The 88,658-nt window shown below is 63.2% G+C and carries 88 protein-coding genes, 1 tRNA gene, 2 pseudogenes and 1 riboswitch; of the genes and pseudogenes, 70 read left to right on the top strand and 21 right to left on the bottom strand.

Features of this window, described 5'->3' with window-relative positions:
• From IYW40_RS02525 to IYW40_RS02495, 7 genes are all read left to right on the top strand, one after another.
• A partial coding sequence (locus IYW40_RS02525; protein WP_196399259.1) for a GDP-mannose 4,6-dehydratase occupies positions 1–708 on the top strand: 708 nt, incomplete at its 5' end.
• 19 nt (positions 709–727) lie between these two features.
• Positions 728–1,717 carry an NAD-dependent epimerase/dehydratase family protein gene (locus IYW40_RS02520; protein ID WP_196399258.1) on the top strand — a complete coding sequence of 330 codons (990 nt, stop codon included), beginning with the start codon at positions 728–730 and terminating at the stop codon, positions 1,715–1,717.
• On the top strand, positions 1,714–3,135 hold the full coding sequence (locus tag IYW40_RS02515; RefSeq protein ID WP_196399257.1) for a glycosyltransferase family 1 protein: 1,422 nt from the start codon (positions 1,714–1,716) through the stop codon (positions 3,133–3,135). Before IYW40_RS02520 ends, IYW40_RS02515 begins: the two co-directional genes overlap by 4 nt.
• Positions 3,136–3,322: 187 nt before the next feature.
• Positions 3,323–3,853: a hypothetical protein gene (locus IYW40_RS02510; RefSeq protein ID WP_196399256.1), complete on the top strand. Its 531-nt coding sequence runs from the start codon at positions 3,323–3,325 to the stop codon at positions 3,851–3,853.
• A 160-nt stretch (positions 3,854–4,013) separates the two neighbouring features.
• The gene (locus IYW40_RS02505; RefSeq protein ID WP_196399255.1) at positions 4,014–5,015 is read left to right on the top strand and encodes an adenosine kinase; all 1,002 of its coding nucleotides are present in this window, start codon (positions 4,014–4,016) and stop codon (positions 5,013–5,015) included.
• 62 nt (positions 5,016–5,077) lie between these two features.
• Positions 5,078–5,515 (top strand): FKBP-type peptidyl-prolyl cis-trans isomerase, encoded by a 438-nt coding sequence (locus IYW40_RS02500; protein ID WP_196399254.1) that lies wholly within the window; start codon positions 5,078–5,080, stop codon positions 5,513–5,515.
• 84 nt (positions 5,516–5,599) lie between these two features.
• Positions 5,600–7,402: a patatin-like phospholipase family protein gene (locus IYW40_RS02495; protein WP_196399253.1), complete on the top strand. Its 1,803-nt coding sequence runs from the start codon at positions 5,600–5,602 to the stop codon at positions 7,400–7,402.
• Positions 7,403–7,409: 7 nt separating this feature from the next.
• On the opposite strand, the gene ubiB is transcribed toward IYW40_RS02495, so the two are convergent.
• Positions 7,410–8,972, bottom strand: coding sequence for a 2-polyprenylphenol 6-hydroxylase (gene ubiB, locus IYW40_RS02490; RefSeq protein ID WP_196399252.1), 1,563 nt, complete (start codon positions 8,970–8,972; stop codon positions 7,410–7,412).
• Between the two features lie 125 nt (positions 8,973–9,097).
• The gene (gene ubiE, locus IYW40_RS02485) at positions 9,098–9,868 is read right to left on the bottom strand and encodes a bifunctional demethylmenaquinone methyltransferase/2-methoxy-6-polyprenyl-1,4-benzoquinol methylase UbiE (protein WP_196399265.1); all 771 of its coding nucleotides are present in this window, start codon (positions 9,866–9,868) and stop codon (positions 9,098–9,100) included.
• Between the two features lie 108 nt (positions 9,869–9,976).
• On the opposite strand from ubiE, the gene mutM reads away from it, so the two are divergent.
• The 8 genes from mutM (at position 9,977) to IYW40_RS02445 (ending at position 16,639) form a co-directional block, all read left to right on the top strand.
• Complete coding sequence (gene mutM / locus IYW40_RS02480) at positions 9,977–10,846, top strand: bifunctional DNA-formamidopyrimidine glycosylase/DNA-(apurinic or apyrimidinic site) lyase (protein ID WP_196399251.1); 870 nt, start codon at positions 9,977–9,979, stop codon at positions 10,844–10,846.
• A gap of 46 nt (positions 10,847–10,892) precedes the next feature.
• Positions 10,893–11,261: a hypothetical protein gene (locus IYW40_RS02475; protein WP_196399250.1), complete on the top strand. Its 369-nt coding sequence runs from the start codon at positions 10,893–10,895 to the stop codon at positions 11,259–11,261.
• A gap of 54 nt (positions 11,262–11,315) precedes the next feature.
• Positions 11,316–12,074, top strand: a complete 759-nt coding sequence (locus tag IYW40_RS02470) for an ABC transporter ATP-binding protein (protein ID WP_196399249.1) — start codon at positions 11,316–11,318, stop codon at positions 12,072–12,074.
• Positions 12,071–12,883 carry an ABC transporter permease gene (locus IYW40_RS02465; RefSeq protein ID WP_196399248.1) on the top strand — a complete coding sequence of 271 codons (813 nt, stop codon included), beginning with the start codon at positions 12,071–12,073 and terminating at the stop codon, positions 12,881–12,883. Before IYW40_RS02470 ends, IYW40_RS02465 begins: the two co-directional genes overlap by 4 nt.
• Positions 12,884–12,885: 2 nt before the next feature.
• The gene (locus IYW40_RS02460) at positions 12,886–13,614 is read left to right on the top strand and encodes a TlyA family RNA methyltransferase (RefSeq protein ID WP_196399247.1); all 729 of its coding nucleotides are present in this window, start codon (positions 12,886–12,888) and stop codon (positions 13,612–13,614) included.
• Positions 13,611–14,879, top strand: a complete 1,269-nt coding sequence (locus IYW40_RS02455) for a methyltransferase (RefSeq protein WP_196399246.1) — start codon at positions 13,611–13,613, stop codon at positions 14,877–14,879. Before IYW40_RS02460 ends, IYW40_RS02455 begins: the two co-directional genes overlap by 4 nt.
• A 153-nt stretch (positions 14,880–15,032) precedes the next feature.
• Entirely contained in the window at positions 15,033–15,179 is a 147-nt protein-coding gene (locus tag IYW40_RS02450; RefSeq protein ID WP_196399245.1) for a hypothetical protein, read from the top strand.
• 35 nt (positions 15,180–15,214) lie between these two features.
• The gene (locus tag IYW40_RS02445; RefSeq protein WP_196399244.1) at positions 15,215–16,639 is read left to right on the top strand and encodes an FAD-binding oxidoreductase; all 1,425 of its coding nucleotides are present in this window, start codon (positions 15,215–15,217) and stop codon (positions 16,637–16,639) included.
• On the opposite strand, the gene IYW40_RS02440 is transcribed toward IYW40_RS02445, so the two are convergent.
• Together IYW40_RS02440 and IYW40_RS02435 are read right to left on the bottom strand one after the other, a co-directional pair.
• Positions 16,636–16,920: a hypothetical protein gene (locus IYW40_RS02440; RefSeq protein ID WP_196399243.1), complete on the bottom strand. Its 285-nt coding sequence runs from the start codon at positions 16,918–16,920 to the stop codon at positions 16,636–16,638. The two genes, IYW40_RS02445 and IYW40_RS02440, sit on opposite strands and share 4 nt — an antisense overlap.
• A 1-nt stretch (position 16,921) precedes the next feature.
• A complete protein-coding gene (locus tag IYW40_RS02435; protein WP_196399242.1) occupies positions 16,922–17,371 on the bottom strand; it encodes an RT0821/Lpp0805 family surface protein in 450 nt (149 codons plus the stop codon).
• A 101-nt stretch (positions 17,372–17,472) separates the two neighbouring features.
• Between IYW40_RS02435 and pdxH the strand changes: the two genes are divergently transcribed.
• The 4 genes from pdxH (at position 17,473) to IYW40_RS02415 (ending at position 20,354) form a co-directional block, all read left to right on the top strand.
• On the top strand, positions 17,473–18,087 hold the full coding sequence (gene pdxH, locus IYW40_RS02430) for a pyridoxamine 5'-phosphate oxidase (RefSeq protein WP_196399241.1): 615 nt from the start codon (positions 17,473–17,475) through the stop codon (positions 18,085–18,087).
• Positions 18,084–18,689 carry a TIGR02301 family protein gene (locus tag IYW40_RS02425; protein WP_196399240.1) on the top strand — a complete coding sequence of 202 codons (606 nt, stop codon included), beginning with the start codon at positions 18,084–18,086 and terminating at the stop codon, positions 18,687–18,689. The genes pdxH and IYW40_RS02425 overlap by 4 nt, the downstream gene beginning before the upstream one ends.
• A gap of 72 nt (positions 18,690–18,761) precedes the next feature.
• Complete coding sequence (locus IYW40_RS02420) at positions 18,762–19,016, top strand: hypothetical protein (protein WP_196399239.1); 255 nt, start codon at positions 18,762–18,764, stop codon at positions 19,014–19,016.
• Positions 19,017–19,259: 243 nt separating this feature from the next.
• On the top strand, positions 19,260–20,354 hold the full coding sequence (locus IYW40_RS02415; RefSeq protein ID WP_196399238.1) for a histidine phosphatase family protein: 1,095 nt from the start codon (positions 19,260–19,262) through the stop codon (positions 20,352–20,354).
• A gap of 114 nt (positions 20,355–20,468) precedes the next feature.
• Here the strand turns inward: IYW40_RS02415 and IYW40_RS02410 are convergent, their stop codons facing one another.
• The gene (locus tag IYW40_RS02410) at positions 20,469–21,575 is read right to left on the bottom strand and encodes a cupin domain-containing protein (protein WP_196399237.1); all 1,107 of its coding nucleotides are present in this window, start codon (positions 21,573–21,575) and stop codon (positions 20,469–20,471) included.
• Positions 21,576–21,858: 283 nt separating this feature from the next.
• On the opposite strand from IYW40_RS02410, the gene IYW40_RS02405 reads away from it, so the two are divergent.
• The 7 genes from IYW40_RS02405 (at position 21,859) to gcvPB (ending at position 29,659) form a co-directional block, all read left to right on the top strand.
• Complete coding sequence (locus IYW40_RS02405) at positions 21,859–23,190, top strand: Nramp family divalent metal transporter (RefSeq protein WP_196399236.1); 1,332 nt, start codon at positions 21,859–21,861, stop codon at positions 23,188–23,190.
• Between the two features lie 85 nt (positions 23,191–23,275).
• Positions 23,276–24,319 carry a CoA ester lyase gene (locus IYW40_RS02400; protein WP_196399235.1) on the top strand — a complete coding sequence of 348 codons (1,044 nt, stop codon included), beginning with the start codon at positions 23,276–23,278 and terminating at the stop codon, positions 24,317–24,319.
• Positions 24,320–24,429: 110 nt separating this feature from the next.
• The gene (gene hspQ / locus IYW40_RS02395; RefSeq protein WP_196399234.1) at positions 24,430–24,762 is read left to right on the top strand and encodes a heat shock protein HspQ; all 333 of its coding nucleotides are present in this window, start codon (positions 24,430–24,432) and stop codon (positions 24,760–24,762) included.
• 108 nt (positions 24,763–24,870) lie between these two features.
• Positions 24,871–24,961, top strand: a riboswitch (glycine riboswitch).
• A gap of 154 nt (positions 24,962–25,115) precedes the next feature.
• Complete coding sequence (gcvT, locus tag IYW40_RS02390) at positions 25,116–26,273, top strand: glycine cleavage system aminomethyltransferase GcvT (protein WP_196399233.1); 1,158 nt, start codon at positions 25,116–25,118, stop codon at positions 26,271–26,273.
• Entirely contained in the window at positions 26,270–26,644 is a 375-nt protein-coding gene (gene gcvH, locus IYW40_RS02385; RefSeq protein WP_196399232.1) for a glycine cleavage system protein GcvH, read from the top strand. The genes gcvT and gcvH overlap by 4 nt, the downstream gene beginning before the upstream one ends.
• A gap of 130 nt (positions 26,645–26,774) precedes the next feature.
• A complete protein-coding gene (gene gcvPA / locus IYW40_RS02380; protein WP_196399231.1) occupies positions 26,775–28,115 on the top strand; it encodes an aminomethyl-transferring glycine dehydrogenase subunit GcvPA in 1,341 nt (446 codons plus the stop codon).
• The gene (gcvPB, locus tag IYW40_RS02375; protein ID WP_196399230.1) at positions 28,115–29,659 is read left to right on the top strand and encodes an aminomethyl-transferring glycine dehydrogenase subunit GcvPB; all 1,545 of its coding nucleotides are present in this window, start codon (positions 28,115–28,117) and stop codon (positions 29,657–29,659) included. Before gcvPA ends, gcvPB begins: the two co-directional genes overlap by 1 nt.
• A gap of 3 nt (positions 29,660–29,662) precedes the next feature.
• On the opposite strand, the gene IYW40_RS02370 is transcribed toward gcvPB, so the two are convergent.
• Both IYW40_RS02370 and IYW40_RS02365 read right to left on the bottom strand, forming a co-directional pair.
• Entirely contained in the window at positions 29,663–30,745 is a 1,083-nt protein-coding gene (locus IYW40_RS02370) for a cytochrome c peroxidase (protein ID WP_196399229.1), read from the bottom strand.
• 103 nt (positions 30,746–30,848) lie between these two features.
• On the bottom strand, positions 30,849–31,493 hold the full coding sequence (locus IYW40_RS02365; RefSeq protein ID WP_123174374.1) for a helix-turn-helix transcriptional regulator: 645 nt from the start codon (positions 31,491–31,493) through the stop codon (positions 30,849–30,851).
• A 166-nt stretch (positions 31,494–31,659) separates the two neighbouring features.
• Here IYW40_RS02365 and IYW40_RS02360 point away from each other — a divergent pair, with 166 nt between their 5' ends.
• Entirely contained in the window at positions 31,660–33,042 is a 1,383-nt protein-coding gene (locus IYW40_RS02360) for an anion transporter (protein ID WP_196399228.1), read from the top strand.
• Positions 33,043–33,047: 5 nt separating this feature from the next.
• Here the strand turns inward: IYW40_RS02360 and IYW40_RS02355 are convergent, their stop codons facing one another.
• A complete protein-coding gene (locus IYW40_RS02355; protein WP_196399227.1) occupies positions 33,048–34,904 on the bottom strand; it encodes a cation:proton antiporter in 1,857 nt (618 codons plus the stop codon).
• A 259-nt stretch (positions 34,905–35,163) separates the two neighbouring features.
• Between IYW40_RS02355 and IYW40_RS02350 the strand changes: the two genes are divergently transcribed.
• A complete protein-coding gene (locus tag IYW40_RS02350) occupies positions 35,164–35,427 on the top strand; it encodes a type II toxin-antitoxin system ParD family antitoxin (RefSeq protein WP_123174377.1) in 264 nt (87 codons plus the stop codon).
• Positions 35,424–35,723 carry a type II toxin-antitoxin system RelE/ParE family toxin gene (locus tag IYW40_RS02345; protein WP_196399226.1) on the top strand — a complete coding sequence of 100 codons (300 nt, stop codon included), beginning with the start codon at positions 35,424–35,426 and terminating at the stop codon, positions 35,721–35,723. The genes IYW40_RS02350 and IYW40_RS02345 overlap by 4 nt, the downstream gene beginning before the upstream one ends.
• 170 nt (positions 35,724–35,893) lie before the next feature.
• Here IYW40_RS02345 and IYW40_RS02340 read toward each other — a convergent pair whose 3' ends face one another.
• Positions 35,894–37,096, bottom strand: a complete 1,203-nt coding sequence (locus tag IYW40_RS02340; RefSeq protein WP_196399225.1) for a glycosyltransferase family 4 protein — start codon at positions 37,094–37,096, stop codon at positions 35,894–35,896.
• A gap of 137 nt (positions 37,097–37,233) precedes the next feature.
• Between IYW40_RS02340 and IYW40_RS02335 the strand changes: the two genes are divergently transcribed.
• From IYW40_RS02335 to IYW40_RS02300, 8 genes are all read left to right on the top strand, one after another.
• Entirely contained in the window at positions 37,234–38,052 is an 819-nt protein-coding gene (locus IYW40_RS02335; RefSeq protein ID WP_196399224.1) for an alpha/beta fold hydrolase, read from the top strand.
• Between the two features lie 431 nt (positions 38,053–38,483).
• Entirely contained in the window at positions 38,484–39,656 is a 1,173-nt protein-coding gene (locus IYW40_RS02330) for a homoserine O-acetyltransferase (protein ID WP_196399264.1), read from the top strand.
• Positions 39,653–40,321, top strand: a complete 669-nt coding sequence (metW, locus tag IYW40_RS02325; protein ID WP_196399223.1) for a methionine biosynthesis protein MetW — start codon at positions 39,653–39,655, stop codon at positions 40,319–40,321. The genes IYW40_RS02330 and metW overlap by 4 nt, the downstream gene beginning before the upstream one ends.
• Positions 40,322–40,503: 182 nt before the next feature.
• The gene (locus IYW40_RS02320; RefSeq protein WP_246720588.1) at positions 40,504–41,316 is read left to right on the top strand and encodes a Crp/Fnr family transcriptional regulator; all 813 of its coding nucleotides are present in this window, start codon (positions 40,504–40,506) and stop codon (positions 41,314–41,316) included.
• Positions 41,301–42,086, top strand: a complete 786-nt coding sequence (locus tag IYW40_RS02315; RefSeq protein ID WP_348644217.1) for a M15 family metallopeptidase — start codon at positions 41,301–41,303, stop codon at positions 42,084–42,086. The genes IYW40_RS02320 and IYW40_RS02315 overlap by 16 nt, the downstream gene beginning before the upstream one ends.
• A gap of 50 nt (positions 42,087–42,136) precedes the next feature.
• Entirely contained in the window at positions 42,137–42,430 is a 294-nt protein-coding gene (locus tag IYW40_RS02310; RefSeq protein WP_196399222.1) for a YARHG domain-containing protein, read from the top strand.
• A 197-nt stretch (positions 42,431–42,627) separates the two neighbouring features.
• Positions 42,628–43,107: a hypothetical protein gene (locus IYW40_RS02305; protein WP_196399221.1), complete on the top strand. Its 480-nt coding sequence runs from the start codon at positions 42,628–42,630 to the stop codon at positions 43,105–43,107.
• A 182-nt stretch (positions 43,108–43,289) separates the two neighbouring features.
• Entirely contained in the window at positions 43,290–43,649 is a 360-nt protein-coding gene (locus IYW40_RS02300) for a DUF1636 domain-containing protein (RefSeq protein WP_196399220.1), read from the top strand.
• A gap of 115 nt (positions 43,650–43,764) precedes the next feature.
• Here the strand turns inward: IYW40_RS02300 and ppa are convergent, their stop codons facing one another.
• Entirely contained in the window at positions 43,765–44,298 is a 534-nt protein-coding gene (ppa, locus tag IYW40_RS02295) for an inorganic diphosphatase (protein ID WP_196399219.1), read from the bottom strand.
• A gap of 154 nt (positions 44,299–44,452) precedes the next feature.
• Complete coding sequence (locus IYW40_RS02290; RefSeq protein ID WP_014891541.1) at positions 44,453–44,974, bottom strand: GNAT family N-acetyltransferase; 522 nt, start codon at positions 44,972–44,974, stop codon at positions 44,453–44,455.
• A 446-nt stretch (positions 44,975–45,420) separates the two neighbouring features.
• Here IYW40_RS02290 and IYW40_RS02285 point away from each other — a divergent pair, with 446 nt between their 5' ends.
• From IYW40_RS02285 to IYW40_RS02270, 4 genes are all read left to right on the top strand, one after another.
• Positions 45,421–46,998, top strand: a complete 1,578-nt coding sequence (locus IYW40_RS02285) for a 2-isopropylmalate synthase (RefSeq protein ID WP_196399218.1) — start codon at positions 45,421–45,423, stop codon at positions 46,996–46,998.
• A gap of 439 nt (positions 46,999–47,437) precedes the next feature.
• The gene (locus tag IYW40_RS02280) at positions 47,438–49,270 is read left to right on the top strand and encodes a trypsin-like peptidase domain-containing protein (RefSeq protein WP_196399217.1); all 1,833 of its coding nucleotides are present in this window, start codon (positions 47,438–47,440) and stop codon (positions 49,268–49,270) included.
• Positions 49,271–49,288: 18 nt separating this feature from the next.
• The gene (locus IYW40_RS02275) at positions 49,289–50,167 is read left to right on the top strand and encodes a PP2C family serine/threonine-protein phosphatase (RefSeq protein WP_196399216.1); all 879 of its coding nucleotides are present in this window, start codon (positions 49,289–49,291) and stop codon (positions 50,165–50,167) included.
• A gap of 2 nt (positions 50,168–50,169) precedes the next feature.
• On the top strand, positions 50,170–51,879 hold the full coding sequence (locus IYW40_RS02270; RefSeq protein ID WP_196399215.1) for a serine/threonine-protein kinase: 1,710 nt from the start codon (positions 50,170–50,172) through the stop codon (positions 51,877–51,879).
• Here IYW40_RS02270 and IYW40_RS02265 read toward each other — a convergent pair.
• Complete coding sequence (locus IYW40_RS02265) at positions 51,854–52,198, bottom strand: hypothetical protein (RefSeq protein ID WP_196399214.1); 345 nt, start codon at positions 52,196–52,198, stop codon at positions 51,854–51,856. The genes IYW40_RS02270 and IYW40_RS02265 overlap by 26 nt on opposite strands.
• Before the next feature lie 210 nt (positions 52,199–52,408).
• Here IYW40_RS02265 and IYW40_RS02260 point away from each other — a divergent pair, with 210 nt between their 5' ends.
• From IYW40_RS02260 to IYW40_RS02250, 3 genes are all read left to right on the top strand, one after another.
• Positions 52,409–53,449, top strand: a complete 1,041-nt coding sequence (locus IYW40_RS02260) for an alpha/beta hydrolase (RefSeq protein ID WP_196399213.1) — start codon at positions 52,409–52,411, stop codon at positions 53,447–53,449.
• A gap of 156 nt (positions 53,450–53,605) precedes the next feature.
• Positions 53,606–55,657 carry a L,D-transpeptidase family protein gene (locus IYW40_RS02255; RefSeq protein WP_196399212.1) on the top strand — a complete coding sequence of 684 codons (2,052 nt, stop codon included), beginning with the start codon at positions 53,606–53,608 and terminating at the stop codon, positions 55,655–55,657.
• Positions 55,658–55,826: 169 nt separating this feature from the next.
• Positions 55,827–56,873: a class I SAM-dependent methyltransferase gene (locus tag IYW40_RS02250; protein WP_196399211.1), complete on the top strand. Its 1,047-nt coding sequence runs from the start codon at positions 55,827–55,829 to the stop codon at positions 56,871–56,873.
• Positions 56,874–56,934: 61 nt separating this feature from the next.
• On the opposite strand, the gene IYW40_RS02245 is transcribed toward IYW40_RS02250, so the two are convergent.
• The 3 genes from IYW40_RS02245 to IYW40_RS02235 form a co-directional block, all read right to left on the bottom strand.
• Positions 56,935–57,369 carry a cupin domain-containing protein gene (locus tag IYW40_RS02245; protein WP_246720587.1) on the bottom strand — a complete coding sequence of 145 codons (435 nt, stop codon included), beginning with the start codon at positions 57,367–57,369 and terminating at the stop codon, positions 56,935–56,937.
• A gap of 69 nt (positions 57,370–57,438) precedes the next feature.
• Positions 57,439–58,140, bottom strand: coding sequence for a VIT family protein (locus tag IYW40_RS02240; protein WP_196399209.1), 702 nt, complete (start codon positions 58,138–58,140; stop codon positions 57,439–57,441).
• Between the two features lie 37 nt (positions 58,141–58,177).
• Positions 58,178–59,266, bottom strand: a complete 1,089-nt coding sequence (locus IYW40_RS02235) for an SbmA/BacA-like family transporter (protein WP_281432855.1) — start codon at positions 59,264–59,266, stop codon at positions 58,178–58,180.
• A gap of 60 nt (positions 59,267–59,326) precedes the next feature.
• On the opposite strand from IYW40_RS02235, the pseudogene IYW40_RS02230 reads away from it, so the two are divergent.
• A pseudogene (locus tag IYW40_RS02230) lies at positions 59,327–59,468 on the top strand (IS5/IS1182 family transposase); the annotation flags it as partial.
• 99 nt (positions 59,469–59,567) lie between these two features.
• Here IYW40_RS02230 and IYW40_RS02225 read toward each other — a convergent pair.
• Positions 59,568–60,692 carry an NAD(P)/FAD-dependent oxidoreductase gene (locus IYW40_RS02225; RefSeq protein WP_196399207.1) on the bottom strand — a complete coding sequence of 375 codons (1,125 nt, stop codon included), beginning with the start codon at positions 60,690–60,692 and terminating at the stop codon, positions 59,568–59,570.
• 370 nt (positions 60,693–61,062) lie between these two features.
• On the opposite strand from IYW40_RS02225, the gene IYW40_RS02220 reads away from it, so the two are divergent.
• From IYW40_RS02220 to IYW40_RS02125, 20 genes and pseudogenes are all read left to right on the top strand, one after another.
• The gene (locus IYW40_RS02220) at positions 61,063–61,626 is read left to right on the top strand and encodes an SIS domain-containing protein (RefSeq protein WP_196399206.1); all 564 of its coding nucleotides are present in this window, start codon (positions 61,063–61,065) and stop codon (positions 61,624–61,626) included.
• 36 nt (positions 61,627–61,662) lie between these two features.
• Positions 61,663–62,181, top strand: a complete 519-nt coding sequence (locus IYW40_RS02215; RefSeq protein ID WP_246720585.1) for an HAD-IIIA family hydrolase — start codon at positions 61,663–61,665, stop codon at positions 62,179–62,181.
• Positions 62,182–62,190: 9 nt separating this feature from the next.
• A complete protein-coding gene (locus IYW40_RS02210) occupies positions 62,191–62,964 on the top strand; it encodes a transaldolase (RefSeq protein WP_196399204.1) in 774 nt (257 codons plus the stop codon).
• Positions 62,961–63,974, top strand: a complete 1,014-nt coding sequence (locus IYW40_RS02205) for an SDR family oxidoreductase (RefSeq protein WP_196399203.1) — start codon at positions 62,961–62,963, stop codon at positions 63,972–63,974. The genes IYW40_RS02210 and IYW40_RS02205 overlap by 4 nt, the downstream gene beginning before the upstream one ends.
• Positions 63,971–64,981 (top strand): NAD-dependent epimerase/dehydratase family protein, encoded by a 1,011-nt coding sequence (locus tag IYW40_RS02200; protein WP_175093870.1) that lies wholly within the window; start codon positions 63,971–63,973, stop codon positions 64,979–64,981. The genes IYW40_RS02205 and IYW40_RS02200 overlap by 4 nt, the downstream gene beginning before the upstream one ends.
• A 97-nt stretch (positions 64,982–65,078) precedes the next feature.
• Positions 65,079–66,632, top strand: a complete 1,554-nt coding sequence (locus tag IYW40_RS02195; RefSeq protein ID WP_196399202.1) for a PfkB family carbohydrate kinase — start codon at positions 65,079–65,081, stop codon at positions 66,630–66,632.
• Between the two features lie 4 nt (positions 66,633–66,636).
• Complete coding sequence (locus IYW40_RS02190) at positions 66,637–67,587, top strand: Gfo/Idh/MocA family oxidoreductase (RefSeq protein WP_196399201.1); 951 nt, start codon at positions 66,637–66,639, stop codon at positions 67,585–67,587.
• Positions 67,584–68,900, top strand: coding sequence for a nucleotide sugar dehydrogenase (locus tag IYW40_RS02185; protein ID WP_196399200.1), 1,317 nt, complete (start codon positions 67,584–67,586; stop codon positions 68,898–68,900). The genes IYW40_RS02190 and IYW40_RS02185 overlap by 4 nt, the downstream gene beginning before the upstream one ends.
• A complete protein-coding gene (locus IYW40_RS02180) occupies positions 68,900–69,781 on the top strand; it encodes an NAD(P)-dependent oxidoreductase (RefSeq protein WP_196399199.1) in 882 nt (293 codons plus the stop codon). The genes IYW40_RS02185 and IYW40_RS02180 overlap by 1 nt, the downstream gene beginning before the upstream one ends.
• 3 nt (positions 69,782–69,784) lie before the next feature.
• Positions 69,785–70,441 (top strand): class I SAM-dependent methyltransferase, encoded by a 657-nt coding sequence (locus IYW40_RS02175; RefSeq protein ID WP_196399198.1) that lies wholly within the window; start codon positions 69,785–69,787, stop codon positions 70,439–70,441.
• A 33-nt stretch (positions 70,442–70,474) separates the two neighbouring features.
• Positions 70,475–71,470 (top strand): GDP-mannose 4,6-dehydratase, encoded by a 996-nt coding sequence (locus tag IYW40_RS02170; RefSeq protein WP_196399197.1) that lies wholly within the window; start codon positions 70,475–70,477, stop codon positions 71,468–71,470.
• A 30-nt stretch (positions 71,471–71,500) separates the two neighbouring features.
• Positions 71,501–72,367, top strand: coding sequence for a transketolase (locus tag IYW40_RS02165; RefSeq protein WP_196399196.1), 867 nt, complete (start codon positions 71,501–71,503; stop codon positions 72,365–72,367).
• Complete coding sequence (locus IYW40_RS02160) at positions 72,364–73,284, top strand: transketolase C-terminal domain-containing protein (protein WP_196399195.1); 921 nt, start codon at positions 72,364–72,366, stop codon at positions 73,282–73,284. Before IYW40_RS02165 ends, IYW40_RS02160 begins: the two co-directional genes overlap by 4 nt.
• On the top strand, positions 73,277–73,807 hold the full coding sequence (locus IYW40_RS02155) for an NUDIX domain-containing protein (RefSeq protein ID WP_348644216.1): 531 nt from the start codon (positions 73,277–73,279) through the stop codon (positions 73,805–73,807). Before IYW40_RS02160 ends, IYW40_RS02155 begins: the two co-directional genes overlap by 8 nt.
• A 164-nt stretch (positions 73,808–73,971) precedes the next feature.
• The gene (locus IYW40_RS02150) at positions 73,972–74,967 is read left to right on the top strand and encodes a class I SAM-dependent methyltransferase (RefSeq protein ID WP_196399194.1); all 996 of its coding nucleotides are present in this window, start codon (positions 73,972–73,974) and stop codon (positions 74,965–74,967) included.
• Complete coding sequence (locus tag IYW40_RS02145) at positions 74,964–75,896, top strand: sugar nucleotide-binding protein (protein WP_196399193.1); 933 nt, start codon at positions 74,964–74,966, stop codon at positions 75,894–75,896. Before IYW40_RS02150 ends, IYW40_RS02145 begins: the two co-directional genes overlap by 4 nt.
• A gap of 4 nt (positions 75,897–75,900) precedes the next feature.
• On the top strand, positions 75,901–76,596 hold the full coding sequence (locus tag IYW40_RS02140; protein WP_196399192.1) for a class I SAM-dependent methyltransferase: 696 nt from the start codon (positions 75,901–75,903) through the stop codon (positions 76,594–76,596).
• Positions 76,597–76,705: 109 nt separating this feature from the next.
• Positions 76,706–77,935, top strand: a complete 1,230-nt coding sequence (locus tag IYW40_RS02135; protein ID WP_196399191.1) for a TIGR04372 family glycosyltransferase — start codon at positions 76,706–76,708, stop codon at positions 77,933–77,935.
• An 11-nt stretch (positions 77,936–77,946) separates the two neighbouring features.
• Positions 77,947–78,063 (top strand): annotated as a pseudogene (locus IYW40_RS02130) (IS110 family transposase); the annotation flags it as partial.
• A gap of 513 nt (positions 78,064–78,576) precedes the next feature.
• Entirely contained in the window at positions 78,577–78,756 is a 180-nt protein-coding gene (locus tag IYW40_RS02125; protein ID WP_175093858.1) for a hypothetical protein, read from the top strand.
• Between the two features lie 1,146 nt (positions 78,757–79,902).
• Here the strand turns inward: IYW40_RS02125 and IYW40_RS02120 are convergent.
• Positions 79,903–79,992: transfer RNA gene (locus IYW40_RS02120), tRNA-Ser, on the bottom strand.
• 125 nt (positions 79,993–80,117) lie between these two features.
• Between IYW40_RS02120 and IYW40_RS02115 the strand changes: the two genes are divergently transcribed.
• Together IYW40_RS02115 and msrA are read left to right on the top strand one after the other, a co-directional pair.
• On the top strand, positions 80,118–80,435 hold the full coding sequence (locus IYW40_RS02115; RefSeq protein ID WP_196399190.1) for a hypothetical protein: 318 nt from the start codon (positions 80,118–80,120) through the stop codon (positions 80,433–80,435).
• 32 nt (positions 80,436–80,467) lie between these two features.
• Complete coding sequence (msrA, locus tag IYW40_RS02110) at positions 80,468–81,118, top strand: peptide-methionine (S)-S-oxide reductase MsrA (protein WP_196399189.1); 651 nt, start codon at positions 80,468–80,470, stop codon at positions 81,116–81,118.
• A 4-nt stretch (positions 81,119–81,122) separates the two neighbouring features.
• Here the strand turns inward: msrA and mepA are convergent, their stop codons facing one another.
• Entirely contained in the window at positions 81,123–82,055 is a 933-nt protein-coding gene (mepA, locus tag IYW40_RS02105; RefSeq protein WP_196399188.1) for a penicillin-insensitive murein endopeptidase, read from the bottom strand.
• 154 nt (positions 82,056–82,209) lie between these two features.
• On the opposite strand from mepA, the gene IYW40_RS02100 reads away from it, so the two are divergent.
• The 3 genes from IYW40_RS02100 (at position 82,210) to IYW40_RS02090 (ending at position 84,943) form a co-directional block, all read left to right on the top strand.
• On the top strand, positions 82,210–82,761 hold the full coding sequence (locus IYW40_RS02100) for a L,D-transpeptidase (RefSeq protein WP_196399187.1): 552 nt from the start codon (positions 82,210–82,212) through the stop codon (positions 82,759–82,761).
• A 245-nt stretch (positions 82,762–83,006) separates the two neighbouring features.
• A complete protein-coding gene (locus IYW40_RS02095; RefSeq protein ID WP_196399186.1) occupies positions 83,007–84,002 on the top strand; it encodes a hypothetical protein in 996 nt (331 codons plus the stop codon).
• Positions 83,999–84,943, top strand: coding sequence for a heparan-alpha-glucosaminide N-acetyltransferase (locus tag IYW40_RS02090; RefSeq protein ID WP_196399185.1), 945 nt, complete (start codon positions 83,999–84,001; stop codon positions 84,941–84,943). The genes IYW40_RS02095 and IYW40_RS02090 overlap by 4 nt, the downstream gene beginning before the upstream one ends.
• A gap of 123 nt (positions 84,944–85,066) precedes the next feature.
• Here IYW40_RS02090 and trpB read toward each other — a convergent pair whose 3' ends face one another.
• The 3 genes from trpB to IYW40_RS02075 form a co-directional block, all read right to left on the bottom strand.
• Entirely contained in the window at positions 85,067–86,305 is a 1,239-nt protein-coding gene (gene trpB / locus IYW40_RS02085; protein WP_196399184.1) for a tryptophan synthase subunit beta, read from the bottom strand.
• Between the two features lie 189 nt (positions 86,306–86,494).
• Entirely contained in the window at positions 86,495–87,136 is a 642-nt protein-coding gene (locus IYW40_RS02080) for a phosphoribosylanthranilate isomerase (protein ID WP_196399183.1), read from the bottom strand.
• A gap of 127 nt (positions 87,137–87,263) precedes the next feature.
• The coding region (locus IYW40_RS02075) for a mannose-1-phosphate guanylyltransferase/mannose-6-phosphate isomerase (RefSeq protein WP_246720583.1) at positions 87,264–88,658 on the bottom strand (1,395 nt) is incomplete at its 5' end.

Genomic DNA, 88,658 nt, shown 5'->3' with positions numbered 1-88,658 from the left:
TGGCGCCAGCCCCTCCTCACCGCGAACGTCACCGGCGTCGGCGTGACCAACGTGCTTGAGGCGATGCGGCTCGGCGCGCCCAAAGCGCGCTTCTACCAGGCGTCGTCCTCGGAAATGTACGGGCTCATCCAGGAGCCGATGCAGAGCGAGAAGACGCCCTTCTATCCGCGCAGCCCCTATGCCGTGGCGAAGCTCTACGGCCATTGGATCACGGTGAACTATCGCGAGAGCTTCGGCCTTCACGCCTCCTCGGGCATTCTCTTCAATCATGAAAGCCCGCTGCGCGGCGTCGAATTCGTCACCCGCAAGGTCACGACCGGCGTCGCCGCGATCAAACTCGGCCGCGCCACGGAGTTGCGGCTCGGCAATATCGACGCCAAGCGCGACTGGGGGCACGCCAAGGATTACGTGCGCGCCATGTGGTTGATGCTGCAGCAGGAGAAGCCGGACGATTACGTCGTCGCGACCGGCGTCACCACCACGGTGCGCGATATGTGCCACATCGCTTTCGAGCACGCCGGCCTCGACATGGAAAAATTCGTCATCATCGACCCGGCGTTCTACCGTCCGGCCGAGGTGGACGTTTTGCTTGGCGATTCCAGCAAGGCGCGGCAGGTTCTCGGCTGGACGCCTGAGATCGATCTTCGCGAAATGATTTGCGAGATGGTGGACGCCGATCTCGCGCGGCTGCGGCGCGAGTCGGCCTAACCTGAAAAGGGCGCCCGCGATGGCCGCCTTCGAGCGCATCTTGGTGACGGGCGGCGCCGGATTTGTCGGCGGCCACCTCTGCGCCGCCCTGGCCGAGGCCTATCCGCAGGCGACGCGGTCGCTGCTGCTGCGTCCCGGCGAACGCGGCGGCCATGAGGCTTTCGCCGCGGCCGTCGCGGATCTTGTCGACGAAGCGGCGATCGACGCGCTGATTGCGCGGGTGCGTCCCGATCTCGTCGTGCATCTCGCGGGTCAGTCGTCGATCGGACAGGCGCCGCACGCCGCCGAAATGACTTGGCGGGCGAATTTTCACGGCTCCTTCGCGCTCGGGGCGGCGGTCGCCCGGCACTGCCCAACGGCGGCGTTTCTCTTCGCCTCGACGGCGGCTGCGTATGGCGCAAGCTTTCGCGACGGGGTTTTGAACGAGGACGCCCCGTTGCAGCCGATGGACGTCTACAGCCGCTCCAAGGTCGCCGCCGAGAGCGCGCTTTCCGATCTGCTGGCTCCCAAAGGGCGGCTCATTGTGGCGCGGCCGGTCAATCATTCAGGACCCGGTCAGCGCAATCGCAATTTCGCTCTCGCCTCCTTCGCCGCGCAGATCGCGGCGATCGAGGCCGGCCGCGCCGAGCCGCGACTCATGGTCGGCGATCTCTCCAAGGCCCGCGATTTCCTCGACGTGCGCGACGTCGTTGACGCCTATATGCGGCTGATCGAAAAGGCGCGGGATCTGCCCGCCTCCGTCTCGATCTTCAACATCGCCTCCGGAACGGCGCATCGCCTGGAAGCGCTGCTCGAGCGGCTGCGCGGACGGGCCAAGGCGCAATTTGCGATCGAGGTCGATTCGGCGCTGCTGCGCCCTGCAAGCGACATCGCCAGCGTCGCCTGCGACGCGACGCGACTGACCAAAGCGACCGGCTGGCGTCCCCACCACGACATTGACGACATGCTGCAGGCGCTTCTCGACGACGCCCGCGCGGCGGAAACGCAGGCCGCACCGGCGACGTCATGAGCGAGCGGCAAAACCGAGAGCAGGACCGGGAACGCATCCGCCTGCTCGAATTTCAGCTCGATCATTTGCGCGCCGAACTCCTGCATCTGACTCATGAGCGCTATCGGCTGATCTACTCGGTCTCCGGCCATATCTATCGCTTTCTCCGGCCGATCGAAGCGTTCTTCGCCGACGCCGCGAACGCGCTCGGAGGGCGTTTTCGCCCGGCGCCGCCCGACGCGACGACGCCAGTGGCCTCCGACCAGGGCGCTCCGCCCGCTCGAGGCGCGCCGCTGCCGGCGCGACGGCTGCTGGTCGATGTGACCGGAACGATCAAGCGCGACGCCGGCACCGGCATTCAGCGCGTCGTCAAGGAAGTGACGCGCGGCCTCTCTAGCGGCGAAAGCTTCGACCTGCCCGCGGTGGCGGTTCGCTGCGAGGGCGGCCGGCTGCTGACCGCCAACGGCTTCGTCGCGGAGCTTGTCGGCGGCGACATTGCGCCCGACTCTGAGATCGCGATCGCCGGAGGCGACCGCTTTCTGATGCTTTCCGACAGCTGGAACGCCTTCGACGAACTCGCGCCGATTTTCGCGAAGATTCGGGACGAGGGCGGCGAGGTCGTCACCTGCATCTTCGATCTCATTCCAGAGCTTTATCCGCACGCCTGCCACGAAGTGACGGTGCCGCGCTATCGCGCCTGGCTGCGCAAGGCGCTCCTCGAGAGCGATAGTTTCCTGGCGATTTCGCAAACGGTCGCCGACGAACTCGCCGACTATGTCGCCGCGCAAGAGCTGCCGCATCGTCCCGGCCTCAAGATCGGCTGGTTTCACTGCGGCTCCGATCTTGCGCTGCGCCCAGACGCTGCGCCGCGCGACAAGGTCAAAGCGGCGGTCGCCGGCGATGCGCCGGTCTTTCTCGCCGTGGGCACGATCGAACCGCGCAAGGGTCAGCGCGTCGCCCTTCGCGCCTTTGAAGAACTCTGGGCGAGGGGGCGCGATGTCCGCATCGCCTTCGTCGGCCGGCGCGGCTGGTTTGAAGAAGCGGTGGTGCGCGAAATTCTCGGACACAAAGAATTCGGTCGTCGGCTGTTCTGGTTCGACGATTCGGACGATGACGAGCTTTCGTTCCTCTACGATCACGCGGCGGCGCTGATCTTCCCGTCCTATGCGGAAGGTTTCGGCCTGCCGATCGTCGAGGCGGCGCGGCGCGGCCGCCCGGTGATCTGCAGCGATATCCCGGTCTTTCGCGAGGTCGGAGGGGCCGGCGCGCTCTATTTTCGCGTCAATGACGCCAGGGCGCTGGCCGAGACGATCGCGGACTTTCTCGACGGCCGCCGCGCCGCCGACCCGGACCAGATCTTGCGCGTCGCCTGGCGCGACGCCGCGCGGCGCATCGTCGAGGTGGTCGCGCGCGAGGATTGGAGCCGGCGCCTGCATTAGCCTGCCGGTTTGCGCTGCAGCATGGGAATCGCCGTATTTCCGCGCTCCGTGAAAGCATGGTAGATAGGCGCCAATTGGTCGTGCGGCCCGGCCAGCGCCCTTGCGGCGCGCTGGGCCGCACGACTTTTCGCTTCCAATGCGGGTAGGGCTTTCGCCTTCTCCCGCGCCAAAAACGGAAACGCTCTCCATGCAGATCAATATTCCGCTTCTCAATCAGCAGACGCCGCAGACCGTGCTCAAGATGATCAATCTCGAAGCGTCGCAGCTCTCGCTGCCGGATTCGCGCGAGTTGATGTGGGGCGCTTTCGGCGCCTATGGCGTGCTTCAGGCGATCGCGCAGTCGTTCAACCACTCGCTGCTCGGGAGCCTGATCTACGGCGTGATGAGCGTGGTCCTTCTCTACGGCGGCACATACGGCCTGCTGCGCGTTCTGAAAGAGGACGCAAAGTTTCAGCGCACCGCCACGGCGCTCGCCATCATGAGCGGGCTTGCGGCGCTCATCTATACGATCCTGCACCTCCTCTTCGGCATCGCCCTGCCGCCGCCCTTGCCGACCGAAAAGCTGCTGCGCTTTCTGCTCTTTCCGATTCTGATTTGGATGGTGTTCATGTACGCCTTCGTGTTCCGGCACGTGTCGCTGCGCCCGGCGCCGGCCTTCTTCGCGGCGGCGCTGTTCGTCATCGTCATCGAAGTGATCCTGTCGCCGATTAGCCGATAGCCGCAAATCCATATTCGGACGGCGCGGCGCTCGGCCGCCGCGTTTCGCGGATTTCGCGACTGCCTCGCATGTGATCGACGGGACCGCGGCGCAATGCTAAACAACGCGCCAGCGGCGCGCAGACGCCCGATTGCCTACGCTAAACGGATTAACGACGCTCATGACCTTATCATTTGACGTTCTGGGCATTGGCAACGCCATCGTCGACACAATCGCGCGCGCCGAGGACGACGATTTGCTGCAGGCCGGACTGCGCAAAGGCTCGATGACGCTTGTCGACGAAGCGCGGGCCGCTGAACTTTATACAGCGATGGGCCCGACGACGGTTATTTCCGGCGGCTCGGCCGCCAACACCATGGCGGGCCTTGCGAGCCTGGGGCGCGCCGCGGGATTCGTCGGCAAGGTCAAGGAAGACGACGCGGGCCGCGAATTCGCGCATGACATCCGCAAGGCCGGAGTCGCCTTCGACACGCCGGCGGCCGCTGACGGCGCCGCGACCGCGCGCTGCTTGATTTTCGTGACGCCGGACGGCCAGCGCACGATGAACACCTTTCTCGGCGCCTGTCAGGCGCTCGCCCCGACGGACATCGACGAGGGGGCGGTCGCGCGCGCGAAGGTCCTCTACATGGAGGGCTACCTCTGGGACCCGCCCGGCGCCAAGGAGGCTTTCCTGAAGGCGGCGAAGATCTCGCGCGCCAACGGACGCAAGGTGGCGATCACCCTTTCCGACAGTTTCTGCGTCGATCGCTATCGCGGCGAATTTCTCTCTCTCATCCGCGATCGGGTGGTCGACATCGTTTTCGCCAATGAAAGCGAATTGCACGCGCTCTATCAAACCGGCGATTTCGAGACGGCCCTCGCGGCGCTGCGCGCCGAAGACGGGCTTCTTGGCGTCGTCACGCGATCGGAAAAGGGCTGCGTCGTGGCGAATGGCGCGAGCGCCCTCGCCGCGCCGGCCTGTTCTGTCGATGCGGTCGTCGACACGACCGGCGCTGGCGACCTCTTCGCCGCCGGTTTTCTCGCCGGCTACACGCAGGACTTGCCGCATGAACGCAGCGCGATGCTCGGCGCGCTCGCTGCGGCGGAGATCATCTCTCACGTCGGCGCGCGGCCGCAGAAGGATTTGCTGCAGCTCGCCCGCGATGCTGGCGTGCTGGAATAAGTTCGGGTTTCCTCGACCTGAGGCGCTCGATCGGCGATTCAAACAAGCTGGAGGAACGAAAGATGCGCCTTGTCTCCAAAACAGTGCTGGCCGCATTTGCCGCAGTCGCGAGCCTCGCGATCACCGTTGAAGCGCGCGCTGAGGAGCAGATGACGAAAAGCCTCACCGGCCTTCAGTACAAGGACACGAAGGTCGGGACCGGCGCGACCCCCAAGATCGGCCAGACCGCGGTCGTGCATTACACCGGCTGGCTCTACAACAATGGCGAGAAGGGCAAGAAATTCGACTCTTCCCGTGATCGCGGCCAGCCCTTCGAATTTCCGCTCGGCCAGGGCCAGGTGATCAAGGGCTGGGACGAGGGCGTCGAAACCATGAAGGTCGGCGGCAAGCGCACGCTGGTCATTCCGCCAGAACTCGGCTACGGCGCGCGCGGCGCCGGCGGCGTCATTCCGCCGAACGCCTGGCTGATCTTCGACGTGGAGCTGGTCGGGGTGAAATAAGCGCCGCGTCTGTTGTTGACCGACCAAAGCGCCGCCCGCCATATTTGATGCGGGCGGCGTTTTTTATTTTTTGAGGCGACCATTATGAGCAGCGATCAATCGCAAGCGGCGTTCGCCGCGCCGCAGGAATATTGCGACATCGTCATGAAGGGCGGCATCACGTCCGGCGTCGTTTATCCGCTCGCGCTGACATCTCTCGCCAAGAAGTATCGTTTCTCGAACATCGGCGGCACGTCCGCAGGCGCCATCGCCGCTGCAGCAGCGGCCGCCGCGGAATATGGGCGCTTGTCCGACAAAGGCGGCTTCCTAAGGCTCGCGACAGTGCCCGACGAAGTGGGGCCACATCTTACGAGCCTGTTTCAACCGACGCCGGCGCTAAAACCGCTGTTCGATATTTTCATCGCGCTGCTCGAATCGAGATCGGCGTTCGGGAAGATTGCCGGCGCGCTGCGCGCAGCCTTCTTTGGCTACCGAAAGGAGGCGATCATCGGCGGAAGCCTTGGGTTCTTCCTGGCGTTGCCGCTCATCGCTCAGGGCGTCGCCTTCTGGCCGAGCCTTGTCCTTTTTCTTCTGCTTGTAGCGCTTGGGGTCGCCGCCGCGCTCGTCTGGCGCCTGATCGAGGCGTTCAAGCGCGACCTGCCCGACAACGACTACGGCCTCTGCCCCGGCCTCCGACAGGAGGGAGGCGAAGACGAAGGTTTTACGGACTGGCTCGCTCGGCTGATCGACGAAGCGGCAGACCGCGCGCCCGACTCGGCGCCGCTGACATTCGGCGAGCTCAAGAAGCCGCCGGAAGACGGGCGTCCGATCACGCTGATGATGATGACGACGAGTCTGATGGAGAAGCGTCCCTATACGCTGCCGCTCGACAGCGGACGCGAGGGCGACGCCACCTATGGTTTCGTCTTTGAGATTGGAGAGTGGAAAAGGCTCTTTCCCCAACGGGTCATCGACTACCTCCTCAAGGTCTGCGAACGAGATTTTCAGTCGCAGGGGGAGCCCGGCGAATTTTATACGTTTCCCCACCGGGACGATTTGCCGATCGTCGTCGCCGCGCGCATGAGCCTCAGCTTCCCAGGGCTAATTTCCGCTGTTCCGCTCTGGCGACGCGACTACAAATATGCCTCGAAGCCCGATCAGCAGACATTGCGACGCTGCCTTTTTAGCGACGGAGGGCTCTCGAGCAACTTCCCAATCCATTTTTTCGATAAGCTGCTGCCGAATTCGCCGACCTTCGCCATCTCGCTCGATCGCTTTGATCCGAAGCGGCATGATCCAGAGGAGGGTGACGGGCGCATCTGGATGTTCCGCAAGCCGCGCGAAGGGGCAAGCTTGCCCATTCTGCCTTTCTCGGGCTTCGGCGACTTCCTGTTCCGGCTCGTCGACGCAGCGAAGGACTGGCAGGATAATCTGCAGAGCGTTTTGCCGGGCTACCGTGAGCGTATCGTCCATGTCGGACTTTCGGACGACGAGGGCGGCCTCAATATCGCAATGACGGAGGAAACTGTCCGAAAGCTGGTTGCGCTCGGCGAAAGAGCGGGCGAACGGCTGGCGGATTTTGACAGCGACGACATGGACGCGCATCGTTGGCGCCGCTTCCTCGTCGCCATGGCCCGCATGGAGCAGACGCTCGACGATCTCACCCGTTCGTGTGAAGGGGTCGCGCAGACGAGTAGCGGACCGACTGTCGAGTCCTTCGGTCGCTTTCTGGAGCGCTACCCCGCGCTTGCGCGGGAATACGAGCAAACGCCCGAAGTTCTCAACGCTATGCTGACGCGCGCCGCGGAAATCGCGGAAATAGGCGCACAGTGGCGGGATTCGCCGACCATCCGATCAGGTAGGATTCCTCAACCAGACACCAATCTGCGCATCACGGCGAAGCCCTGAGCTCAGGTCAATGCAAAATCCACATGGCGGCAAGGAGCACTAAGGCGAGACCGATCAGCATCGTCCTGTCCGAGCGCCGGCGCGTCTCGCCCAGCGCCTCGATCGAGCGCGGCGAAAGATCGACGCCGCGCTCGGACATTTCGCTCACCCGCTGGATCGCCGTTTCGGCTTCCTGCAGCGTCTGCGGCAGGCGCGTCGCCAGCTTCGCCAGCTCCGTGAGACTTCTGCTCGCGTCCTCGATCTTCGCCTTGACGCCAAGATTCTCCTCGATCCAGGAGCGCACCACCGGATCGCAGGTCTTCCAGATGTCGAGCTTGGGATCGAAGGCGCGGGCGACGCCCTCGGCGACGACCATGGTCTTTTGCAGCAGCACCAGCTCGGTGCGTGTGCGCATGTCGAACAGCGCCGTCACTTCGAAGAGCAGGGTCAAGAGACGCGCCATCGAAATATCGGCGGCGTTGATCATGTGCATCGGTTCGCCGATGGCGCGCAGCGCCTGCGCAAACTCTTGAATGGAATGGGCGGCAGGGACATAGCCCGCCTCGAAATGAACCTCGGCGACGCGCTTGTAGTCGCGAATGATGAAGCCGTAGAGAATCTCGGCGAGGAACCGGCGCTCCTTCAATCCCAGCCGGCCCATGATGCCGAAGTCGATGGCGACGAGACGGCCCTTCTTGTCGACGAAGAGATTGCCCTGGTGCATGTCGGCGTGAAAGAAGCCGTCGCGCATGGCGTGGCGCAGGAATGACTGCAGCACATTGCGGCCGATCGCCTTGAGGTCATAGCCCTCGGCCGCAACGCGCTCGATATCCGAGAGAGGAACGCCGTCGACCCATTCGAGCGTCAGCACTTCGCGATCCGTGCGGCTCCAGTCGACGCTGGGCACGTGAATCTCCGGATCGCCGGCGACATTTTCGGCGAATTCGGACGCGGCCGCCGCCTCGAGACGAAAGTCGGTTTCAAGCCTTACGGTGCGCGCGAGCGTATCGACGACCTCGATCATACGCAGCCGGCGCGCTTCGGAGGAATAGCGCTCAGCGAATCGCGCCACGCGATACATGTCGCGCAGATCGAGTGCGAATCGGCCTTCGATGCCCGGCCGCAGCACTTTCACCGCAACCTTGCGCACGCCCTCCTTGTATTGCGCCTGGGCGACATGCACCTGCGCGACGGACGCGGCGGCGACAGGCTCGCCAAAAGACACAAACAGCTCGTCGATCCTGCGGCCCAGCGCCTTTTCGACGATGGCGACGGCCTTGTCGCGGCCGAAGGGCTCCATCCGGTCCTGCAGCGCGGTCAGCGCATCGGCGATCTCGCCCCCGACGATGTCGGGGCGCGTCGCCAGAAATTGCCCGAGCTTCACATAGGAGGGGCCGATCTGCGCCAGCGCGCGCACCAGCGCCCGCCCGGCGCCATCGCGCTTGCCGCCCGCGAAGAGATTGGCGAAGCGCACGAGCGGCGCCGCCGCCGGCGGCAGAAGCGCCGGATCGAGAAGCGCAAAGACGCCTTCGCGCGCCAATATGTAGCCGGCGCGCGCCAGACGATAGAAATGACCGACGCCAAGGATCACGAACGCCGCCGCTCTTTAGACCACGCTGCATTTGGACGGTATCGCCCAAAATAGCGTGATCGAATCCAAAAGATTAGAGCGCGGCGTCACCGGGTCCCGATTTTTCGCAGCGCGCTGTTGAGAGATCAGCTCTTCCAGCCCGAATGGATCGCCACCACGCCGCCCGTCAACCGCTCAAAGCCCGTGCGCCGAAAGCCCGCCTTGCGGATCATCCGTTCGAATTCTTCCGCGCTGGGGAATTTGCGGATCGATTCGACGAGATAGCGGTACGGCTCCGAATCTCCCGCGACAAGCTTGCCGATCGCCGGAATGACGTTGAACGAATAGGCCTCATAGAGCTTGTCGAGGCCCGGAACGGCGACCTGCGAAAACTCAAGGCACAGGAAGCGGCCGCCGGGTTTCAGCACGCGATGGGCTTCGGCAAGGGCGACGTCGATGCGCGGCACGTTGCGAATGCCGAAAGCGACCGTGTAGCTGTCGAAATGCGCGTCGGGAAAAGGCAGCGATTCGGCATTGGCCTGCACGAACTCGACGCCGGAAACGCCGCGCTCGCGGGCGCGATCGCGGCCGACTTCGAGCATGTCGCCATTGATGTCGAGCACGACGATTTCCGCGTCATGCGCCGCGCCGGCGGCGATGCGGAAGGCGACATCGCCCGTGCCGCCGGCGACGTCGAGATGGCGAAAGCCCTTGCGCCCGCGCGCATTGACCTTGGCGGCGAGCGTGTCCTTCCACAGCCGGTGCATACCGCCCGACATGAGGTCGTTCATGATATCGTAGCGCCGCGCAACCTTGTGGAAGACGTCGTCGACGAGGCCCTGTTTCTCGTTCAAGGGAACCTCGGAATAGCCGAAATGGGTCGAGCCCTCTCGCTCGGAAGTTCGATCAATCATCAGGCGCTCGGGTGACGAGGAAGGAAGGGGACGGTATAGCCTGTCGCCGAGCCGGTGGCTACGCCCGCGCCGTCCCGGCCCGCCGGCTCTTTGACGGGGTCAACCCAGTTTATGCCAGAGCTGCCCGAAGTCGAAACCGTGCGACGGGGATTGGCGCCCGCGCTCGTCGGCGCGACGATCGAGCGCGTCGAGCTGAAGCGCCACAATCTGCGCTTTCCTTTCCCCGAACGCTTTGCCGCGCGTCTTCAAGACCGGCGCGTCCTCGACCTTCGCCGCCGCGCGAAATATCTCCTCGCCGATCTCGACGACGGCCATTCGCTGATCATGCATCTTGGCATGAGCGGCTCGTTTCGCATCGACGAAGAAACGCCAGGCGCGTTTCACCACAAGCGCGACAAAAACGCCGCGCATGACCATGTCGTCTTGCATCTCGATCATGGGCGGCGCGTCGTCTACAACGACCCGCGCCGTTTCGGCTACATGCTGCTCATCGCCACGCATGCGATCGATGAAGACAAGCTCTTTCGCGGCCTCGGCGTCGAACCTTTGAGCGGCGCGCTCGACGCCGCGTTCCTCGCCCGCGCCTTTCGCGGACGCGCGGCGCCGGCGAAAGCGCTGCTGCTCGACCAGCGCCTGATCGCCGGCCTCGGCAATATCTATGTCTGCGAAGCGCTGCATCGCGCGCATATATCGCCGCTGCGCGCGGCGGGCTCGCTCGTCACCGCCAGCGGCCGGCCGACGGCGGCGCTGGCGCGGCTGCCGGAGGCGATCAAGGATGTCTTGACGGATGCGCTGAAGGCCGGCGGCTCGTCTTTGCGCGATCATCGACAGATCGACGGCTCGCTTGGCTATTTCCAGCATAGTTTCCGGGTCTACGACCGCGAAGGCGCGGCCTGCCCGACGCCGGGCTGCAAGGGTACGATCACGCGCGTCGTTCAATCCGGCCGCTCGACGTTCTATTGTCCCGCATGTCAGAAATAGAAAAATTTCATTGAAGAGTGCTTCATCACAAAAATGGAGAAGGAAAATGCGGCTTTTGCCCTTAACCATCGCTATCGTTGCGCTGCTTGTCGGCTTAAATCCCGCCCATGCAAAAAGCCGCGCCTACAGCGCGCCGCCCTGCTGGGCGGGAACAAGCGATATTCCGGCCTGCGCCGCCTATATGGCCTACGTCCACCAAACATTTCTTGAACAGACGCCGCCCGCCACCAGACTTGGTTATGGCGACGCTGGCGTTGACTTCAAGGTTTCGCCCTCCGGCCGCGTCACTGTAATTAGATATTACGGCTCGACCTTCGCGCACATTCAAATGGCGCTTTGGATTCTCAAGTCGATCCGCTTGCGGCCTCCGCCGGGTCCTTATGCGCTCGCGAGACAGCAGTTCGCCTTTCATTGAGCAGCGCCGCGCTAATGGACTTGCGTCGCCGGAGAGCGACGATAAGGTGCGCGCATGTCCGCCACTCCCGCCGCGCCGACGCTCGCCGTCGCCGGCCTTTCCAAGAATTACGACAAGCGCAGAGTCGTCGGCCCGCTCGATTTCTCGCTTGAGGCCGGCTCCGTCACCGGGCTGCTCGGCGGCAACGGCGCCGGCAAGACCACGACGATCGGCATGGTGATGGGGCTGATCGAACCGACGCAAGGTTCGGTCCACGCCTTCGGCTGCGACATGTCGCGCGAGCGCTACGGCGCGCTCGGCCGGATGAACTTCGAAAGTCCCTATGTCGACATGCCGCATCGCCTCACCGTGCGGCAAAATTTGCGCGTCTTCGGCATGCTCTACGACGTCGCGGATCTTGACGCGAAGATCGAGCAGCTCGCGAAGGATCTCGCGCTTGGGGATTTTCTCGACCGCCAGACCGGACGCCTGTCCGCAGGCCAGAAAACGCGCGTCGCCATCGCCAAGTCGCTGATCAACGACCCGCAGCTCTTGCTGCTGGACGAGCCGACGGCGTCGCTCGACCCCGACACGGCGGACTGGGTGCGCGCGCGGTTAGAGGCGCATCGGCGCACGCATAATTGCGCCATCCTGCTCGCGTCCCACAATATGAGCGAGGTCGAGCGTCTCTGCGACCGCGTGCTGATGTTGAAGGACGGGACGCTCGTCGACGATGATTCTCCCGCAAGCCTCCTGGCGCGCTACGGCCGCGACACGCTCGAAGAAGTGTTTCTCGACGTCGCCCGCGGCCGCGCGACCGGAGACGCGGCATGAGCTTCTCCTTCAAGCGCATCGGCGCGATGGTGCTGCGCTACGCCTATCTCTTACGCGCGTCCTACACGCGCGTGCTCGACATCATCTATTGGCCGACCGTCCAGCTCCTTACCTGGGGATTTCTGCAGACCTATCTCGTGCGCGCCGGCGCGCTTGCAGCCCCTGGCGGCGCGGCGCAGGCCGCCGGCACGCTGATCGGCGCCATTCTTCTGTGGGACATTCTGCTGCGCGGACAACAGGGCTTCTGCTTCTCCTTCATCGAGGAGTTGTGGTCGCGCAATCTCCCCAACATTCTGATGAGCCCGCTGCGGCCGGCGGAGTTCGTCGGCGCGCTTGTGGCCTTGAGCCTCATTCGGCTCGCTGTAGGCGTGCTCCCCGTCACGATTTTTGCGATCCTGTTCTTCGGCTTCAATCTCTGGGCGCTCGGGATCGCTTTCGCCGCCTTCTTCGTCGTACTGATGTTGTTCGCCTGGAGCATCGGCCTCTTCGTCTCCGGCATTCTGCTGCGCTTTGGACTTGGCGCGGAAAACCTCGTTTGGTCGCTGATGTTCTTCGTGCAGCCGCTTGGCGCCGTCTATTATCCGGTGACCACGCTGCCCAGCTGGCTGCAGCCGATCTCGTGGATGCTGCCGCCGACCTATGTCTTCGAAGGACTGCGCGGTGTGTTGATCGATCACGTTATCCGCTGGGATCTGCTGGCGCAGGGCTTCGCGATCGACGTTTTTCTGTTCGCGGCCGCATCGGCGGCGTTCGGCCTGCTGCTGAAAAGCGCGCGGCGCGCCGGCTCGCTGCTGCAGACGGGAGAGTGACGTTGGCAGGGACCCGGGCCGACTCGGCGCTCCATGCGCGAGGGCTGTTCGAGAGTCGCGCCAAGGCGCGCGAGGCGATCGAAGCCGGGCTTGTCACCGTCGACGGCCGCATCGTCAAAAAGCCCTCCGAGCCAATCGCCGCCGACGCACATATTGTCGCGCGCGCGGCTTACCCCTGGGTGTCGCGCGGCGGCGTGAAGCTTGCGCATGCGCTCGACCAGTTTGGCGTTGACCCTCACGGGCGCTTCTGTCTCGACGTCGGCGCCTCGACGGGAGGCTTCACCGACGTTCTGCTGACGCGCGGCGCGCGCCAAGTCGTCGCGGTCGACGTCGGTCACGGGCAATTACATGCGCGGCTACTCGGAGATCCGCGCGTGACATCGCTTGAAGGGCAGGACGCGCGCACGCTGTCCCCGGCGCATTTGACCGAGGCGCCGAGCCTGATCGTGATCGACGCGAGTTTCATTTCGCTTAGCGTCCTGCTGCCGCACGTTCTTTCGCTCGTCGCGCCGCGCGCCGACCTTGTCGCGCTGATCAAGCCGCAATTCGAAGCGGGGCGCGCAGCCGTGAAGAAAGGCGTGGTGCGCGATGAAAAAATTCACGCGCAAGTTTGCGCGCGCATCGAAGGCGAAATCGAAGCTTTGGGCTGGCGCGTAAGCGGCGTCGTTTCGTCCCCGATAGAGGGCGGCGACGGCAATCGCGAATTCCTGCTTCACGCGGCGCGATCATGAGCGTTGAGCGTCTCGTCATCGAGCGGCTCGGCAATCGCGGCGAGGGCGTTGCGCAGCTTGGCGGGCGGCGCGTTTTCGTGCCCTATGCTCTCGCAGGCGAGACCGTGACGGCGGAGCTCGACGGCGAGCACGCGCGTCTCGTCGACATCGTCGAAGCGTCGCCGCAGCGCATCGCGCCGATCTGTCCGCACTTTGAGGATTGTGGCGGCTGCGCCGTTCAAACGCTGCGCGCCGACGCTTATTCGGCGTGGAAGCGCAGCCTCGTCGAAACGGCGCTCGCAAATGCGGGGCTGACGCTCGACGTCGCGCCGACCGTCGACGCGCATGGCGTCGGCCGGCGGCGCGTGACGTTCCACGCGCGATTTGACGCCGGCAAGGCGCGCGTCGGCTATATGGCGGCGCGCTCGCATCGAATCGTCGAAATCGAGACCTGTCCAGTGCTCGCGCCCGAACTTGCCGGCGCGCTGCCCGTCGCCCGCGCGATCGCGGCGATTCTCGCGCCTCGCGGCAAGCCGCTCGACATCGCCGTCACGGCGACCCTCGGCGGTTTGGACGTCGAGTTGCGCGGCGCCGGGCCGCTCGACGAGGCGGAAACCCGCGCGCTGCTCGCCGCGGCTGACGCGCATGATCTCGCGCGGCTAACGAATCACGGCAAACTAATCGCGCTACGCCGGGCGCCGCAGATCGAAATCGGCGAAGCGACGCTGACGCTTCCGCCTGGCGTATTCCTGCAGGCGACGCAGGCCGGCGAAGAAACGCTCGCGGCGCGCGTTTTAAGCGCGACGGCGAAAGCGCAAAACGTCGCCGATCTGTTTTGCGGCGTCGGCGCCTTCGCGCTTCGGCTGGCGCGGCGCGCGCAGGTGAAAGCCTATGATATGGACGCCGGCGCACTCGCGGCGATGCGCGCCGCGGCGCATGCGACGCCAGGCCTGCGCGCGCTCGAAGGCATCGCCCGCGATCTCTTTACGCGTCCGCTCAGCGCCCATGAACTCAATGGGTTCGACGCCGTCGTGTTCGATCCGCCGCGCGCCGGCGCCGCCGCTCAGGCGGCTGAAATCGCGCAATCGGAAGTTCCGATCGTCGTCGCCGTCTCCTGCCATGCACAAAGTTTCGCCCGTGACGCCGCAATTTTGCTCAAAGGCGGGTACGTCATCCGGGAGATCACGCCGCTCGACCAGTTCCGCTATGCGGCGCATGTCGAGATCGTGGCCATTTTCGAGAAGACGAGCCGACGCAAATCCGCAAAACGGCGTCTGCTTGGGTGAAATTGTCGGCGCCTGCGTCGCTCTTGCGTGCCAAGAATGTCACAGGACGGTCAAGAAACGCCGAGGCGCGGCCGGGTTCTCGCAAAGCGGAGTTGCCGGGCGCCCAAATCAGGCATAGGATTTGCGAGTGGTCCAGCGTAGGCGGAAATTCAAATGATTTCCGTGGTCTGGAAGGAGAACGTCATGATGAATGCGCTTATCGCCGCGACATTGTGCAGTATCGTCCTCGCAAGCGCGCCGGTCGCCATGCGCGCTTATGTCTACGCCCGCCGCAAAGATGATCGCCGTAACTATCGCTAAGGACAGCGCGACAAAAAGGGCGCATCTTACTGACTGTGACAGCCATTCGGTCTGACGCGCCTCTTTTGCTTTCTCGTCTCGCGGCTATTGTCGGCGAGGCGGCCGTCGTAACGGATGCGACGGCGATGTCGCCTTACCTGGCTGAGCCTCGCGACCTCTATCATGGCCGCGCGCTCTGCGTTCTCAAGCCAAGCGCCCCGCAAGAAGTCGCTCGAATCCTGGCGCTGTGCAATGAAACCGGCGCATCCGTAACGCCCCAAGGCGGCAACACCGGACTCGTCGGCGGACAAACCCCCGATCGAAGCGGCGCCTCCGTCGTGCTTTCGCTGGAAAAGCTCAATCGGATTCGCGCCGTCGACGCGACGGCCGACGCGATGACGGTCGAGGCCGGCGTAACGCTGTCGCAGGCGCAAGACGCCGCGCAGGCCGCCGACCGCTATTTCCCGCTTTCGCTGGCCTCCGAAGGCAGCTGCACGATTGGCGGCAATCTCGCGACCAACGCCGGCGGCGTGCATGTCCTCGCCTATGGCTCGATGCGCGATTTGGTGTTGGGCGTTGAGGTCGCGCTTGCCGACGGACGGCTGCTCTCGACCCTCGGCGCCCTGCGCAAGGACAACACCGGCTACGATTTGACGCGCCTTTTTGTCGGTTCGGAAGGCACGCTCGGCGTCATCACCGCCGCGACGCTGAAGCTTTTCCCCTCCCCGCGCTCCCACGCCGTCGCCTTTCTCGGGCTTCGTGATCCCGCTCAGGCGCTTTTGCTCCTGAACTTCGTCAAAGGCCGTGCGGGTCCGATGCTCCACGCCTTCGAACTCGTGTCGCGGCAGGGCCTCGAACTCGTTCTGCGTCACATTCCCGGGACGCGCGATCCTCTGGCGCAGCCGCACGACTGGTATGCGCTGATCGAGCTTGCCGCCTTCGCCGATGGCGAAGCCGAGCGCGCCGCCGCCGAGATTCTCGCCGCCGCCATCGACGCCGATCTGGCGCAGGACGCGACCCTCGCGCAATCGCTGGATCAGGCGCGCGCGCTGTGGAAGCTGCGCGAAAGCATGTCGGAAGCCCAGAAGCGTGAAGGCGGCTCGATCAAGCACGACATCGCCGTTCCGGTGAACGCGATTCCGCGCTTCATCGAGGAGGCTGGGCAAAGGCTGCGCGCCGCTTTCCCGCTGGCGCGGCCGGTTCCCTTCGGCCACATGGGCGACGGCAACATCCACTATAACGTCTCGCAGCCTATCGGCGCCGATAAGGCGGAATTCATCGCGCGCTGGGCCGAGGTCAACGCCATCGTCCACGGCGTCGTGCACGAGTTCGGCGGCTCGATTTCCGCCGAACATGGGATCGGACGGCTGAAGCGGGATCTCCTGCGAGAAACGAAAGACCCCGTCGCGCTCGACGCCATGCGCGCCATCAAGGCGGCGCTTGACCCCAACGGCATCCTCAATCCGGGCGTGTTGCTTTAGCTTCGGCGTTGCGGACAGACGATCTTCACCGTGATCCCGTCCCTATAGATGAAATATTCGACGCAAGATTGACCATTGACGTCGACCGGCCGCTTTCCCACGTCAGCGGCGCGCAGGAAATCCGCGATCGACGTATGGCCCTTGTCATCCCAATCCATCTCCGCCCAGTCGTAGCCTTGCCGCCAGGCCGTGGTGGCGCGCGCGACGAAAAAGAACGCCGGGATCGCCAGGATCGCGGCGATTGTCGCCACAATGAGCCATTTGCCGAAGGGCGCCGACATGTCATCCTTTCCTGGAGCGCTTCACCTCGGTGAGCGCCCATTCTGCGGTTTTTTCCCGACAGGCCGCGCCCTGAAGGCTTTCCTGAGACTCGTTCACGACGATGTCGCCATGGAAGGCGCGGCAGATCCTGCCTTCCAGCGGATAGGGCTGACCCACCGGCGTGAAGGAGCCCTTGGCGCCGCTCTGCGGATTGTCCCAATTGACGCTCGTCCCGCTTCCTTGCGGATCGAGCGCGGTGCTCAGCGCCGCGATGGCCCGGCGCTGATCTTCCGAATCGAGCGCGCCGGACAGTTTGGGAGGAGATTTTGGAATCGCGCTTGTGACGTCCGACGTGACGCGCTCCGAATTCCACATGACGGAAGGGTCCGAGGCCATGGGCACGGCGATCGAGCAGCCGGCGAGGCCGCCGGCCGTCGCCGTCAGGACGATGAGCGTTGCGCCGCGCGACATTTGAGCAATGACGCAAGCGGCGGTATGTCTGACGCACTGGAAGTGCAAAGCGCCACCTTTGAAGCGCCGATCTTTGAATCGGCTTGAGAAAGGATTTTCGCTTGAACGCGTTAACGCCGGGTGACTTTGTCGAGGCCGCCGAACCTTTCGCATTGTTTGGCCAATGGTTCCAGGAGGCCACACTCAAAGAGCCGAACGATCCCGAGGCGATGGTCTTGGCGACGGCCGACGCGCACGGCCTGCCCGACGCGCGCATGGTGCTCCTGAAGGAATGGACGCCAGAGGGCTTCGTCTTCTACACCAACGCCGAGAGCGCCAAAGGGCGCCAACTCGAGGCCAATATGCAGGCGGCGGGGCTCTTTCACTGGAAGTCGCTTCGCCGGCAGGTGCGGCTGCGCGGACCCGTCAGCCGCGTCAGCGACGCCGAGGCGGACGAATATTTCGCCAGCCGGCCGCGCGATTCCCGCATTGGCGCCTGGGCGAGCCAACAATCGCGCCCGCTGGAAAGCCGGTTCGCGCTCGAAAAGTCCGTCGCCGTCTTCGCCGCAAAATATGCGTTGGGCGGCATTCCTCGCCCGCCTTATTGGCGCGGCTTTCGAATCGCGCCGGTCGCGATGGAATTCTGGTCCGATCGGCCGTTCCGGCTCCACGACCGCGTCCGCTTTTTCCGGGCCGAGCCGGGCCAAGATTGGCAAAAGGAGCGGCTCTACCCATGACGGCACTTAAGACGGCGCCCAAGACGGCGCGTGCAAAGCGCGCGACGGCGGCGCTCGCGGCGGCGGCGGCCGCGGCGCTTTTTTCGGCCGAGGCCGCCGCGCAGGACCCCTTCGATTTCCTCTTCGGCGGCTTCGACGGCCCTCGCCGTTACCGGCGAGCGCCCGAACCGAGGCGATCCGAGCGTCCGCCGCCACGCAAGCGCGACGGCGCCGCGCAGACCCAGACGAAGGGTCAAAATCAGCAGGCTCCGGGCGCGCCAGGGGCGACCGGAGCGCCGAGCGGGCCGGAGGGGCCGCCGCCACCCTATGATCCCCAGATCACGCGGCTCTCGGAGGTCCTCGGCGCGCTGGCCTTCCTGCGCGACCTCTGCGGGTCGGGCGACGGCGAGGAATGGCGGGGGAAGATGTCGGCGCTGCTCGACGCCGACGCCCCCAGCGGCGCGCGCCGCCAGAGGCTCATGGCGTCCTTCAACCACGGGTTTCGCGGCTATGAGCTGACCTATCGCGCCTGCACGCCCAACGCCAAGACGGTGATCTCCCGCTATCTTGCGGAGGCCTCCCGTCTGACCCGCGACATCACCTATCGCTACGGAAACCCTTAGACGGACTCGCGAAATTAACCTTGCGGCGAGCGTCGCCTCGCGCGGCGCGGGCGGCTTCTCTAGAGTGGCGTCATGAACGAATTGAACGTCGCCTCGCTCTACGACTTGGGCGGGGACCAGCACCGAGCGGCCCTTGCCTATGTCACCGAGGCTTTCGCCGAGGCGATTCTCGCGGGGATCGAAAGCGATTCCTTCGCGCATGCCGCCCTCTGCGCGGCGTTGCGCGAACTGGTGGCGACCTATGGCGAGGAATCGGTGGCGGTCTTCGCCGAAACGCTGCCCGAGAGGCTGCGGGCCGGGGAATTCACCACCGGCTTGAGACATTAGATCACGCCGCATCTGGGCAAATCGCCACAATGCGTGATGAATATCAAAAGCTTATGACAGGCCTGCGCGATAACGCGAGGGCCACTTTTGCGTTACGCGCGCCCACGCGCTTGCGGTTATTCGCCGCGACCCGGCGAATGCGGACTGACTTTTGCACTGCAAGGCCCTAGAACGCCGGACGCCGCAGGCGTAGACGCCCGGCGGCGTTGCACAGCGACCCCTGCGCCTTAAATCCGAAACGACATGCCCCGCACGCTTCTGTGTCTCGCGCGCCACGGCGAGACCAATTGGAATATCGAAAGGCGCTTTCAGGGCCAGTTCGACATTGCGCTGAACGCGCGCGGACGCGCGCAGGCGGCCGCCCTGGCGAAGGAACTCGCCGGCGCGCATTTCGACAGAGTCTATTCGAGCGACCTGCGCCGCGCGCTCGCGACAGCGACGCCGATCGCCGGCGCGCGCGGCCTCGACGTCGCCAAGACCCCGGCCCTGCGCGAGAAGGACGACGGCATTTGGCAGGGCCACACGCATGCGGAAGTGCAGGCGACGCACGCCGACATCTATCCGAACTATCTGACGCGCCGGCCGGATTTCGCCGCGCCGCAAGGCGAAAGCCTGGAACATTTCGCCGCGCGGGTGCGCAAGGCCTTGACCCAGATCGCCAAGGAGAGCGCCGGCGAGACCGTGCTGGTCGTCGCCCATGCCGGCGTGCTCGACATCGCCTGGCGGCTCGCCGCGGGCAAGAGGCTCGACGAAAAGCGCGAGCATCCGGTGCTCAACGCCACGCCGAATTGGATCGCTTATGAGGATGGGAAATGGTCGCTCGTCGACTGGGCGACGCCGGAGGGGCGGGCGGAAATCGCCGCGCCATGGGACGGCCGCGCGCTGCCGCGCCGCGAAGCCGCACGCGCGCTGATCGTCGATCAGGACAACGACGTCCTGCTGATGCGCTACGCCGGCGGGCTCACGCCGCATTTTCTCGCGCTCGGACATCATCACTTCTGGGCGACGCCGGGCGGCGCGGTGATGGAAGGCGAGAGCTTCGAGTCGGCGCTGCGTCGGGAGGTCTATGAAGAGACGGGCCTCACCGTTCTCGATCCCGGTCCGGTCGTCGCGACGCGCGAATTTCCGATGGAGATCGGCGACGACTGGCATCAGGCGGTGGAGCGCTACTATCTCATCCGCACCGAACGCTTCGCGGTCGAGCCGCGCGACCTGACCGAGGAGGAAAAAATCCATGTGCTCGGCTGGCGCTGGTGGAGCGCGGACGAGATCGCGGTCTCGCACGATCTGATTTTCCCCGAAGGGCTCGAGGCGCTGCTGCGAAAGATCAGCAAGTGACGGGCGCGGTCGAGGCGCGCTCACACGCGCCTCTTATACGCTCTGGATTCCCGATCGCGCGCGTTGCGCGCGTCGGGAATGACATCCGCGCCGTTCAAACGGATTTCGTATTACTCACTTCGTCATGAAGACGTCCCTGCGCGGGAATTTCTCGAAGACCGACGCATCCTGCCCGAAATTCGTCGCGAGAATGTCGGTCGGATTGCCGGCGATCCATTGTGACAGATCGATCGTCTGATAATGCGCGTTGTTGAAGACGATCAGCACGCGCACCGTATCGGTCCCGACGTTTTCGAGCGAATGACCCATGCCCTGGGGAATATAGCCGACGTCGCCCTTCGAGAACGTCTCCTGGCGCCAGCGTCCCTTTGACCCAAACAGCGTGACGCAAAGCTGTCCGCTCAGCACATATTGCCATTCGGAAGCATTGGGGTGCCAATGCAATTCGCGAAGCGCGCCGGGCTCCATTTCCAAAACGACGCCGGTCATTGTCGTCGAAATCGGGAATTGCGATCCGTCGACGCGCCACTCGATGCCACCCGGAAACGTCTCATAGGGCTTTTGCGACAGAAGGCTGTATTTGTGGGTCAGCGGCGGCGGCTTCCATCCCTGCAGCGGTCGCGCGGGGGTCTCCGGCGGAATATTGCCCCTGGCGAAATAGACCTCCTGCTTGGGGAAACTGTCGAAGGTCGACGCCGGGACGCCGAAATTCTTGGCGAGCAGCTCCTTGGGCGCGTGGCCGATCCAGTCGCTGATGCTGAAGGTGCCGAATTCGGAGAAATAGCCATTGTCGAAGACGAGGATGAAATGACACAGGTCTTTTCCCAGCGTCTCGATGACATGGCCATGGCCGCGGGGAAAATACCAAAGATCGCCCGCCTCGAAGTCGTTGGTCTCCGAGCAGCCCGCCGGATCGATGACGGTGGTGCGCACCCGTCCCTCGGTGACGAAGCCCCATTCGGCCGCGGTCGCGTGCCAATGAAGCTCGCGCATCACGCCCTGCTCCATGCGCATTGAAACGCCGGCGATATCCTTGGAGATCGGCAGCTGAGCGACGGTCGCTTCCTTGCCATAGCTGGCGCCGTCGACCCGTCCTTGAGATTTTTCAAGCTCGAATTTGAACGTCGGCAGCTCGGCGCCCGAGGTCACGGGATCGGGCACATTATTATGGAAGCTCGTGTGTCCGCCTTCCGAGCTGATCGGGATCGTCAATGAGAACATTACCAGCCCCCGCTGTTCTGACTGTGTGTCGCAATCGAGACGACGATAAGCACATCGGCTGATTCTGAATCGCGACGGCTCAGCTTGCGAGCATGCCTGCTCGGACGGCGCGCGACAAGGCGCGGCTGCCGCGGCCCCGGTTCGCCCGCAGATGACATTCCCCTGTCGCGATTTACATTGGTGACAAAGGGAAGCCTTAAGGCGAAACTTCTCGCCGAGAAGAAGCGGCCCTTTGCGCGGCCCTTGCCGATAAAATCCTGCGTCCGGCCGCCGCCGGCGCCTCGTGGAGACAAATGTGACGCCAGCGACGACCGCCAACGCGCCCGCTCCGCAACGCGGCGATATGCGCCGCTCCGTGCATGTGCCAGAAGGCGGCAGATTTCTTCGGCGGCTCTTCGTATTTCTGGGTCCCGGCTATCTCGTCGCCACCGGCTATATGGACCCCGGCAATTGGGCGACGGCGCTCGCCGGCGGCTCGAAATTCGGCACGGCGCTGCTTTTCGTCGCCGTGCTGTCGAGCTTGATGGCGATCGTCCTGCAATCCCTTGCGGCGCGGCTCGGCGTCGGCGCGGAGCTGGATCTGGCGCAGGCCTGCCGGCGGCATTATCCCTTCCCGGCCGCGGTCGGGCTCTGGCTGCTGGCGGAAGTGGGCATTTTCGCCACGGATCTCGCGGAAGTGATCGGCACCGCCATCGGCCTGCAATTGCTGTTCGGCCTGCCGCTCGCGGTCGGCATCTTCATCACGGTGCTCGACACGTTTCTCGTCCTTGCTTTGGAGCGCGCCGGCTTTCGCAAGATCGAGCTTTTCGTCGTCGCGATGCTTGCGCTCATCGCCTTTTCGTTCTTGGCGCAACTCATCATGGCGCGCCCCGATCTGGCGCAGATCGCGCAAGGACTCGTTCCGACGCGGCGCTTTTTCACCGATCCCGAGATGCTCTACATCGGCCTGGGCATTCTCGGCGCGACGGTGATGCCGCATAATCTCTTTCTGCACTCTTTCGTCGTGCAAACGCGCGCCGTCGCCGAGCCGCTCGAAAAGAAGCGCGAGGCGATTCGATTCGCGGTGATCGACAGCACGCTGGCGCTGTTTCTCGCCCTGTTCGTCAATGGCGCCATCCTCGTTCTCGCCGCCGCGGTCTTCCATACGACCGGCCATACCGAAGTCGCGGAGCTTGGCGAGGCCTATAGGCTGATCGCGCCATTGCTCGGGCAGCCGGTCGCGGCGACGCTCTTCGCCGTCGCGCTGATCGCCTGCGGGCTCAATTCGACCGTGACCGCCACCCTCACCGGCCAGATCGTCATGGAAGGCTTCGTGCGGCTGCGGATGAAGCCGGCGACGCGTCGGCTCATCACCCGCTGCATCGCGATCGCTCCGGCGATCGGCGTGACGCTTTACGCCGGCGAGTCGGCGACGGCGCAGCTGCTCGTCCTGAGCCAGGTGGCGCTGAGCGTGACGCTGCCCTTCGCCGTCGTGCCGCTCGTGGCCTTCACGGCGCAGCGCAGCGTCATGGGAGAACTCGTCGCGCCCAGACGCACCACCGCGCTTGCGGCGCTCATCGCCGCCGTCATCATCGCGCTGAATGCGAAGCTTCTCTGGGACGCCGTCGCCGGCTGAGCGCCTTGCGGACGTGACAGACCGCGCCATTGCCAAGCCGACGCATCTGGCTTAACTCGACGCAGTTTTTTGGAGCTGCGTCGAGATGAAACTTCCCAATCAATTCTACCGTCCGCTCGCCATCGGCGCCCCGGCGCCGCTGCGCGAACCGCCCGTCAAGGTCGAGCGGATGATCCATTTCGTGCCGCCGCATCTTGAAAAATTTCGCGCCAAAGTTCCCGAGCTCGTCAAACAGGTCGACGTCGTGCTCGGCAATCTCGAAGACGCGATTCCGGCCGACGCCAAGGAAGCCGCCCGCGCCGGCTTTATCGAAATGGCCAAGGCGACCGACTTCGGCTCGACCGGCCTGTGGACGCGCATGAATGCGCTCAATAGCCCCTGGGCGCTCGACGACATGATCGAGATCGTCGGCGCGGTCGGGAGCAAGCTCGACGTCGTCATGCTGCCCAAGGTCGAGGGACCCTGGGACATCGCCTATCTCGACCAACTCCTGGCGCAGCTCGAAGCGCGGCATAGCGTGAAGAAGCCGATCCTTATTCACGCCATTCTGGAGACGGCGGAAGGCGTCAAGAATGTCGACGCCATCGCTTCGGCTTCGCCGCGCATGCATGGCATTTCGCTCGGTCCGGCCGATCTCGCCGCCTCTCGCGCCATGAAGACCACCCGCGTCGGCGGGGGCCATCCGGATTATAAGGTGATCGCCGACGCCGAGCCCGGCCAGGGCCTTCGCGCCTCGTTCCAGCAGGACCTTTGGCATTACACCATCGCCAAGATGGTCGACGCCTGCGCTTCCGCCGGCATCAAGGCCTTCTACGGACCCTTCGGCGATTTCTCCGACGCCCCGGCCTGCGAAGCGCAGTTCCGCAACGCCTTTTTGCTCGGCTGCGCCGGCGCCTGGTCGCTGCATCCGTCGCAAATCGCCATCGCCACGAAGGTCTTTTCGCCCGATCCGCAGGAAGTCGCCTTCGCCAAGCGGGTGCTTGACGCGATGCCGGACGGGACCGGCGCGGTGATGATCGACGGCCGAATGCAGGACGACGCAACCTGGAAGCAGTGCAAGGTCGTCGTCGATCTCGCCAAGCAGGTCGCCGCCAAAGACGCCGACCTCGCCAGGATTTACGGATTCTGAGAGAATGTGGCTGTGGCGCGACGTCCGATTGACGTCTGCGCCCCGGCTGCGTTACTAAAAGGCAAGTAAACAGCGTGTTAAAGTAAACAGCGTGTTAAAGGCGCTTTCGAATGCCGCGAGAGAACATCGCTAAATTCGCTATCGGCCAAGTGGTCAAGCATCGCCGCTATCCCTTCCGCGGCGTGATCTATGACGTTGATCCGGTGTTCGCCAACACCGAAGAGTGGTGGCTTTCGATTCCCGAAGAGCTGCGTCCGAACAAGGATCAGCCTTTCTACCACCTCTTCGCCGAGAACGCCGAAACCGAATATGTCGCCTATGTGTCGGAGCAAAATCTGCTGCCCGACAACACCAACAAGCCGGTGCGCCATCCACAGGTCGACGAGACCTTCGAGCGCGATGACGACGGCGTTTACCGCATGCGGGCGCCTAAGCGCCACTGAGGAGCAGCAGCGCTTCCGATCGGACCGAACGCTGCCGCACTGCGAAAAAAACGCGCAGTCGCTGGGATTGACGATCGCGCGAATCGACCACATTTTGGTGGCAGGTCGAACTTCATCGCGGGAGAGACCGGCGCTCGCGCCGGCGCCGAAGGCGAAACCGCCCCGGAAACGCTCAGGCCCAAAGGACCGCGACGAAGTAGAAACTCTGGAAAGCGGCGAAGCGCGCGAGCGTTTCGCCCACCGAAGGGCGTAACCTGTCGCTTTTAGCGCAGGGAAATCTCTCAGGTCACCGGACAGAGGGGGCGCGTAGCGAAGTTTAAGCTTTGCTGCGCCAACCATGTCTGGCGGAGTTGATGGTGACCGAACTCGACGTCGCGACCGCTGCGCCTCCCGCGCTGTCTAAACTTCCGCTCGATGCGGTGCATCGACGGCTTGGGGCGCGCATGGCGCCCTTCGCCGGCTACGATATGCCGCTGCAATATGAGCAGGGCATCGTCGCGGAAACGCTACATACGCGACGTCGCGCGAGTCTGTTCGACGTTTCGCATATGGGTCAGGCGATCCTCGCCGGAGCGCGCGCCGCCCGGGCGCTTGAAAGCCTGACGCCGGCGGATCTGGCGTCGCTTTCGCCGGAACGCACACGTTACACGCAGCTGCTCAACGAGAGCGGCGGCATTCTCGACGATCTTCTCGTCACCCGTCTGCCAGGCGTCGAAGAGCGGCTGCTGCTTGTCGTCAACGCCTCGCGTAAGCAAGCCGATTTCGCGCTTATCACGTCCGCGTTGCCCCAGTTCGACTTCAATCCTTTGGACCGCGCGTTGCTCGCCCTTCAGGGCCCGCGCGCGTCCGCGGTCCTCGGCGCACTCCTCCCCGGCGCCGAGGACCTTCCTTTCATGGGCTGGCGCGCCTTCGACTTCGGCGGCGCGCCGCTCTTCGTGTCGCGCAGCGGCTATACGGGCGAAGACGGATTTGAACTGTCGCTGCGCGCCGAGCATGCCGAAGACCTTGCGCGCCTGTTGCTGTCGTATGAGGACGTTGCGCCGGCGGGCCTCGGCGCGCGCGACGCCTTGCGGCTGGAGGCCGGCCTGCCGCTCTATGGCCACGACCTCGATGAAACCACCGATCCGGTTGAAGCGGGTCTCGGCTGGTCGATCGGCAAACGCCGGCGCGTCGAAGGCGGATTCCCCGGCTTCGAGCGCATTCGGAGAGCACTTGAGCAGGGTCCCGCCCGCAGGCGCGTCGGGCTCGAGCCGCAATCAAAGGCGCCGCTGCGCGAAGGCGCGGAGCTATCAGCGCGCGACGGCGAAGCTGTTGGCCATGTGACGTCGGGCGGCTTTTCGCCGACGCTGCAACGCCCGATCGCGATGGGCTATGTCGCCAGCAATCACGCAAACCTCGGCGCGACGCTTTCGGCGCAGCTGCGCGACAAACGCGTCGACGTCACAGTGGCGGCTTTGCCCTTCGTCCCGCATCGCTATTTCAAAACGCCGGCCGGAAAGGATGCGAGATGACCGATCTCCGCTACTCCAAGGATCATGAATATGTCGCGCTCGATGGCGATCTCGCGACGCTGGGCATATCGGACTATGCGCAGTCGCAGCTCGGCGACATCGTCTTCATCGAACTGCCCGAAGTCGGCAAGAAGGTCGCAAAGGGCAAAGAGATCGCCGTCATCGAGAGCGTAAAAGCCGCGAGCGAAGTCTATTCGCCTGTCAGCGGCGAAGTCGTCGAAGTCAATCCGGAGCTTGGCGAAGCGCCGGCGCTCGTCAACGACGATCCGCTTGGACGCGGGTGGCTCATCAAGGTGAGAGTCAGCGACCCGGGCGAATGCGCATCGCTGATGGACGACGCCGCCTATTCGAGCTTTCTCAAGACGCTCTAGAGCAGGTTTCTGAAAAAGTTGACGGACTTTTCGATGAGAACCTGCTCCAGCATTTTGATTTTGAGCGATTCCTATCGATCACATGATTCCATGTGATCGGGAAGCGCTCTAAGCGCGAAGGAAAAGAACGATGCGCTACCATCCGCTGTCGGAGGCCGACAGAAACGCGATGCTCGCGACGATCGGCGTCCCCTCGATCGAAGCGCTCTACGCCGATGCGCCGCCCGCGACGCTGCTAAAAACGCCGCTCGACCTGCCGTCCGGCAAGACGGAGCTCGACGTCGAGCGTTTCTTCGCAAGGCTTGCCGCCCGCAATATGCCTGCGTCGCGCGCGCCATTCTTCGTCGGCGCCGGCGCCTATAAGCATCACATCCCCGCGAGCGTCGATCATCTCATTCAACGTTCGGAATTCTTGACGAGCTACACGCCCTATCAGCCGGAGATCTCCCAAGGCACGCTGCAATATCTCTTCGAGTTCCAGACCCAGGTCGCTCTGCTCACAGGCATGGAGGTCGCGAACGCCTCGATGTACGACGGCTCGACGGCGACCGCCGAAGCCGTGCTCATGGCGCATCGGGTGACGAAGCGACGCAAGGCGCTGCTCTCCGGCGGGCTGCATCCGCATTACGCCGAAGTCGTCCGCACCATCTCGCGGCTCGCCGAAGACGAGGTCGAGACCATGGCGCCCGACATTCGCGCCGCCGAAGATCTCGTCGCGCGCATCGACGACACGTTCTCTTGCGTCGTCGTGCAGACGCCCGATTTCTTCGGCAATCTGCGCGATCTGACGAAGATCGCCGAAGCCTGCCACAAGAACGGCGCGCTTCTCATCGCCGTCTTCACCGAAGCCGTATCGCTTGGTCTGCTTAAATCTCCTGGCGCGATGGGCGCCGACATCGTCGTCGGCGAGGGCCAGTCAATCGGCAATTCGCTCAATTTCGGCGGGCCTTATGTCGGGCTCTTCGCCACGCGGCATGAATTCCTGCGGCAGATGCCCGGCCGCCTCGCCGGCGAAAGCGTCGACGCCGACGGCAGGCGTTCCTATGTGCTGACACTTTCGACGCGCGAGCAGCATATCCGCCGCGACAAGGCGACCTCCAACATCTGCACCAACTCCGGCCTCTGCGCGCTCGCCTTCACCATCCATCTGACCTTGCTTGGCGAAGCCGGGCTGACGCGGCTCGCGCGCGTCAATCACGCCAACGCGGTTTTGCTGGCGCAGATGCTCGCCGACGTTCAAAACGTCGAGGTTCTCAACGAGACTTTCTTCAACGAGTTTACGCTTCGCACCCAAGGCGACGCCGCCGCGCTTGTTGAGAGAATGGCGGCGCGCGGCGTCCTCGCCGGCGTTCCCGTCTCGCGTCTCCTGCCGCGCGCCGGGCTCGACGATCTCCTCCTCGTCGCCACCACCGAAGTGAACACGCAAGAAGATCGCGACGCATTCGTCGCGGCGCTCAAGGAGTCGCTCTGATGCTCGACAGACCCGCAGTCGTCGAACCGCTCGATGACGACAAAACGCCTGCGACCTTCACCGGCAATCGCGGGCTCGATCAGGAAGAGCCGCTGATCTTCGAGATCGGCCGGGTTGATGCGACCGGCGTCGATATCGACGATCCTGCGCCCGTCGCGACACGGCTTGGCGCGCTGGAGCGCAATGCGCCCATCGGGCTTCCGGGCCTCACCGAACCGGAGACGATGCGCCATTACGTGCGTCTGTCGCGCAAGAATTATTCAATCGACGCCGGACTTTATCCGCTCGGCTCCTGCACGATGAAGCATAATCCGCGCAGCAACGAGAAGATCGCGCGCTATGAAGGTTTCGCGGATCTCCATCCGCTGCAGCCGCAGTCGACCGCACAAGGCGCGCTGGAGGTGATGCAGATTCTCGCCGACTGGCTGATGGCGCTCACCAATATGCCGGCGGTGACGATGTCGCCGAAGGCCGGCGCGCATGGCGAGCTCTGCGGCATGATGGCGATCAAATCTGCGATCGCCGCCAGAGGCGAAAGCACGACGCGCAATGTCGTCCTCATTCCGCAGTCGGCGCACGGCACCAATCCGGCGACGGCGGCGCTGCTCGGCTTTTCGGTTCGCGTCGTTCCGGCGGCGGCGGACGGAACCGTACGGGCGCAAGCCGTTAAAGACGCGCTCGCTCCGGACGTCGCGGCGATCATGCTGACCAACCCCAACACTTGCGGGCTGTTCGAGCGCGAGATCGTCGACATTGCCGACGCGATGCACGAGGCCGGCGGCTATTTCTATTGCGACGGCGCGAATTTCAACGCCATCGCCGGCGTCGCGCGGCCGGGCGACTTCGGCATCGACGCCATGCACATCAATCTGCACAAGACCTTCTCGACGCCGCATGGCGGCGGCGGCCCTGGCGCAGGCCCGGTCGTTCTCTCAGAACGTCTCGCGCCTTTCGCGCCGGTCCCGTTCATCCGCCGCAACGGCGACTCGTTGCAGCTCGTCGAAGACGCCGAGGGCACGCAAAGCTTCGGCCGGCTCACCGCCTTCCATGGGCAGATGGGGATGTTCGTTCGGGCGCTCGCCTATATGCTCGCGCATGGCGCCGACGGGCTTGCGCAGGCGTCAAAAGACGCCGTGCTGTCGGCGAACTATGTCCGCGCGTCGCTACGTGACGTGATGACTCAGCCGTTCGGCGATCGCATCTGCATGCATGAAGTTCTGTTCGACGACGCCTGGCTGCGCGGAACCGGCGTGACGACGCTCGACTTCGCCAAGGCGATGATCGACGAAGGCTACCATCCGATGACGATCTATTTCCCGCTGGTCGTCCATGGCGCGATGCTCATCGAGCCGACGGAATCGGAATCGAAAGCCTCGCTCGATCTCTTCATCGCAACGCTGCGCGATCTTGCGCGCAGCGCCAAAGCCGGCGAAGTCGCGCGCTTCGGCCCCGCGCCGCGATTGGCGCCGCGTAGGCGCGTCGATGAAGCGCTCGCGGCGAGAAAGCCGGTGCTGCGCTGGACTCCGCCCAGCGCAGTGGCCTGATCGTCACTGCGCCTGGCTGAACGGCGGCGCGGTGCGCGGCGGTAGAATCGGCAGAACCACCTCAGGCTGGCGCCCGGTTAGCGAATCGAGGAAGGCGACGATCTTGTCGGTCTCGTCGGCGCTGAACTCGACGCCGAGCTGGCTTTCGCCCATCACCGCCACGGCCTTCTTCAGATCGAAGGTCGCGCCGGTGTGGAAATAGGGCGCCGTCATTTCGACGTTGCGCAGCGAGGGAACCTTGAAAGCGTATTTGTCGGCGATGGCCTTGGTGACCGCGAAGCGGCCCAAATCATCCGGCGGCAGAAATTCCGCGGTCGGCTGTTTGACGACGCCGAAACGCGCATACATGCCGCCGCCGACGTTGACGCCGTTATGGCAACTCGCGCAGCCCTTCTCGATGAAGAGCTTCAACCCGTCCTTCTGTGCGTCGGACAGCGCCTGATCGTCCCCTTTCAGCCAGCGGTCGAAGGGCGCGTCGGGCGTGATCAGCGTCGCCTCGAACAATGCGATGGCGCGGCCGATGTTGGCATAAGCGACGGGATCGCTCTGCTCGGGAAAGGCCAATTTGAAGGCCGCCACATAGCCCGGGATTTTTTTGAATTGCTCGACGGCGCGCTGCTTTGCGGCCGCATGTTCCGTCGGATTGATCGGCATCGGGCCGCCGCGGGTTTTCAGCATCGCCTTGGGATTGGCCATCACCGAATTGACCACCTGGTCGGAAAGATCGGCGGCTCGGCCGTCCCAATATTGCGCCGTGTTGAAAATGGCGTTCATCACCGTGAGCACTTCGCGGCCCGCGAGCTGCGCATTGTGGCCTCCCGAGAGCGCGCCGCCGTCGACGCCGCCCATGCTCAGATTGTGACAATCGGCGCAGCTGATGTCGTGGGTCTCGGAAAGTCGCGGCTCGAAATACAGCATCTTGCCGAGCGCGAGTTTTTCCGGCGTCGCCGTCTCTCCAGGAATCGCCGGCGGCGCTGATGGAATCGGCTGGAAAAGCTCCTTTGCCCGGTCCCTCAGGCCTGCGTCGGCAAAAGCCGGGCCGCCGACAAGAAGCGCGACAAGAGAGACGATCGAAGAAAGACGCATGGCGGATTTCACCCGGATGGAAGCGGCGCAAGAGGTTGAAGCTTATACCACAGCTGCATCGGCGCGAGGCGAGATGCGTCGGTCGGCGGCTAAGCGTCACACGTCATTGGCTCGCCCAGAGAATGCGCGCCATCCAGCTGACCTCGTCGCGCGGAATCGTGCGGTCCGGATAGGCCGGATTGACCGAACGCAGTTCGATCGTTCGCGCCGTCTCGCGCTTCAGCTCCTTGGCCATGATCTCGCCCGAGGTGGTCTTCACCACCACCCGGTCGCCGCGCCGCACCGGCGCCGCCGGCGAGACGATCACCACATCGCCGTCGCGATACAGCGGCGCCATGGAGTCGCCCGAAATCTCGAGCGCGTAGGAATGTTCGTCGGCCTCGGCCAAGACGTCGATCTCGTCCCAGCCGGCGCCGGTGGCGAAGCCCGCATCGTCGAAAAAGCCGCCGACCCCCGCCTGCGCCAGGCCGATCAGCGGCCGTGTATGGCGCAGCCGGCCGGCGGCGCTGTTGGCCATCACCAGGGACATGAATTCGTCGAGCCCGGCGCCGGTCGCGGCCAGCACCTTGGCGATCGATTCTGTCGACGGCCAGCGCTGGCGGCCGCTCGCCGTTTCGCGCTTGGAGCGATTGAAGGTCGTGGGATCGAGGCCGGCTTTGCGCGCCAGGCCGGACGGCGTCATGCCATACCGCTCTCCGAGAGCGTCGATCGCCGCCCAGATCTGAGCATGGGTGAGAATGTCGGACATGGCTGGCCGCGCTCGGAAGAATTTCCTAATGGATAGGAATATATCTATTAACCATGCCGCACAATAGGAAATGTGCGCTACCGGCTTGGCCCGAACGAGGCCAGGCGCCATAACCTCCTCTCCCAGCGTAATCTTCCACGCCGCGCGCTCTAACTTGCCGGGTTGCATGCCCTCCTCGCCCGAGCCCGCACCAAATCGCCTGCGCTACCCTTTCCTCACATTCTGGCTTGGGATTCTCGTGACCATCATTGTCGCGGGGAGCGCGGCCTTGGCCGCTGTCGCGATCCTGGGGCTCGGCGAATTTCTGTCCCTTGTCAGCCGCCTGCCGACGCCGACGCCGCAGACGACGGCGGTCGCAGCGATCTTCGCGGCGACCTATCTCGTGCTGGCGATCGGCAAGCTGCCCTACTATCGGCTCGACCGCGCCGGCGGCGCGCTGCTCGGCGCGAGCCTGATGATCGGCGTCGGTGCCTTGAGCCTCGACGAGGCCTATCGCGCCGTCGACTTCGACGCCATCACCCTGCTGCTCGGCATGATGATCGTCGTCGCCAATCTGCGCCTTTCCGGCTTCTTCCGCCGCGCCGCCGATTGGCTGGCGGACGTCGCCCGGCGTCCGATCTTTCTGCTCGCGGCGGTCGCGGCGGCGACGGGAATCTTCTCCGCCTTTCTGGTCAATGACGCGATCTGTCTCGTCATGCCGCCGCTGGTCGTGGATTTGGCGCAGCGGCTGAAGCGCGATCCGACGCCCTATGTGCTGGCGATCCCGCTCGCCTCCAATGTCGGCAGCGTCGCGACGATCACCGGCAATCCGCAAAATATGATTATCGCGACCGCCTCGGGCATTTCCTACGGCGACTTCGCTCAAGCGCTCTGGCCCATCGCCCTCGCCGGGGTCGCGCTCACGATCCTTTTTGTGGCGCTCGCCTTTCCGCGCGAATTCTTTTCGCGCGAGAGACTGACGCCGACCGTCGCGGCGCCGCGCGCTTTTCATCGCGCGCTCGCCTCAAAAGCGCTGCTGATCACCGCGGCGATGATCGGGTTCTTTTTCGCCGGCGTTCCGCCCGCCAAAGCGGCGATCGTCGCCGGTGGGCTGCTGCTGCTCACGCGACGCATCGGCTCGAAGAAAATCTACAGCGAAATCGACTGGCCGCTGCTCCTGATGTTCGCCGGACTCTTCATCGTCGTCGGCGCTTTCGACAAGGTGGTGCTGACGCCAGGAGAAATCGCGGACGTCGGGCGGCTCCATCTCGATGACGCTTCGACGCTCGCGCTCGTCTCCGCCGTGCTGTCCAATATCGTCAGCAATGTGCCGGCGGTCCTCGCGCTAAAGCCGTTCATCATCGGGCTGAGCGATCCGAGGCGCGCCTGGCTGATTGTGGCGATGGCCTCGACGCTCGCCGGCAATTTCACGCTTGTCGGCTCGATCGCCAATCTCATTGTCGTCGAGCGTGCGCGATCGCTGGGCGTGACGATCGGCTTCTGGACCTATTTCAAGGTCGGCGCGCCGCTGACCCTCGCGACGATCGCGCTCGGCCTGTGGAGGTTGTAGGCGCCCTACGCCTCCTCCCCGCTTTCTTCCGCGGCGCGTCCCGATATGCGCCGGCGCGTATGCTCGCGCCGGATCTTTCGATTGCGCTCCGCGTGCCGCGCGCGCGTCTTGTCGTCGGACGGCTGCAGCAGCTTGCGAAACTCGTCACGCTTCTCATGGATCGAGGCGATGACGAAGCCCATCGGGACGCCGATATCGACGAGCACGGTTTCGGCGAGTTGCAGGCTGGCTTCGACCGTTTCGGGAATCGCGTCGGTTGCGCCAAGCTTATAGAGTTCGGTGGCGTGGTCGGCGTCGCGCGCCCGCGCGACGATGGTGAGGTCGCCGCGGATGTCATGCGCCAGACGGACGATCTCTCCGGCGGCGTGAACATTTTCGATCGTCACGACGAGCGCGCGGGCCTGCGCCACGCCGCAACGCATCAGGAACTCGCGCCGCGTCGCATTGCCCCAGTAGATTTCGACGCCGTCCTCGCGCCCCGCGGTCACCAGCGACACGACGTTTTCGATGGCGACGAACGGGATGTCGTGGCGCTTCAGCATTTCGCCGACAAGGCTGCCGATTCTGCCATACCCGACGATCACGACGCGGTCCTCGGCGACTTCAGCCGCCGGCGCGAGGTCCGCATAAAGCAGTTCGTCCTCCGCTTCCGTCGCCGGCGGGACAAGAGCGGCGCCGATCCGACCCAGAAGGGGAATGGCGAAAATGCTGATCGTGACGACGATCATCGCGTCGGCGCCATAGTGACCCGGCAGCACGCCGACGGCCATCGCCGAGGTCAGCAGTGCGAAGGCGAATTCGCCGCCCGGCGCCAGCAGCAGCGACGCCTCGGCTGAGGGGCGCCATTCGACGCCAAAGAGCCGCGCGAGAACGAAGATGATCGCGCCCTTAACCGCCATCAGCCCGGCGGCGTATATGAAGATCTGAAAGGGATCCGCGGCGACGGCGCCCATGTCGAGACCGGCGCCGACCGAAACGAAGAAGAGCCCGAGCAACAGGCCCTTGAACGGTTCGATCGTCACCTCGACCTCCCGCCGGAACTCCGTCTCCGCCAGCAGCAGCCCGGCGATGAAGGCGCCAAGGCCCATGGAGAATCCGGCGGCCGCCGAAAGCGCCGCCTCGCCGATGACCACGAGAAGGCAGGCCGCCATGAATAGTTCGGTCAGCTGCACGGCGGCGACCATGCGAAACAGCGGACGCAGCAGCAGCCGTCCGATGAAGATCAGCGCGCCCATGGCGAGGAAGGCGCGCCCAAACGCCCACGCCGCCTGTTCGCCCGTGAAGCCGCCGTTCTTGGTTTCGGCGAGCGCGGAAACGAGAAAAAGCGCCGGCGCAACGGCAAGGTCCTGAAACAGCAACACCGAGAACGCCACGCGCCCCGAGGTCTTGTTCAGTCGCCGCGCCTCGGCCAGCACCGGCAGGACGACGGCGGTCGACGACATGGCGAGGGCGATGCCCATCAACATCGAGGGGCCGAATTCGACGTTAAAATGATAGTAACCGACAGCCGCGAGCACGCTTGCGCACACCACGACCTGCGCGAGCCCCAGTCCGAAGACAAGCCGCCGCAGGCGGGCAAGACGCTCCCAGGACAGCTCCAGGCCGATCATGAACAGCAGGAAGACCAGCCCGAATTCGGCGAGATTGGAGACGCCCTCGACATTGGTGATGGTGAAATTGCGCGCCCATTCATAATCGCCCGCCAAGCGGCCGAGCCCGAACGGCCCGAGCGCAGCGCCGGCGAAGAGAAAGCCCAGCACCGGCGAAACCTTGATGCGATGAAACAGCGGGACGACGACCCCCGCCGTGGCGAGAAAGACCAGCGCCTCGCGATAGGATTCAAGATGGATAGAGCTCGTCATGCCGCCTCGTTGCTCGCGCGCTGGTCCTTCGCGAAGGATAAATGGGTCACGCGGCGATTGGCGATGAAAACAGCAAGAGTCGCGCCGCCGGGCGAGCTTAGGGGAAGCCCGACCGGCGCGACCATGGCGCTGCTCGCAAGATCAGTCCGATTGACGGCCGAACTCTATCCGATTCGGCGGCTGTCTCGCGCCCGCAGCGTCGGAACGCTTGATAATAGTTATTGGTCCGTGACATGTTAACCACAAGGAGGATCGTGTCATGGCCATCAGCGCAGACTTGGGAAGCCAGCTCGAGGCCTTCGTCGCCAAGCTGGTGGCGTCGGGCCGCTACAACTCAAAGAGCGAGGTCTTGCGCGAGGGGGTTCGCCTCATTCAGGAGCGCGAAGCCCGTCTTGCCGCCCTGGACGCCTCGATTGCGAGGGGCATCGCCGACGCTGACGCCGGACGCGCCAAGCCCGCGAAGGCGGTGTTCGATCGCTTGGAGGCTAAATTCAAGGCCAAGGCGCAAGCCAGGCGCCGATGATCGTTGTCGTCACCCAGGAGGCCGAAGCCGATCTTGAATCGATCGGCGATCATATTGCGCAAGAAAGCCCCGAGAGGGCCGTCAGTTTCGTGCGGGAGCTCCGGGAGGCGTGCGAGGGACTGGGCGACACGTCGAAACGATTTCCGCTCGTGGCGCGCTATGAACACGCCGGGATCCGCCGTCGCGTCCACGGCAATTATCTCATTTTCTATCGGGTCGGGATTGAAACGGTTGATGTGATCCATGTGCTGCATGGAGCCATGAACTATGAACCGTTGCTGTTCCCCGAAGGATGATTGGCGGTCGCAACTCAGGCACCGCGATCGAACATAGGCGGCTCCGCATGACCACCCCTAAGCCGGTGAAACTCGTTCTGCGGATTTGAGGGTGACGAAGCCGTCATAGGCGTCGCCGTCTTTGGCGTTGTAGAGTTTCCCGTCAGCATGAACGGAGCTGATGACTTCGGCTAAAGCCCGAGCAGGCGCTCATAGACCTGCAGCGTGGCGCGCTGCATCTCCTCCACCGAGAAGCGCTCCTGCGCGTTTCGGCGCGCCCGCAGCGCCAGGTCGTCATGCGCCGAGGCCTGCAGGCTCAGCGCCTCGGCGATCGCGTCGGCCAAGGCGACCGGATCGCCGGGCGGCGTCCGCCAGCCTGTCGCAAGATGGCGTGGGGTCTGCGGCGGCGCCAGGACGATCTCCGGCGCGGCGCCGATATCGGAGATGATCACCGGCGCCCCCATCGCCTGCGCTTCAACGGCGATCCGCCCGAACGCCTCCGGCTCCGTCGCCGGCGCGACAATGACGGCGGCGGCCATATAGGCGGCGGGCATGTCTTCGCAGTAGCCGGCGTTGCGGATCACGTCACGCAGGCCGGCGTGCTCGATCTGCGTATCGAGGGCGCGGCGCGTGGAATCGCTGTGCGGGTCGCCGACGAAAATGACGCGCAGGTCGCAGACGCCTTGCTTGATCAGCCGCTTGGTCGCCTCGACCAGAACCGAATGGCCTTTGCGCGCCGAAAGCCGCGACGGCAGCAGCACGACGCGATCATGCGCCGCGACGCCCCACGCCGCCCGCAGCCGCTCGACGCGGCGCCGGTCGACGGCCGCGGGCGAGAAGGCGCGCAGATCCGCGCCGCGTGGGATGACGACGATGCGATCCGCGCTTTCCGGATGCAATTCCCGGATGCGCTGGGCGGCGAATTCCGAAATGGCGATCACCGCGTCGCCCGCCGACATGATGGCGTTGTAGCGCTGCTTGATCGGCGACGCGCCGCTATAGGCGCTGTGATAGGTGGTGACCAGCTTTGCGCCGGTCTGACGCGCCGCGTAATAGGCGACCCAGGCAGGCGCGCGCGAGCGCGCATGCACGATGTCGACGCCTTCGTCGCGGATGATTCGCGCAAGCCGCACCGAATTCAGCGCCATCGCGAAGGGATTTTTCGTCGCCGCCGGAAACGGCGCCCAGACGCCGCCTTTCGACTGCAGCTCGCTGACCATCCGGCCGCCGCGCGACGCCACGAGACAGCGGGCGCCGACCCGGCTTAACGCCTCAGCCACGTCCACCGTCGCGCGCTCCGCCCCGCCCGACTGGAGATCGGGCACGATCTGCAGGATCGTTCGTCCGGCGAGTCGCTGGCCGGGGGCGGCGATCGTGGCGGTTTGTTGCGACATCGCTGGGCTAACGCAAGCCCCGGACAGAATTGTCCGGCTGCAGCATTCTGTTGCGAGATCCTTTACCAACTATGAGCAAACCGCCTATTTTCAATCGCGTCGCCTCTTCGATCCCCAGTGAACCTGAGTGAACCTGCTTGTCGGACACGCTCGACTTCCTCGACATTCCCAATCCGGCGGGGGGCGTCTGGCGTATCGCGCGACGATGGCGCGCCGCGACGGCCGAGGCCGGAAACGCGCCGGGCCTCGTCTGGCTTGGAGGCTTCGCCTCCGATATGGACGGAACCAAGGCGGGCACCCTCGACGCATGGGCGCAGGCGAGGGGGCGCGCCTTTCTGCGCTTCGACTATTCGGGCCACGGCCGCTCGTCCGGCACATTCGAGGAAGGCGCCATCGGCGACTGGCTGGAGCAGAGTCTCGCCGTTTTCGAACGCTCGACGCAAGGGCCGCAGATCGTCATCGGCAGCTCGATGGGGGGCTGGATCGCGCTGCTGCTGGCGCGCAGGCTGGCCGCGAAAGGCGAGAGCGCCCGGCTCGCCGGACTGATCCTGCTCGCGCCGGCGGTGGACTTCACCGAGGCGCTGATGTGGGAAGGCTTCGACGAAGCGACGCGCCGCGAACTCATGGAAAAGGGCGTCCTGCCCGCCAAGGAGCCGGATCACGGGCCGGTCACGCGAAGGCTGATCGAAGAGGGGCGCAATCATCTGCTGCTCGGCGGTCTCATGCGCGCCTATGCGCGCGTGCATATTCTGCAGGGCATGCGCGATGACGCCGTGCCCTGGCGCCATGCGCTGACGATCGTCGAGCATCTGAACGCCGATCCCGTCACGCTGACCTTTATCGCCGACGGCGATCATCGGCTGTCCCGCCCCGAAGATCTCGCGCAGCTCGCCGCCGCCGTCGAGACAATGAGCGCCCCGCCGCCGGGCGAGCCGCCGCCCACGCTCTTTGATTGAGGGGCGCGGCTACCGCGCACGGGCGCTCGCTGCTAACCTTCTGGGGCGGCGTCGCCGATGCGCGACCTCATGCGCGCCCGCACCGGCGAGGCCGCGCGCCGTCTGGCGCGGCCGCAGGGCTTCGAACTGGGGTTAATTTCAGCCTAGCTTTCGGCCGTCATGCCCGGCCTTGCGCCGGGCGTCCACGCCGGGACATTGCGGAAATGCATCGCGCGGAGAAGGCATGTTCGGCTCATGTTGTCACATTTGGATCGGTCATCGCGTGGATGGCCGCGACAAGCGCGGCCATGACGCGGCGAGATGACGTCTCGTTAATCTGGATTCGAAGCCTTGTGCGCCGCCGCGCGGCGCTTGACACCTCCGCCGGCCCCATCGATGTTGCCGAACGAATTGTTCGGCATATCGAACGCTAGGAAGATCGCTTGTCCGTATTGTCAGAAGCGCGGCCGGCCTGCAGCGAGGGCTTCGCGCCGAAAACCGTCGTCTTTCAGCCCGACCGACCGCTTCTGACAGACGGCGGCGGCCGCATCGCGCCTCTCGCGATCGCTTACGAGACTTACGGGCAGCTCAACGCCGCGCGCAGCAACGCCATTTTGCTGTGCCATGCGCTCACCGGCGACCAATATGCCGCGGGCGTAAATCCCGTCACCGGCAAGTCCGGCTGGTGGGAAGCCATGGTGGGACCCGGCAAGCCTTTCGACACCGACCGCTATTTCCTGATCTGCTCGAATGTCGTCGGCGGCTGCATGGGCACGACCGGCCCCGCTTCGCTCAATCCGACGACCGGCAAGCCCTATGGCGTCGACTTCCCGGTCGTCACCATCCGCGACATGGTGCGTGCGCAGGCGATGCTCATCGATCACCTTGGCATTGAGACGCTGTTTTGCGTCGCCGGCGGCTCGATGGGCGGCATGCAGGTGCTGCAATGGGCGGCGAGCTATCCGGAGCGGGTCTTTTCGGCCATGCCGATCGCCACCGCCGCCAAGCATTCGGCGCAGAATATCGCCTTTCACGAAGTCGGCCGACAGGCGGTGATGGCCGATCCGGACTGGCGCTCCGGGCGCTATCAGGAGCAGGGCGTGCGGCCCGAGAAGGGACTCGCGGTGGCGCGCATGTCGGCGCATATCACCTATCTCTCGGAGGCGGCGCTGCAGCGTAAGTTCGGCCGCAAGCTGCAGGACCGCAGCGCGCCGACCTTCTCCTTCGACGCGGATTTTCAGGTCGAGAACTATCTGCGCTACCAGGGCCTCGCCTTCGTCGAGCGGTTCGACGCCAATTCCTATCTCTTTGTCACCCGCGCCTGCGACTACTTTGATCTTGCCGCCGACTATGGCGGCTCGCTGGCCATGGCCTTCAAGGACACCAAGACGCGCTTTTGCGTCGTCTCCTTCACGTCGGACTGGCTCTATCCCACCTCGGACTCGCGCGCCATCGTTCACGCGCTCAACGCCGGCGGCGCGTCGGTGTCCTTCGTCGAAATCGAATCCGACAAGGGGCACGACGCTTTCCTGCTTCACGAGCCGATGTTCATCGCGACGACGCGCGGCTTTCTCGATTCAGCCGCAGACGCGCGCGGCCTCGCGCCTGACGGAACCTCGAAATGAACGTCACGCCTGCGGCGAACGCGCCTGAGCGGCCCGCGCAGCCGCTCGAGCAACCGCGTCTCGATCTCGCGGTCATCGCCGAGATGGTCGCGCCCGGCGCGCGCGTTCTCGACGTCGGCTGCGGCGACGGCGCCTTGCTGAAGCTCCTGGCGCAGAAGAAGGGCGTCGACGGCCGCGGCGTCGAACTCTCGCAGCGCGGCGTCAACGAATGCGTGGCGAAAGGACTTTCGGTCATTCAAGGCGACGCCGATACGGACCTCTCCGATTATCCGGACGACGGATTCGACTATGTCATTCTTTCCCAGACGCTGCAGGCGACAAGGCGCCCGCGCGCGGCGCTCGCCAATATGCTGCGCATCGGTCGGCGCGCCATCATCTCATTTCCCAATTTCGGTTATTGGGGCGTACGCGCGCAGCTCGCCTTTAGCGGCCGCATGCCGGTCACCGGGCGCCTTGACTATCACTGGCATGACACGCCGAACATTCATCTTTGCACCATCCGTGACTTCGTCGAGATCGTCGACGAACTCGGCGCGCACATCGAGCGCGGAGTCGCTTTTGATCGCGCCGGCGCGCCGATCCGCTTCAGCGCGCCTTGGTGGGTTTGGAATCTCTTCGGCGAACAGGCTGTGTTTCTGCTGGAGCGTGGCGGCCAACGACGCTGACCCGTGCGACGGTTTGTCCCGCGTGTGTCGCCTTTCGCGGGTTGACGGTTCGCGTTAGCCTTCCCGTTGGCGACATTAAGAGAAACATGCGCGGGAGGGAGCGGCGGCGCCTCCGCTTCATGCGTCGTGTCATCCCCTGGATGACGCGCGTGATTCCGCGCGCTTCGGGAGGAGGCGCGAGCTTGACAGTCGACACCGGCCCCGCCGTGCGAAGCTATGGCAGCGCCTCGCAAAAGAGACGCGCCGGTCCGTGCGCGCCGCAGCCGGCAGGCCCGGGGGAGCTGCGCAGAGCGCCGCTCTTCGCCGGGGTCGACGAAGCGACATTGTCGCGTCTGTCGGCGGACGCCAGGATCGAGTCCCTCCAGGACGGCGATTCGCTTTTCCATCAAGGCGCTGTGGTCACAGACCTCGCATTCGTTTTGAGCGGCTATGTGAAGCTGCTGCGCCGTTCGTCTTCGGGACGCCAAACGCTCATCGGCATTCGCTCGGACGGCGAAATGATCGGCGACGCGCCGACCGACGCCGATGAGATTCACACGCTCTCCGCCGAGGCGGTGGGCGCGACGCGCGCGCTCAAGCTGCCGGCGGCGCGCTTCGCTCGGCTTCTCCAGGAGTCGCCGTCGCTCTGCGCCGCGGTGATGCAGCACTCCAAGGAGAGCATCGCGCGTCTCATTGGCGAGATCGAGTCGCTCAAGAGCCAGAACGCCGATCAGCGCCTCGCCCATTTCCTACTTGCACTTTGTCCGCCGGGCGAAGACCGGTGCCGCTTCCGCTTGCCCTATGACAAGCGCCTGATCGCCGCGCGGCTCGGCGTAAAGCAGGAGACGCTGTCGCGCGCTTTCGCCAAACTCCGCGCCCATGGCGTCCGCACGGAGACGCGCAACGTGCATGTCGAAAGCGTTTTGCATCTCGCGGACCAGTGCGACCGGCTCGGTCGGCCGCCGCGCCTGTCTTTGGGACGACGCAAGATCGAGACGCAGTGCGACGCCGCTTAGAGATCGGCGCGCTCCTCGCGGGCCTCGCGATGCTTTTCTTTTCCGTCGCCGCGCGTGGGCAGACGATTTCGCCCGACGCGTTGACGCACGCCTATCCTGACCAAATAAGCGGTCGCGATGACGCCGGGATCATATTCCGCGACGGAACAAGACAAAATCTCTCTGACGGCAGGACCGACAAGAGCTTCGACGAGAAACTGAAAAACGCCTCGCTCCTAGATCAGTTGAGCCTTCCCTATCCCAAGGGCGCGCTGACGAAGCCTCCCGGACCGCAGGACGATCCGGGGCGATTCCGCAACGCCGCCTTCTTCGACAAAATGTATGGGGATTGCGACAGGGGCGAAACGCAGAAGCATTTGACCGATATTCCCTGGTTCACCGGCAAGGTGCGAGTCACCACGATCAATGGCGTCGCCGAAAAGTTGCGCGCGGTCGCCACGGAAATCGATCGTCTGCCGCAGGACATTAAGCGTCATGCTTATCCGAGCGCCGGCGCCTTCAATTGCCGCGTTGTGAAGGACACTGGCAAACGCAGCATGCACGCTTATGGCGCGGCGATTGATCTCAACACCGCCTTCTCTGATTATTGGCTCTGGCGCAAAGGCGGTTACCGCAATCGGATTCCTTACGAGATCGTGGAGATTTTCGAACGCCACGGGTTCATCTGGGGCGGCAAATGGGGGCATTTTGACACGATGCATTTCGAATACCGGCCCGAATTTTTTGACACGCGGCCAGGCAGCGAAGAGAAAAAACAACACGGTGATTGAAAAGAACTGCGCGGATCGTAAGTAACCCCAATTACAGGAGGGGATTTCCGATGAGAACACAGAAGATTTTCACGGCGCTTAGTCTTATCGGCGCGATAGGCGCGGGATCGATCGGGGTCGCCGCGCCGACCCCGGCGGCGGCGCAGGATGCGGCTTACATGTCTTGCGGGGAACTCTGGCACGCACGCAACCGGATATACGCGCGTAACGGCTATTGCTTCAATACCGACCGGGCGCGGGCCGTGTTCGGAGCTGGCTGTTTTCCACCTTACGGGCGGCTGAGCGGTTGGGAGAAAAGCCGCGTCAATCAGCTTCAAATGTGGGAGCGCCGCAAGGGGTGCTGAGCCGCCGTGCGGTCGTTCAATCCCAGTTGCCTCGAATGGCCTCGACGGTCCGCCCTCGTCTCTATTTTTTAATGAGCGCGCATTCACGCTCGCGCAAAATGGCGGAGAGACTTGCCGCCGTCGACTGAACGCCTGCGCCGCACTTTCGTCGGGAGCTCGTCGTCAATTGCGCAGTTCGATTTATCGGAGGATTCGCCATGATCGCATATAAGACGGTTGGATTGGTCTTCTTATCCGCCCTCGCGCCGGCGGCGGCAGCTCAAGCGGGCGCGAGCAGCGGCTCAAGCGCGCTGGCGCTTTCGGCGATCGTCGGCGAATTGTCGCCTCAAACGAGCGCCGCCGACAAGAAGCTTCTCGCGGCCTATTTCGCCGGACACGCCGAAGCGCCGCATGCCAAGGGCCAACGCGTCGCGGTGAAGGCCGACGCCATCGACTGCCGCGCAGGCAATGTCGACATCACGTCGCGCGCCTGCGAACTGACCTTCGGCGCGAAGAAGATCGAATTGAGCGGACGCAAGGCGAATGAACTCTATGCGACCTTGATCGAGAATGGCGTCGTGGCGGAAGGCGCGGCAGGCTCTTCGCATACGTCGATCACGGCGCTCGACTGCATCGTCGACGCCGATGAAGTCGCGGAGAAGGCCGGCGGCGGCGCGCGCTGCGCCTTTACGCCTTAGAGCGCGCTGCGAAAAAGTGGGAACCGATTTTTCGCATAGAGCGCGCTCTAAACTTTTTGAATCGATCAATTTATCTGCATTTGGGCGATGCCGCCCAGATGCAGCGTGATCTGAGAGGCGGACGCCCTTGTCTTTGGCGCGGCTTTGGTCGAGAAGGCGCGTCCATAGACAGGAGTTCGAAAATGGCTGCGCCGGGCGTCACGGTCTTTGTTTGCGTCTCCTGCCGCGACGGCGGCGACGCCGACATGCGTCCCGGCGCGCTTTTGCTGGAGGCGCTGCGCACGCGGCTTGACGAGCGCAATCTCGAAATCGCCGTCGAACCGGTGGAATGCCTCGCGGTATGCAAGCGCCCGGCGACGGTCGCCTTCGCCGGCGACGGCAAATGGACGTATGTGATCGGCGATCTTGAAGGCGTCCATCTCGACGAACTGATCGACTCGGCGCAAAGCTTCGCTGCGACCGACAACGGCATCGTCGCCTGGAAGGACAGGCCGGCCTGTTTCAAGAAGGGCGTGGTGTCGCGCACGCCGCCGCTTCGCTAGGGCGCTTATCGATCACATGGAATCATGTGATCGATAAGGAATCGCTCAAAACCAAAATGCTGGAGCAGGTTCTCATCGAAAAAGTCTGTCAACTTTTTCGGAACCTGCTCTGACGCTATTTCGCCGCTCGCGCCCGTTCGATCGCCTCGCTGATCAGCGCGCGCGCCTCGGCGGCGTCGCCCCAGCCCGCGATCTTGGCCCATTTGCCGGGCTCGAGATCCTTATAATGCACGAAGAAGTGCTCGATCCGGCGCCAGGTCATCTCCTGCAGGTCGGTGTAATTTTCGACGTCGATGTAGCGTTGCGTGAGCCGCGCCGACGGCACGGCGACGATCTTCTCGTCGCCGCCGGCCTCATCCGTCATGCGCAGCACGCCGATCGGCCTGACCGCGATAACCGCGCCCGGCGCCACAGGCCGGGTGTTGGCGACGAGCACGTCGCAAGGATCGCCGTCGTCCGAAAGCGTATGCGGAATGAAGCCGTAATTGCCGGGATAGCGCATCGCCGTATAGAGGAACCGATCGACGAACAGCGTGCCGGAGGCCTTGTCGAGCTCATATTTGATCGGCTCGCCGCCAAGCGGCACCTCGACGATGACATTGACTTCGTGCGGCGGGTTCGCGCCGATGGGAATGGCGTCGAGACGCATTCAAGTGCTCCGATTGCGATAGATGGCGCGGCCTGAACGGCCGGCGCAGTGTTGGGTTGTGTTGAGGAAGGTCGCGCAACAAACCTGGCGAGGACCGCGGCGCTGCGCGGTCTGTATCCTCACATAGCTTCGCGTTTATGTCGCCAAATATGATTTACCGCACCGGCGCGGAAACGAAGCCGAAAGCGACGCGCGTCAGCATGTCCGCGCCGAACCGCTCCTCGGCGCGGCGGACCGTCTGTCCGCCGAGGCTGCGATAGAAGGCGAGCGCCTTCTCATTGTCGGCCAGCGCCCAGACGATGGTGGAGAGATAGCCGTGCTCGGCGAGTTCGCGCCGGGTGGCGTTGAACAGCCGGCGACCCAAGCCAAGCCCCTGCTGCTCCGGCGACAGATAGATCTCGAAGATCTCGCCGGAATAGGGCATCGACGGCACGCGGTTTCGCCCATAGGTCGAGTAGCCGACGATATCGTCATCGAAGTCGAGCACGAGAAGACCGGTGCCGCGCACGATCGCCGAATGCCACCAATTGGGGCCGCGGCGGGCGATCATCCGCTCAAGCTCGGCGCCGGGAATGACGCCGCGATAGGCGTAGCGCCACGAGGCGTCGTGAACGCGCGTGATCTGCTCTGCGTCTCCGGGACGCGCATGGCGGATGGAGAAGGCGGTTTTGACCATAGCTGAATGTTAGGTCTCATCGGTTCGTTTCGGCAAGAGCCATAAGCGTTTCGGCGCAAAAATTCTCCTCGTCGGGACGCTTAGGCGTTTGGCGTCATTGTCTGTTTCACTTTATGACGGCCCGCGAGCCGCGCGCGATGGCAGGCGGCGACGCGGCGCTTGCGGCGCAGCAGGGTCTTGCGCTATTCTTCCCTACGATTGCGGCCAAGCGCCGCCGGAACGGGACGAGATCGTTGCCAAACGCAACCGCCTTTGCGAATGAAGCTGTGACGCCCGCGCGCGCACACGGATTCGCTCGGCCGCGTTCCCTGCCGCTTTTCGGCCTGCTGCTTCTTAGTCGCCCCTGAGCGCCCGACGGGCTCACGCCCAGGCCTTCAGGGGACATGTCATGCAGTCAGACGACAAGAGCCCCTCAGCGGGCGCGGCACAGCAGGATTTCAAAACCGATGAGCAACACGTCACAGCCCGGCGCCGTCGCAGATAATGACGCGCGCGTCCTGATTTTCGACACCACCCTGCGCGACGGCGAGCAATCGCCCGGCGCCTCGATGACCCTGGAAGAGAAGCTCGAGGTCGCCGATCTCCTCGACCAATTGGGCGTCGATATTATCGAAGCCGGCTTCCCGATCGCCAGTCCCGGCGATTTCGAGAGCGTCAGCGAAGTGGCGCGGCGGGTGAAGAACGCCTCCGTCGCCGGATTGGCGCGCGCTTCCGAGAAGGACATCGACCGCTGCGCCGAAGCGTTGCGGGAGGCCAAGCGTCCGCGCATCCACACCTTCATCTCCACCTCGCCGGTGCATATGAAATACAAGCTCCAGCTGGAGCCGGAGCGCGTCTTGGAGATGGTCTCCGCGTCGGTTACGCGCGCGCGCAATCACGTCGCCGACGTCGAATGGTCGGCGGAGGACGGCACCCGCACGGAACTCGATTTTCTCTGCCGCTGCGTGGAGGCCGCGATCACGGCGGGCGCGACCACGATCAACATTCCCGACACCGTCGGCTACATCACGCCGGCGGAATATGAGCAGCTGTTCCGCGCCGTGCGCGAGCGGGTGCCAAATTCCGACAAGGCGATCTTCTCGGTGCACTGTCACGACGATCTGGGACTCGCCGTCGCCAATTCGCTCGCCGGCGTGCGCGGCGGCGCGCGGCAGGTGGAATGCACGATCAACGGCATCGGCGAGCGGGCCGGCAACGCCGCGCTCGAAGAAATCGTGATGTCGATGAAGACGCGCGCCGACGCGCTGCCGTTCTTCACCAATATCGACGCCAAGCTCTTAACCCGCGCCTCGAAGCTCGTCTCGGCGGTGACGTCCTTTCCGGTGCAATACAACAAGGCGATCGTCGGGCGGAACGCTTTCGCGCATGAAAGCGGCATTCATCAGGACGGCATGCTCAAGAATGCGCACACCTATGAAATCATGACGCCGGAGAGCGTCGGGGTCTCCAAGACCTCGCTGGTCATGGGCAAGCATTCGGGCCGCCACGCCTTCCGCGAAAAGTTGAAGGAGCTCGGTTACGATCTCGGCGAGAACGCGCTGCAGGACGCCTTCAACCGCTTCAAGGATTTGGCCGACCGCAAGAAATTCGTTTACGACGAAGATCTGGTCGCGCTGGTCGACGACGAGATCGTCAACGCTCATGATCACATTAAGGTCGAGGCGTTGATGGTGATGGCCGGCACGCATGGCCCGCAATCGGCGGCGCTCACGCTCGACGTCGACGGACAGAAGCTGACGCATCAGGCGACCGGCAACGGCCCCGTCGACGCGATCTTCAACGCCATCAAGGCGCTCGCGCCGCATGAGGCCACTCTGGAGCTGTTCCAGGTCCACGCCGTCACCGAAGGCACCGACGCGCAGGCGGAAGTCTCCGTGCGCCTGAGCGAAAACGGCAAGTCGGTCACAGGCCGCGGCGCCGATCCCGACACGCTTGTCGCTTCGGCGCGCGCCTATGTCTCGGCGCTCAACCGGCTGATGGCGAAGCGCGCGCGCGGCAAGCCCGAAGCCATGCAGGCGATGTAGAGCGCGCTGGACGCGTGACGCAGAGGATGGCCGCGAGCGGATCTGACGATCCCGCTCGCGGCGCCAATCGGCCGTTTGGCGACACGTAGCGCGTCACGACGATGAGCCTGTTGGCGGGACGCCTGCGCGTCCGCGCAACCGCAAAGAAAATTCAAAGCCTCCATCAGCGAAAGAGCGCGGTTGAAAAACGGCAGGATGCGTGCGGGTCGACAAGACGCGCAACTAGCCTCCAGAAATCGTTGAAGAAATAACGCAGCGCGCCGCCAAGGTCCGAGCCGATCGGCGCCGCCGGCCAAGAAACGCTTGCGCGCGCCTTCAGCAGCCGCGGCCCAGCGGCCTTGCCTCCCAAGGAAAGTCGGGTCTATCCTCGATTTTGGGGGTATGCGTTCATTTTTAAATGAGCGTAAGACGAGCGCGCTTTTGGCGCCGGGGGGCAGTAATGACGACTCCAATCGAGCGTATCATCATACGACATCTGTCGGGCTCCAAAGCCAATCAGATCGAACAGCTGCCCGTCGGCGACTCGCGCGAATTCACCATCGGCCGCGATCCCGCGTCGAAGATCGCTTTCGATCCCGTCGGCGACAGCGTCGTCAGCCGCAAACACGCGCTCATCCGCATAATGGGCGAAGGCGACAATATCTCCTTCAAGCTCTCGGACGCCGGCAGCAGCAATGGCACCTTTCTCAATGGCGAGCGGGTGAACGGCGAAGTCGAACTTCTTCCCGAAGACACGATCGAACTTGGCGCCAAAGGTCCGAAGTTCACCTTCGACGTGCAGCCGCGGCCCGCAAGTTTCGCCGCCAGAACTAAGGTGATCGGCGTCAGCGATACGGCGGCGACCCGCGTCATCAAGACCGCCGAAGCCGCCGCCTCGACGGCGGTGAACGCCGCCGCCACCGGCGCCAGCACGGCGGCAGGCCCGAACGCCGACGGCGGAGCGGCGAAGAAGATCGGAATCGGCCACGAAACTGTGCAGCGACTCATCGGCGAAGAGCGCGGTAAGGCCAATCGAACCGTGACCGGCGCGATCGCCGCGGTGGTCGCCTTCTTTGTACTCGGCGGCGCGGCGCTCTACTGGGCTCAGCATCGTGAACTCGAGCGAAGAGACGCGGAAGACAAGCTCGCCCAAAACGAGACGGATGAAAGGCTGTCGCGCATCCCCGGCGACGTCAATCTCAAGATCGGCATGAAGCCGCGCGAGATCTATGACAAGTTCGCGAAGGCGACTGTCCAAGTCGGCATGATGTGGCGGCTGTACGATAAGCAGACCGGAAGGCCCATTCAGCACAAGACCGTCGACTACAAAGGCCGGCGCTATCCCGCCTATGTGCAGCTGCCGAACAATCTTGGCGTCGTGCGCTGGCTGACCCTTGAGGATGATCACATCACCAATCTCATGGTCGGCGGCGGCGGCACGGGCAGCGGCTTCGTCATCAGCGAACAGGGCTACATTCTCACCAACAAGCATGTCGCCGCCGGCTGGCAGGTCGCCTATGGCGCCGAAGGCGGCAGGGACGGCATTCTCTATGACTACGTCGTCGTCGCATCGGGAAAGAAGCGCAAAGCCAAAATCAAGGAGCCGAAGCTCATCGATCTCTATGATTCGGCCTATGCCGACGTGTTTCATTGGATTCCCGAATCCGGCGGCTACATTTTCAAGACGGACGACCCGACGACGGCGCTTGCCGGCAACACCCCTGATCCAAATTCCAACAACAAGGCGTCTTTTGTCGGCCGAAACGAGGTTCTCGAGGTCAAGTTTCACGGCAGCCGTTTGGGCGTGAACGCCAGTCTCGTGAGGACGTCGGCGGACGCCGACGCGGCGCTCGTCAAGATCGATTCGCCCCAGACTTTGACCAAAGTGGATATGGCGCCCAACGCCGCCGTCGAGATTGGCGAGAACATCACCGTGCTCGGCTATCCCGCCGTCTCGGTCGAAAATTTCGTGCTGCGGCAAACCGAAGAGCGCGGCCGCATTCGCAGCCAGCTCGAAAAGATCACCGAGGCGACCGTCACCGAAGGCATCGTGTCGAAGACCGCGAGCGGCGTGAAGTCGACGGAAGGCGGCACCTTCGCCAGCGACATGGGCGACGTTTACCAGCTCAGCGTCGTCGCCACCGGATCGGGCAATAGCGGCGGGCCGGTGTTCAACTCCTCCGGCAAGGTCATCGGTCTGTTCACCTACAGCCGCAATGTTGGCGACACCAAAGCGACCATGGCGGTTCCGATCAAATATGGCGCCGAACTCACCCAGGCGCAGCGCGAATAGCAAAGGGTCCGTCCTCCCATGACGGCGAACCGGCCAGAAGACCCGTTGCGCATCGCAGGCGCCATCCGCACGGATGTCGGATGCGTCAGGCAGCTCAACGAAGACTCCGTCGCCTTCATCGCGAGCGCCGGCCCCTCGCAGGCGCGCGACTTCGGCGCGCTCGCGCTTGTCGCCGACGGCATGGGCGGCCACGCCGCCGGGGAGGTGGCGAGCGCGCTCGCGCTCGAAGTCGTGCGGCGCGTCTATTATTCGCTCGACAAGATCGCTTCTGAGGCGCTGCGGGCCGCTTTTGACGCCGCCAATCGGGCGATATTCGACTACGCCGCCAAACATCCCGACTGCGCCGGCATGGGAACGACCTGCACGGCGCTCGGCGTCAGGGACAATCTTCTATGGCTGGCGCATGTCGGCGACAGCCGCGCCTATCTGATGCGCGACGGACGGCTTACCCAACTTTCCGACGATCAGACGCTGCACGCGCAATTGGTACGCGACGGCGTGATGTCGCCGGAGGACGCAGGCAAAGGCGCCGGAAGCAATGTCATTCTGCAGGCGCTGGGCACGCGTCTCGACGTCGAGCCGACAATCTGGACGGAAGGCCTGGCGCTGCGACAGGGCGACATCGTGATCTTGTGCTCCGACGGCTTAACCAATCTCGTCTCCGACGCAAGGATCGCCGAAGTGGTCTCAAAAAACCCGCCGCCGGAGGCCTGTCGGCTATTGATCGACGCCGCGCGCCGCGGCGGCGGACATGACAATATTTCAGTGGGCGTCTTCGTGGCGGAGACCGACGGCGCCGGTCGGACGGCCGATCAAGCGGCGACGAAGCGGATTAACATCGCGGACCCGCCGACGGGCGCCCTGACGGCGAAGATCGACGCCGTCGCAGAGGGTTGAGCATGACCGACCCGCAGATGATCGGACACTATCGCATCGTCAAACTGCTCGGCGTCGGCGCGATGGGCAAGGTGCACGCCGCGCTCGACACCTTCCTTGAGCGCGAAGTCGCGATCAAATCCCTGCGCGCGGAGCTCACGCAGGATCCCGACTTCGTCGGGCGATTCCGCGCCGAAGCGACGAGTCTCGCCAAACTCAACCACCCCAATATCACGACGCTCTATTCGCCGGTGCTGCAGGGCAGCGACCTTTACATGGTCATGGAGCTCGTAAATGGCCGGCCGCTCGACGAGATATTGAGGGAGCGCGGCAAGCCGCTCGGCGTCAAGGAAAGTCTCGCCGTCATCGCGCAAGCGGCGGATGGACTCGCCTATGCGCATCAGATGGGCGTTATCCATCGCGACATTAAGCCGTCGAACCTCATGGTCGCCGACGACGGCCGAATCAAGATCATGGATTTCGGCATCGCGCGGGTGCGCGGCAGCGTGCGTCTGACTCGCGCCGGCACGGCGGTCGGCACGCCGCTTTACATGTCGCCGGAGCAGTGCCGCGGCGGCGAAGGCGACGAGAGGAGCGATCTCTATTCGTTGGCCGTCGTGCTTTACGAGATGCTTGCCGGCGCGCCGCCCTTTTCCGGCGCGACCGAATATGATCTCACCCAGGCGCAGATCCACGCCGAGGCGCCGCCGCTCGTGCCGCGCATATCTGGCGTGACGCCGGAACTTGAATCCGCGATCATGACGGCGCTGTCGAAGCGTCCGGAGCAACGCTTCCCGAATATGCGCGCCTTCAGCGACGCGCTCGGCGCCACGGCGCTGCGCATCGACGCCTCGAGCATTGTTCGAAGCGCGGGACATCTCGTCCAGGATTCGACGGCCGAGCGCGACGTGCCGACGCCCGAGCACATGTCGACGAAGCTTATCGCCCTCGCGAAAAGTCGCAGCGCGACGCTCGTGCGCCGCTTCAAGCGGCTGCATCCCGCGGCGCAAGGCGCTTCCCTCGGCATCGCGGCTGCGGCGCTCGCCACGTTGGCTTTTCTCGCGCTGATCGAGCCGTCGTCGCCAGCACGGGACGAGCGCCAGGCCCGAACCGATTCAGGCGACGGCGACCACCGTCCCATCAGCAGAGTCAACGACGCGCCTATCGCTCGGGGCGGCGACTGCAATTCTCAATTCGCGACGCGGAACGATCCTTTGGGCTGCAATTGGCGCCAGCCATCCTCTTCAAACTCGAGCGCTTCAATTTACGAGCTGCGCGCGGCGATGAAGGATCGCGGGCGATGGGACGTCGCCTTCCCTCTTGCGCAAAAACTGGCGGAGTCCGGCGATAAGGAAGCGCAATATTACCTCGCCACGCTCTACGCCAAGGCGCCGGGCCGGCAGAATTTTTCGGAGGCTTTCGCCTGGTTCAAGAAATCCGCGATGCAGGGCTATGCCGACGCGCAGGCCTCGCTCGGCGTGATGTACAAGGACGGCATGACGCCCGACGGCAGGCAAGACCCGACCGAAGCCTTGCGTTGGTTTCAGCAGGCCGAAACGCAAAACAACGGCAGAGCGCAATATTGGCTCGGCGAAGCCTATGAGAAGGGTTTGGCCGGACTGGACGTCAGTCGCAGCAAGGCCGAAGAGCTCTATTACAAGGCGAGCTTACAGGAGGTCCCCGACGCCGCCGAAGCATTGCAGAGACTCAAGCGGCGACGCGGCCGGCGCTAGCTGGCGAGCCGTTAAAGCCCGCCTTTGCTGAATTGTCCGCCGCCGCCAGAACCGCCGCTGTCCCCTCCGCCACCGCCGCCGCCATGACGGTGACGATTCGCGACATGTACGTGTCCGCGATGACGCGCGTAGTGGGACCGCGCACGATGATAGCCGCCGTAATTGCGCCGATGAGATCGGAAGCGAAACCCTCCGAGCATCGCGCCAATGAGACCCAGCTGCGCGGATGCCGGCTCCGGCTCCAAAACGACAAGAGGCAGCGTGAAAGCGCCGAGCAAAAGAGCTCGGCGCGAAAGCCGACGGTCGGCGCCGTCGTCATTGTCAGTCATGGCACTCGCCCCCGCAGACGGTAGGCGATGATATTGTTCTCGCGGCTGCGTCCTGTCAATTTGCCACGCGCTTCATCAGAGATCGCGTCGCTTCTTGAAAGATCGCGCTCAGGCCGACGGACGGCGTTGACCGCGCCTTTCACATTGTATCGTGGACGCGCAGGATATTCCCGAAAGCGCGACGTTTTGGAGAAGAGCTCATGGGCGACATCGAAAATGGCCGCGCTGCCCCGTCCGACTTTGTCGACGAGCGCGCGGACGGACCGGGAGTCATCCGCATCTCCGAGGATGATCCGGCCACGCCCTTCTATCGATTGCTGTCGAAACTGCGCGCGCCCGTCGCGATGCGAGACATGATGATGGCGCCCGTGCGCGCCTGTTACAGAGGCGAGGGGCTGGCGATCGACCCGGCGGAACTGCCGCCGGGCGCCGCGCAGCTCTATCCGCAGGTCTCGGTTTCGACCCTCGCCGTTCCTTCGGACGCAGGTCCGATCCGCTGCGAATGCTACGCGCCGCCCGGCGACGGCCCGAAACCACTGATGCTGTACGTGCATGGCGGCGGCTTTGTCGTCGGACGATCCGAGGACACGGCCTATGTCACCAGCCGCATCGCCGCCGAAAACAACGTCATCGTGGTCAGCGTCAATTATCGCTGGGCGCCAGAATGGCCCTTTCCAGCCGGCCTCGACGATTGCATGGCGGTTTTGCGCTGGATGCGCGATAGAGGCGCCGACATCGGCGGCGACGCATCGCGCATCTTGGTTTGCGGCGATTCCGCCGGAGGCAACCTCGCGGCGGCATTGCCGATAAGAGGGCGCGAGGAACGCATATCCATTCTCGCGACCGCGCTTTTATGTCCGGTCACGGATTTTCACTTCGAAAAATTTCCGTCCTACGAGCGGCTTGCCCCGACGGGCGTCGTGATCGACGCGTCCTTCATGGGATTTGCGCGGGGCGCCTATCTTACGAAATCGCAGCAGTGGCGGGACCCCTGGGCGAGCCCGGCGCTCGGCAATTTGAACGGCTATCCGCGAACTCTGCTCATCAGCGGAACCGCCGACCCGCTTGTCGACGACAATCGTGCCTTTGCCGAGAAATTGACGGCGGGGGGCGTGAAGGTCACGCATTTCATCGGCGAGGCCATGCCGCACGGCTTTTATTTCTTCCCCGGCATATTGAAGGAGACCGACGCTGCCTTCGCGGCGATCCTGAGATTCATCGCCATTGCGCTGCAAAGTTAAGTTAAAACAATCCTCTCTTCGCTGCGCACGAAGCAAAGCTCAAGCATTGGATCTTGATCTTGGTTGCTGTTTGGCCACGTATTAGCCATTCATTATCGTTTAAATAAGAAATTCGCCTTAGTACCGAAGGTGCTCAACCGCAGTTTGGAGCGGCACATGCGCTTACGAACGCGCTCTCGCGCCCGGCTTTTTTCGAAGGTGGCGGTGACCGCTGCCGCGGCGCTCGGCTTTGCGCGAACGCCCGTCATGGCGCAGGGCTATTTTTTCTGGGGCGACCGCGAGCCTCTCATAGACGCGGTTCGAGAGCTAGAGCGCGTCGTGCGGCCGCAACGCCCCGCCGCGCGAAAAAAAATCTCCCGTCCGGCGGCCGACAAGAGCGACGCGGCGTCTTTGCGCGACGCCAAGCCCGAGGTCGCGCCGCTTGATCGGCCGCTCTTCCTCATCGCCTCCATCGCCGACCAGCAGGTGTCGATCTACAACCATAGCGGCCTCGTCGCCCGTTCAGCGATCTCGACAGGCGTCGCCGGACATCCGACGCCGAAAGGCATTTTCACCATCATCGGCCGCGAACGGTTCCACCGATCCAACATTTATTCCAGCGCGCCGATGCCGTTCATGCAGCGGATCACCTGGTCCGGCATCGCCATGCATCTTGGGGTCGTGCCAGGGCATCCGGCCTCGCACGGCTGCATCCGGCTGCCCGCCGCATTCGCGGCGAAGATCTGGGGCTTGACCAGAATCGGCGAGCGGGTCGTGATCTCGCCTCATGACGTGTTTCCCGCCGAATTCGAACACCCGTTGCTGCCCGCGCCTAAGATGCGCGCCTCCGCAGAAGCAGAAAAAGGCGCGCCAGCGGCCGACTCTCAACAGCCTCTCCACGTCGCAGCGGATCGCCCCGCGATCGCTCCGCAGCAGCCGGCTGAGCAGCCCAAAGCCGACGCCGGCGGCGAAACGGCTGGAGCCGCCTCGCCGACCGCCGATCTGCAACAGCCCTCCGCCGTCGAGGCCGACGCGCCGACCGCCAATTCAGCCCAGGAGGCCGAGAAGCCCAAGGTGGAAGCCGACGCTGAGGTCGCGTCGGGCGACGCAGCCGCGCCCGCTGCAGATCAGCAGCAGCCGGCGCTCGATTCCGCCGACTCGCCCGCCGCTAAGATCGAGCAGAATGCGGACCAGCCCAAACTCGGAAATGTGGCAGAGAAACCCTCGTCCTCGGCTCCCTCGAGCCCAGCCGCCGTCGCCGAACGGCTGACGGTGAATCCGCGCCAATATGCCCAGCAGCTCAAGGCCAAGGCCGTGGCTGAAGCCGCCGCCGCCAACAGGGCCGTCAAGGCTTTGTCAGCCGAAGTGGGAATCAAGCAAAATGAGGCCGCGCGCGCAGCGACGGCGCTCCGCGCAGCAGAAGCCGCGCAGGCCTCGGCCCGCGTCAGAGCGGACGCGGCCGCTGCATTATCCGCCGCTGCAACGGCGGCGGCCGACAGCCAGCAGGAGCCGGCCGTCACGGCGGAACGCAGCGCGTCGGCGGGCGATGCGCTGGCGAAAGCCAATGCCGACCGCCTGACGAGAGCCTATGGAAAAGCGCTCTTCATTCAGGACACGGCGCTGCAGGCGAAGATCAACGCCGACTCCGCGCTTGCGGAAGCCACGGCAAAGCTCGAACAGGCGAGAACGGCCTTCGCCGCCAGTGACTCGGATCGGGCGGACGCCGACCGGCGTTTGGATGAGGCGAGAACAGCCGCCGCCGCCGCCGCAACCGCTCAAAGAGAAGCCGAGCGGCGCGTAACGCCCATCTCGGTGCTGATCAGCAAGAAGGATCGGCGGATCTATGTTCGCCAGGCCCTGTCGCCGCTTTTCGATGCGCCAATCGAGATCCGCGATCCGGACGCGCCGCTCGGCTCGCATCTTTATATTGCGACGGCGGCCAAGGAGGACGGGAGTTCGCTGAAATGGTCGGTCATCTCGATGCCGGAGGCGCAGACGGAGCGCAGGAAGAATCTGGCGTCGGCCGATGCTAAAGCCGACATATCCTGGGATTGGCGCGCCGCCGGCGCGACCCCGTCCGAGGCGCTGGAGCGCGTCGACATCCCGAAAGACGTTCGCGAGCGGATCGCGGAGCGGCTATGGACTGGGGCGTCGCTCATCATCTCGGACCAACCGGTCAGCGGCGAGACCGGAAACGACGGCACGGATCTGACGATCAAATTGCGCTAGCTCGCGCGCGCCGCGCTCCATCGGTTCTCCCGCGCGCGACGGCGATATTGCTCGGCAGTTGGAAGCTGCGCCTGTATTCTCCCGGCGTCATGCCCGCGAGCGCTGTATAGGCGCTGAGCGCGATAGCCAAAGGCGCATCCCGCCGGCCATCCATAATGAGAGGTGAGCGATGAACCTGGACATGAACAAGCTCGACTCGCTGCTCGGAACGGTCGTCAATGAACTGGGCGCCGCTTCCAACGCGGCTCTGGTGATCATCGGAGACAAGCTCGGTCTGTTTCGCGCGCTCTCGCAAGGCGCCGCGACCTCCGCCGAACTCGCCGACAAGACCGGCACGCATGAACGCTACGTGCGCGAATGGCTCTCCGCACAAGCGGCCTCCGGCTTCGTCGATTATGACGCCGAGGCGCGCAAATTTTCGATGTCTCCCGAGCAGACGGCGGTGTTTGCGGCCGAGGACAGCCCCGCCTTCATGGTGGGAGGCTTCAGCCTGATGTCGGCGATTTTTCACGACGAACCCAAACTCGCCGAGGCCTTCAAGAGCGGAAAGGGCATGCATTGGGGCGACCATTGCAATTGTCTGTTCTGCGGCGTGGAGCGCTTCTTCCGGCCGGGCTACCGGACGCATCTTGTCGCCGAATGGCTGCCGGCGCTTGACGGCGTGACCGCCAAGCTCGAGCGCGGCGCGAACGTCGCCGACGTCGGCTGCGGACATGGCGTCTCGACCTTGCTCATGGCCGACGCCTTTCCGAACTCGGAATTTGTCGGGATCGACTACCACGAGGGTTCGATCGCTCACGCAAGGGAGAGGGCCGACGGTCGCAAGAACCTGCGCTTCGAAGTGGCGCGGGCGCAGGATTTCGCCGGCGCGCGCTACGACCTGGTGACGATGTTCGATTCACTGCACGACATGGGCGATCCCGTCGGCGCCGTGGCGCATATTCGCGACGTCTTGGCGGAAGACGGAACGCTGATGCTGATCGAGCCGGCGGCCGGCGACAGCCTGGCGGAAAACCTGAACCCTGTTGGGCGGGTCTATTACGCCGGTTCGACCCACATCTGCGTGCCGACGTCGCTCAATCAGGACGTCGGGCTCGCGCTCGGCGCCCAGGCCGGCGCAAAGCGCATCGGCGAGGTCGTGCGCGAAGGCGGCTTCTCCCGTTTCCGCAAGGCGGCGGCGACGCCTTTCAATATGATCCTCGAGGCGCGGCTCTAGCGCGACACGTAAACGCTTCGCGGATGTCTAATGGACGAGCGTTTCATGTTCTGGCTTGCCGTTACGGCGCCGTTGGTCGATTGACGGTGACTTCACCGCCTGGCGGCGACTGATCGATCACCAGCAATTTGACCGGAACGGCCCCGACCGTCGCGCCGAAGTGCCAGCGGTCGACGCTCTCTATGACGAATTCTCCAGCGCGATAGATGCGCGACGAGGAATCCGCCTGCTGGACCATCAGTTCGCCTTCAAGGATATAGGCATAGCGCTGATACGGATGCTTATGTTCCGGCAATCTGACGCCGGGCGCCAGAGTGTAAATCGAAGCCACGACCTCTAAAGGCCCCTGCGGAAGCGTGATCGGCTGCCCAGTGGCGGTTTTCGTCGTCCCGGCGATTTCCGTCACGATTTCGGCTGGCGCAGGCTCCTTCGCGACGGCCGCCCCGCCTGTGTTGAAAGCGACGCACAGGATTGCGACAAACCCCAGGCGAATCATTTGCTGCTCCATTCGCAATCTGCTTCTTGCGTTCGCCATATAGAACCGTTTCCGCAATCGCCGGTTCATTTAAACGGCCATGCCGAAAATCTTGCCGACGCCCGCCGTCAGCGCCAGCGCCAATGCGCCCCAGAACGTCACGCGAACCGCGGCGCGCAGGACGCCGGCGCCGCCGGCTTTCGCGCCGATTGCGCCGAGCAGCGCCAGGCAGCCTAAAGACGCGGCCGAGACGACGGGGATGATCGCGTCTCGCGGCGCGATCCCGACGACGAGGAGCGGTAGCGCGGCTCCAGCGGCAAAGGTGACGGCCGACGTTAGCGCCGCCTGCACCGGCCGCGCGCTGGCGATCTCCGAGATGCCCAATTCGTCGCGCGCATGCGCGGTCAGCGCGTCCTTCTCCATCAACTGCGAAGCGACCTGCCGCGCGAGCTCAAGGTCGACGCCGCGCTCGACGTAAATATGCGCAAGCTCCTCCCTTTCGAGTTCGATTTGCTCGCTCAATTCCTTGAGTTCGCGCGCGAGGTCGGCCTTTTCGGTATCGGATTGGGAGCTGACCGAGACATATTCGCCGGCGGCCATCGACATCGCGCCGGCCACTAACCCCGCCACGCCGGCGATCAGCACCTCACTGCGCGTCGCTTGCGCCGCGGCGACGCCGACGATCAGGCTCGCCGTCGACACGATGCCGTCATTGGCGCCGAGCACCGCCGCCCGCAGCCAGCCGATGCGCTGAACGAGATGACTCTCCCGGTGCATGCGAAGTCGGCTCATGACGGTCCTCAGTTAGCGTGCGTCGCAAGCGCACGCGCTATTCCTCACGTGTCGTGTCGATCGCTAAATCAAGGGCTGCGACGCGCCGCGCCGAAGCCGACCAGTTCGCGATGCTCAGGGCGTTGTCGGCGAGCCAATTGAGGGAGAGCTGCACCTGCAAAAAAGCTGCGGCCGCCTGCATCAGATCTCCGAGCGTCAAATCGCCGGCAAGATATTTCGGCGCGCCAAGCAACAGGGGGACGGCGGGAGCCAGAAGATTGTTCGCATGCGTTAAAAAAACGATCTTTGTCTGCCCCTGAATGACGCGACCCCAGGTCGCTGCGAGCAGAAAGAGAAATCTGTCGAAAGGATTTCCGCTCTGGGCGTCGATCTCGGGCAGCCGATCGGGAATGATCGGAACCCCCTTAACGACAGGGTGACGCAGGTAATCGCCAATATCGCGATCGATGTCCTCGTCGACTTCCACCACCGCTCTGGATTCGAACTCATGACGGGCGCGGGTGAGCGCATAGCGGAAGTTCCCCTCCGCCGCGGCCTTTGCTTCGACGCTTGCCACCAGCGGTCGCCCCAGCACCCACATGCAAAACGACGTCACCACTGAATAGACGAAGACCGCGAGCACCAGATAGCCGGGTATGACCACGCCGAAAAACTCGTAGGATCCCCCGACTTGCCAGAGAACGAGGATGAAGGCGGCCGACACCAAGAAAATATTGATGACGCCTCCGGCGAGATCGACAAAAAGCTCGATCGCCAGCCGACCGTCATCGGCGATGCGGGCTTCAGGATTATCGATTGCGGGGGATATGGCGCAGGCTTGGCGAGATTCGTTGACGAGCCATTTCTCGATGAGCGAGGCGGTGAGCCACAATCGCCAGTTGACCTGAAGTCTCATGCGAAACTGCGTTGTGGCGATTGAGGCAAGACCGACGCCGACGGCCAGAATGGCGAGCTGCAGAATTCCCCCGGTCACCTCATCGACTTTATGCGTTTGAAGCGCGTCGAAGAAACTCTTGCTCCAGCGATTCACCGCCAGAGCCATGTAAGTGTTCACAACAAGGCATATGAGAAATCCAACCGAGAGAACCCACGCCGGGCGTTGCGTTTGGCCTTTCCAATAGCCCATCGCTAACCAGAGGAACCGCTGAATCACGTTGTTCCCTTTGTGCGAGATTTGTGAGGTCGGCTCTATCGAAACCGAAACGCCATCGAACGCATGTTCTGCCGCCTGAAACACTTCAGGCGCGCAGCGACGCTGCTATGACCGAAACGCCGTCAATTTCCTCGCCGCCGTTTGCATCGCTGCAACCGTCAGCGAATGGTTATGAGTCTGGACCCTAAAGCCTCTGCTTTCATTCTCCAGCCACAGGCGCCACAAGCCATATCGACGACTGGACTAGCGGGCGTCGCGTTGTGAGTTCCTAACGTCAAGGCGTCTCACCGAGGCGATCGCGGACCAGCTCGGCGAGAGCGAGTGAGGCCGTCAGTCCCGGGCTTTCAATTCCGAACAGATTGACGAGGCCGTCGATGCCGTGTTGGCGTGGCCCGTCGACGCGAAAATCTGCGGCAGGTTTCCCCCGCCCCGAGATTTTCGGTCGAATGCCGGCGTAGCCGGGAAGCAGGACGCCGTCTAGAAGGGCGGGCCAGTAGCGACGAATTTCGTCATAGAAGGCCTCGGCGCGCCGCGGGTCCACGTTGTAATCGATTTCATCGATCCATTCGATATCTGGGCCAAACCGCGCCTGTCCGGCGAGGTCGAGCGTAAGATGAACGCCGAGAGCGCCGTCCACAGGAACGGGATAGATGAGCCTGGAAAAAGGCGCACGCCCGGAGAGCGTGAAATAGCAACCGCGCGCGAGATAAGGCTGCGGCGTCATGGAGGCCGGAAATCCGTCGATGGCTCGGGAGAGCGTCGTCGCGCCGAGCCCGGCGGCGTTCACGAAAGCCCTCGTCTCGAGCGAGGAGACGTCGTCGCTGGCGCGGTCGCGAATATGGAGCGTAATCCCGCTTTGCGTCACCGCGCCGCCCACGACTTTGGCGTTGAAAGCGAAGGTCGCGCCGGACTCTTCAGCGTCGCCCTGCAGCGCCAACATCAACCCATGACTGTCGACAATGCCGGTCGACGGAGACAGGATCGCGCCGTAGCAGGCAAGGCTCGGCTCGAGCTTGCGCGCCTCCGCCGCTTCGAGGCGAATGAGGTCTCGAACGCCGCTCGCGAGCGCGTTCGAAGCGATCTGATCGAGTTTGGCCTTCTGATCGGGCTGCGTCGCCACGATCAGCTTTCCGAGCCGCCGGAATCCAACGCGGCGATCGAGGCAATATCGGTAGAGCAACTCGGCGCCTCGCCGACATAGTCGCGCCTTCAGACTATCGGGCGGATAGTACAGACCAGCGTGAATGACTTCGGAATTGCGTGAGCTGACGCCCGAACCAATCGTCGGAGCGCTTTCGGTAACCAGAACTTTGTATCCCGTCTCGCCGAGCGCGCGGGCCACGGCGAGACCGACAACGCCGGCGCCCGCTATGACAACGTCAAAATTCGCACCGCTCATCTTTGCTCGCCCGCCTCGCGTTCTTGTGCGCCCCGCGCCTCGTTTTGTTGGTTTTCGTCGTCCAGTCCAGCGCGATCTGTGGATTAAATCTCAGCCCACCCATTTATAGGACGCATGTTGTATTTTCGGGGCGAAAGACAGATTAGCATTTCGGTGACGCCAAGTCGCCAATGACCTGGTTGACCCGTTCGACATAGGCCGCATTCGAGCGTCGGCTTTCCCTGTCTTGCTCTTGCGGCAAGTGATCGCGTGGCTAAAATGAGACGCTACCGATTCGACGCGTCGCCTGGATTGACTCTCACAGGGCGATATTCTAACCAGCTTTTGCTTGTTAAACAGGAGCGCTGCCCTGTCGCATGTTATCAATTTTATGGAGCAGGTACGAGAGGTTGCAGGACTTCTTGACGCCGGCGTGGTCGAGCGGCTCGCTCAGGAGTTGAGTCAATTGCGCGAGCGCGAGGGACGCTTGTTTATATTGGGTGTCGGGGGCAGCGCGGGAAATTGCGGTCATGCGGCGAATGATTTTCGAAAATTGTGCGGGATCGAAACCTATGCGCCGACGGACAATGTTTCGGAGCTGACGGCTCGGGCCAATGATGAAGGATGGGATACGATTTTCACAGGATGGCTTGAGGTCAGCCGGCTTTCCCGCGGCGACGCAATCCTCGTCCTTTCAGTGGGTGGCGGGAACGCGGCCCGCAATGTCAGCGTCAATCTTGTGAAGGCCATCGACCTTGCAAAGCAGCGTGGCGCCCGCGTTTTTGCGATCGTGGGTCGCGCCGACGGCCACGCCAGCGCCCATGGCGACGTGGTGGTCGTGATTCCGCAGGTCGACGCCGGCCGCGTGACGCCGCTTTCCGAAGCGTTTCAGGCAATCGTCTGGCATTGCCTCGTGTCTCATCCAGCTCTCCAGTCGCGTGGGACGAAGTGGTAGGAGCCAAGGATGTTCGGGCCGCGACGCGCCGTTTTTTTGGATCGTGACGGCGTTCTCGTGGTGCCGCATTTTCGCGAAGGCCGCAGTTTCGCACCGACGACTCTCGCGGAATTCGCCATTTATCCGGACGCGCCGAGGTGCGTTGCGAGGTTGAAGGAAGCGGGCTTCTTCACCGTCGTCGTTTCAAACCAGCCAGATGTGGGGGCCGGTCGAGTTGCGCGTGAGATCGTCGATGAAATGAGCCTCCGACTTCGCCACGCAATGCCTTTGGATGCGATAAAGATCTGCTGCCATACGGGCCAGTGCGCCTGCCGCAAGCCGCAGCCTGGAATGCTGTTGGAAGCTGCGCGCGAAATCGAGCTCGATCTCAAGGAGAGCTTCATGGTAGGCGATCGAGCGAGCGACATAGAAGCCGGCGCTGCGGCTGGGTGCCGCACCGTGTTCATAGATCTTGGCTATACGGCGGAACCGCCCCCCGAACGCCCGGATAAAATTGTCGGCTCGCTCTGCGAGGCAGCCGACTGGATCCTATCATTGCCACAAGCAGACAGCTGAAAGTCGCTCATGCCGAAAATTTTCATTAAGCTCTTTGCCGACGGCGCCGATCTTGGCGAAATGATCTCAATGTATCGCGATCCGAGGATCGTCGGCTTCACGACGAATCCAACGCTGATGCGCCAAGCCGGCGTGGCCGATTACGAAAAATTCGCGCGCAAGGTGCTCGCGGCGATTCCGGATCGTCCCGTCTCATTCGAAGTATTCGCCGACGACTTCTCCGAGATGGCGCGCCAGGCGCGCGTCATTGCCGGTTGGGGCCCAAACGTCAACGTGAAGATTCCGGTTGTTAATACGAAAGGCGAGTTTACCGGCCCTATTCTGAGCGCGCTTTCCAACGAAGGCGTGACGCTCAACGTCACCGCGATCATGACCGTGGAGCAGGTTCGCGACGTCGCCGCGGCGCTCGCGCCCGAAACGCCGGCGATTATTTCGGTCTTTGCCGGGAGAATCGCTGATACCGGCGTTGATCCTGTTCCTCACATGAAGGCCTGCCGCGCGGCGCTTGCGGCGCGCCCGCGAGCGGAACTGCTTTGGGCGAGCCCGCGCGAGTTGCTAAACGTTTTTCACGCGCAGGAGGCGGGCTGCCATATCATCACCGCCACGCCCGGCATTCTTTCCAAGCTAGAGTTGGTTGGAAAGGATCTCACGCAGTTTTCTCTCGAGACGGTGCAAATGTTCTATCGCGACGCGACGGCTTCGGGATTCGACATCGACGTTGCGCCACGAAACTTGTCCGCCGAGGTCGGCGGCGTAAGCGATATACGCGAGGATGCTCGATGACGCGACAGTTCGAACGGGTTTTCATTACGGGCGGCGCCGGCTATTGCGGGAGCCGCCTCGTTCCACAGCTCCTTCGCTCTGGTTACAAGGTGACCGTGTATGACGTCATGTATTTCGGTTGCGAATTCCTGCCGAAAGACGACCCAAACCTAACGGTGGTTCAGGGTGACATACGCGACGGAGCAAAGCTCGCCGCTGCGGTCGCCGGCCACGATGCTTTCTTGAGTCTCGCCTGCATCTCCAATGACGCCAGCTTCGAACTCGATGAACGGCTCTCGACCTCGGTGAATTTGGAGGCCTTCGAGCCAATGGTGCTCGTGGCCAAGAACGCGGGCGTCAAACGCTTCATCTATGCGTCTTCATCTTCGGTTTATGGCGTTTCCGACCAACCCGAGGTGACGGAAGACCATCCGCTCGTGCCCCTGACGCTTTACAACAAATACAAGGGAATGTGCGAGCCGCTGCTCAACAGACACATCGATGACGGTTTCACGGGCGTCACCTTCCGTCCGGCGACCGTGTGCGGCTACGCGCCGCGCCAGCGACTGGATCTCTCCGTAAACATTCTCACCAATCACGCCGTGAACAAGAACAGGATCACGGTTTTCGGCGGCTCACAATTACGACCAAACCTGCATATTCAGGACTATGTCGACGCGGCGCAGATGTTTCTCGAGGCGCCGGCGGAAAAGATCCAAGGCGAGATCTTCAACGTCGGATATCAAAATCTCTCTCTGATGCAAATCGCCGAACTGGTTCGCAAGGTCGTGCTCGAAGAATATCCCGAACGAGGCGATCTCGAAATCGTGACGACGCCGAGCGACGATCTGCGCTCGTATCACATCAATTCGGGCAAGATCGCGCGCGCGCTGGGCTTTCAGCCGCGGCGCACGATCGAGGACGCGGTGCGCGAACTCTGCGTCGCATTCCGAGAAAATCGCTTGCCGAACAGTTTCGACGACGACTCCTATTTCAACGTCAAACGGCTGCAAAGATTGAAAGCAGCATGAACGGCAAACCTATTGCTGTGGTGACAGGCGGCGCGGGCTTCATCGGGAGCCATATGGTCGACCTGCTGCTGGATCGCGGATTTTGCGTTCGCGTGATCGACGACTTGTCGGGCGGGCGCGAAGCGAATCTTGCGCATCATGCGCAAAACTCGGACCTCGCCTGTCATTGGAGAGATATACGCACGCTGGCGCCCGGTGATCCGATCTTCTCGGATTGCCGCTATGTTTTTCATTTTGCAGGCATTGGCGACATCGTTCCGTCAATCGAGCGCCCGATCGATTACATGGACATCAATGTCCAGGGAACGGTCCGTACGCTCGAATGCGCGCGCGCCGCAAAGGTGAAAAAATTCGTCTATGCGGCATCTTCATCCTGCTATGGCCTCGCCGCGACGCCGACGCGGGAGGATCACCCGATCGCGCCGCAATATCCTTACGCTCTCTCAAAATATCAGGGCGAGCAAGCGGTGTTTCACTGGGGAAACGTCTACCGGCTCCCTGTCAATTCGATTTGCATATTTAACGCATACGGCTTGCGCGTGCGCACCACGGGCGCATATGGCGCCGTCTTTGGCGTCTTCTTTCGCCAGAAACTCGCGGGCAAGCCGTACACTGTGGTCGGCGACGGGTCGCAATCACGCGACTTCATTTACGCAACGGACGTCGCCGAAGCGTTTCTTGCCGCCGCCGAAACGGATATCGTCGGCGAGCGCTTTAATGTCGGCGCCGGCGCTCCGAAATCAATCAATCAACTCGTGTCCCTACTCGGCGGGGACGTGGTCTATGTGCCTAAGCGGCCGGGCGAGCCCGATTGCACCTGGGCGGACATAACGAAGATTTCTACGCTTCTCGATTGGCGGCCGAAAGTTCCGTTTGAAGAGGGGGCGCCGAGGATGATGCAGCAGATACATCTTTGGAAGGACGCTCCGCTTTGGGATCCCGAGTCGATCGCAAAGGCGACGAAGACGTGGTTCGAATTTCTTGGAGGCGACGCGGCTCGGATATGAGTCCGCACGCGCAGTAGTTTGATACAAGACTCGCGACGAGTAGGGGCCCAACCGAAGCCTTCACTCCAACCGAGGACGCTTTCTCGCAGAGTTGCTCATGCCCAATAGCTCACTCAATCGACTCTATGGCCGCAAAATCAAGACGCCGGAAGAGTTGCGCACAATCCTCGGTCCTATGCCGCGCGAAAAGCGCGCAATAATGTGCCACGGCGTTTTCGATGTGGTTCATCCGGGCCACATTCGGCATCTCGCTTACGCCAAGGGCAAAGCCGATATTCTGATTACGAGCATAACGGCCGACGCGCACATCACTAAGGGGCTTCATCGGCCGCACGTGCCGCAGGACTTGCGCGCGCTCAATCTCGCCGCTCTCGAGATGGTTGACTATGTGGTCGTGGACGCCAATGCGACGCCGCTCGCCAATCTGAAACTCATTCAGCCTGACCTCTTCGCAAAAGGATATGAATACACAACAACCGGGATGCGTCCGAAGACCGAGGAGGAAGCGGAAGCCGTGCGCGCCTATGGCGGCGAGATCGTCTTCACGCCCGGCGACATCGTTTATTCCTCGTCGAAGCTCATTGAACTCGAGGCTCCCAAGCTTCGCTTCGAAAAGCTCCAAATCATCATGGAGAGAAAAGGAATTTCCTTCGACGACCTGCGCCGCGCGATAAATGCGCTTTCCGCCTATCGCGTTCATGTGGTCGGCGACACGATCGTCGACAGCTACACCAATTGCGTCATGATCGGAGGCCAGACCAAGACCCCGACCTTGTCCGTTCTGTTTGAGTCGAAAACGGACTATGCAGGAGGAGCGGCGATCGTCGCGAAGCACTGCCGCGCCGCCGGCGCGGACGTTTCTTTTTGCACCGTGTTGGGCGATGACGCGTACGCCGAATTTGTTCTGAACGACCTTCAGCGGGCCGGCGTCGATGTCTCGGTCGTGACGGAGCGCGGTCGTCCCACGGTGAACAAGAACGCAATCGTCGTCGGCGGCTATCGCCTTTTGAAAGTCGACACGCTCGACAACAACTCAATTACCGACGCTATCTGCAACAAGATGACCGATACGGTGCGCAACAGCGGCGCTGATGCGGTTATCTATGCCGATTTCCGTCACGGTATCTTCAATCGCCGCACGATAGCCGATTTCATCGAGGCGATTCCGGCGAATGCGTATCGCGTCGCCGACAGCCAGGTCGCGAGCCGCTGGGGAAACATCACTGAATTTCGCGGTTTCGATCTGATTACGCCGAATGAGCGCGAGGCGCGATTTGCGCTGGCCGATCAGGACTCAGGCATTCGACCTCTGGCCTCCGCGATATTCGATGAGGCGCAATGTAAATTGCTGATCCTTAAGCTCGGGCAGCGCGGGGTGCTCGTCTGCCAAAGCACAGATCACGAATCGCTGGATAGCTTTTTCGTGCTCGACAGTTTTGTCGAGAATCTCGTCGACCCCGTCGGCGCCGGCGATGCGCTCCTCGCATATTCGACGCTCGCCATGCTCGCCACGAAGGATCCGACGCAGGCGACCATCATCGGTCTGCTCGCGGCCGCTTGCGAATGCGAATGCGACGGCAACGCGCCCATCGCGCCCAAGCAAATTTTGAAAAAGCTTGATGCGGTGGAAAAACAAACGAATTACGTGTAGCGCCATGAGAGTGATTGTTGTCGGCCTCGGGGTCCAGGGACATAAAAGGCGTGCGTTCGCCGGCGAAGACTTCGTCGCGACTGTCGACCCCTACAATGCCGCCGCGGACTATCGAGACATAAAAGACGTTCCGCTCGATAGCTTCGATGCGGCGCTGTGCTGCATACCCGATGAGCCGAAATTCAAAATTCTTGAATACCTGCTGGCGAATGGAAAGCACGCGCTGGTCGAAAAGCCGCTATGGACGCGTACGGCCTCGGAACTTGACGAACTCGGGCGCCTCGCGCGCGCCGCGAACGTCGTTTGCTACACGGCCTACAATCATCGCTTCGAACCGCATTTCGTGCGCATGCGCGACCTTATTGCGTCGGGCGAACTGGGGCGGATCTATTCCTGTCGCATGTTCTACGGCAATGGAACGGCGCGCCTCGTGCGAAATTCGGAATGGCGCGATAGCGGGGCCGGCGTGCTTCCGGATCTTGGTTCGCACCTTCTGGACACATGCCGTTTCTGGTTTGGCGACATCGATGCGAGATTCAAACTGGTCGCCGTCAACTGCTTTGAGAACAGGTCGCCCGATCACGTCATTATCGGCAATGAAGACGGCGCATGTCGCATCGAGCTCGAAATGACGCTGCTGTCTTGGCGCAATCACTTCGCTTGCGATATCATTGCAGAAAACGGCAGCGCTCACATTGAATCGCTGTGTAAATGGGGTCCGTCAACTTTTACGATGCGACGGCGAATTCTTCCGTCGGGGCGCCCGCCGGAGCAGGCGGTCACGCTCGTGCAGGACGATCCGACTTGGAAGCTCGAATACGAGCATTTCAAGGGCATGTGCCAATCTCGAGCAAAGACCGACCTCTCGAACGACATATGGCTGCGAGACGTGTTGGCGCAACTCGAGGAAGTGGTTCTCGAACAATCGCGGCGACGCCGCAGGCAAGACGCATGACTTCTGCAATCAAGCACGCTTCGGATATCATCGTCGGCTTCGCCGGCATGACCCACCTTGGGATCGTCTCCGCGACCTCCGTCGCGGCGAAAGGTTTTAAGACGATCGGCTATGATTCCGATTCTCAACTTATCGAGCGGCTTTCGGCGGGCCAGCCTCCGATCGAGGAGCCGGATCTCGATGATCTGCTGCGCGCCAATGGCGCTCGGCAAGCCTTCACCAACGATCTTTCGCGGCTCGCGGAATGCGACATCGTCTATATTTCATACGACGTGCCGACCGACGATAGGGGCCAAAGCGATCTTAGACCGATCGTCGGCATTATCGAGGCGGTGGCGAAGGCGTTACGCCCCGATGGAATTCTCGTAATTCTTTGTCAGGTTCCGCCGGGTTTTACGCGGGGCGTGCGCGCGGTTCCGCCGGAGCGGCTTTACTATCAGGTCGAAACGCTCGTGTTTGGCCGCGCCATGGCGCGCGCGCTGCATCCGGAGCGAACGATTATCGGATGCGCGGATTCCAGCGCGCCGCTGGAGCCGCGCTACGAGGCGTTGCTCTCTGCATTCGGATGTCCGTTGATCCCGATGAGTTACGAGAGCGCCGAACTTTGCAAGATCGCGATTAACTGCTGCCTGGTGTCTTCGATCAGCGTCGCCAACACGCTGGCGGAACTTTGCGAGAATATAGGGGCCGAGTGGTCCGAGATCGTTCCCGCGTTGAAGCTCGACGCCCGCATCGGCCCAAGCGCCTATCTCTCGCCGGGATTGGGGATCGCAGGCGGGAATCTCGAGCGTGACCTTGCGACGGTCATTGCTTTGTCCGAGCGTTTCGAAACGGACGCGGGCATCGTCCGCGCATGGATCGATAACAGCCGGCGGCGCCGCGATTGGGTGCGTCGCACGATCAAGACCGCTCTGCTTCGTGAAAAGCCTGAGGCGACGATCGCCGTTTGGGGCCTCGCCTACAAAGAGAACACGCATTCAATCAAAAATTCGCCGTCCGTCGCGACGATCATGGGGCTGCCAGAAACGCGATTCTTCGCGCATGATCCCGTCGTGCAAGCAAGCGCAATTTCTCACGCGCGACTGACAGGCGTCGACTCGCCGCTCGCGGCGCTAGAAGGCGCCGACGCCTTGATGATCTTGACGCCCTGGCCTGCTTATCGTCGAGTTGGCGTTGAGGAAATAGCTCGGACGATGCGGGGTCGCATTGTAATTGATCCCTATCGCCTACTCGATCCACGCGCCGCTGCGGCGGCCGGCCTCGATTACTACACGCTCGGGGCTCGCCATAACCCGAGCGCGGGAATCCTCTAATGCTACGCCATCTCGCTCCCGCTCCGATGGCTCCCGCTCGCGTTGTTGTCATCGGAGGGAGTGGATTTGTCGGCGGCGCGCTCTGTCGCCGCATCGCGCGCGCGCAAATTCCCGTGTTGGCGATCACTCGCCAGCAGATCGATCTTCTTGCCGACGGCGCCGAGAAGCAATTGCGCGCGATTTTGCAGCCCGGCGATGCGGTCGTGGCGGCCGCGGCGCGCGCGCCTTGCCGCTCTCTCGACATGCTTGTCGAGAATGTCAAAATGACGCGCGCGATGGTCGCGGCGTTAAAGGATGCGGCTCCATCGCATGTGATCAACATCAGCTCGGACGCCGTCTACGCCGACGAGCCGGTTCCGATTGACGAAGAGACGCCCACGGCGCCTGGAACGCTGCACGGCGCCATGCACCTTGCTCGGGAAATCGCATTTCGCTCGGATATCTCGGCGCCGTTGACGATCGTGCGTCCGACTCTTCTCTATGGTCTTGAGGATCCGCACAACGGCTATGGCCCCAATCGCTTTCGTCGCTTAGCGGCGGCCGGTGAGAATATCGCGGTTTTCGGCGCGGGTGAGGAGCGACGCGACCATGTTTGGATTGACGATCTCGCCGAGATCCTTTTCCGGATATTGACGCGGCGCTCGATCGGCGCGCTCAATGTAGCGACCGGCGAGGTGCATTCGTTCCGCGCGCTCGCGGAAGCGGTAGCCGGCGCCTCGCGGCGTAAAGTAGCGGTCGAAGAGACGCCGCGCGTTGGACCTATGCCGCATAACGGCTATCGTCCGTTTGACATCGAAGCGACGCGCGCCGCATTCCCTGATTTTGCCTACGCGCCGACCATAGCGACCGTCGCGAAGCTACAAACTTTCGCGGAGCAATAGGCCATGGCGGAAGTCGATCTGTTACGCGCGCTGCCAAAATCCCGGCGCAACGTCACGCAGCGAGGCGAAGCGAAGACGCCCGAGATCATTGCGCTTTCGCGAGAATATGGGGAGCTCTATTTCGACGGGCCGCGAGAATACGGCTATGGCGGCTATCGCTACGACGGGCGCTGGCGACCGGTCGCGAAGGATATCATCGCTCATTTCGGTCTCGCGGCGGGCGCGCGAATTCTCGATGTCGGATGCGCCAAGGGCTTTCTTGTCAAAGACCTGATGCTCGCGGAGCCGGGGCTGGAGGCCTTCGGTCTCGACATATCGCGTTACGCCCTCATGCACTGCGAACCGGAGGTCGTGGGCCGTCTGCACCTCGGCTCCGCCGACGCGCTGCCATTCCCCGACAAGAGCTTCGATTGTGTCGTGAGCATCAACACGATTCACAATTTCGACCGCGCCGGCGCATTGAGGGCGTTGCGTGAGATCGAGCGCGTGTCTCGCCAAAGCTCATTCGTCCAGGTCGATTCGTATCGTACGCCCGAGCAAAAGAGTCTTTTCGAAAGTTGGGTGCTGACGGCGAAATTCCACGATTACCCGCAAGGCTGGATCGAAGTCTTTGCCGAAGCCGGCTATACGGGCGACTATTATTGGACGATCGTCGAGTGACGTGACGCTCCCTGAAGAAGCGAAGGCGAACACATGTCGAATAAGACCTATGCAATCCTTGGCGGCGGAGGCAGCTTCGGCATTCACGCCGCGCTCTGGATGCTCGATCACGCGAACCCGCGAAAAGTGATCGGCATCGGTCGCAATCCGCTGCGCGAGCGCGCGTTCTCGCTGGATATCGATCAGCGCGAAGGTTACGAATATCATGCCCGTCACGTGACTTACGAAATCGATCTGCTGCTCGAACTGCTCGATCGCGAAAAGCCGGAGATCATTGTCAATTTCGCAGCGCAGGGAGAGGGCGCCGTCTCCTGGAAGCACTCCTGGCGCTTTTTTGAGACGAATTCGATGGCGTTGGCGCGCCTTACGGAAGAGTTGATGAAACGGGATTGGTTGGAGCGTTTCATTCAGATCGGGACGTCGGAAATGTACGGGTCCGTCGATCGCCCCGTGACGGAGGACGAGCCGATCAAGCCGTCGAGCCCTTACGCCGCCTCCAAGGTCGCTTTCGACATGCATCTTCTGTCGATATCGCGATTCCTCAAGTTCCCGATGAATATTTTGAGGCCGTCGAACGCCTATTGTCCCGGGCAGCTTTTGCATCGCGTCGTGCCCAAGGCGATCGTCTCGGGGCTGCTCGGCGAGAAACTGCCCTTGCATGGCGGCGGCAAGGCGGAAAAGTCCTATATTCATGCGCGGGATCTCGGCCGGGCGATCCAGCTCGTTGCCGAAGGCGCGCCGCTCGGCGCCGTCTATAACGTCGGTCCGAGCGAGCCAACTTCGATTCGGCGCGTCGTCGAGCTTTGCGCGGAGGCTGTCGGCGTTCCGTTCGAACAATTGTGCGAGGTCAGCGGCGATCGACTCGGGCAGGACTCGCGCTACTGGCTCGACTCTTCAGCGATCAAGCGCGACGTGGGTTGGGAGCCCCGCATTGATTGGGCGGAGGGCTTGTCGGAAATGGTCGACTGGGCGCGTGCAAATCTTCCCGCTTTGAAACGCGCGCCTCGCGATTACACTTTGCGGGCATGATCGACCGCAACGAGTTGGGCGGAATGTGAAATGACCAACGGACTCATGCTATGTCAGCGCGACGAGCGACGGCGCAACAATTTCGACGCCGCTGCGGCAAAGGAACGCTGCCGCCGCTACCGCCGGCGCATTCTGGACATCTCGCGACAAGTTTCCGCGCTGCATGTAGCGCCGGCTTTTTCCTGCGTCGAGATCGTCGACGCGCTGTATAACGGCGCGATGCGTCGGGACGCGAACGGTGAGTATTGCGACATCTTTCTGATGTCCAAAGGTCACGGCTGCATGATCCAATATGTCGTGCTCGAGGAGCAAGGCGTATTGTCGCGCGCCGACCTCGACGCCTATTGCAAGCCCGGCGGGCGGCTCGGCGCGCATCCCGATTACGGCACGCCGGGGATTGCGGCTTCGACCGGATCGTTGGGACATGGGTTGGGAATCGCGGTCGGACAGGCGTTCGCTGAGAAGCTGAAAGGGAGCGACGCGCGGGTCTATTGCGTCCTCTCGGATGGCGAATTTCAGGAGGGCTCGACCTGGGAGGCGATGATGGCCGCCGCAAATCTTGGTCTTTCCAATCTTGTCGCGCTGATGGACAACAATGATTTTTCTGGTCTCGAACGCATAAGCGAGGGTCACAAGGCCTTTTACCCCCTACTCGACAAAGCCCGCGCTTTTGGATTTAGCACGGCTGAAGTCGCTGGACATGACAGCGCGGAGATTTTCGCGGCGCTCGACAACGACCGTTCGAATGACGCAGCCCCTCGCCCGAGGTTGATCGTTTGTCGCACGACGAAGGGCAAAGGCGTTTCGTTCATGGAGAGCGTTCCGATCTGGCATTACCGTTCGCCCAATTCGGAGGAATATGCGCAGGCGTTGAACGAAATCGAGAACGCCCCATGAGGAATAGATTTGCGGATACGTTCTATGAGCTGGGCAGGGAGGACGAGCGCCTGTGCCTTGTCGTAGCGGACATATCTCCTGCCGGCAGCATCGAGAAGTTTCGCACGAAATTTCCGCAGCGCTTCGTGAACACCGGAGTCGCCGAGCAGATCATGATCGGCATGACCGCAGGAATGGCGCAGCGTGGCCTGCGGCCCTTCGCCTACACGATTGCGACCTTCTCGCTCTACCGCCCGTTTGAAATGGTGCGAGACGATCTGTGCTACCAAAATCTATGCGTCACCGTAGTCGGCATCGGCGGCGGCCTCACCTATTCGACGCTCGGCGCGACGCATCACGCGCAGGAAGATGTAGCGATCGCCTGCGCGATTCCTAACCTCGCAGTTATCGCGCCTTGCGACCCGGCGGAAACCGAAGCGGCGACGCGCTGGTGCGCCACGCAGGAGCGTGGGCCGGTCTATCTGCGCCTCGGCAAGGCGGGAGAGCCGGACTTCACCAGCAACGCGCCACAACCCTGGACCTTCGGCAAGCTGCGGCAAATTCGCCCGGGCGCGGACGTTTGCATTCTTACATACGGTCCGATCATGAAACGCGCGTGGGCCGTGGCCGAGCGGCTCGAGGCGGCCGGCCGCAGCGTGGCGATCAATTCGGTTCACACATTGAAGCCGCTCGACGTCAGCGGAGTCGCCGACGTGCTGACGCGATTTCCTTCTGTCGTCGTTATCGAGGAATGTGCGCCGACCGGCGGTCTCGCAATGCAAGTCAAAGCAATCGCCTTCGATATGGGCGCGCGAACAAGGCTCTTTTCGTTCACGCTTAAGGATGAGTTCATTCACTGCTACGGAAGCCATGACGACATCCTCGACGCGCACGGGCTTTCGGTCGAGGATATGACGCGGCGAATTCTCAGTGAGTGACCGCGCCCCAGACTATTTCCTCAACGAGGGACCGCTGACGCCGGGCGATGCGGCGGTTGCGCTGCTTGTCCTCGACGACGGTCGCTATCTCATGCAGCTTAGGGATGAGAAGCCCGGCATTTTTTTTCCGGGCCATTGGGGCCTGTTCGGCGGCGGCGTCGAACCCGGCGAAGGGGCCGAGGCGGCGTTGCGGCGCGAACTGCGGGAAGAACTGGGATACGACGCCCCGACCATGGTCTGGTTTACGACGATGACGCTCGATTTTACCGCTTTAGGCGGCGGCCCTGTCGAGCGCCATTTCTTCGAGACGCCGCTCGCGGCCGCACAGATGGAGAAGCTTATCCTCGGAGAGGGGCGCGCGATGCGCGCATTCGAGGGCCCCGATCTGCTTGCGAGGGAACGAGTGACGCCATACGACGCATTTGCGCTCTGGATGCATCTGACGCGCGCGAGCCATGAACGCGCGCGGCGCTCCGTGGACTTGAATGAAGAAGCGCGGCGGCTCCAGGAATTTCCTCGATGACCTTAATGCTGTCGTCGGGCCATGCTTGTCAGGTTTGCGGATCGGAAAGATTGCGCGAACTCGTGTCCTTCCGCGAGTTGCCGCGTGTCACCTCTGACGCTAGACCGTGGCCCGCAGGCGGAAGACTCGCGTATTGCGAAGAATGTAGCGCCGTTCAAAAAATCGTGGACGACGCCTGGCGCGCGGAGATCGCGCAGATCTACCGGAATTACGAATTATATCACCAGTCTCAGGGCGATGAGCAACCGATCTTTTCGGGTCAATCGACCGAGCCGCAACCTCGCTCCGCCTTGATAATAGACTATCTCGATGGCGCGCTCACGCTTCGCGAGGACGCGCGCGTCCTCGATTTCGGATGCGGAACCGGCTCGGCGTTGAAGACCTTTTCAGGTCGCCATCCTCGCTGGCGCCTTTACGGCGCCGAAATCCGCGACGACGCGCGCGAGCGTCTTGCGCAACTGCCGAATTTCGTCGAGCTCTATACCTGCGATCTTGACGCGATCGACGCGCGCTTCGACCTCGTCACCCTCATCCACTCGCTCGAGCATCTCATCTCGCCGGTCGACACATTGATCGAGCTGCGGCGTCTCATCGGCGACGATGGGCGCGTCTTCGTGCAGGTTCCGGATTGCGCAATCACGCCATTCGATTTCGTCATCGTCGATCATCTCACGCACTTCACTGTCGAGTCGCTCCGCCGCCTGGGCGAACGCGCGGGCTACGAGACTGTCGCCGCCCACGACGCCTTGCTCCCCAAGGAGTTGAGCTGGATCGGTAAAGCCGTCGCATCCCGCGACCGACCGGCGGCGACGCCTCAAAAGGGCTTGGATGAAATCCGCGCTCAGGTCGACTGGCTGAACGCGCAAGTGCGCAACTCGCGAGAGCTCGCGCGTTCGAGCGCGAATTTCGGTATTTTTGGCACCTCCATCTCCGGAACGTGGCTCGCGGGCGCGGTCGGTGACGAGGTCGACTTTTTCGTGGACGAAGACCCTCAGCGCATCGGGCGAGAGCACATGGGCAGGCCCATCATCGCTCCTGACAACGTCGCCGAGAATTCCGATGTCTTCGTTCCGCTGATTCCGAAGGTCGCCGCCGCAGTAAAATCCCGCTTGGCGAGACAGGGCGTGCGTTACCACGCTGCCGCGGACATCGTCAGATGAGCGCCAATACCAGCGCGCGATATTGCGTCATCGGAGGAAGCGGAGCCATTGGCTCCGCTTTGATGAAAAGCTTGAGCGCGCAACGAATAGAAGCGATCGCGTCGACCAGACGTCAGCCGGTCGATCGACAAAACGAATTTTATCTCGACCTCGGCGCCGATCTGCCCGAGCTTTCATTCTCGGCGCGCGACGTAGTCATCCTTACGGCGTCGATGACGCGACTGGCGGAATGTCGATTGGAGCCGGAGCTCGCTCGAAGAGTGAACGTCGACGCGCAGGTTCTTATTGCGGAGCAAGCGGTGAAGAAGGGCGCTTTCGTCGTTTTTCTTTCGACGAACCAAGTGTTCGACGGAACCAAGAGCGGCGTGGGTCCCGAGGAGCCGCGCTCGCCTCGATCAATCTACGGAAAGCTGAAGGCCGAGGCAGAATCGGCATTGTCGCGCTTGGGCGATTCTGTCGCGATCGTCCGCCTGAGCAAAGTCGTTGGACCGCATCTCGATTTATTCCAGCGATGGCGTCGCGAATTGTCGCGGGGCGAAGCCATCGAGGCCTTCGACGATCTGCTTTTGGCGCCAATCGCGATGGCGAAAGTCGTGGCAGGGGTCGAACTTATCGGTTGTCGGCGCCTGGGCGGCGTCTGGCATCTGGGCGGTTCTGAGCAAATCAGCTATCTGCAAGCAGGACGCCACCTTGCTTGCCGTCTTGGCGCGGACGCGCGATTGGTGGTCTCGGCCAGCGCCGCGAAGGCGGGAATTCCTGTCGAGGAGCGGCCGCCGCGGGTCTCCATGGCGCCGGGTAACCTTGAAACCGCTATTGGCGTTCGAATCGGCGACGCCCTGGAGGAGCTCGACGTCGGGTTGGGCTTTGCCGATTGGGCGCGAACCGATATTTGTTCCAAGAGTGATATGATCATACCCCAGGCGACGTAGAATCATGGGGGACCAGGTGGAGCGCGAAGGCGAAAAGCAATATGCGGAATTTGTAACCGAGATTCGCAAGCACGGCCATCAGCGCATGGGTCTGATGACGAGCTGGGCCTATCTCGACGATCCCAAGCGCCTCGCTTTCATGATGGCGCGTTACAAATTCGTGGCGAAGATGCTCGAAGGCGCCGACCATGTCCTCGAGGTCGGCTGCGGCGACGGGTTTGGAACGAGGATCGTGGCTCAGGCGGTCAGGAAAGTGACGGCCGTTGATTTCGACCCGGAGTTTATCGAGGACGCTCGAGCTGTCGCCGGCGATCGTTACCCCATCTCGTTTCACCGCCACGACATGGTTGCGACCCCTTTTCCCGACCGTTTTTCGGGCGCATATAGTCTCGATGTTCTTGAACATATCGATCGCGCCAACGAACACCGATTTATTTCAAATATCGTAGCGTCACTGACGCAAGACGGAGCTTGCGTCATCGGCGCGCCATCGCTCGAATCGCAGGCTTACGCGTCGCGGATGTCTCGTTTGGGTCATGTGAACTGCAAGACCCAGGCCGAGCTGAAAGACACCATGCTTCGCCACTTTCGAAACGTCTTCATGTTCGGCATGAACGACGAAGTTCTTCATACGGGTTACGCAAAGATGACGCATTACAACATCGCATTATGCGCCGGGCCCATCGCGGCGAATAGTTAGTGGCCCGAGACGGATGCGCCGGATCCTCGCTCGCGCGACAGGGTCTCCTAAATTCATTGGAACGAACGCTATTAGTCGCTCGCAAACTTAAAGGACGGGATCAATTGGAATGAATGACGATCGAACAGGCCTCACCGAACAAATGTTGGGGCGTCACGGTCTTTTCTTTTACCCAATTTACGCCCTTTTGGCGCGAATCCTCAGCCGCTTGGGGTATCGCTTTCTGCACACGCATATCTGGCTGATCGAGGATTTCGGCCAGCTCGCGATGGACCTAGACGTCTATCTAAAGCGGCAAATACTCTCGGGACGAAAGGTCAAACCAATCCTCCTGGTTGACGGTCGTAAGCCCGCCAATGACGCGCTTCTGGCGCATTGGACGCGCTATATTCATGTCGTGCGCTCACGAGCGATGAATGTCCTGCTGCGGCCCTTCTTGCTGTTTCCGGAGGTCGTCGATGTTATTCCGGCGTATTCCATTGCGCACGGAGGAGCGTCGCATAATCATGAAATTCAGCGGCTCTGGGGTGACCGGCCGCCGCTTTTACAGCTTTCCGAAGCGGAAATCGCCAAGGGCGAGGAGCGGCTGCGGGCCTGGGGGATGCCAGAAGGGGCCTGGTTCGTCTGCGTGCACTCGCGTGAAGGCGGCTTCAAGCCCGTCCACGACTGGGCGCATAGTTTTCGAAATTCACGGATCGACGGTTACAAAGAGGCCATGCGGGAAATCGTCGCTCGCGGCGGCTGGTGCATCAGGGTCGGCGACGCGACGATGGAGCCGCTGGCGCCGGCCCCAGGGATTGTCGACTATGCGCGTTCGCCTGCGAAAAGCGCGTGGATGGATATTTTTCTCCTCGCGCGATGCCGCTTTGTGCTCGGCAATACCTCTGGCGTTTTCATAATCTCGGGAATTTTTGGCAAGCGGTCGGCGCTCGCCAATATGGCTCCGATTGGAGCGGCCTATTCACTTTTTCCGGGCGATATAACAATTCCCAAATTGCTTCAGGACGCGAGCGGACGCACTTTGTCTTTTGGCGAGGCGCTGGCGGACATCTCGTCCGAATACTACCTAACCACGGAGTTCGCCGAACAAGGCTTGCGGCATATTGACAATACGCCGCAGGATATCGCCGAACTTGGCGTGGAAATGATGGATCGGCTCGAAGGAAAATTCGTCGAAGATCCAGACGACGCCGAATTGCAGGCGCGGTTTCGCGCCTTGATGCGCCCGGAGCATTATTCGTGGCATTCCGCAGGTCGAATTGGGGCCGCTTTCCTGCGTCGTCATCGTCATCTGCTCGACGCACTGGCGCCCCTTGAGAAAGGGCATCACGGCTCCTAGGCCGTCGGGCTGCGCAGCAGGCGCGCGCCATGCTGCTTCGCGCCCGCGATCTTCTGGCGCGCCAGCGCGCGCAACTGATCAACGCGCTGCGCGGTCAATTAGCCGAGCATGGCGTTGTCGCCCCCCAAAGGGCTGCTTGTGAAACAACCCCGGTTGAAGGAAATCGGCACGCGCGCTTTCAATGGCAGCGGGCAGATTCGGCGACTGGGATGGCGTGACCTCAATGTGACGCGTGTGTGGGCGCCTCGCCTCTGGGCCGTCGAGCGAGAATTTGAGGGCGCCAACACAGCCTGGGACTCGATCGCGTCAGCAGTGACGGGCTCATCGATCGCTTCGTGTGGCTGAAGCAACCGGAGAGACGCAGAGCGCGTCACGGTGAACTTGAGATAATCCAATTCCATTGGAACGTGGCCTGCGTCCTTCTCGCCGCCGCCCTGATTAGAGCTATCGGCGCGCAACGCTCCGATGCCCGCTGTCTAGATGGGGCGGCGGACTCGAGCCTTCGGTCCTGCCACCCATGGTGGGCCCGCGTTCTTTTGAACCCAAGCGACCGCGTCGAAAAGGCGCGGGCAGCTCCTTCGCTGATTGGGAACCGTTAGCGCCCGTCAAGAATTATATCCTCGAAAGTGGAGGATCTGATTGTGTTGATGGTCAAAATGAACGGGGGGCAGCGTTTGTCCGACTCTACGAAGGTCGCGACGATATCTGACTACTTGCGTGCGATCTTTGCAGGCGTCGCCGCCGAGCCTTTGCCAGCCGCAATGGAGAAGCTCCTGCGGCAAATTGAGCAGCGCGTTCGATTGCAGGAAATCGGGGCTTGACGAAGGGCGAAGCGACCCAAATTTATTCGTCAGACGACCTTCCTACGTCACTCTTCTTCCGGCCTCGCTGGCGGCCCTGCTTTCGACCGAGAGCAGGGCCGCCTTTTCGCTTGAAGGCGTCGGCAAATCGACCCAAGGCTCGACGGGTGGCTCGCTTGAAGCGTTACGCCGCTGCGATCTTTTCAATCAAGCTCGCGTCGTCATCGCCGATATCGAACTTATTCACGCGCGGCGACACAACCCATTCCTAGCGCATTCTCGCCACCCACCATCCACGCCCTTCAAATTAACTCCGAGCGCCATAGTTCTCTCCATCAGAAGAATAGGGAGGACGCTATGCGCAAAACTCTAAAGCTTGGCGCAATTCTAGCAGCCGCAACGTTGTGGGTGTCGTTCGCGCACGCCGGCACATTTCACCACGGCCGGTATTTGCCAGACTATGGAGGGCACGGCCGCCATCAGCACAGGGATTGGAGCGGCGATCGCTATGGTTACGGTGGAGGCGGACACGTTCACGGTCCTTGTTGGGTGTGGGATCAAGGCCATTGGGTGTGGAATTGCCGGTGAGGCCTAGCCGCTCGCACGAAGAGACGCCCGCCAGATATGGCGGGCGTTCGTATCCGGGTCGGCGCGATGCCAGCGGATGAACCATAAAAAGGCCCGCGACGGGGAAGCCGCGGGAGGGTGATTGGAACGTCGCTACGTGTGGCGACGCCGGCCAAATAGCGCCGGGGCGCGCTGAGGCAAGCGAGGCAGTCGGATGATAAGGGTCACGCTCGGCCATTGATGGCGTCACCCCATAAATATCGAACGGGGGCATATCGCTTACGCACGGCGCGCACATGGGAGCGAATATGCTGAACCAATCCGATTTTCGCGCAACCCTTCAGGAAGCGCGGTTTGACGCCGACGCTGCAGATCGAGCGCGAACGACCCCCTGAAACACGAGCGACGAACCGCGACGCACTGCTTGGTTCAGGAATTGTGCGCGAGATCGAGCGCGAGCTTTCGCTGTGGGACGCTTCGGAGGCTCGTGGAGATTCCAGCACCCATCGCATTCGATCGCAGCCGTGGCTTCCGAAGTGTACACGATTTGTAACACCGCCTATTATATCAACAATAAATCATATGCTTACATCTTTATGATGGCGGAGGGGGCGGGATTCGAACCCGCGATACGGTTTCCCGCATACACACTTTCCAGGCGTGCGCCTTCAACCACTCGGCCACCCCTCCGCGAAGCGCGCACTATATTCACGCGCGACCGGAACGCAACGCCAAGCATGGACAGACGCGGCCGCGGCGCCTATTCTCCCCACGCTTTTTCGCCATCGCAACATTTACGTTCGCACGAAGAGACCATGCTGCGACTCCTCATCCGACTGATCGGCCTTCTCTTGCTCGCGGGCGGCTTCATCGCCCTCATCGTCGACGGCACGCGCTCGATCGCCGCCGGCCGCGTCATGGTGACGAGCGTCAGCAGGGGAACGTCCGCGGTGTTTCCCGGCCTCTACCAGTCGCTGCAGTCGAGCGTCGAGAATGTCTCGGCCTTTCTGTGGGACCCGGTTTTGACCACGCTGATGCTGGCGCCGGTCAGCGTCGCCTTCGGCGGCGTCGGGGCTCTGCTGATCCTGCTCAGCCACCGGCGGTCGGCGCCTCTCTATTACGCCCGCCGCTAGTTTCCCTCGAGCCGCCACACTATATCGCTGCCATGACCATCTTCGACGAACTCGGTCTTTCCGAGCTGCTCGGGCCCATACCCGACCGCGAGACTCCGGTGGCGCATGGGGCGCGCCATTTCGTCAACGGCCGGCCGCTCGATCCGCCGTTTCCGCTGGGGTCCGAACAGGTCCTCTTCGGCATGGGCTGCTTTTGGGGCGCGGAGCGCAAATTCTGGCAGGCCGGCGAAGGCGTCTATGTGACGTCGGTCGGCTACGCCGGCGGAACGACGAAAAATCCCACCTATGAGGACGTCTGCAGCGGCCGCACCGGCCATGCGGAGGTGGTGCGCGTCGTCTATCAGCCGCCGGCGATGACCTTCGAACAGCTGTTGCGCAAGTTCTGGGAGGGCCATGACCCGACGCAGGGCATGCGCCAGGGCAATGACGCCGGCACGCAATATCGCTCGGCCATCTATGTCTCGACGCCGGAACAGCTCGCCGCCGCGAAGGAGTCGCTCGCCATGTATCAACGCGTATTGACGCAGGCGGGCCTGGGCGCGATCACGACGGAAATCCGCGAGAGCCCGCCGTTTTATTACGCCGAGGAGTATCACCAGCAGTATCTCGCCAAAAATCCCGGCGGCTACTGCGGACTGGGCGGAACCGGCATCGCCTGCCCGCTCGGCGACTGCTCCGGCTGAAGGCCTATTGCGCGCGCAACACCTCGCGGCAGGCTGACGGCAACCCCGCCATGGTCATCGGCGGCCAGCTCTTGCCGCCCGGCGTTCTCGGGCGCAGCACCTCATCCTTGAACCACCAGGCGAGCGACGCGTCGCAGCCGTCGCCGGCGGGAGTCGGGTCCTGGTCGCGGCAGTTGGAGCCGTTCGGGCAGTGAAGCCGGATGTGGAAATGGTAGTTGTGGCCCCACATCGGCCGCACCTTGTGCATCCAGCTTTCGCCCTGCGCCGAGCGGCATAACGCGCGTTTGATCGCGGCGTTGACGAAGATGCGCTGCACGGCCGGCTCCATCGCCGCCGCGCGGATCAGGGCGATGTGGCCCGCGCTCCAGACCTCGGGGCGGACGTCGAGCCGATCTTCGCGCACCACGTCCGTCGACATCAGCTCTTCGCGCTCCTCGCGCGTTAATTCGCGATTGGGCATCGGCGTGAGCCAGATGTCGGCGTCGAGCCCGATCTGATGGGACGCGTGGCCAGAGAGCATCGGCCCGCCGCGCGGTTGCGACAGATCGCCGACGAGCAGGCCTGGCCAGCCCGATTCGCGCGCCGCCTTCGACGAAAAATGCTTCAAAAAGGCGATGAGATTAGGATGACCCCAATTGCGGTTGCGCGACAGCCGCATGACCTGCCAGTGGGGGCCGTTGATCGGCAGCGGCTCGCCGCCCGCGAGGCAGCCGCGCGAATAGAAGCCGATCGGATCGGGATGGAGCGCCGCCGCCGCGTGCGCGCGGCCAAACAGTTCTCGGGCCGGCGTCCCTGGACTGGACGGATTGGCGAGCGGCGGCAGCGGCTTCGGGTCGAGCGCGCCCTTATCCTGCGCCGGCGCGCCGTTAACCATGGCGAGCGCCGCGAAGGCGAGTAGCGCCGCACAAAGCCTGCGCAATGTCGAACCTGTCATCATGGGCTTTCGCCCCCCAGTCTCCATAATTGCCTGCGCCGCGTAAAGCGTTGCGATTGAGCCTTGCCGCGAAAGCTTAACGCTTCATTTAGCTTTGTTGTAGCGCCAAGCCAGCGCAAGAGCGCGGGCATGCTGCGCGTTGGGTCAGGAGTCCGCTATGCGTTTTTCAGTCATCCTTCCCGCGACGGTTTCTCTGATCGCCGGCCTCGGCGCGGCGAACGCCACCACACACATCCACATCAATCTTTCGACGCAGACCATGCATGTGCAGTCTTCGTCGGGCAGCTATTCGTGGCCGGTGTCGACGGCCCGCGCCGGCTATTCTACGCCGCGCGGCTCATTTGCGCCGACCGGCCTGCAGCCCATGCATTATTCGCGCAAATATCACATGTCGCCAATGCCCCACTCGATCTTCTTCCGCGGCGGCTATGCGATTCATGGCTCCTATGCGACGGGGATGCTCGGCCAGCCGGCGTCGCATGGTTGCGTTCGCTTGTCGCCCGGCCACGCAGCGATGCTGTATCAAATGGTCCAGAGCGAAGGCGGCCGCATTTCAATCACCGGCGCGCCGCCACGGAACCATTACTATGCCAGCGCCGGGCGCGGCGGCGGCGTCCACTATGCGTCCTCGCGCGGGCGTTCTTATTATGGCTCGGGCTACGCAGTCGCCGATCCTTTCGCCGCTTTGTTTGGCGGCGGCCTTTTCTGAACGCCCGGCGATTCCCGATCACCTGTAATCCTGTGATCGGTGAAGGAATCGCTCAAAATCAAATTGTGGAGCAGACTCTCATCGAAAAAGTCCGTCAACTTTTTCGGAGCCTGCTCTAAGCCTGTCCTAGCCGGGCGGGTCCACTCCTTGTTTTCGCCTTTTGCGGCCCGTTAATGCTTCCCGACGCTTGCCGCGCGCTTCCTTTGCGCGCGATAAGGACCTCAAAAGCAACAGGGAATCTCCGCTTGACGACATTTGATCGCCGCCGCTTTCTTTTGGGAGCCGGCGGCTTGGGGGCTGGCGGCTTGGCCTTCGCCGGCTCAGCCTCGGCGCAGGCTCCGGACGCGGCCGAAGAGTTGCAAGTTCGCGTCGAGAACAATTCGGCGCCGGAACTCTGCGCCGAGAAGGACAATGTCGAGCTCGACTTCATCTCGCCGCGCGTGCGCAGTCTGCAAATTCAGGCGGTGCACCCATCCTACATCAACACGATCGCCTCGGATCGCTGGGCCCCCGACTGGTCGAGCTGCGATTTCACCGTGGACCCCAAGGCGTTTTCGCAGGCGCGCCGCAAGACCTTCTGGGAGACGCCGGAATTCTGGCTGACGGGCTACACCTTTCCCTCGTTCTGGCGCCCCAACGACGTGCCGATCCGCGTCGGCGATTCCGTCGAGCACGGCTTCCATCTGATCCAGCTCTGGATGTGGCGCCGCGAGCGCGCCGAAGAGATCATGGTGCTCTATCCGCCGGACGGCTATTGGCGGGCGCGGCCGCTGCCCTTCGACGACATGCGCTGGACGGCTTACGGCTCGTCCTTTCTCGTCGGGCCGGTCGAGACGCAGGAGCGGCCGATCGTCGATATCGAGGAAATCGTCTTCGAGCCTCAATCGCGCAGCCTGATCCTCAAATTCAGGCGCGGCGGCGAAGGCCGCCTCTCGATCAAGAGCGTCGATCAGGACCGGATAACGCTTGACGTCTCCTTCAGTCAGGCGATGCCGAACGGATTACCCTTCGCGGCGCTGCGGTCGATGTACGCCATGGAGACGATGAGCGACGCCGCCATCGTCGCCTGGCGCAGCAAGCGCGGCAAGAGTTGGGAGGAAGCGCCCGTCATTCGCTTCCCTGGCGCCAGCGCGACCGAAGTGTGGGTCGGCCGCCATCTGCCCTCGCGCCACAATCTTTCGGCGCCCGACATGGTGTTCAGCAAGTTCCAGGGCGCGCCGCCGGCGGCCGCGCGCCGATGAATCAGGGCCGATGGTGGGCGCTCGATGCGGCGCGCGGGATCGCCGTCCTGGCGATGATCGTTTTTCACCTCATCTGGGATCTCGCGCATTTCGGCTACGCGCCGGCCAATCTCCCCTGGTCGGCGCCCGTCAAAATATTCGGCCATTCGATCGCCTTCGCCTTCCTGTTCATCGCCGGCGTCGCGCTGGTCCTGGCGAATCGCGATTCAATGCGCTGGCCGGCCTTCTGGCGCCGCTTCGCGCTCATCGGCGCCGCGGCGGCGCTGGTGACGGCCGGCACCTATGCCCTCTTTCCCAACGCTTTTGTGTTCTTCGGCATTCTGCATTGCATCGCGGTCGCCAGTCTGATCGCCGTCCCATTTCTGCTCGCGCCCTGGTCCGTCGCGCTCGTTGGCGGCGCCTTTTTCCTTCTCGGCGGGGCGTTCTTCACGTCGTCCGCCTTCAACGCCGATTGGCTGCAATGGATCGGGCTTTCGACCAGCGAACCAATGACCCAGGACTGGCGTCCGCTCTTTCCCTGGGCCGGCGCGCTGCTGCTCGGCGTCGCGGCGGGAAAACTCGCTCTCCCCGTTTACGGGAAGAGGGCAAGGGTGAGCGGCGAGGGCGCTAACCCTCTCCCCACACATGCTAAGAGGGAATGGCTTCCCTTCCTCGGCCGGCACAGCCTGCTCATCTATCTCGCGCATCAGCCGGCGCTCTTCGCGCTCCTTATGGGACTCGCCTATCTCATGCCGCCCGCGGTCGAGGCGACGGAATTCGTCGCCTCATGCGAAGCGCGCTGCATGGAGGACGGCGGAGAGGGAAAAATCTGCCACGACGCCTGCCAGTGCACGGCGCGGGAGGCCATCCGCAGCAGGGCGCTCGCCGGCGTGACGGATGAGGTCGAGCGCGGACGCCGGCTCAACGAGATCGCGCAAAAGTGCGCCGCGAACGGCAGATAAGCCTTGCATTGCCCTCATGCTGAGGAGCGCCTGAAAGGCGCGTCTCGAAGCACGAGGGCTTTCGCGCATCCTCGTCCTTCGAGACGGCTCCTCCAGAGCCTCCTCAGGATGAGGATGCTTTTTTCACATCCCGCCGAGATGCTCGGCGACGGTGAAAATGTCCTTGTCGCCGCGGCCGCACATATTCATCACCATCAGATGATCGCGCGGCTTTAGCGCCGCGAGTTCGAACACTTTCGCCAGCGCGTGAGAGGGCTCGAGCGCCGGGATGATGCCCTCGAGCTTCGAACAGAGCTGAAAAGCGTTCAGCGCCTCCTGATCGGTGGCGTTCAGATATTTCACGCGGCCGATCTCATGCAGCCAGGAATGTTCCGGCCCGATGCCAGGGTAATCCAGCCCCGCCGAAATCGAATGGCCTTCGAGAATCTGGCCGTCGTCGTCCATCAACAAATAGGTGCGGTTGCCGTGCAGCACGCCCGGGCGCCCGCCGGTGAGCGAGGCCGCATGGCCATTCGGCACATTGACGCCATGGCCCGCCGCCTCGACGCCGTAAATCTCGACGCTGGCGTCGTCGAGAAACGGATGGAACAGGCCAATGGCGTTGGAGCCGCCGCCGATGCAGGCGACGAGCGAATCGGGAAGCCGCCCCTCCATCTCCTGCATCTGGACGCGCGTCTCATTGCCGATGATCGACTGAAAATCGCGCACCATCGCCGGATAGGGATGCGGCCCCGCCGCCGTGCCGATGCAGTAGAAAGTGTCGGCGACATTCGTCACCCAGTCGCGCAGCGCCTCGTTCATCGCGTCCTTCAAGGTCCGCGCGCCCGACTGCACGGGAATGACTTCGGCGCCAAGCATCTTCATGCGGAAGACGTTGGGCTTCTGCCGCTCGACGTCGACGGCGCCCATATAGACGACGCAGTCGAGGCCAAAGCGCGCGCAGGCGGTGGCGGTGGCGACGCCATGCTGGCCGGCGCCCGTCTCGGCGATGATGCGCTTCTTGCCCATGCGCCGCGCGAGCAGAATCTGCCCGAGCACATTGTTGATCTTATGCGCGCCGGTATGGTTGAGCTCGTCGCGCTTGAAATAGACCTTGGCGCCTTTGTCCTCGCCCGCGCGCTCCCGCACATAGTCGGTGATGCGCTCGGCGAAATAGAGCGGCGAAGGGCGCCCGACATAGTGCTTGTGGAGGCTCGTGAGCTCCTCGTGAAAAGCCGGATCGGTCTTCGCCTTCTCGTAAGCTCCTTCAAGGTCGAGCACGAGCGGCATCAATGTTTCGGCGACGAAACGCCCGCCGAAAATGCCGAAGCGGCCGTTTTCATCCGGGCCGGCGCGGAAGGAATTGGGAATCGGCTGGTTCACGGGGGGCGTCCTCGCTCTGCGTCACTACCCCCTCCCCAACCCTCCCCGCTGCGCGGGAGAGGGAGTCAGATACGGCGCGTCATCGAGTTTGCCGCAGCGCGGCTTCGTTAGCGTCCCCTCTCCCGCAGAGCGGGGGAGGGACAGGGAGGGGGCCGATCCGTCGGCGCAGTCTTAAACTGTCAAACGCCGCTATGAAAGCCGAGCGGCGGCCAGGAAGGCTGCAATCTTCGCCGCGTCCTTGACGCCGCGTTCGCGCTCGACGCCGGAAGAGACGTCCACCGCGCGGGCGCCGGTTTGGCGCATGGCTTCCGCCACATTTTCGGGCGTGAGTCCTCCCGAAAGCATCCAATGTTTCGCAGCGACGCCGCGCAGCAGAGACCAGTCGAAAGCGACGCCGGCGCCGCCAGGAACCGCTGCGTTCGGCGCGGGCTTGGCGTCAAACAGAATGACGTCGGCGATGTCTTCATAGGCGCGCGCCGCCTCGACATCGCCGGGCGTCGCGACGCCCGCCGCCTTGATGATCGGCAGGCCGAAGCGCGCCTTCACCTCGGCGACCCGCGTCGGCGTCTCACTTCCGTGAAGCTGGAGATAGTCGGGCGCGAGCGCGTCGATGATGTCCTGGAGCGCGGCGTCGTCAGCGTCGACGGTGAGCGCGACTTTGCTGACCCGCTCGCTGGCGAGGCGCCCGAGGGTGCGGGCGGTCTCGAGGTCGATATGGCGCGGACTTTTCTCGAAAAAGACAAAGCCCGCCATGTCCGCGCCGGCTCCAATCGCCGCGAGAAGCGTCTCGGGCGAGGACAGACCGCAGATTTTAACGATGGTTGACGACATTCCGTTCCGTAGACGAAGGTTTCCTCATCCTGAGGAGCGCCGAAGGCGCGTCTCGAAGGACGAGGAAACCGTCGGCGCCCTCGTGCTTCGAGATGGCTCCGGAGCCTCCTCAGCATGAGGGCGCTAACTACCCCCGATTATACGCGTCCTCGAAGCGGACGATGTCGTCCTCGCCGAGATAGGAGCCGGTCTGCACTTCGATCAGCTCCAGATCGATCTTACCGGGATTGGTCAGGCGGTGCTTGCTGCCTATCGGCAGATAGATCGACTCGTTTTCGTGGACGAGATGGATTTCCTCGTCGCGGCCGACCTCCGCCGTGCCGCGCACGACGATCCAATGTTCGGCGCGGTGGAAATGCTTCTGCAGCGACAGGCGTTGGCCCGGCTTCACCACGATGCGCTTCACCTGATAGCGCTGGCCTTCGTCGATCCCTTGATAATAGCCCCACGGCCGAAAAATGCGCTTGTGCTCTCCCGCTTCGCGCCGGTTTTCGCTGCGCAGCTGCTCGACGAGCTGTTTGACCTGATCGCCATGCTCATGGCTAAGCACCAGCACGGCGTCCTGCGTCGTCACGACGATGATGTCGTTGACGCCGACGACGGTGGTCAGCGTGTCCTCGGAGCGCACATGGACGTTGCGGGCGTTCATGACGACGCCTTGGCCGCGCACCGAATTGCCGTTTTCGTCGCGGTCCGACAATTCCCAGACGGCGCGCCAGGTGCCGACGTCGGACCAGCCGATGTCGGCGGGAATCAGCGCCGCTTTGTCGGTCTTTTCCATCACGGCGTAATCGATCGATTTCTTCGGCGCGTGCGCGAAGGCCTCGGCGTTCAAAATCATAAAGCCGAGATCCTGGCGGGCCGCTTCAATCGCCGCTTCGGCGGCGGCGAAAATGCCGGGCTCGAATTGCGCAATCTCCGACTGCATGACGTCGGCGCGGAAGATGAAGTTGCCGCTGTTCCAGAAATAGCCGGCGTCGACATAGTCCTGCGCCGTTGCGCGGTCCGGCTTTTCGACGAAAGCGTCGAGCTTGTAGACCTCGCAACACGACTCAAGCGGCGCGCCGGGGCGCAGATAGCCGTATCCCGTCGCGGGGCCGTCGGGCTTGACGCCGAGCGTGACGATATAGCCTTGCGCCGCCGCGGCGCTCGCGCGCTTGCACAGATCGACGAGGCCCGCCGTGTCGCGAACGACATGGTCGGCGGCGAGCACGACGACGACTGTGTCGGGCGCGCGGCGCGCGGCGAGGCCCGCCGCGACGGCGACCGCCGGACCCGAGTCGCGGCGCGACGGCTCCAGCACGACGTCGGCTTGCGCGCCGATCTCGCGCAGCTGGTCGGCGATGAGGAAGCGGTAGTCGAAATTAGAGACGACGATCGGCCGCTCGAACGCCGGGTCGGCCAGCATCGCCATCGTCGTCTGGAAGGTGGAGCGCTCGCCAATGAGCGGAATAAACTGCTTGGGAAGCGTCTCGCGCGACTCGGGCCACACCCGCGTCCCCGATCCGCCGCACATAATAAC

Origin of the sequence: Methylocystis sp. H4A (genome assembly GCF_015709545.1) — a bacterium.
GTDB classification, from domain to species: domain Bacteria; phylum Pseudomonadota; class Alphaproteobacteria; order Rhizobiales; family Beijerinckiaceae; genus Methylocystis; species Methylocystis silviterrae.
The sequence above is the reverse complement of the archived record's forward strand: the minus strand, read 5'-3'. Positions and strand labels throughout refer to the sequence as shown.

What these genes read in the sequence shown, in the direction of transcription:
- IYW40_RS02455 (WP_196399246.1), top strand. Translation starts at nt 13,611, where the DNA reads ATGAGCGTTGAGCGTCTCGTCATCGAGCGGCTCGGCAATCGCGGCGAG.
- IYW40_RS02275 (WP_196399216.1), top strand. Translation starts at nt 49,289, where the DNA reads ATGACGGCGAACCGGCCAGAAGACCCGTTGCGCATCGCAGGCGCCATC.
- IYW40_RS02360 (WP_196399228.1), top strand. Translation starts at nt 31,660, where the DNA reads ATGCCCTCCTCGCCCGAGCCCGCACCAAATCGCCTGCGCTACCCTTTC.
- IYW40_RS02185 (WP_196399200.1), top strand. Translation starts at nt 67,584, where the DNA reads ATGACTTCTGCAATCAAGCACGCTTCGGATATCATCGTCGGCTTCGCC.
- IYW40_RS02425 (WP_196399240.1), top strand. Translation starts at nt 18,084, where the DNA reads ATGACGGCACTTAAGACGGCGCCCAAGACGGCGCGTGCAAAGCGCGCG.
- IYW40_RS02210 (WP_196399204.1), top strand. Translation starts at nt 62,191, where the DNA reads ATGCCGAAAATTTTCATTAAGCTCTTTGCCGACGGCGCCGATCTTGGC.
- IYW40_RS02440 (WP_196399243.1), bottom strand. Translation starts at nt 16,920, where the DNA reads ATGTCGGCGCCCTTCGGCAAATGGCTCATTGTGGCGACAATCGCCGCG.
- IYW40_RS02520 (WP_196399258.1), top strand. Translation starts at nt 728, where the DNA reads ATGGCCGCCTTCGAGCGCATCTTGGTGACGGGCGGCGCCGGATTTGTC.
- IYW40_RS02260 (WP_196399213.1), top strand. Translation starts at nt 52,409, where the DNA reads ATGGGCGACATCGAAAATGGCCGCGCTGCCCCGTCCGACTTTGTCGAC.
- IYW40_RS02160 (WP_196399195.1), top strand. Translation starts at nt 72,364, where the DNA reads ATGAGGAATAGATTTGCGGATACGTTCTATGAGCTGGGCAGGGAGGAC.
- IYW40_RS02420 (WP_196399239.1), top strand. Translation starts at nt 18,762, where the DNA reads ATGAACGAATTGAACGTCGCCTCGCTCTACGACTTGGGCGGGGACCAG.
- IYW40_RS02400 (WP_196399235.1), top strand. Translation starts at nt 23,276, where the DNA reads ATGAAACTTCCCAATCAATTCTACCGTCCGCTCGCCATCGGCGCCCCG.
- IYW40_RS02240 (WP_196399209.1), bottom strand. Translation starts at nt 58,140, where the DNA reads ATGAGCCGACTTCGCATGCACCGGGAGAGTCATCTCGTTCAGCGCATC.
- IYW40_RS02090 (WP_196399185.1), top strand. Translation starts at nt 83,999, where the DNA reads ATGAATCAGGGCCGATGGTGGGCGCTCGATGCGGCGCGCGGGATCGCC.
- IYW40_RS02225 (WP_196399207.1), bottom strand. Translation starts at nt 60,692, where the DNA reads ATGAGCGGTGCGAATTTTGACGTTGTCATAGCGGGCGCCGGCGTTGTC.
- IYW40_RS02285 (WP_196399218.1), top strand. Translation starts at nt 45,421, where the DNA reads ATGAGCAACACGTCACAGCCCGGCGCCGTCGCAGATAATGACGCGCGC.
- IYW40_RS02515 (WP_196399257.1), top strand. Translation starts at nt 1,714, where the DNA reads ATGAGCGAGCGGCAAAACCGAGAGCAGGACCGGGAACGCATCCGCCTG.
- gcvH (WP_196399232.1), top strand. Translation starts at nt 26,270, where the DNA reads ATGACCGATCTCCGCTACTCCAAGGATCATGAATATGTCGCGCTCGAT.
- IYW40_RS02495 (WP_196399253.1), top strand. Translation starts at nt 5,600, where the DNA reads ATGAGCAGCGATCAATCGCAAGCGGCGTTCGCCGCGCCGCAGGAATAT.
- IYW40_RS02255 (WP_196399212.1), top strand. Translation starts at nt 53,606, where the DNA reads ATGCGCTTACGAACGCGCTCTCGCGCCCGGCTTTTTTCGAAGGTGGCG.
- IYW40_RS02475 (WP_196399250.1), top strand. Translation starts at nt 10,893, where the DNA reads ATGCGGCTTTTGCCCTTAACCATCGCTATCGTTGCGCTGCTTGTCGGC.
- IYW40_RS02170 (WP_196399197.1), top strand. Translation starts at nt 70,475, where the DNA reads ATGTCGAATAAGACCTATGCAATCCTTGGCGGCGGAGGCAGCTTCGGC.
- IYW40_RS02350 (WP_123174377.1), top strand. Translation starts at nt 35,164, where the DNA reads ATGGCCATCAGCGCAGACTTGGGAAGCCAGCTCGAGGCCTTCGTCGCC.
- IYW40_RS02165 (WP_196399196.1), top strand. Translation starts at nt 71,501, where the DNA reads ATGACCAACGGACTCATGCTATGTCAGCGCGACGAGCGACGGCGCAAC.
- IYW40_RS02265 (WP_196399214.1), bottom strand. Translation starts at nt 52,198, where the DNA reads ATGACGACGGCGCCGACCGTCGGCTTTCGCGCCGAGCTCTTTTGCTCG.
- hspQ (WP_196399234.1), top strand. Translation starts at nt 24,430, where the DNA reads ATGCCGCGAGAGAACATCGCTAAATTCGCTATCGGCCAAGTGGTCAAG.
- metW (WP_196399223.1), top strand. Translation starts at nt 39,653, where the DNA reads ATGAACGTCACGCCTGCGGCGAACGCGCCTGAGCGGCCCGCGCAGCCG.
- IYW40_RS02270 (WP_196399215.1), top strand. Translation starts at nt 50,170, where the DNA reads ATGACCGACCCGCAGATGATCGGACACTATCGCATCGTCAAACTGCTC.
- msrA (WP_196399189.1), top strand. Translation starts at nt 80,468, where the DNA reads ATGACCATCTTCGACGAACTCGGTCTTTCCGAGCTGCTCGGGCCCATA.
- gcvPA (WP_196399231.1), top strand. Translation starts at nt 26,775, where the DNA reads ATGCGCTACCATCCGCTGTCGGAGGCCGACAGAAACGCGATGCTCGCG.
- IYW40_RS02435 (WP_196399242.1), bottom strand. Translation starts at nt 17,371, where the DNA reads ATGTCGCGCGGCGCAACGCTCATCGTCCTGACGGCGACGGCCGGCGGC.
- IYW40_RS02470 (WP_196399249.1), top strand. Translation starts at nt 11,316, where the DNA reads ATGTCCGCCACTCCCGCCGCGCCGACGCTCGCCGTCGCCGGCCTTTCC.
- IYW40_RS02500 (WP_196399254.1), top strand. Translation starts at nt 5,078, where the DNA reads ATGCGCCTTGTCTCCAAAACAGTGCTGGCCGCATTTGCCGCAGTCGCG.
- mutM (WP_196399251.1), top strand. Translation starts at nt 9,977, where the DNA reads ATGCCAGAGCTGCCCGAAGTCGAAACCGTGCGACGGGGATTGGCGCCC.
- IYW40_RS02505 (WP_196399255.1), top strand. Translation starts at nt 4,014, where the DNA reads ATGACCTTATCATTTGACGTTCTGGGCATTGGCAACGCCATCGTCGAC.
- IYW40_RS02415 (WP_196399238.1), top strand. Translation starts at nt 19,260, where the DNA reads ATGCCCCGCACGCTTCTGTGTCTCGCGCGCCACGGCGAGACCAATTGG.
- IYW40_RS02355 (WP_196399227.1), bottom strand. Translation starts at nt 34,904, where the DNA reads ATGACGAGCTCTATCCATCTTGAATCCTATCGCGAGGCGCTGGTCTTT.
- IYW40_RS02135 (WP_196399191.1), top strand. Translation starts at nt 76,706, where the DNA reads ATGAATGACGATCGAACAGGCCTCACCGAACAAATGTTGGGGCGTCAC.
- IYW40_RS02190 (WP_196399201.1), top strand. Translation starts at nt 66,637, where the DNA reads ATGAGAGTGATTGTTGTCGGCCTCGGGGTCCAGGGACATAAAAGGCGT.
- gcvPB (WP_196399230.1), top strand. Translation starts at nt 28,115, where the DNA reads ATGCTCGACAGACCCGCAGTCGTCGAACCGCTCGATGACGACAAAACG.
- IYW40_RS02305 (WP_196399221.1), top strand. Translation starts at nt 42,628, where the DNA reads ATGATCGCATATAAGACGGTTGGATTGGTCTTCTTATCCGCCCTCGCG.
- IYW40_RS02100 (WP_196399187.1), top strand. Translation starts at nt 82,210, where the DNA reads ATGCGTTTTTCAGTCATCCTTCCCGCGACGGTTTCTCTGATCGCCGGC.
- IYW40_RS02080 (WP_196399183.1), bottom strand. Translation starts at nt 87,136, where the DNA reads ATGTCGTCAACCATCGTTAAAATCTGCGGTCTGTCCTCGCCCGAGACG.
- IYW40_RS02410 (WP_196399237.1), bottom strand. Translation starts at nt 21,575, where the DNA reads ATGTTCTCATTGACGATCCCGATCAGCTCGGAAGGCGGACACACGAGC.
- gcvT (WP_196399233.1), top strand. Translation starts at nt 25,116, where the DNA reads ATGGTGACCGAACTCGACGTCGCGACCGCTGCGCCTCCCGCGCTGTCT.
- IYW40_RS02245 (WP_246720587.1), bottom strand. Translation starts at nt 57,369, where the DNA reads ATGATTCGCCTGGGGTTTGTCGCAATCCTGTGCGTCGCTTTCAACACA.
- IYW40_RS02200 (WP_175093870.1), top strand. Translation starts at nt 63,971, where the DNA reads ATGAACGGCAAACCTATTGCTGTGGTGACAGGCGGCGCGGGCTTCATC.
- IYW40_RS02365 (WP_123174374.1), bottom strand. Translation starts at nt 31,493, where the DNA reads ATGTCCGACATTCTCACCCATGCTCAGATCTGGGCGGCGATCGACGCT.
- IYW40_RS02175 (WP_196399198.1), top strand. Translation starts at nt 69,785, where the DNA reads ATGGCGGAAGTCGATCTGTTACGCGCGCTGCCAAAATCCCGGCGCAAC.
- IYW40_RS02465 (WP_196399248.1), top strand. Translation starts at nt 12,071, where the DNA reads ATGAGCTTCTCCTTCAAGCGCATCGGCGCGATGGTGCTGCGCTACGCC.
- IYW40_RS02250 (WP_196399211.1), top strand. Translation starts at nt 55,827, where the DNA reads ATGAACCTGGACATGAACAAGCTCGACTCGCTGCTCGGAACGGTCGTC.
- IYW40_RS02300 (WP_196399220.1), top strand. Translation starts at nt 43,290, where the DNA reads ATGGCTGCGCCGGGCGTCACGGTCTTTGTTTGCGTCTCCTGCCGCGAC.
- IYW40_RS02180 (WP_196399199.1), top strand. Translation starts at nt 68,900, where the DNA reads ATGCTACGCCATCTCGCTCCCGCTCCGATGGCTCCCGCTCGCGTTGTT.
- IYW40_RS02280 (WP_196399217.1), top strand. Translation starts at nt 47,438, where the DNA reads ATGACGACTCCAATCGAGCGTATCATCATACGACATCTGTCGGGCTCC.
- IYW40_RS02145 (WP_196399193.1), top strand. Translation starts at nt 74,964, where the DNA reads ATGAGCGCCAATACCAGCGCGCGATATTGCGTCATCGGAGGAAGCGGA.
- IYW40_RS02140 (WP_196399192.1), top strand. Translation starts at nt 75,901, where the DNA reads ATGGGGGACCAGGTGGAGCGCGAAGGCGAAAAGCAATATGCGGAATTT.
- IYW40_RS02450 (WP_196399245.1), top strand. Translation starts at nt 15,033, where the DNA reads ATGATTTCCGTGGTCTGGAAGGAGAACGTCATGATGAATGCGCTTATC.
- IYW40_RS02235 (WP_281432855.1), bottom strand. Translation starts at nt 59,266, where the DNA reads ATGGGCTATTGGAAAGGCCAAACGCAACGCCCGGCGTGGGTTCTCTCG.
- IYW40_RS02510 (WP_196399256.1), top strand. Translation starts at nt 3,323, where the DNA reads ATGCAGATCAATATTCCGCTTCTCAATCAGCAGACGCCGCAGACCGTG.
- IYW40_RS02340 (WP_196399225.1), bottom strand. Translation starts at nt 37,096, where the DNA reads ATGTCGCAACAAACCGCCACGATCGCCGCCCCCGGCCAGCGACTCGCC.
- IYW40_RS02370 (WP_196399229.1), bottom strand. Translation starts at nt 30,745, where the DNA reads ATGCGTCTTTCTTCGATCGTCTCTCTTGTCGCGCTTCTTGTCGGCGGC.
- ppa (WP_196399219.1), bottom strand. Translation starts at nt 44,298, where the DNA reads ATGCGTCTCGACGCCATTCCCATCGGCGCGAACCCGCCGCACGAAGTC.
- mepA (WP_196399188.1), bottom strand. Translation starts at nt 82,055, where the DNA reads ATGATGACAGGTTCGACATTGCGCAGGCTTTGTGCGGCGCTACTCGCC.
- IYW40_RS02220 (WP_196399206.1), top strand. Translation starts at nt 61,063, where the DNA reads ATGGAGCAGGTACGAGAGGTTGCAGGACTTCTTGACGCCGGCGTGGTC.
- IYW40_RS02310 (WP_196399222.1), top strand. Translation starts at nt 42,137, where the DNA reads ATGAGAACACAGAAGATTTTCACGGCGCTTAGTCTTATCGGCGCGATA.
- IYW40_RS02290 (WP_014891541.1), bottom strand. Translation starts at nt 44,974, where the DNA reads ATGGTCAAAACCGCCTTCTCCATCCGCCATGCGCGTCCCGGAGACGCA.
- IYW40_RS02345 (WP_196399226.1), top strand. Translation starts at nt 35,424, where the DNA reads ATGATCGTTGTCGTCACCCAGGAGGCCGAAGCCGATCTTGAATCGATC.
- IYW40_RS02115 (WP_196399190.1), top strand. Translation starts at nt 80,118, where the DNA reads ATGCTGCGACTCCTCATCCGACTGATCGGCCTTCTCTTGCTCGCGGGC.
- IYW40_RS02195 (WP_196399202.1), top strand. Translation starts at nt 65,079, where the DNA reads ATGCCCAATAGCTCACTCAATCGACTCTATGGCCGCAAAATCAAGACG.
- IYW40_RS02205 (WP_196399203.1), top strand. Translation starts at nt 62,961, where the DNA reads ATGACGCGACAGTTCGAACGGGTTTTCATTACGGGCGGCGCCGGCTAT.